Source organism: Streptomyces sp. NPDC002138 (genome assembly GCF_040296485.1).
Lineage (GTDB): Bacteria > Actinomycetota > Actinomycetes > Streptomycetales > Streptomycetaceae > Streptomyces.
In genome coordinates this window covers 55,297-170,239 of record NZ_JBEOXE010000005.1, presented here as the reverse complement: position 1 = coordinate 170,239, position 114,943 = coordinate 55,297, and the positions used below count along the sequence as shown (strand labels likewise).

Annotated in this window: 100 protein-coding genes and 2 tRNA genes (2 of these 102 running past the window's edge); 47 read left to right on the top strand and 55 right to left on the bottom strand. The window is 70.9% G+C overall.

Annotated features, from left to right (window positions below; translation table 11 throughout):
* Both ABT084_RS05010 and ABT084_RS05005 read right to left on the bottom strand, forming a co-directional pair.
* Positions 1-740, bottom strand: the 5' portion of a protein-coding gene (locus tag ABT084_RS05010) for an MFS transporter (RefSeq protein ID WP_351038270.1). 529 nt of this gene lie to the left of the window's left edge; the window shows 740 of its 1,269 coding nt (coding positions 1-740); its start codon is at positions 738-740; its stop codon lies beyond the left edge, outside the window.
* 23 nt (positions 741-763) lie between these two features.
* Complete coding sequence (locus ABT084_RS05005; protein ID WP_351038269.1) at positions 764-2,005, bottom strand: ATP-grasp domain-containing protein; 1,242 nt, start codon at positions 2,003-2,005, stop codon at positions 764-766.
* Between the two features lie 793 nt (positions 2,006-2,798).
* On the opposite strand from ABT084_RS05005, the gene ABT084_RS05000 reads away from it, so the two are divergent.
* Positions 2,799-3,764 carry a helix-turn-helix transcriptional regulator gene (locus ABT084_RS05000; protein ID WP_351038268.1) on the top strand — a complete coding sequence of 322 codons (966 nt, stop codon included), beginning with the start codon at positions 2,799-2,801 and terminating at the stop codon, positions 3,762-3,764.
* A gap of 60 nt (positions 3,765-3,824) precedes the next feature.
* Here the strand turns inward: ABT084_RS05000 and ABT084_RS04995 are convergent, their stop codons facing one another.
* From ABT084_RS04995 to ABT084_RS04935, 13 genes are all read right to left on the bottom strand, one after another.
* Positions 3,825-4,448, bottom strand: a complete 624-nt coding sequence (locus ABT084_RS04995) for a YbaK/EbsC family protein (RefSeq protein WP_351038267.1) — start codon at positions 4,446-4,448, stop codon at positions 3,825-3,827.
* Positions 4,445-7,108 carry an alanine--tRNA ligase gene (alaS, locus tag ABT084_RS04990; RefSeq protein ID WP_351038266.1) on the bottom strand — a complete coding sequence of 888 codons (2,664 nt, stop codon included), beginning with the start codon at positions 7,106-7,108 and terminating at the stop codon, positions 4,445-4,447. The genes ABT084_RS04995 and alaS overlap by 4 nt, the downstream gene beginning before the upstream one ends.
* A gap of 56 nt (positions 7,109-7,164) precedes the next feature.
* On the bottom strand, positions 7,165-8,397 hold the full coding sequence (locus tag ABT084_RS04985) for a cytochrome P450 (protein ID WP_351038265.1): 1,233 nt from the start codon (positions 8,395-8,397) through the stop codon (positions 7,165-7,167).
* Positions 8,398-9,666 (bottom strand): condensation domain-containing protein, encoded by a 1,269-nt coding sequence (locus ABT084_RS04980; protein WP_351038264.1) that lies wholly within the window; start codon positions 9,664-9,666, stop codon positions 8,398-8,400. It abuts the gene before it with no gap.
* A 49-nt stretch (positions 9,667-9,715) separates the two neighbouring features.
* The gene (locus ABT084_RS04975) at positions 9,716-10,759 is read right to left on the bottom strand and encodes a S66 family peptidase (protein ID WP_351038263.1); all 1,044 of its coding nucleotides are present in this window, start codon (positions 10,757-10,759) and stop codon (positions 9,716-9,718) included.
* A complete protein-coding gene (locus tag ABT084_RS04970; protein WP_351038262.1) occupies positions 10,756-12,294 on the bottom strand; it encodes a GNAT family N-acetyltransferase in 1,539 nt (512 codons plus the stop codon). The genes ABT084_RS04975 and ABT084_RS04970 overlap by 4 nt, the downstream gene beginning before the upstream one ends.
* Positions 12,295-12,363: 69 nt before the next feature.
* The gene (locus tag ABT084_RS04965) at positions 12,364-13,797 is read right to left on the bottom strand and encodes a hypothetical protein (protein WP_351038261.1); all 1,434 of its coding nucleotides are present in this window, start codon (positions 13,795-13,797) and stop codon (positions 12,364-12,366) included.
* The gene (locus tag ABT084_RS04960) at positions 13,794-14,549 is read right to left on the bottom strand and encodes a hypothetical protein (RefSeq protein ID WP_351038260.1); all 756 of its coding nucleotides are present in this window, start codon (positions 14,547-14,549) and stop codon (positions 13,794-13,796) included. Before ABT084_RS04960 ends, ABT084_RS04965 begins: the two co-directional genes overlap by 4 nt.
* A 62-nt stretch (positions 14,550-14,611) precedes the next feature.
* Positions 14,612-15,628 (bottom strand): amino acid--tRNA ligase-related protein, encoded by a 1,017-nt coding sequence (locus ABT084_RS04955; protein ID WP_351038259.1) that lies wholly within the window; start codon positions 15,626-15,628, stop codon positions 14,612-14,614.
* A 302-nt stretch (positions 15,629-15,930) separates the two neighbouring features.
* Positions 15,931-17,007, bottom strand: coding sequence for a branched-chain amino acid aminotransferase (locus tag ABT084_RS04950; protein WP_351038258.1), 1,077 nt, complete (start codon positions 17,005-17,007; stop codon positions 15,931-15,933).
* A gap of 4 nt (positions 17,008-17,011) precedes the next feature.
* A complete protein-coding gene (locus ABT084_RS04945) occupies positions 17,012-18,256 on the bottom strand; it encodes an ATP-grasp domain-containing protein (protein ID WP_351038257.1) in 1,245 nt (414 codons plus the stop codon).
* Positions 18,257-18,308: 52 nt separating this feature from the next.
* Positions 18,309-18,467, bottom strand: coding sequence for a hypothetical protein (locus ABT084_RS04940; protein WP_351038256.1), 159 nt, complete (start codon positions 18,465-18,467; stop codon positions 18,309-18,311).
* Between the two features lie 156 nt (positions 18,468-18,623).
* The gene (locus ABT084_RS04935) at positions 18,624-20,021 is read right to left on the bottom strand and encodes an FAD-binding oxidoreductase (RefSeq protein ID WP_351038255.1); all 1,398 of its coding nucleotides are present in this window, start codon (positions 20,019-20,021) and stop codon (positions 18,624-18,626) included.
* A 135-nt stretch (positions 20,022-20,156) separates the two neighbouring features.
* Between ABT084_RS04935 and ABT084_RS04930 the strand changes: the two genes are divergently transcribed.
* The 10 genes from ABT084_RS04930 to fabG all read left to right on the top strand — a co-directional run bounded on the left by ABT084_RS04930 (position 20,157) and on the right by fabG (position 30,124).
* On the top strand, positions 20,157-21,203 hold the full coding sequence (locus ABT084_RS04930) for a beta-ketoacyl-ACP synthase III (protein ID WP_351038254.1): 1,047 nt from the start codon (positions 20,157-20,159) through the stop codon (positions 21,201-21,203).
* A gap of 47 nt (positions 21,204-21,250) precedes the next feature.
* On the top strand, positions 21,251-21,490 hold the full coding sequence (locus ABT084_RS04925; protein ID WP_328672333.1) for an acyl carrier protein: 240 nt from the start codon (positions 21,251-21,253) through the stop codon (positions 21,488-21,490).
* A complete protein-coding gene (locus tag ABT084_RS04920; protein ID WP_351038253.1) occupies positions 21,490-22,710 on the top strand; it encodes a beta-ketoacyl-[acyl-carrier-protein] synthase family protein in 1,221 nt (406 codons plus the stop codon). Before ABT084_RS04925 ends, ABT084_RS04920 begins: the two co-directional genes overlap by 1 nt.
* A gap of 33 nt (positions 22,711-22,743) precedes the next feature.
* Positions 22,744-24,591, top strand: a complete 1,848-nt coding sequence (locus tag ABT084_RS04915) for an acyl-CoA dehydrogenase family protein (RefSeq protein WP_351038252.1) — start codon at positions 22,744-22,746, stop codon at positions 24,589-24,591.
* Positions 24,592-24,596: 5 nt separating this feature from the next.
* The gene (locus tag ABT084_RS04910) at positions 24,597-25,019 is read left to right on the top strand and encodes an acyl-CoA thioesterase (protein ID WP_351038251.1); all 423 of its coding nucleotides are present in this window, start codon (positions 24,597-24,599) and stop codon (positions 25,017-25,019) included.
* 1 nt (position 25,020) lies between these two features.
* On the top strand, positions 25,021-25,920 hold the full coding sequence (locus ABT084_RS04905) for a fumarylacetoacetate hydrolase family protein (RefSeq protein ID WP_351038250.1): 900 nt from the start codon (positions 25,021-25,023) through the stop codon (positions 25,918-25,920).
* A complete protein-coding gene (locus tag ABT084_RS04900) occupies positions 25,917-26,585 on the top strand; it encodes a 4'-phosphopantetheinyl transferase family protein (RefSeq protein ID WP_351038249.1) in 669 nt (222 codons plus the stop codon). Before ABT084_RS04905 ends, ABT084_RS04900 begins: the two co-directional genes overlap by 4 nt.
* A gap of 2 nt (positions 26,586-26,587) precedes the next feature.
* Positions 26,588-28,192, top strand: a complete 1,605-nt coding sequence (locus tag ABT084_RS04895) for an acyl-CoA carboxylase subunit beta (protein ID WP_351038248.1) — start codon at positions 26,588-26,590, stop codon at positions 28,190-28,192.
* 31 nt (positions 28,193-28,223) lie between these two features.
* Positions 28,224-29,306 (top strand): branched-chain amino acid aminotransferase, encoded by a 1,083-nt coding sequence (locus tag ABT084_RS04890; protein WP_351038247.1) that lies wholly within the window; start codon positions 28,224-28,226, stop codon positions 29,304-29,306.
* Between the two features lie 98 nt (positions 29,307-29,404).
* Positions 29,405-30,124 (top strand): 3-oxoacyl-[acyl-carrier-protein] reductase, encoded by a 720-nt coding sequence (fabG, locus tag ABT084_RS04885; protein WP_351038246.1) that lies wholly within the window; start codon positions 29,405-29,407, stop codon positions 30,122-30,124.
* 33 nt (positions 30,125-30,157) lie between these two features.
* On the opposite strand, the gene ABT084_RS04880 is transcribed toward fabG, so the two are convergent.
* A complete protein-coding gene (locus tag ABT084_RS04880; protein WP_351038245.1) occupies positions 30,158-30,727 on the bottom strand; it encodes a helix-turn-helix domain-containing protein in 570 nt (189 codons plus the stop codon).
* 68 nt (positions 30,728-30,795) lie between these two features.
* Between ABT084_RS04880 and ABT084_RS04875 the strand changes: the two genes are divergently transcribed.
* From ABT084_RS04875 to ABT084_RS04865, 3 genes are all read left to right on the top strand, one after another.
* Positions 30,796-31,482 (top strand): AzlC family ABC transporter permease, encoded by a 687-nt coding sequence (locus tag ABT084_RS04875; RefSeq protein ID WP_351038244.1) that lies wholly within the window; start codon positions 30,796-30,798, stop codon positions 31,480-31,482.
* Positions 31,483-31,508: 26 nt separating this feature from the next.
* Positions 31,509-31,802 (top strand): AzlD domain-containing protein, encoded by a 294-nt coding sequence (locus ABT084_RS04870; protein ID WP_351038313.1) that lies wholly within the window; start codon positions 31,509-31,511, stop codon positions 31,800-31,802.
* A 506-nt stretch (positions 31,803-32,308) separates the two neighbouring features.
* A complete protein-coding gene (locus ABT084_RS04865) occupies positions 32,309-32,659 on the top strand; it encodes a LuxR C-terminal-related transcriptional regulator (protein ID WP_351038243.1) in 351 nt (116 codons plus the stop codon).
* Positions 32,660-32,740: 81 nt separating this feature from the next.
* Here the strand turns inward: ABT084_RS04865 and ABT084_RS04860 are convergent.
* Positions 32,741-32,813: transfer RNA gene (locus ABT084_RS04860), tRNA-Ala, on the bottom strand.
* Between the two features lie 159 nt (positions 32,814-32,972).
* Between ABT084_RS04860 and ABT084_RS04855 the strand changes: the two genes are divergently transcribed.
* Both ABT084_RS04855 and ABT084_RS04850 read left to right on the top strand, forming a co-directional pair.
* Positions 32,973-33,521, top strand: coding sequence for a helix-turn-helix domain-containing protein (locus tag ABT084_RS04855; protein ID WP_351038242.1), 549 nt, complete (start codon positions 32,973-32,975; stop codon positions 33,519-33,521).
* Positions 33,522-33,569: 48 nt separating this feature from the next.
* Complete coding sequence (locus ABT084_RS04850) at positions 33,570-34,784, top strand: serine/threonine-protein kinase (protein ID WP_351038241.1); 1,215 nt, start codon at positions 33,570-33,572, stop codon at positions 34,782-34,784.
* On the opposite strand, the gene ABT084_RS04845 is transcribed toward ABT084_RS04850, so the two are convergent.
* The 11 genes from ABT084_RS04845 to dnaA form a co-directional block, all read right to left on the bottom strand.
* Positions 34,781-36,082, bottom strand: a complete 1,302-nt coding sequence (locus ABT084_RS04845; protein WP_351038312.1) for a hypothetical protein — start codon at positions 36,080-36,082, stop codon at positions 34,781-34,783. The genes ABT084_RS04850 and ABT084_RS04845 overlap by 4 nt on opposite strands.
* A 126-nt stretch (positions 36,083-36,208) precedes the next feature.
* Positions 36,209-36,343: a DLW-39 family protein gene (locus ABT084_RS04840; RefSeq protein ID WP_351038240.1), complete on the bottom strand. Its 135-nt coding sequence runs from the start codon at positions 36,341-36,343 to the stop codon at positions 36,209-36,211.
* Positions 36,344-36,534: 191 nt separating this feature from the next.
* Positions 36,535-36,608, bottom strand: a tRNA-Ile gene (locus ABT084_RS04835).
* 94 nt (positions 36,609-36,702) lie between these two features.
* A complete protein-coding gene (locus ABT084_RS04830) occupies positions 36,703-37,341 on the bottom strand; it encodes a DUF3566 domain-containing protein (protein WP_351038239.1) in 639 nt (212 codons plus the stop codon).
* A 2-nt stretch (positions 37,342-37,343) separates the two neighbouring features.
* Positions 37,344-39,947: a DNA gyrase subunit A gene (gyrA, locus tag ABT084_RS04825; RefSeq protein WP_502968835.1), complete on the bottom strand. Its 2,604-nt coding sequence runs from the start codon at positions 39,945-39,947 to the stop codon at positions 37,344-37,346.
* 40 nt (positions 39,948-39,987) lie between these two features.
* Positions 39,988-42,039 carry a DNA topoisomerase (ATP-hydrolyzing) subunit B gene (gene gyrB, locus ABT084_RS04820; RefSeq protein ID WP_351038237.1) on the bottom strand — a complete coding sequence of 684 codons (2,052 nt, stop codon included), beginning with the start codon at positions 42,037-42,039 and terminating at the stop codon, positions 39,988-39,990.
* Between the two features lie 325 nt (positions 42,040-42,364).
* Complete coding sequence (locus ABT084_RS04815; RefSeq protein ID WP_351038236.1) at positions 42,365-42,916, bottom strand: DciA family protein; 552 nt, start codon at positions 42,914-42,916, stop codon at positions 42,365-42,367.
* Positions 42,910-44,061, bottom strand: a complete 1,152-nt coding sequence (recF, locus tag ABT084_RS04810; protein WP_351038235.1) for a DNA replication/repair protein RecF — start codon at positions 44,059-44,061, stop codon at positions 42,910-42,912. The genes ABT084_RS04815 and recF overlap by 7 nt, the downstream gene beginning before the upstream one ends.
* 97 nt (positions 44,062-44,158) lie before the next feature.
* A complete protein-coding gene (gnd, locus tag ABT084_RS04805) occupies positions 44,159-45,034 on the bottom strand; it encodes a phosphogluconate dehydrogenase (NAD(+)-dependent, decarboxylating) (RefSeq protein WP_351038234.1) in 876 nt (291 codons plus the stop codon).
* A gap of 170 nt (positions 45,035-45,204) precedes the next feature.
* Positions 45,205-46,335, bottom strand: coding sequence for a DNA polymerase III subunit beta (dnaN, locus tag ABT084_RS04800; RefSeq protein WP_330331483.1), 1,131 nt, complete (start codon positions 46,333-46,335; stop codon positions 45,205-45,207).
* A gap of 843 nt (positions 46,336-47,178) precedes the next feature.
* Entirely contained in the window at positions 47,179-49,038 is a 1,860-nt protein-coding gene (dnaA, locus tag ABT084_RS04795; protein WP_351038233.1) for a chromosomal replication initiator protein DnaA, read from the bottom strand.
* 355 nt (positions 49,039-49,393) lie between these two features.
* Here dnaA and rpmH point away from each other — a divergent pair, with 355 nt between their 5' ends.
* The 9 genes from rpmH to ABT084_RS04750 all read left to right on the top strand — a co-directional run bounded on the left by rpmH (position 49,394) and on the right by ABT084_RS04750 (position 55,849).
* Positions 49,394-49,531, top strand: a complete 138-nt coding sequence (gene rpmH, locus ABT084_RS04790; RefSeq protein WP_330331485.1) for a 50S ribosomal protein L34 — start codon at positions 49,394-49,396, stop codon at positions 49,529-49,531.
* A gap of 24 nt (positions 49,532-49,555) precedes the next feature.
* The gene (gene rnpA / locus ABT084_RS04785; protein ID WP_351038232.1) at positions 49,556-49,930 is read left to right on the top strand and encodes a ribonuclease P protein component; all 375 of its coding nucleotides are present in this window, start codon (positions 49,556-49,558) and stop codon (positions 49,928-49,930) included.
* A complete protein-coding gene (gene yidD, locus ABT084_RS04780) occupies positions 49,927-50,208 on the top strand; it encodes a membrane protein insertion efficiency factor YidD (RefSeq protein WP_385773742.1) in 282 nt (93 codons plus the stop codon). The genes rnpA and yidD overlap by 4 nt, the downstream gene beginning before the upstream one ends.
* A 3-nt stretch (positions 50,209-50,211) precedes the next feature.
* A complete protein-coding gene (gene yidC, locus ABT084_RS04775; protein ID WP_351038231.1) occupies positions 50,212-51,321 on the top strand; it encodes a membrane protein insertase YidC in 1,110 nt (369 codons plus the stop codon).
* Between the two features lie 15 nt (positions 51,322-51,336).
* Complete coding sequence (locus tag ABT084_RS04770) at positions 51,337-51,852, top strand: Jag family protein (protein ID WP_351038230.1); 516 nt, start codon at positions 51,337-51,339, stop codon at positions 51,850-51,852.
* 108 nt (positions 51,853-51,960) lie between these two features.
* Positions 51,961-52,677, top strand: a complete 717-nt coding sequence (gene rsmG / locus ABT084_RS04765) for a 16S rRNA (guanine(527)-N(7))-methyltransferase RsmG (protein WP_351038229.1) — start codon at positions 51,961-51,963, stop codon at positions 52,675-52,677.
* 292 nt (positions 52,678-52,969) lie between these two features.
* A complete protein-coding gene (locus tag ABT084_RS04760; protein ID WP_351038228.1) occupies positions 52,970-54,058 on the top strand; it encodes a ParA family protein in 1,089 nt (362 codons plus the stop codon).
* Positions 54,055-55,128, top strand: coding sequence for a ParB/RepB/Spo0J family partition protein (locus ABT084_RS04755; protein ID WP_351038227.1), 1,074 nt, complete (start codon positions 54,055-54,057; stop codon positions 55,126-55,128). The genes ABT084_RS04760 and ABT084_RS04755 overlap by 4 nt, the downstream gene beginning before the upstream one ends.
* Before the next feature lie 103 nt (positions 55,129-55,231).
* Positions 55,232-55,849, top strand: coding sequence for a GNAT family N-acetyltransferase (locus tag ABT084_RS04750; RefSeq protein ID WP_351038226.1), 618 nt, complete (start codon positions 55,232-55,234; stop codon positions 55,847-55,849).
* Between the two features lie 78 nt (positions 55,850-55,927).
* On the opposite strand, the gene trxA is transcribed toward ABT084_RS04750, so the two are convergent.
* The 7 genes from trxA to ABT084_RS04715 all read right to left on the bottom strand — a co-directional run bounded on the left by trxA (position 55,928) and on the right by ABT084_RS04715 (position 65,430).
* Entirely contained in the window at positions 55,928-56,272 is a 345-nt protein-coding gene (trxA, locus tag ABT084_RS04745; protein ID WP_351038225.1) for a thioredoxin, read from the bottom strand.
* Positions 56,273-56,327: 55 nt separating this feature from the next.
* Positions 56,328-57,287, bottom strand: a complete 960-nt coding sequence (trxB, locus tag ABT084_RS04740; protein WP_351038224.1) for a thioredoxin-disulfide reductase — start codon at positions 57,285-57,287, stop codon at positions 56,328-56,330.
* Positions 57,288-57,412: 125 nt separating this feature from the next.
* Entirely contained in the window at positions 57,413-58,357 is a 945-nt protein-coding gene (locus ABT084_RS04735; protein WP_351038223.1) for an anti-sigma factor family protein, read from the bottom strand.
* A complete protein-coding gene (gene sigM / locus ABT084_RS04730; protein ID WP_351038222.1) occupies positions 58,354-59,049 on the bottom strand; it encodes an RNA polymerase sigma factor SigM in 696 nt (231 codons plus the stop codon). The genes ABT084_RS04735 and sigM overlap by 4 nt, the downstream gene beginning before the upstream one ends.
* Before the next feature lie 26 nt (positions 59,050-59,075).
* Positions 59,076-60,818, bottom strand: coding sequence for a protein kinase family protein (locus tag ABT084_RS04725; RefSeq protein WP_351038221.1), 1,743 nt, complete (start codon positions 60,816-60,818; stop codon positions 59,076-59,078).
* A gap of 117 nt (positions 60,819-60,935) precedes the next feature.
* Positions 60,936-63,107, bottom strand: a complete 2,172-nt coding sequence (gene murJ / locus ABT084_RS04720) for a murein biosynthesis integral membrane protein MurJ (protein WP_351038220.1) — start codon at positions 63,105-63,107, stop codon at positions 60,936-60,938.
* A 46-nt stretch (positions 63,108-63,153) separates the two neighbouring features.
* Positions 63,154-65,430, bottom strand: coding sequence for a DUF6049 family protein (locus ABT084_RS04715; protein WP_351038219.1), 2,277 nt, complete (start codon positions 65,428-65,430; stop codon positions 63,154-63,156).
* A 184-nt stretch (positions 65,431-65,614) separates the two neighbouring features.
* On the opposite strand from ABT084_RS04715, the gene ABT084_RS04710 reads away from it, so the two are divergent.
* Positions 65,615-67,057: a CCA tRNA nucleotidyltransferase gene (locus ABT084_RS04710; protein ID WP_351038218.1), complete on the top strand. Its 1,443-nt coding sequence runs from the start codon at positions 65,615-65,617 to the stop codon at positions 67,055-67,057.
* A 71-nt stretch (positions 67,058-67,128) separates the two neighbouring features.
* Here ABT084_RS04710 and ABT084_RS04705 read toward each other — a convergent pair whose 3' ends face one another.
* The 3 genes from ABT084_RS04705 to ABT084_RS04695 form a co-directional block, all read right to left on the bottom strand.
* Complete coding sequence (locus tag ABT084_RS04705; RefSeq protein WP_351038217.1) at positions 67,129-68,397, bottom strand: MFS transporter; 1,269 nt, start codon at positions 68,395-68,397, stop codon at positions 67,129-67,131.
* A gap of 116 nt (positions 68,398-68,513) precedes the next feature.
* Complete coding sequence (locus tag ABT084_RS04700) at positions 68,514-69,596, bottom strand: inositol-3-phosphate synthase (RefSeq protein ID WP_351038216.1); 1,083 nt, start codon at positions 69,594-69,596, stop codon at positions 68,514-68,516.
* Between the two features lie 49 nt (positions 69,597-69,645).
* Entirely contained in the window at positions 69,646-70,248 is a 603-nt protein-coding gene (locus tag ABT084_RS04695; RefSeq protein WP_351038215.1) for a PadR family transcriptional regulator, read from the bottom strand.
* Between the two features lie 267 nt (positions 70,249-70,515).
* Between ABT084_RS04695 and ABT084_RS04690 the strand changes: the two genes are divergently transcribed.
* Complete coding sequence (locus tag ABT084_RS04690) at positions 70,516-73,044, top strand: transglycosylase domain-containing protein (protein ID WP_351038214.1); 2,529 nt, start codon at positions 70,516-70,518, stop codon at positions 73,042-73,044.
* Positions 73,045-73,139: 95 nt separating this feature from the next.
* Complete coding sequence (locus ABT084_RS04685; protein ID WP_351038213.1) at positions 73,140-74,597, top strand: glycosyltransferase family 87 protein; 1,458 nt, start codon at positions 73,140-73,142, stop codon at positions 74,595-74,597.
* Between the two features lie 25 nt (positions 74,598-74,622).
* Here ABT084_RS04685 and ABT084_RS04680 read toward each other — a convergent pair whose 3' ends face one another.
* From ABT084_RS04680 to ABT084_RS04670, 3 genes are all read right to left on the bottom strand, one after another.
* Positions 74,623-75,654, bottom strand: a complete 1,032-nt coding sequence (locus tag ABT084_RS04680) for an alanine racemase (protein WP_351038212.1) — start codon at positions 75,652-75,654, stop codon at positions 74,623-74,625.
* Positions 75,655-75,712: 58 nt separating this feature from the next.
* Positions 75,713-76,831 (bottom strand): lipid II:glycine glycyltransferase FemX, encoded by a 1,119-nt coding sequence (locus ABT084_RS04675; protein ID WP_351038211.1) that lies wholly within the window; start codon positions 76,829-76,831, stop codon positions 75,713-75,715.
* 129 nt (positions 76,832-76,960) lie between these two features.
* Entirely contained in the window at positions 76,961-77,263 is a 303-nt protein-coding gene (locus ABT084_RS04670) for a hypothetical protein (protein WP_351038210.1), read from the bottom strand.
* Positions 77,264-77,518: 255 nt separating this feature from the next.
* On the opposite strand from ABT084_RS04670, the gene rpsF reads away from it, so the two are divergent.
* The 4 genes from rpsF to rplI all read left to right on the top strand — a co-directional run bounded on the left by rpsF (position 77,519) and on the right by rplI (position 79,231).
* Positions 77,519-77,809, top strand: coding sequence for a 30S ribosomal protein S6 (gene rpsF / locus ABT084_RS04665; protein WP_004950685.1), 291 nt, complete (start codon positions 77,519-77,521; stop codon positions 77,807-77,809).
* 76 nt (positions 77,810-77,885) lie between these two features.
* Positions 77,886-78,488, top strand: a complete 603-nt coding sequence (locus ABT084_RS04660; RefSeq protein ID WP_351038209.1) for a single-stranded DNA-binding protein — start codon at positions 77,886-77,888, stop codon at positions 78,486-78,488.
* A gap of 41 nt (positions 78,489-78,529) precedes the next feature.
* On the top strand, positions 78,530-78,766 hold the full coding sequence (gene rpsR, locus ABT084_RS04655; protein WP_003956534.1) for a 30S ribosomal protein S18: 237 nt from the start codon (positions 78,530-78,532) through the stop codon (positions 78,764-78,766).
* An 18-nt stretch (positions 78,767-78,784) separates the two neighbouring features.
* Positions 78,785-79,231 carry a 50S ribosomal protein L9 gene (rplI, locus tag ABT084_RS04650; RefSeq protein WP_351038208.1) on the top strand — a complete coding sequence of 149 codons (447 nt, stop codon included), beginning with the start codon at positions 78,785-78,787 and terminating at the stop codon, positions 79,229-79,231.
* Between the two features lie 154 nt (positions 79,232-79,385).
* Here the strand turns inward: rplI and ABT084_RS04645 are convergent, their stop codons facing one another.
* Positions 79,386-80,723, bottom strand: a complete 1,338-nt coding sequence (locus ABT084_RS04645; protein ID WP_351038207.1) for an MATE family efflux transporter — start codon at positions 80,721-80,723, stop codon at positions 79,386-79,388.
* A gap of 452 nt (positions 80,724-81,175) precedes the next feature.
* On the opposite strand from ABT084_RS04645, the gene dnaB reads away from it, so the two are divergent.
* Together dnaB and ABT084_RS04635 are read left to right on the top strand one after the other, a co-directional pair.
* Positions 81,176-82,639, top strand: a complete 1,464-nt coding sequence (dnaB, locus tag ABT084_RS04640) for a replicative DNA helicase (protein WP_351038311.1) — start codon at positions 81,176-81,178, stop codon at positions 82,637-82,639.
* Positions 82,640-82,648: 9 nt separating this feature from the next.
* On the top strand, positions 82,649-84,073 hold the full coding sequence (locus ABT084_RS04635; protein ID WP_351038206.1) for a serine hydrolase domain-containing protein: 1,425 nt from the start codon (positions 82,649-82,651) through the stop codon (positions 84,071-84,073).
* Here ABT084_RS04635 and ABT084_RS04630 read toward each other — a convergent pair whose 3' ends face one another.
* The 3 genes from ABT084_RS04630 to ABT084_RS04620 form a co-directional block, all read right to left on the bottom strand.
* Positions 84,074-85,249: a winged helix DNA-binding domain-containing protein gene (locus ABT084_RS04630; RefSeq protein WP_351038205.1), complete on the bottom strand. Its 1,176-nt coding sequence runs from the start codon at positions 85,247-85,249 to the stop codon at positions 84,074-84,076. It lies immediately after the preceding gene.
* A gap of 90 nt (positions 85,250-85,339) precedes the next feature.
* Positions 85,340-85,801, bottom strand: a complete 462-nt coding sequence (locus ABT084_RS04625; RefSeq protein WP_351038204.1) for a GNAT family N-acetyltransferase — start codon at positions 85,799-85,801, stop codon at positions 85,340-85,342.
* 17 nt (positions 85,802-85,818) lie between these two features.
* The gene (locus tag ABT084_RS04620; RefSeq protein WP_351038203.1) at positions 85,819-86,706 is read right to left on the bottom strand and encodes a GNAT family N-acetyltransferase; all 888 of its coding nucleotides are present in this window, start codon (positions 86,704-86,706) and stop codon (positions 85,819-85,821) included.
* A 131-nt stretch (positions 86,707-86,837) separates the two neighbouring features.
* On the opposite strand from ABT084_RS04620, the gene ABT084_RS04615 reads away from it, so the two are divergent.
* Both ABT084_RS04615 and ABT084_RS04610 read left to right on the top strand, forming a co-directional pair.
* Positions 86,838-87,488, top strand: a complete 651-nt coding sequence (locus tag ABT084_RS04615; protein ID WP_351038202.1) for an HAD family hydrolase — start codon at positions 86,838-86,840, stop codon at positions 87,486-87,488.
* A complete protein-coding gene (locus ABT084_RS04610) occupies positions 87,445-88,818 on the top strand; it encodes a globin domain-containing protein (RefSeq protein ID WP_351038310.1) in 1,374 nt (457 codons plus the stop codon). The genes ABT084_RS04615 and ABT084_RS04610 overlap by 44 nt, the downstream gene beginning before the upstream one ends.
* Before the next feature lie 25 nt (positions 88,819-88,843).
* On the opposite strand, the gene ABT084_RS04605 is transcribed toward ABT084_RS04610, so the two are convergent.
* The 3 genes from ABT084_RS04605 to ABT084_RS04595 form a co-directional block, all read right to left on the bottom strand.
* The gene (locus ABT084_RS04605) at positions 88,844-89,323 is read right to left on the bottom strand and encodes an NUDIX domain-containing protein (RefSeq protein ID WP_351038201.1); all 480 of its coding nucleotides are present in this window, start codon (positions 89,321-89,323) and stop codon (positions 88,844-88,846) included.
* 48 nt (positions 89,324-89,371) lie between these two features.
* Positions 89,372-90,505: a cystathionine gamma-lyase gene (locus tag ABT084_RS04600; RefSeq protein ID WP_351038200.1), complete on the bottom strand. Its 1,134-nt coding sequence runs from the start codon at positions 90,503-90,505 to the stop codon at positions 89,372-89,374.
* Positions 90,506-90,600: 95 nt separating this feature from the next.
* Entirely contained in the window at positions 90,601-90,981 is a 381-nt protein-coding gene (locus ABT084_RS04595; protein WP_351038199.1) for a phage holin family protein, read from the bottom strand.
* Positions 90,982-91,070: 89 nt separating this feature from the next.
* Here ABT084_RS04595 and ABT084_RS04590 point away from each other — a divergent pair, with 89 nt between their 5' ends.
* From ABT084_RS04590 to ABT084_RS04575, 4 genes are all read left to right on the top strand, one after another.
* Complete coding sequence (locus ABT084_RS04590) at positions 91,071-91,388, top strand: cupin domain-containing protein (protein ID WP_330331521.1); 318 nt, start codon at positions 91,071-91,073, stop codon at positions 91,386-91,388.
* 173 nt (positions 91,389-91,561) lie between these two features.
* Positions 91,562-91,780, top strand: coding sequence for a DUF5326 family protein (locus ABT084_RS04585; protein ID WP_351038309.1), 219 nt, complete (start codon positions 91,562-91,564; stop codon positions 91,778-91,780).
* Positions 91,781-92,050: 270 nt separating this feature from the next.
* Complete coding sequence (locus ABT084_RS04580) at positions 92,051-92,797, top strand: IclR family transcriptional regulator (protein ID WP_351038198.1); 747 nt, start codon at positions 92,051-92,053, stop codon at positions 92,795-92,797.
* 96 nt (positions 92,798-92,893) lie between these two features.
* Positions 92,894-93,343, top strand: a complete 450-nt coding sequence (locus ABT084_RS04575; protein ID WP_351038197.1) for an SsgA family sporulation/cell division regulator — start codon at positions 92,894-92,896, stop codon at positions 93,341-93,343.
* A 17-nt stretch (positions 93,344-93,360) separates the two neighbouring features.
* On the opposite strand, the gene ABT084_RS04570 is transcribed toward ABT084_RS04575, so the two are convergent.
* Positions 93,361-94,785, bottom strand: a complete 1,425-nt coding sequence (locus ABT084_RS04570) for a YibE/F family protein (protein ID WP_351038196.1) — start codon at positions 94,783-94,785, stop codon at positions 93,361-93,363.
* A gap of 169 nt (positions 94,786-94,954) precedes the next feature.
* On the opposite strand from ABT084_RS04570, the gene thiC reads away from it, so the two are divergent.
* Entirely contained in the window at positions 94,955-96,742 is a 1,788-nt protein-coding gene (thiC, locus tag ABT084_RS04565; protein WP_351038195.1) for a phosphomethylpyrimidine synthase ThiC, read from the top strand.
* A gap of 134 nt (positions 96,743-96,876) precedes the next feature.
* Here thiC and ABT084_RS04560 read toward each other — a convergent pair whose 3' ends face one another.
* The 3 genes from ABT084_RS04560 to ABT084_RS04550 form a co-directional block, all read right to left on the bottom strand.
* Complete coding sequence (locus tag ABT084_RS04560) at positions 96,877-97,683, bottom strand: hypothetical protein (protein WP_351038194.1); 807 nt, start codon at positions 97,681-97,683, stop codon at positions 96,877-96,879.
* Positions 97,684-97,830: 147 nt separating this feature from the next.
* On the bottom strand, positions 97,831-99,141 hold the full coding sequence (locus tag ABT084_RS04555; RefSeq protein WP_351038193.1) for a metallophosphoesterase: 1,311 nt from the start codon (positions 99,139-99,141) through the stop codon (positions 97,831-97,833).
* 164 nt (positions 99,142-99,305) lie between these two features.
* Positions 99,306-100,421, bottom strand: a complete 1,116-nt coding sequence (locus ABT084_RS04550) for a LacI family DNA-binding transcriptional regulator (RefSeq protein ID WP_351038192.1) — start codon at positions 100,419-100,421, stop codon at positions 99,306-99,308.
* Positions 100,422-100,771: 350 nt separating this feature from the next.
* Here ABT084_RS04550 and hisC point away from each other — a divergent pair, with 350 nt between their 5' ends.
* Positions 100,772-101,854, top strand: a complete 1,083-nt coding sequence (gene hisC / locus ABT084_RS04545) for a histidinol-phosphate transaminase (protein ID WP_351038191.1) — start codon at positions 100,772-100,774, stop codon at positions 101,852-101,854.
* Between the two features lie 66 nt (positions 101,855-101,920).
* Here hisC and ABT084_RS04540 read toward each other — a convergent pair whose 3' ends face one another.
* Positions 101,921-102,289 (bottom strand): cyclophilin-like fold protein, encoded by a 369-nt coding sequence (locus ABT084_RS04540; RefSeq protein WP_351038190.1) that lies wholly within the window; start codon positions 102,287-102,289, stop codon positions 101,921-101,923.
* A gap of 189 nt (positions 102,290-102,478) precedes the next feature.
* Between ABT084_RS04540 and ABT084_RS04535 the strand changes: the two genes are divergently transcribed.
* The 4 genes from ABT084_RS04535 (at position 102,479) to ABT084_RS04520 (ending at position 110,387) form a co-directional block, all read left to right on the top strand.
* Positions 102,479-103,984 (top strand): cytochrome ubiquinol oxidase subunit I, encoded by a 1,506-nt coding sequence (locus ABT084_RS04535; RefSeq protein WP_351038189.1) that lies wholly within the window; start codon positions 102,479-102,481, stop codon positions 103,982-103,984.
* Between the two features lie 18 nt (positions 103,985-104,002).
* Complete coding sequence (cydB, locus tag ABT084_RS04530; RefSeq protein WP_351038188.1) at positions 104,003-105,004, top strand: cytochrome d ubiquinol oxidase subunit II; 1,002 nt, start codon at positions 104,003-104,005, stop codon at positions 105,002-105,004.
* A gap of 40 nt (positions 105,005-105,044) precedes the next feature.
* On the top strand, positions 105,045-108,590 hold the full coding sequence (gene cydD / locus ABT084_RS04525; RefSeq protein WP_351038187.1) for a thiol reductant ABC exporter subunit CydD: 3,546 nt from the start codon (positions 105,045-105,047) through the stop codon (positions 108,588-108,590).
* Between the two features lie 72 nt (positions 108,591-108,662).
* On the top strand, positions 108,663-110,387 hold the full coding sequence (locus tag ABT084_RS04520) for a sensor histidine kinase (RefSeq protein ID WP_351038186.1): 1,725 nt from the start codon (positions 108,663-108,665) through the stop codon (positions 110,385-110,387).
* 49 nt (positions 110,388-110,436) lie between these two features.
* On the opposite strand, the gene ABT084_RS04515 is transcribed toward ABT084_RS04520, so the two are convergent.
* On the bottom strand, positions 110,437-111,321 hold the full coding sequence (locus tag ABT084_RS04515) for a Cof-type HAD-IIB family hydrolase (protein ID WP_351038185.1): 885 nt from the start codon (positions 111,319-111,321) through the stop codon (positions 110,437-110,439).
* A gap of 100 nt (positions 111,322-111,421) precedes the next feature.
* Between ABT084_RS04515 and ABT084_RS04510 the strand changes: the two genes are divergently transcribed.
* Positions 111,422-112,324: an LLM class flavin-dependent oxidoreductase gene (locus tag ABT084_RS04510; protein ID WP_351038184.1), complete on the top strand. Its 903-nt coding sequence runs from the start codon at positions 111,422-111,424 to the stop codon at positions 112,322-112,324.
* A gap of 54 nt (positions 112,325-112,378) precedes the next feature.
* Here the strand turns inward: ABT084_RS04510 and ABT084_RS04505 are convergent, their stop codons facing one another.
* Positions 112,379-114,943 carry the 3' portion of a hypothetical protein gene (locus ABT084_RS04505; protein ID WP_351038183.1) on the bottom strand. The gene runs 798 nt beyond the window's last position, so the window shows 2,565 of its 3,363 coding nt (coding positions 799-3,363); the start codon falls outside the window, past its right edge; it ends in the stop codon at positions 112,379-112,381.

The window sequence follows — 114,943 nt, the reverse complement described above, 5'->3', positions numbered from 1 at the left end:
AGGTCGGAGGCCTGCAGGCCCGAGATCGTCACCAGCACGGCCGGGACGCCCGACTCCAGCTGCGAGTAGCCGATGGCGAACATCAGGAAGGTGAGCAGAAGGGTCGCGAGGAGAGGCCCGTTGTGGAGCGCGCTGCGGTAGGAGACCTTGGCTCCGGCCTCGTCCCGGTCACCCTTCGACGGCGGCGGGATCCGCTTGGCCGCGGCGGCCATCAGCCAGCCGGCCGCCACGAAGGTGAGCCCGTTGAACAGGTAGAGCGCGCGGAACGTCCACAGGTCGTCGGCCACGACCACGCTTCCCGCCACGACGCCGCCGATGCCCAGCGCGGCGTTGGAGATGCCGAAGTTGAGCCCGAACACGACCGGGCGGCGGTCCGCGTCCACCGACTCGGCCAGCAGGGCCTGCCAGACCGAGTTGCCTCCCACACCCAGGCCGAACACCGCCGCGGCCAGCAGCGCTTGCCAGGGTGCGGCGACCACCGCGTACAGGCAGGTGCCCGTCGCGGCGACCACCATGGCGGCGAGGATGGTGCGGGTGCGGCCGATCACATCGAGGGCCCAGCCGGCGAGCAGACCGCCGAGGAAGGCCGTGACCGAGGTGACCGCCACCGCCCCGGTGGCCACGGAGACGCCGAACCCGTGACCCTGGACGAGGTAGATCACCAGGAGCGGCAGCACCAGACCCGACCCGAGCGAATTGATACCGCTTGCAAACAGCAGCCGCTTCGCGGTGGACGGCAAATCCCGGAAATCCTTGATGACTGTCACGTGCGTGCCTGTTCTACGGGGGTGGTCTCGTAGGTGAGCAGGGATTCCAGCTCGATCGCACGCCGGGCGAACTCCTCTTCGCTGTCGGCGCCGAGGACCACCAGCAGGGCGGCGGCCACGGAATGGAGCTGTATCGCGTCGCCGACCCGGCGGAGCCGCTCCACCTCGAGGACGTACGGAACGGCGGCGATGTCCTCGTCGCTCGGTTCGCGGGTGATGACGCCCCCCGTCTCGGGAGCCAGCAGCAGCCATCCGACGTAGGGCAGCGGGGGCGCGGACAGGGCCACGGCCTCGCGTCGACGGGTGGTCAGGGATTCCGCCCAGATCTCGCGCAGGTCGGCTCCGAGCGGTCGGAACGCGTGCGTCACCCCGCCGCCGCCGGGGCGCGTGGCGATCTCGGAGAACCACAGGGTCCCGTCGGCGGACCGGAACAGCTCGGTGTGCGTGATGCCGTCGGTGATGTCCAGGGCCGCGTTGACGCGGCGGTGCAACTCTTCGACAGCGGCGTAGAGTTCGGCTTCCTCCGCGCGCGGCAGCAGCACCGCGCCGTTCAGGTGGCCGGGCTTGTCGACCTCGATCCGGGGCCGCAGGTAGCGGCTGACACCGAGCTCCCAGAGCTCGCCGTCGACCCACACGGCATCGACGTGGAACTCCTCGCCGCGGATCATCTCCTCGGCCATCAGGGTCCCGGCGGCCGCGTTCTCGACCAGCCAGAGCGCCAGCTCCTCGGCCGTCTCCACCCGCGCCGTGGTGGTCGTACCCATGCCCGCGACCGGCTTGACCACGGCCGGGAACCCGATCTCCCGCGCGACGTGAGCGGCCGCTGCCGCCGGATCCCCGGAGGGGACGGTCGTGAAGCGGGCCGCCCGCACTCCGGCCGCCGCCACCGCGCTCTTCATCGCGCGCTTGTCCCGCACCCGGACGCTCTGGGTGATCGTCGGCTGCCGCAGGCCCAGCAGGGTGGCGAGGTACGCCGCCCCGAACTGGCCGCGCTCACAGGTGCTGACGACCCGGTCGAAGGTCAGGCCTTCCAGCTGCAGGCCGGTGGCGAGCGTCGCGAGCTCGTCCATCGCCTCGAAACTGCCGACGACGACGAACCGCTCCAGGCGCTCGACGACCGCGGGGTCGATGGGCCGGTTGGCGGCTTCCCATTCATCGACGAGCAGGACGACCTTCACCCCCGTCGCCAGCAGCGCCTCGATGGAACCCGCCTCCCAGCGGCACACGAGAAATCGCATGAAAGGGAACCTCTCTTCAAAGATTTCGGATCGAATGCCCGCGAGCTCTTCAACCGATTCCGGTGGTCGTCGGCCGCGGCGAATGGAAGGCGAATCGACAATTCCAGCGGCTTGGCAAGGATCGCGCGGGGCTTTGCAGATACCAAGAGGGAACATCTGGCAACTTGCGGACTGGCACTTTGCTGTCCGAAGATGTGACCCCGTCACGTCGGGTGAGCGGGCGGATCCGGACGGTGCTGCTCACGGAGGGTGATGCCGTCGCTTCGGCAGGTCGTCGTCCGGGGCGGGGCAAGGCCCCCGAGGGGGCGGACCCGGGCACAAAGGCCGGGGGGTTAGAGTCCAGGAGGTTGAAGCTCTTGTGGATGACAGCGGATTCGCCAAGAATCCTCGGAGTCCGGGCTCTCGACCAGGACTGTATGACATATCGACCGGGCCTGCCGAAGTGCTTCCCGGGAATCAATTGAATTAAAGAACAGAACGGCATCGAAGCCGCCTGGCATGACGGAGGCGTAGGAATGTTCGAGATTCCCTTCCCGGGTCTCGAAACGCCTTATGGCTGACATCACCGCATGTATGTCGTTCGGGCTTGCCTCCGCGCCATTCCCGGAGGTGCGTCTGACCGTCAGGGCAACTGCGTACATGAGAGAAGCATCGCCCATCCAGGCCCGCGGAACGCTGCTGTCCAATGGCAGGAAGCGGATTGGCAGGAAGGTGTCGGACGGGGGAAAGTGTGCAGGTCAGCAGTAGTCAGAGTATCGATTTCGAACCCAGGGCCTCGCTCACCTGCCTGGGTGTGAACCCGCATGCGGAAATGGTCTACCGGGCGATGCTCAGGCATCCGCGATGGAGCGTTCGCGAACTCGCGGAGGAACTCCGCATAGAGGAGAGCGAGGTCAGGTCCGGCCTGGACGAGCTGGCCAGGACCGCGCTCGTCAGGGCGTCGTGGGACGAGCCCGGGCTGGTCACCGCGGTCAAGCCGAACATCGGCCTGGGCGCCCTGATATCGGCGCAGCAGAGGGACCTGCTGGAACGCCAGCGAAAGCTGGACGAAGGCCGCTCCATAATGGCCGAGCTGATGGTCGATTACGACAGCGCCCAGGGCACCCGGCAGAGCGGTGGAATCGAATACCTGCCGGGGCTGGATTCGGTCCGGACCCGGATCGAGGAACTCTCCCGCGATGTGCAGAAAGAAGTGCTGGCCCTCATTCCCCGGGCCTCACTCTCCGTCGACGGGATGGAGGCCAGCAAGGCGCTGGACGAGGAAATCCTGGCCCGCGGGGTGACCGTTCGTACGGTGTATTTGGACAGTGTCCGAAATCATTCGGCAACGCAGCAATACGCGCGCTGGCTCACCGGACTCGGCGGCGAGGTCAGGACCGTCCCCGCGCTGCCGATGCGCATCATCGTGATCGACCGCGAGGTCGCCGTCCTGCCCATTGATCCCGAGGAGTCCGGTAAGGGCGCTCTGGTCCTGCGGGAGCCCAGCGTCATCGCCGCGATCCTCGTGCTCTTCGAGAAGTTCTGGGACACGGCCTGCCCGCTGGGCACCTCGGACCAGCGGGACGATCAGGGGCTCAGCCCCCAGGAGCGGGCGCTGCTGCAGCTGCTCTCCTCGGGCATGACGGACGAGGTGGCGGCCCGCCACCTCGGGCTCTCCGTCCGCAGCGTGCGCCGGCTCATGTCCGACATCATGGCCCGGCTGGAGGCCGGCAGCCGGTTCGAGGCCGGGGTGCGCGCGGCCGAGCGCGGCTGGATCTGACGCCGACGGCCGAACGCACGCGACCGCTGCCCGGTCCGTACGGGACCGGGCAGCCCCGTCTCACCGCTCCGCGATGGAGGCGACCGTCGGCCGGGCCAGCGCGAGGTAGTCGGACACGTCGAGCGCCACGGACATGTCGAGCCGCCCGGTGTTGAAGAAGATCTCGTCGTGGCCGGTCAGCCCCTCGTCGACGAGCACCTCCAGGTCGGGCGAACCGAGCACGAACGGCGCGATCGACCCGCTGACGCTGCCCGTCTTCTGCTCGGCCACCTCGCGCACGGCGAACGAAGCCTCCGTACCGCCGAGCAGATCGGCCACGGCCGCCAGGTCGACCCTGCGGTCCCCCGGTACGACGGCGAGCACGTACCGCCGCCGCCGCTTGCCCAGCGCGACCCGCAGCACGAGGGACTTCGCGGCCTGGGCGAGGGGGTGCCCCCGCAGGACGCTGGCCTCGTCCGTGCGCCCCTCCGGGGCGTGGGGAATGAAGCGGTGCCGTGCTCCGGACGACCGGAACAGCGCGGCGAGCGTGGCATGCACGTCGAGGCCGCCACCCGCATGCGCGGAGCCCGCCGCACCGGACGGCAGGAGCCGGCCCGCCGAAACCCGGCACCGGGCCACACCCGCACCCGCGCCCACACCCGCACCGACCCCTGCCGGGGCCGGCAGCAGCGTGGCCGCGCTCACTGGAACCGCCCGCTCAGGATCGTGGCCGCCGAGGCGCGGGCCAGCTGCAGGGCGTCGCCGAGCCTGGCCGCCTTGCGGCCGCCCGCGTTGGCCAGCGCCCCCTTGCCACCGGCGCCGCCGCCGATCACCGCGGCCGCCTCCGTCAGGACCTCCTGCGCCTCCACGCCGCTCTCCCGCAGCTGACCCCCCAGGGCCGCGGCGAGCATCGCCTTGTCCCCGTCGGTGGTGCCGAGGACCACGATCCCCACCCCGGCGGCGATCCGCTGGGCCACCGCCGACGCCAGCTGACGCAGCTCCTGGGCCGTGACGTCGTCCACCCGCCCGATGACCAGCACGCCGCCCGGGACCACCTCGGCCTTCTCGGCGAGGACCGCGGCCCTGGCGGTCAGCTCGTTCCCGCGCAGCCGCTCGACCTCGCTCTGCGCGTGGGCCAGCAGGTCGAGCCGCTTGTGCAGCGCGCCCACCGCCTCGTCGGGCCGGCTGCCGAGGAGACCCGCCAGCTCGCGCAGCAACCGCCGCTCGTGATCCGCCGACCGCAGCGCCTCCCGGCCCGTGTACGCCTCGATGCGGCGCAGGTTGGCGCCCACCGAGGACTCCCCGATGATGCGCACCGCGCCCACCTGGGACCCGTGCGCGACATGGGTGCCGCCGCAGAGCTCGCGCGAGAAGTCGCCGATGTCGACGATGCGCACCGTGTCCTCGTACTTCTCCCCGAACAGCGCCAGCGCCCCCGCCTGTTCGGCCTCGGCGCGGTCCGCGTGCCACACCCGGACCTCGGGGTCGGCCAGCAGGCGGCTGTTGACCCGCTGCTCGATCTCCTCGAGCTGCCCTTCCGAGAGCGCCGAGAAGTTCACGAAGTCGAAGCGCAGCCGGCCGTCGTCCACCAGCGACCCGTGCTGCGCCGCGTGCGGGCCCAGCAGTTCGCGGACCACCGCGTGCAGCACGTGGGTGGCCGAGTGCGAGCGGGCCACGGCCGCCCGGCGCACCCCGTCCACCTCGGCCTCCGCCAGGTCCCCGGCGCGCAGCTCGCCCGCGATGACGCGCGCGGTGTGCACGTGGAACCCGGGCAGGCCCCGGCGGGTGTCCGTGATCTCCAGTACGGCGCCGCCCGCGGTGCGCAGCGAGCCGGTGTCACCGACCTGCCCGCCGCCCTCCGCGTAGAACGGCGTGCGCTCGAGGACCAGTTCGATCTCGCTGCCCTCGCCGGCCGCCTCGATCGTGCGGCCGCCGTCGAGCAGCCCGAGGACCGCGGTCTCGGCCGTGAGGCTCTCGTACCCGACGAAGTCCGTGCGTCCGTGCCGGGCCGACAGCTCCCGGTAGGCCTCCAGCCGACGCAGCGCGGCCGCCGTCCTGGTCTTGCCGCCGCTCTTGGCCCGCTGCTGCTGCTCGGCGAGGAGCACGGCGAACCGGTCCTCGTCGACGGTCAGGCCCGCGTCGTGCGCCGCCTCCACGGTCAGCTCGACCGGGAAGCCGAAGGTGTCGTGCAGTTCGAAGGCCGTCTCGCCGGACAGGGCCTCGGCCTTGCTCTCCCGGGCCCGCAGCACGGCCGCGTCCAGCAGCTTGGCGCCCTGGCGCAGGGTGCGGCCGAAGGACTCCTCCTCGGCGCGGACGATCTGCTCGATCAGCCCCGCCTGTTCGGTCAGCTCGGGCCAGGACGGGCCGAGGTGGGTGATGACGCTCCCGGTCACGGCGGGCAGCAGCGGGCCGTCGATGCCCAGCAGCCGCCCGTGCCGCACCGCACGCCGCATCAGACGGCGCAGGACGTAGCCGCGCCCCTCGTTGGAGGGCAGCACTCCGTCGGCGATGAGGAAGGCCATGGCGCGGGCGTGCTCGGTGACCACCTGGAAGGACACCTTCTCGGCGCCGCTGCCCGGGTACGGGCGGGACGCCAGCTCCTGCACCGTGTGCAGGGTCGGGGCCAGCAGGTCGGTCTGGCAGACGTTCTCCACGCCCTGGAGGATCACCGCGAGCCGCTCCAGGCCCATCCCGGTGTCGATGCCCTTCATCGGCAGCTCGCCGAGGATCGGGTAGTCCGTCTTCCCGTCGCCCTCGCCCCGCCCGAACTGCATGAAGACCAGGTTCCAGATCTCCATGTAGCGCTCGTCGTTGACGGCCGGGCCGCCCTCGACGCCGAACGCCGGACCCCGGTCGTAGTACAGCTCCGAGTTGGGACCGCAGGGGCCGGGCACGCCCATCGACCAGAAGTTGTCCTCCTTGCCGAGCCGCTGGATGCGCGAGGACGGTATGCCGATCCGCTCCCAGCAGCGGATCGACTCGTCGTCGTCCAGGTAGACGGTGGCCCAGAGCCGCTCGGGGTCGAGTCCGTATCCCTTGGTGACCAGCTCGTACGCGTACGCGATCGTGTCGGCCTTGAAGTAGTCGCCGAAGGAGAAGTTGCCGAGCATCTCGAAGAACGTGCCGTGGCGGCTGGTGCGGCCCACGTTCTCGATGTCGGAGGTACGGGCGCACTTCTGCACCGAGACCGCGCGCGGGAACGGCGGCGGGACCTCGCCGAGGTAGTACGGCTTGAACTGGTTCATCCCCGCGTTGGCGAGCAGCAGCGTGGGGTCGTCGGGGACGAGCGGGCTGGAGCGGACCAGTTGGTGGTCACGGTCGGTGAAGAAGTCCAGGAAGGTGGAGCGGATCTGCTGGGAGTGCACGGGTTCACCTCGGGCGAGCGAGCTTGCGGAGCAAGTACGGGACAGCGGGCTGGGGTTCAGACAAGGCAGGGGATCGCGGAGACGGAGGTGACACCGAAGGCCGGTTCGCGCACGAGGGGCGGCGACCCGGGCAGGAGCCCCGGATGACGGCTGTCCAGGGCGCGGAACAGTGCCTCGACCTCGATCCGGGCCAGAGCCGCGCCCAGGCAGAAGTGACCGCCGCGCCCGAACGCGATGTGCCGGCCGTCGGCGCGGCGGATGTCGAAGCGGTCGGGGTCGGGGAACACCTCGGGGTCCCGGTTGGCCGCCGCGAGCACCAGCACGACCCGCTGGCCCTTGGCGATGCGGTGCCCGCCGTACTCGAAGTCCCGCAGCGCGGTGCGCGGGGCGAAGTGGAAGGGCGAGGCGAGGCGCACGGCCTCGTCCACGGCCGCGGCGTACGGGACGGACCCGTCCCGCAGCGCGGCGTGCTGGGCCGGAGCGGCGAGCAGATGGCTCATGCCGACCGCGACCGTGGTGCTCACCGGCTCGGCGCCACCGGTCAGCAACTGCGCGAACAGCGCGGTGACTTCCTCGTCGTCCAGCGATCCGTCCGCGTACAGGGAGCCGAGCAGCGCGGCCATCGGCCCGGCGCCGCGCGGCAGCACGGTCCCGGTGACGTACCGGGTCAGGTCCCGGACGGCAGCGCCGGCGGCCAGCGCGACGCCCTTCTCCAGGACCGGCATGCTCAGGTACGCGATGAGCGCGTCCGACCAGCGCAGGACGTCCTCCCGCTCCTCGTCGAGCACGCCGAGGAAGGCGCAGATGGCGCTGAGCGCGTACGGGCGGGCGACCTGCTGGAAGAGGTCCTGCTCGCCCGGGGACAGCGCGCCGACGGCGGCCTCCGCGTGGGCCCTGACCGTCTCGGTGAACGGTTCCAGGCTGCGCGGGGTGAAGGCCCGCTGGAGGGCCTTGCGGGCCTTGAGCTGGTACGGCGGGTCCGCGAAGACCAGCCACTTGCCCAGGAAGCGCTCGACCGGCGCGAAGGCCGCGCGCATGTCCCCGGTCATCGCGGCCAGCATCTCGGTCTTGTCCCTGGCGCCCAGCGCGGACTCCATGAGCAGGGCCTCGACGTCGGCGTGCCGGGTGACGTACCAGCTGCGGGTCGGCTCGTTCCAGTGCACCGGTTCGAACGCCCGCAGCCGGGCGAAGAAGGGCGCCGGGTCCAGGGCCACCTCGGGGTCCAGGATCTCCGCCGGGTCGACGGCGTCGCTCCGCGGCGGCCGGGCGGGCGCGGTCTGAGTGGTCATCTACTGGCCTTCTGGGGCGGGCTCGTGAGCGGGTGCGGAGGCGGTTTCGTCGGCGGTTTCCTCGGCGGTTTCGTCGGCGGGTCCGTCGGCGAGTTCGTGCGCGGTGCGCAGCAGTACGTCGCCGAACGCGCGCAGTGCGTCCGGGCCGAGTACGGCCGGGTCCGAGGTGAGGACGAGGTCCAGGCGGCCGTCGGGGCGGGCCGGGTCCAGCAGTTCGACGGTCAGGTCGCTGTCGTTGGAGTGGCGCGGGACGTGGGCGGGGGCGAGCTCGGCGTCCCCGAGCGACAGCGTGCGCGAGGCGCAGAGGGGCCGGTCGGTGAAGACGGTCCGGATCTCCTCGGGGTGCCGGGGCGCGGCCCACTGCCGCAGCAGGGCGAAGTCGGCGGACCGCAGGACGTCCCGGTACGACGCCGGGGGACCGGCGTCGGCCACCGCGCGGACGCGCACCGGGAGGACGTCCGCCAGGTGGGCCACCACGGACCACTGCCAGAGCTCGGCCCGCCCGGGCACCCGCAGCCCGACGCGGAAGTCCCGCTGTCCCGTGTACCGGGCCAGGGCCAGCCCGTACACCGCGAAGAGGGCCAGCGCCGGGGTGGTGCCCGGTGACCCCGCGCGCCGCACGAGCGCGTCGAGCACCCGCCGCTCGACGGGCACCCGCAGCCGCGGCGCCGGGCCGTCCGCCGGGAGGGCGTCCCGTACGGGCCAGTCGACGGGGGGCGCGGAGTCGAGGTAGGTGATCCACTCGGCGCCGAGGGTGGCGAGGTCGAGGCCCTCCCGCACCCGCTCGCGGGCGGCGCGGTGCGCGGCGGCGGTGTTCTCGGGAGCGTCCTCCCGAGCGGACTCCTGCGCGTACGCCCGCTCGATCTCCCGTTCCAGCACGGGCAGCGCGGCGCCGTCCACGGCCGCGCCGGGGGCCTCCACGATCAGCAGGGTGCCGTTCGGCCACTGGTGGAGCGCCGCCCTGAGCAGGGCGCCGTCCGCCGGGGCCGAACGGCGGGCGCCGCGGGCCTCGACCAGCTTCAGGGCGTGGTCCACCGCCCCCCAGCCGTCCCCCGGCACCTCGATCGTCTCGACGCCGCCCGCCCGGAGCTCCGGGTGGCGCCGGGCCACCCGGCCGAGCGCGGCGCCGAGCCGCTGCGGGTCGACGTGGCCCGTACCCAGGTAGGCCAGTGTGGCGACGGGGGCACCGGTCCCGGCCGGGCGTGCGGGCCGCCGGTCCGTCGGGCGGTCCGTGCGGTCCGTACGGTCCGCCTGCTCTCTCGTGTCCATGGCTGTTCCCCTTCTCTCGTGTGCTGTCCAGTTCGGTGGGGGGGCGCGCTCAGCGCACGGGGGCGTCCAGGACCCGTACGACGGGAGCGCGGCCGGCTTCCGCCACGACGCTCGCCCGGGCGCCGAGCGGGACGGTGAGGATCGGGTCGGTGTGGCCGAACGGCAGGTCCGTCACGAGGGCCACGTCCCCGGGGAAGGCGTCCAGCAGGATCCGGTGGAACGCCGCGTCCCGCTCGGGGTCGTGCGCGCTCCCGGGGGTCCGGCCGACGAGCACCGCCGTCGCCCGCTCCGCGATCCCCAGCTGCCGCAGCTGGGTGAGGCTGCGCTGGAACGCGGGCACGGACGCACCGTCCGCCGTGCCCTCCAGGCACAGCACGGTCGGCCCGTCGGGAGGCCGCAGCCAGCGCGTGCCCGCGAGCACCCCGAGGGTGGGGACGTTGCCGCCGAACAGCACGCCCTCGCCCCGGCCGGGTCGCAGGACGTACGGACCTCCGGTGTGCCGGGGGCGTGCCTCCCGGTCCGCGCCCGCCCAGTCGCCGCCGGGCTCGGTCCACCAGCCGGGCAGCGGCCAGGCCCCGCCGGCCCCGGTCATCAGGGTGTCGCGCAGAGGGCCGGTGGTCTCGGCGAACGGCCGGGGCCACTCGCCGAACTGCGGGAGCAGCGCGGGTCCGTAGAAGACGGTGGCACCGGTCAGGGCCTGGTAGCCCAGCAGCAGGGCGGTGTTGTCGCTGTAGCCGACGAGGATCTTCGGCGGCAGGTCGGCCAGCGGGTCGAGGTGCTCCAGCAGGTCGTTGGAGTTGTTGCCGCCGATGGTCGTGAACACGGCCTCGACCTCCGGGTCCGCGAATAGCTCGATCAGCGCGCGGGCGCGCTCGCGCCCGGTGCCCGCGATCGATCCCGCGTACCGGCCCTCCGGCGCGAGCCGGACCGTGCAGCCCAGCTCCCGCTCCAGCGCGTCCACGGCCCGCCGGGTGCGTTCGGGGAAGCGGCCCGCGGCCCACGCGCTGGTCGCGGCCACGCCGACGACCGCGCCGGGCCGCAGCCGGGGCGGCGGCGTGCTCCCGGCCGCGCCGCCGGGCCGGTCACCGGTCATGACGCGCCGAACAGGAAGCGCAGGGCGTTGCCGGACAGCAGCGCGTGGGCCTGCGACCCGGAGAGCCTGAGCGAGCTGAGGATGCGGTCGACGGCGTCGGGGATCTCCGCGCCCAGCACCCGGCCGTCGTCCCAGGGCTGGAGGTGCCAGGGCGTGTCCAGGGAGAACATCAGCCGCTGCCCGTACCGGCCGATCAGCTCGGCCAGCCGCGCGTCGGAGCCGGTGGGCCCGGGGTCGCCCACGGTGCGTTCGCAGACGGCTTCCCAGGGCCCGAGGTCGGCGTACACGCCGGGCCGGGCCAGCACCTCGTCGAGGCCGGGGTTGAGGAAGCCGAGGTGGGCGATGCTGATCCGGGCGCCGGCGCGGACGGCGGCCTCGACGACCGAGTCCGCGATCTCCCGGAGGTCACCGAGCCGCCCCTCGGGGGAGCAGTGCAGCACCGTCGGGACGTTCCAGCGCGCGGCCAGGTCGAGGTAGCCGCGGTCGACGTACTCGGCGAGCGGCGTCTCGGCAGCCGGCGGGTGCCACTTGAGCGCGAACACCTCGTCCGTACGGGCCTCGTAATCGGCGGCGAAGTCCTCGGCCGAGCGGAAGGGATCGGCCATCAGGGCGGTCATCGGCAGCCCGGCGGAGGCCGGGTGGTCCTTGCGGAACCGGGCGCAGTCGTCGAGCAGCTCGATGTTGCGCTCCCGGATCACGCGGCTGCACGCTTCGGGGCCGACGGGCGTACCGGTGGGCTTGAACCTGCGGTAGTACGGCATCGGCAGCACCAGGGCGCCGGTGACCGCGGGCGGCCCGGACGGCAGCGCGGCGCCGACGGAGGTGAGCAGGGCCATCAGCTCGTCCACCGACTGGCGGTAGGTGTGGTGGGAGTCCTCGCGGTGGTAGACCAGCTCGGCGCCGGTGTGCTCGTGGGAGCTGATCAGCGCGGGCCCGGCCGTCAGCAGCGCGTGGGCCTCCTCGCGTACGTGTCCGAGCCCGGCCGGGGTGAGGTCGGTGGGGATCAGCCCGTACACGGCGGCGTCGACCCGCCCGTCGTGCGTGGTCAGGGCGCTGCGCAGGACTCCTTCGGACACGAACCCGGCCTTTTCGGCGACGCGTTGGGAGGCGAGGTTGCCGGTGGCCGCGAGGAGCGTGATCCGGCGTACCGCGGTGACCGCGAACGCCCAGGCCGCCACGGCGCGCACGGCCTCGGCGGCGAAGCCGCGGCCGCGGGCGGTGGGGGCGACCCAGTAGCCGATCTCGGTGGTGGACTCGGCCCAGTGGGTGGACTTGAGGCCGAAGCACCCGACGAGTTCGCCGCTCTCGCGGTCCTCGGCGGCGAACTGCACCCCGTCGCCGGAGAGCAGGGACGCGGGGGCGCCCTCGGCGCACCACCACCGGGCGTGGTCGAGGGTGTACGGGCGCGGCAGCGGCAGCCACCGCTGGGTCAGTTCGTCGTCGCAGGCGGCCTGCACGGCCGGGGCGTCCCGCGGGGTGAAGGGGCGCAGGACGAGCCGTTCGGTCGTCACGGACTCTTCGGGGAACCGGGTCATCTCGCTACTCCTGGGGAAGGCGTGAGCACGCGTGGGTACGACGGGCGGCGCGGGCGGCGCGGGCGGCGGTCACTTCTCGCCGCGGAACTTGCGGCCCAGCAGCACCGCGGACCCGGTGGGCGTCCCGCAGTGCGCGCACGGCCGCGTCGCCGCCGCCGCGCCCGCGGCGCCGTCGGCACCCTCGGCACCGTCCGCGCCGAGCGCGTAGGCACCGCGCGGGCGACCGATCACGTCGAGCACGTCCTGCTCCAGGGCGTACGACACGCACGCGTCCGCCGTGCAGAGCGGCAGCCGCGCCGCCGCCGGAATGCCGTCGAGGTCCGCCCGGGTGGGGAAGCCGGCCAGATCGCGCACCCGGGCGCGGTGGTCCCGCTCCCGCGTGCGCAGCAATTCGGCTCCCAGCGCGGCGAGTTCGGCCTCGACCCGCGCGGCCAGCCCGTCCTCGACGACCGGCTTCCCGGTGTCCGCGTCCTCGCCGAGGAGCAGCACCGTGTCGGCGCCTTCGCCCCGGACGGTGAGGAAGAGCGGCGCTCCGTGGGTCCTGGCCCCGGCGACCCGGGCGGCGTGGCCCCGGCGGTCGTCGAAGACCGTGGCGCGCACCCCGCGCGCCCTGAGCTCCTCGGCCAGCGCGTGCGCCCGCTCCGCTCCTTCGCGCAGGGAGGGAACGACCGCGAGCTGCACGGGGGCCACGGAGGGGTGGTAGACCGGCTTGTCGGCCTCGGCGTGCGAGTGCACGAGCAGCGCCAGCACCAGCCGGGCCGAGAAGCCGAAGTTGAGCATGGACAGGGCGGTGCCCTCGCTGCGGACGCCGAACGTGTCGCTGAACCGGGTGCCGAGCTCGTACACCGAGGTCAGCGTGGTGGACGTGCCCTCGGGCAGCAGGGTGACGAGTTCGTGGCGGCGGTCGGCGTAGGCCCGCCCGTAGTCGGGGGCCTGGAGCCGCTCCACGGCGACGGTGGGCAGGCCGATGGCCGAACACACCCGCCCCGGACCGTGCAGCATGAAGTCGACGTCCGAGTCGGCCTCGTCCACGAAGGCGGCCTGTGCCTCGAAGAAGGGCCAGACGAACCGTTCCATCCACAACGGGCGCATGCCGTGGCCCTCGTGGCGGCCCACCGTACGGACCGAGGTGACCCGGAACGGCGGCGTGCGGCCCTCGTCCAGCCACTGCGCCATCACCGTGCAGATCTGTGCCTCGATGGTCGAAGCGAGCGCGTGCGGCGCGGTGTCGCCGTCCGCGCCGTGCAGGACGTAGATCCGGTCCAGGAAGCTCTTGATGGAACCGGCCTGGCGCTCCAGGGCCTCCAGCGGCACCGCGGAGGGGAGCCCCAGCTCCTCGTATCCGGCCTCGGCGAAGAGCCGCCGGAAGGTTTCGACGACGTGGGAGCAGAGCTCGTAGCCGTGCGGCAGCCAGCCGCTGGCGCCGGACACGGGGTACTTGGCGTTGATGATGTGGGAGCGCTGGAGTGCCGCGGCATCCCCCGCCCATCGTTCGGCGGTCATCGGCCGGTCACCTCCGTGCCGCGCAGCAGCGCGTACTGACTGATGTGGAAGAAGGAGACGGCGAGGGTCTGGAGCCGGTTCTCGGCGTCCATGTAGCAGGCGCTGTACTGCTTGGCGGCCGCCTCGGGCAGCTGCTCCAGGGAGGCGGTCACCCGCCCGTCGTGCCGCCAGACCAGCGCCGTGCCGTTGCCGTCGCTCCCCTTGAGGGCCCAGGTCTCCCGGGCGGGCTCGGCCGGGACGTCCAGGGCGGTCAGGACGCGTCCGATCAGCTCCACCAGATCGGCGCGCCGGTCCTGCCGCTCGGCGAGCAGCCCGTCCACGCACACCAGGTCCTCGGCGTCCGGCCCCGCTCCCGCGACCGGCGCGACGGCGGGTCCGCCGGTCCAGTAGCCGACCGGCAGGTCACGCCAGCTGAAGCGCTGCTTGGCGACGAGCGGAAGCCCGCGCAGGCAGAGCCCCGCCGTGGGGTACCAGCCCTTGGGCTGGTCCGAGCCGTGTGCGGTGAGCACGACCTTGCGCAGCTCGGGGTTCAGCCACTCGCGCACGGGGTGGGTGAGCGGCGGGGGGACGAGCACGGGCAGGTGCGTGCGGCGTACGGAGACCGAGCGGAGCAGCGGTTCGATCCGCAGCTGCGAATCCCGCAGCCGCTCCAGGGCCCGGCTGGTGAGTACGTAGTGGCCCTCGGGGCCGTACTCGCGCCGGACCAGCCTGTCCTCGGCCGGGGAGGGCGTACTGCTGGGGGGCAAGGGCATGGTCAGTCCAGTGGGAGGGAGCGGCTCGCCGGGCCCTGGGGCGCAGGGCCCGGCGAAGAGCGTCACGGAGTAAGGGAGACACCGTTGAGGCGCGGGGCCAGCTGGAGCTCGCGGATGTCCTTCTGCTGGAGGACCCACATCAGCCAGCGCTCGATGCCCAGGCCGAAGCCGGAGGTGTGCTGCGGGTGCGTGTCCTTCATGCGGACGTACCAGGCGTACTCCTCCTCGGGGACCTCGTGGTGGGCGAGGGCCTTGCGGGTCGTCTCGCCGTCGATGTGGCGCTCGCCGCAGCCGACGGTCTCGCCGATGCCGAAGAGCAGGTCGCCGTTGAGCGCCGTGCGGCCCTCTTCGTCGCCGTACGCCTGGTAGAAGGGCACCGACAGGTGGTCGTAGTGGGTGACCCACAGGATCGGGCTGATCTCGTTGAGCAGGCGGCGCTCGCCGTGACGGGACAGGGTGCGCCAGCCGTTGTGGTGCTCCACGGCCTCCGCGTCGTCACCGAGGTGGGCGACGGCCTCCTCGAAGGTGATCCGCGGGAAGGTCTCCAGGCCGGCCATCTGGCGCAGGTGCTCGGTGGTGCCCGCGATGGCCTCGACGTCGTCGGCGTACCGGTCGAGGACCGCCTGCGCGAGGCGGCGCATGTAGTCGTTGACGGCGTCGATGCACTCGTCGAGCCCGCCCGGGAGCTCGGCCTCGCTGTGGAAGAACTGGTTGAGGTGCGTCTCGTCGGCGTCCTCGCCGCGGAAGCTCGGCATCAGGTACCAGCTGCCCGAGGGGCTGAGGCGGCAGCCGTACTCGAGCATGAACTGCATGGAGTCGGCGAGGAAGGTGCGCTGACCGAACAGGTCGATCTCCACCGGCAGCGAGTCACTGCCGAGGCCCATGGGGCTGGAGATGGTGTTGGTGGTGATCGGCAGGTGGACGGACTTGACACCGCGCTCGCTCCAGAACAGGGCGGTCTCGGTGGTCGTCAGGTCCTGGAGGTCGACCAGGGTCCGGAACAGCGGCTGGCCGACGATCTCCAGGAACCGGTCGTCGGAGGGACGCCATCCGCCGTGCGTGTACGTGGGCGTAGCCAATGTAATTTCCCCCTTGGGTGAGGCACACGTCCGGGAAGGGGACGGGCCGTCGCGGACAGGGCGTTTTTCCCGGTTCGGAAACCTCCGCCGAGTGCCGCTGTCTTTCGGTGACTCCATTCTGGTCCACCGGTGACCGGAAAAGCTCTGGATTTGGCTGGCGCGAGCATGCCTGGCAGTTTGCTGCGCGGCTCCGGAAGGAACAGGAAAGGGACATGAAAGGAACAGGAAAGCGACAGGGAATGCCGAAGAGGCCGGCGTCCTCGGGAATTCCCGAAGACGCCGGCCTCTGTGGTCGGCGATGTCTAATTCAACTCCACTGCGTGCATCCAGCCGTAGGGGTCGGCCTGCTGCCGGTACTGAATGGCGGCCAGCTCGTCCCGCAGCCGGGTGGTGACCTTTCCGGGCAGTCCGTCTCCGATCAGGGCGCGCCCCGATCCGGCCGTCACCGCGCCGATCGGCACGACGGAGGCGGCGGTGCCGCAGGCGAACGCCTCGGTGATCCGCCCGTCCCCCGCGGTGAGTTCGTCGACCGACACCGGGCGCTGGGCCACCTCGATGCCGAGACCGGCCGCGAGCGTGAGCAGGCTGTCGCGGGTGTTCCCGGCCAGGATGGTGCCCGACAGGCCGGGGGTGATCAGCTCGTCCACGCCATTCTCACCGCGTCCGACGCAGAAGAAGTTCATGGCCCCGAGCTCCTCGACCCAGCGGTGCTCCGCCGCGTCCAGCCACAGCACTTCGTGGCAGCCGTTCGCCAGCGCCTGCGCCTTCGCGGAGAGGCTCCCGGCGTAATTGCCCGCGCACTTGGCCGCTCCGGTACCGCCGGGTGCGGCGCGGATCTGGTCGGTGGCGCACCAGACGTCGATGGCCTGGTAGCCGCCCGCGAAGAAGTAGTCGACGGGCGAGGCGATGACCGCGAACAGGTACTCCTGCGCGGGCCGTACGCCCAGGCTCGGCTCGACCGCGACCATGAAGGGCCGCAGGTAGAGGCTCTGTCCATGGCCCCGGGGCACCTCCCCGGCATCGGCGCGGACCACGCGCTCGCAGGCGTCCAGGAACATCTCGGCGGGCAGCTCGGGCATGGCCAGGCGCCGGGCGCTGCGCCCGAACCGGTCCGCGTTGACGTGCGGGCGGAACAGCGCGAGCGAACCGTCCGCGGCCGGATAGGCCTTGAGCCCCTCGAAGACGGCCTGGCCGTAGTGCAGGGCCATGGCGGCCGGGGACAGGCTCAGAGGACCGTGCGGGGCGAGCTCCAGCGGCGCCCACCCCTCGGCGGGTGTCCAGCGGGACACCACCATGTGCGCGGTGAAGTGGACGCCGAAGCCGAGGCCCGGCGCCGTGGCCCCGGCGGTGCCGGCCGCGGTCACCGTGGAGGTGGTCACGGCGTCACTCGGCCATCTCGAAGGCGGGCAGCAGCGCGGACTCCAGCTCGGCGGCCCGCTCCCGGAACTGCTCCTCGCTGTCCGCGCCGATGACCAGCAGCGTGCACCACACGGAGGGGTGCAGGTCGCCGATCTCGGAGCCGACGTGACGCGTCCGGATGGTGTTCAGCACGTACGGGAAGCGGGAGATCAGCTCGTCGGAGGGCTCCGCGACGATGGTGCCGGGCGCGTCCGGGGCGAGGTTGATCCAGCCGACGTACGGGTACGGCGGCTCCTGGAGCTCGAGCGGCTCGTGTCCCCGGCCCATGATCGCCTCGACCCACAGCTCGCGCAGGTCCGCACCGAGGGCGCCGCCGAAGCTCTCGGGGATCGCGCCGCCCGCGAACCGGGTGGCGATCTCGGAGAACCACAGCCGGCCGTCCGCGCGGCGGAAGAGTTCGAGGTGGGTGATGTCGTCCGAGATGCCGAACGCGTCGTTGATGCGCCGGTGCAGCTCCTCGATCTCCTCGTACAGGGCGCTCTCGCGCTCCCGCGGCAGCAGGATCGAGCCGTTGTCCCGGCCCGGCGTCTCCACCAGCATGCGGGGGCGCAGGTACCGGCTGACGCCGAGGACCTGGGCCCGGCCGCCCTCCCAGACGGCGTCGACGTGGTATTCGTCGCCGTCGATCGGCTCCTCGGCCAGGAGGAACTGGGCGATGGTCTCCTGCCCGGCCGACCGCAGGATCGCGGCGAGCTCCTCGGGCCCGGTGACCTTGGAGGTGTCCACGGAACCGAGTCCGGCGGCGGGCTTCACGATGACCGGGAAGCCGAGCTCGTCCTCGACCCGGCGGACCGAGCCCTCGACGTCGGCGGTGGAGAGCGAGACGTACCGGGCGCAGGTGATCCCGGCCTCCCGGGCGCGGTCCTTCATGGCCCGCTTGTCCCGCATGAGGACCGACTTCTCGATGGCGGGCTGCTCCAGGCCGAGCAGCGTCGCCAGGTACGCGGCGCTGAACTGGCTGAACTCGGAGAGGCTGAGCACCCGGTCGATCTTCACGCCCGAGGAGCGGATGTCCACCGCGAGCTGAGCCATCTCGTCGAGCGCGTCGAAACTGCGGATCACATAGCGCCGGTCCACGCGGGCCACCAGCTCCGGATCGATGGCCCGGTTGGCCGCTTCCCACTCGTCGTAGACCAGGGTCACCCGGGCCCCGCGCTCAAGCAGCGCCTGCAGGGTTATCCGGTCCCATCGGCACACCAAGACGTTCATTCGCTGTTTCCCCGCATCGTTTCCGTCGGCTTTTCTTTCCCCGTGGCTCCGGTCAGTCCCAGTTGAGGCTGCTCTGCACGACCGGCGCGGTGGTCGCGGCCTGCTGCGCGGAATGCGCGGTGACGTCCGCCGCGGCGGATTGGGCGGTGCCCAGCGCGAGGACGGCGACAATGGCGGAGAGCGCGGCGGCGGTACTGATCCGGAGCTTCATTTCTTTTCCCCCTGTTGGCAGTTTCGGCAGAGTTCCCGCGTTCGTGGTCCGTACGTCGGCCGCGTTCCCTCTGGCTGAAATCTTGCAGCGCTCCCCTCGTCAGGCCAAGCGTTTGGGGTGGCATCTTCAGGTCTGGCACCCACGTGCACAGGAGGCTCAGGCGGTGAAGACCTTGCCCGGGTTGAAGATCCCGGCGGGGTCGAACACGCTCTTCAGCCCGCGGTGCAGGCCGAGCACGGCGGGACCCAGCTCCCGCGTCAGACCGCGCATCTTGAGCAGCCCCACCCCGTGTTCCCCGGTGACGGTGCCGCCCAGGTCGATCGCCTGGCCGACGACCTCCTCGAACACCTCGCGCCCCCGGGCCAGGGCGGCCCCGTCCCCCCGGGGCACGACCATCATCGGGTGCAGATTGCCGTCGCCCGCGTGGGCCAGGCTCGCGATGTGCACATCGTGCTGCCGGGCGATGCGCTCCAGGTGCGCGAGCATCTGCGGCACCCGCATCCGCGGTACGCAGATGTCCTCGCTGAGCACCAGGCCCAGCCGCTCCAGCGCCGGGTAGACCAGCCGGCGCGCGGCGAAGAGCGCGTCCGCCTCGGCGGCGTCGGCCGACCGGGCGCTCCAGGTCGCGCCCGCGCCCTCGAAGCAGCTCAGGACCGTGTCGGCCTCCTGCTCCCCGGCCTCTCCGGGGGCGTCGCAGCGGGCGAGCAGCAGCACGTTCCCGACCTCGGTGAGGCCCATGTTCTTCCAGTCGTCGACGGCGCGCAGGCAGTAGGCGTCGACGAGTTCGAGGGCGCTCGGCACCACGCCGGAGGCCACCACGCGGGCGACGGCCCGCCCCGCGCCGGGCAGGTCGTCGAAGTAGCCGACGACGGTCCGCTCCGGGGCCCGGGCGCCGCGCAGCCGCAGGGTGACCTCGGTGACCAGGCCCAGGGTGCCTTCCGAGCCCACCATCAGGCCCGCCAGCTCGTAGCCCGCGGTGCCCTTGGCGGTCTGCCGGCCCAGCCGCACGGTCTCGCCCCGGCCGGTGACGGCCTCCAGCCCGAGGACGTAGTCCCGGGTCACCCCGTACTTCACACAGCACAGCCCGCCCGCGTTGGTGGCGACGTTCCCGCCGATCGTGGACCACGGGGCGCTGGCGGGGTCGGGCGGATACCAGAGCCCCTGCTCGGCGCAGGCCGCGCGCAGGTGGTCGTTGACCACACCGGGCTGTACGACGGCGAGGCGTTCGCCGGGATCGACGCGCAGGATCGTGTCCATCGCGGTGAACGAGACGACGACGCAGCCCTCGATGGCGTTGGCGCCGCCGGAGAGGCCGGTGCCCGCGCCGCGCGCGACCACCGGGACCCCCCGCGCGGCGCAGTGCGCGACCACCGCGGCGACCTCGGCGGTGGCGCGGGGGCGCACGACGGCGGCGGGCAGGCCGAAGGGGGCGCCCGCCGCCTCGTCGTGCGCGTAGGAGGCCCGGGTGTCCCGGTCGGCGATCACCCGCCCGGCGGGGAGCAGCCGTGCCAGCTCAGCGGAAATCGTGGTGTCCGAAGACGTCGTGATGCCCATCTTCGCGACGCTTCCACCGGCCCCGAAAAGGGTCAATTGGCCTTTGGTACAGCCAGATCCGTACGTGTACGAAAGGCCAATTGCCGCGCCTCGGAGCGCTGGGCGAGGGTGGTTGGACGCCAGGTCAGACAGTGGATGGCGGCCAGCAGGGGGGAAATTCACATGGCGGTGGTGCTCTCGGGTATCGGGGGATTTCTCCCTCCCAGGGTGGTCACGAACGACGACCTGTCCGCGACGCTCGACACGAACGACGAGTGGATCAGGACGCGGACCGGGATCAGCGAGCGCAGGGTCGTCTCGGACGGCCTGTCGACCGGCACCCTGGCCGTGGAGGCCGGGGCCCGGGCGCTGCGCTCCGCCGGGGTGAGCGGGGTGGACGCGGTGGTCGTGGCGACCACCTCGCCCGACCGGCTCTGCCCGGCGGTGGCGCCGGAGGTCGCGTCCCGGCTCGGCATGGGCACGGTGGCGGCCTTCGACCTCACCTCGGCGTGCAGCGGGTTCCTCTACGGGCTGGCCACCTCGGCCGGTCTGATCGCCTCGGGGTCCGCCGACAGCGTGCTGTTCATCGGCTCGGAGGCCTTCACCACGCTGGTCAACCAGCGGGACCGCGGGACGGCGCCGATCTTCGGCGACGGCGCGGGCGCGGTGGTGCTGCGCCGCGGCGCGGCGGACGAGCCCGGTGCGCTGGGCCCGTTCGACCTCGGCAGTGACGGCTCGCTCGCCGATCTGCTGGCCATTCCGGCCGGCGGTTCGCGCCAGCGGTCCGCCGACGCGGGCCTCGGCCACGCCTCGGTACCCACCGAGGACTGGTACCTGCGGATGGAGGGCCGCCCCCTCTACACGCAGGCCGTCGAGCGCATGACCCAGTCGGCGCGGGCGGTCCTCAAGCGCACCGACTGGGCCGTGGCGGACGTCGACTGGTTCGTCGGCCACCAGGCCAACGTCCGGATCGTGCGGGCGGTGGCGGAGGAGCTCGAGGTCCCCACGGAACGCGTCGCGGTCAACATCGACCGCGTCGGGAACACCCTGTCGGCCTCGGTCCCGCTGCTGCTGAACGACATCGCGGCGAGCGGCGACCTCAAGCCCGGGGACCGGGTGCTGCTGTCGGCGTTCGGAGCGGGTCTTTCGTGGGGCTCGACGGTCCTGGTCTGGCCCGACATCCGCGCCGAGCACGTGAACTGACGCATCTTCACCCCTCATACGAACCCATCAGATTCAGGAGAACCACCATGAGCACCGTTCAGGAATCCGTCGTCGAGGTCTTCGTCTCCCGCTTCGGTCTCGACGCCGAGAGCGTGGTCCCGGAGGCGACCTTCGACGACCTCGGTCTCGACTCGCTGTCCCAGATCGAGCTGGCGACCGCCCTCAAGAAGCGCCTGGGCGTCGTCATCACCGATGACGAGCTGACCGAGATCGCCGCCGTCTCGGACATCATCGCCCTCATCGAGCAGAAGGCCGCCGCCGTCTGATGAGCGGCTTCGCGGCTTCCATCACCGGTATCGGCCTGATCACCCCCGCGGGCATCGGGGTCAAGGAGAACTGGGAACGCGTCGTCGACGGGCGGCCGACCGCCGCCCATCACGACGACCTGGCCGGCCTGCCGGTGACCATGGCCTGCCGGGTGCCCGACTTCTCGCCCCAGCGGCTCGGGCTCCGCGGCGCCTGGCAGTGGGACCGCTACGCGCAGTTCGCCATCGCCGCGGCGCGCGAGGCACTGGCCCAGGCCGGTCTCGTGGCCGGGGAGTGGGCGGACAGCGCACGCGTGGCCGTCATCGTGGGTTCGGGTGCCGGCGGCACCGCCACGCTGGAGGAGCAGCACCGGATCCTGCTCGAGGAGGGACCCGGCGAGGTCTCCCCGATGACCCTGCCGATGGGGCTGCTGAACATGGCGGCCGGGCAGGTGGCCATCGACATCGGCGCCAACGGCCCCTGCCTGGCGCCGTGCACCGCCTGCGCGGCCGGGGCCAGCGCGATCGGTCTCGGCCGGGAGCTGATCCGGTCCGGACTGGCGGACATCGTGATCGCGGGGGGCGCCGAGGCGCCGATCACCCCGCTGTACGTGTCCTCCTTCGCCCGGATGCGGGCGCTCTCCCGGCGCCTGGACGACCCGGGGACGGCCTCCCGCCCCTTCGACCGGACCCGCGACGGGTTCGTGCTCGGCGAGGGCGCGGGGATCGTGGTCCTGGAGTCCGAGGAGCACGCCCGGGCGCGCGGCGCGCAGACCCTGGCCCGCGTGATCGGGTACGGCGCCTCGGCCGACGCCCACCACGTCACCTCCCCGCACCCCGAGGGGAAGGGCGCCGAGCTGGCGGTCCGCGCGGCGCTCGCCGACGCGGGCCTGACCGGCCGCGACGTCGGCTACGTCAACGCCCACGGCACCTCCACGCCCCTCAACGACGTCATCGAGGCCGGGGTGATCCGCCGGGTGATCGGCCAGGACGCCAAGGTCAGCTCCACCAAGGGCGTCACCGGGCACCCGCTCGGCGCGGCCGGATCCATCGAAGCGGCGTACGCGGCGCTGGCGGTGCACCACGGCGTCATCCCCCCGACGGCCTCGCTCACCGAGGTCGACCCCCGGGTCGAGGTCGACGTCGTGCACGGCGCGCCGCGGCTCGGCCGGGTGGACGTCGCCCTGAGCAACTCCTTCGGGTTCGGCGGTCAGAACGCCGCCCTGCTGATCTCCTCCTGAACCGCACGACACGCACCGCGAAAGGACCCTCAGATGAACCCGGTCGCCACCGCCGACCTGACCAGGCTGCTCTTCGACGGCAGGTACGAGCAGGCGCACAAGGACATCAGCGAGCTGTTGCTGGACCCGGTCTTCGATCCCCGTGAGGGCCTCACGATGAACGAGGCCGGGAAGCTCGCCTACGCCCGGTCCCGGGTGGTGCACGGCGGTCTGGAGCGCCCCGTGGAGATCCTCCGTGACCCGTGGCGGCTGTTCGCCCTGGCCGAATGGCCGTCGCTGGTCGACGTCTCCACGTTCTCGCTGCTGATGGTCCACTACAACCTCAGCTTCGGCACGGTCCTCGAGCACGGCGACCGGCCCGAGCTCAAGGACCTCGTCGACGAGCTGGACCGGCTGGACTCCTTCAGCCCGTACATGGCCACCGAGCTGGGCTACGGCAACAACGTGGCCGCCCTGCGCACGGAGGCCGTCTACGATGCCGCCACCGAGACCTTCGTCCTGAACACCCCGGACGCGCTGGCCCAGAAGCACATGTCCTACAGCGGGTTCCAGGACGTCCCGAAGCTCGCCGTCGTCATGGCCCGGCTGAAGGCCGACGGCAAGGACCACGGCGTCTACCCCTTCCTCGTCCCGATCAGCGACGGCACCCGGCTGCACGAGGGCGTCCACGCGGCGCCCTGCCCGGAGAAGCCCGTACAGGGCCTGGACAACGGCGTCACCTGGTTCGACCACGTCCGCGTCCCGCGCCGCAACCTGCTCCACGGCGACATGGGCGGCTTCGACGAGAACGGCACCTTCCGCCCCTCCTCCGGCAACCAGCGCAAGCGCTTCCTGCGCGCCATGAACCGGATCCTGCCCGGACGGCTGTGCGTCTCCAGCTCGGCGACCGGCGCGGGCCGCGCCGCCGTGTACATCGCGCTGCGCTTCGCGGCGCGGCGGCTCACCAACGCCCCCGGCCGCAACGACCTGCCGGTCATCGAATACCGCAGCCACCAGCTGGCCCTCTTCACCGCGCTGGCCAAGGTCTACGCGATGACGCTGCTGCTCAACCACGCAAAGCGGGAGTTCGTGGCGGCCGCCCCGGACGCCGTACCGGCCGAGCTGAACCACCTGATCTCGATCACCAAGGCGCTCTCCACCTGGGAGATGACCGAGGTCATCGCGACCTGCCGGGAGCGCTGCGGAGCCCAGGGCATCTTCAGCGTCAACCGGATCGCGGACTACGGCTCGCTGCTCCAGGGCCTGGTCACCGCCGAGGGCGACAACCAGGTGCTGCTCGCCACCACCGCCGGCCAGATCATCGCCCAGAGCGGGGACCTCGGGGACGAGGAGCCGTCCGGGGCCCCCGACCCCCGTGGCCGGGACCTGCGCGACACCGCGTTCCTGGTGGCCGCGCTGCGCCACCGGGAGCGGGAGCTGCTCCGGGCGGGCCGCGCGTCCATGGCGGACGAGTCCCGCGAGGGGACCTACCTCGACGCGTGGAACGACACGATGAACACCGGGCTGACCATGGCCCGGGTGCGGGGCGTGCGGACGGCCCTGGAGTGCTTCACGGAGGCCGCCGAGGGAGCCGGTACCGAGGAGACGCGGACCGCGCTCGGCCTGCTCGCCTCGCTGTACGCGCTCACGGAGGTGCAGCGGGACGCGGGCTGGTACCTGGCCCGCGGGGTGCTCACGGCCGCGCAGGTCGAGGAGCTGCCCCGCGCCCTGGACGCCCTGTGCGTCCTGATCCTGCCGCACGCCGAGACCCTCATCGGCGGATTCAACCTGTCGCCGGAGCTGCTGCGCGCGCCCATCGCCGCGGACGACTACGTGGCCGCCTTCCAGCAGCGGACCGGAGCGTTCGGCCCGGCCGGCGCCCAGATCACCACAGGGAGCTGAACACCATGGCACGGCACTCCTACCCCTGCCCGATCCGCTGGTCGGACATGGACGTCTACGGGATCGTCAACAACGTCTCCTTCGTGCGCTATCTGGAGGAGGCCCGGGTCGACTTCGTCTTCCGGATGGCCCCGACGGAGGGCGACGCGTTCTTCCGGGACGGCTCGGTGGTCGTCTCGCACGAGATCCGCTACAAGCGTCAGCTCGTCCACCGCCACGAGCCGGTCGAGATCGAGATGTGGGTCTCCGACCTCCAGTCGGCCACGGTGACCGTCGACTACACGGTCCGGGACGGCGACCTCGTCTACGCCACCGCCTCGACCACGATGGCCCCGTTCGACTACCGGGCGGGCCGCCCCCGCCGGCTCACGGACGCGGAGACCGCCTTCTTCGAGAAGTACCTCGAAGAGACCGCGTCGGCCGGCTGACATGCGCCTGCTACGGATCGGCCCGCGGGGCGGGGAGCGGCCGTGCGCGGTCGGGCCCGGTGGAGTCGTCCGCGACCTGTCGTCCTGGGTCGCGGACTGGACGGGCGAGAGCCTGGACCCGGACGTACTGCGCGAGCTGGCCGCCCGGCTGGCCCGCGAGGCGGACACCCTGCCCGTGGCCGACCCGGCCGCGGAGCGGGTCGGTCCGCCCGTCCGCCCGGGCGGACACCTGGTGTCGATCGGCCTCAACTACCGGGCGCACGCGGCCGAGGCCGGTCTCGCGCTGCCGGACGAGCCGATCGTCTCCAGCAAGGCGCCGATGACCCTCGTCGGCCCCCATGACGACCTTCTCCTGCCGCCCGGCGGCGAGAAGACCGACTGGGAGGTCGAGCTGGCGGTCGTCATCGGACGGCGCGCCCAGTACCTGCCCGACCGGGCGGCCGCCCCGGCCCACATCGCGGGATTCGCCACGGCCAACGACGTATCCGAGCGGCGCTGGCTGCTCGAGCGCGGCGGCCAGTGGGTCAAGGGCAAGTCCTTCGAGTCCTTCAGCCCGCTGGGCCCCCACCTCGTCACCCCGGACGAGGTGCCCGACCCCCAGGACCTGCGGCTGAGCTGCACGGTGAACGGACGCGTCATGCAGGACGCATCCACCGCCGACATGGTCTTCGACGTGGCCCATCTGGTCTGGTACCTCAGCCAGTTCATGGTGCTGCACCCCGGGGACGTGATCCTCACCGGAACGCCGGGCGGGGTCGCCCTGGGCCGCCCCGACCAGCCCTACCTGCGATCCGGCGATCTGCTGGAGACCGAGGTCGCCGGGCTGGGCGCGCACCGCCAGCGCTGCCGCCCGGCCGTGCCGCCCGGCGCTCCGGCCGGCCGTTCCCTGGAGGCGGTGTGATCGAGGACCTCGTCCCCGGACGGGTCGCGGGCTGGTCCTCCTTCGAGGACCGGCCCCGCTTCACCCCGCACCCCGCCGAGGCCGCGTCGCTGCGCAGCGCGGCCCCGGCCCGGCGCCGCGAGTTCGCCAACGGCCGGTACTGCGCCCACCGGGCCCTGCGCCGCCTGGGCACCCCCGCCGCCGCGATCCCGGCCGGCGACCGGGGGGCTCCCGTCTGGCCGGCCGAGGTGGTCGGCAGCATCACGCACTGCCCCGGTTACACCGCCGCCGCGGTCGCCCGCCGTACGCGGATCCGCGCGCTCGGCATCGACGCGGAGACCCATCTGCCGCTGCCCGAGGACGTGCTGGAGTTCGTGGCCCGCCCCGAGGAACGCGCCCGGGTACGGCGGCTCCTCGCGGAGCGGCCCGGCGTGCACTGGGACCGGCTGCTCTTCAGCGCGAAGGAGAGCGTCTACAAGACCTGGTTCCCGGTGACCGGCCGGTTCCTCGGCTTCCACGAGGCCTCGATCGACATCGACCCGGACGCGGGCACCTTCAGCGCGCGGATCCCGGACTCCGGCGGGACCCGACCGGGCCTCCCGGCGGAGCTGACCGGCCGCTGGCGGGTCGGCGGCGCCCTGGTCGTCACCGCCATCGCCGTACCGGCCACGGAAGGAGAGCGATAGACATGCCCGCCCCGCAGCAGACCGCCCCGCAGAGGACCGAGCCCCCGGCTCCCGCCCACGACACCCCCGGCCGCGTGGCCGAGCTGTACGCCACCAAGGAGCTGGCCCGCCGCGGACCCGGCGAGCGGGCCACCGCCGCCCAGCACGCCAAGGGCAAGCTGACCGCCCGCGAGCGGATCGACCTGCTGCTGGACCCCGGCTCCTTCGAAGAGGTCGAGCAGCTGCGCCGGCACCGGTCCGTCGGCTTCGGCATGGAGGACCGCCGACCGCACACGGACGGTGTGATCACCGGCTGGGGCACGGTCGAGGGCCGTACCGTCTTCGTCTACGCGCACGACTTCCGGATCTTCGGCGGCGCGCTCGGCGAGGCCCACGCCAGCAAGATCCACAAGATCATGGACCTGGCCGTCGCGGCCGGAGCCCCGCTGGTCTCGCTGAACGACGGCGCGGGCGCCCGGATCCAGGAGGGCGTCTCGGCGCTGGCCGGATACGGCGGGATCTTCCAGCGCAACGTGCGGGCCTCGGGCGTCATCCCGCAGATCTCGGTGATGCTCGGCCCGTGCGCGGGCGGCGCCGCCTACTCCCCCGCCCTGACCGACTTCGTGTTCATGGTCCGCGGCACCTCGCAGATGTTCATCACCGGACCCGACGTGGTCAGGGCGGTCACCGGCGAAGAGGTCAGCCAGGACGGCCTCGGCGGCGCCGACGTGCACGCCGAACGCTCCGGCGTGGCCCACTTCGTCTACGACGACGAGCCGACCTGCCTGGCCGAGGTCCGCTACCTGATCTCGCTGCTCCCGTCCAGCAACGACGAGCTGCCGCCCGCCGCCCCGGCCACCGACCCGGCGGACCGGCGCGGCGAGGCCCTGCTGTCGCTCGTACCGGCCGAGGGCAAGTTCCCGTACGACATGCGCGCGGTGATCGAGGAGATCGTCGACCACGGCGACTTCCTGGAGGTCCACGAGCGCTGGGCCCCCAACATCCTGTGCGGGCTGGCCCGGCTCGGCGGCCAGGTCGTGGGCATCGTCGCCAACCAGCCCATCGCCCTGGCCGGCGTCCTGGACATCCACGCGAGCGAGAAGGCGGCCCGCTTCGTGCGGATGTGCGACGCCTTCAACATCCCGCTGCTGACCCTGGTCGACGTACCCGGCTTCCTGCCCGGCGTGGGCCAGGAGCACGGCGGGGTCATCCGGCACGGCGCCAAACTGCTGTACGCCTACTGCGAGGCCACGGTCCCGCGGGTCCAGGTGATCCTGCGCAAGGCCTACGGCGGCGCGTACATCGTCATGGACTCCCGCTCCATCGGCTGCGACCTCTCCTACGCCTGGCCCACCAACGAGATCGCCGTCATGGGCGCCGAAGGCGCGGCCAACGTCATCTTCCGGCGCCGGATCGCCGAGGCCGACGACCCGCAGGCCGTGCGCGCCGCGGTGGTCAAGGACTACAAGGCCGAGCTGATGCACCCCTATTACGCGGCCGAACGCGGCCTCGTCGACGACGTGATCGACCCCGCGGGGACCCGGGCGACGCTGATCCGCGCCTTCCGGATGCTCCGGACCAAGAACTCCGAGCAGCCGTCCCGCAAGCACGCCAACACACCCCTGTGACCGGCCACTTCCACCGTCCCGGAGCGTATCGATGACCCTCACCTTCACCACCGAACCGGCCGAGCGGCTCGCCGCCGCCGAGCGGGCCCGCGTGCTCGAGGCACCCGCCTTCGGCGACGTGTTCAGCGACCACATGATCAGCATCGACTGGGAGCGCGAGCGCGGCTGGTACGACGCCCGGATCACGCCGTACGGGCCGCTCGTGCTCGACCCCTCGGCCCAGGTCTTCCACTACGGCCAGGAGGTCTTCGAAGGCCTCAAGGCCTACCGGCGCCCCGACGGGTCGGTGGTCACCTTCCGCCCGTACGCCAACGCGGCCCGGCTGAACCGCTCCTGCGCGCGCATGGCCATGCCGGCGCTGCCCGAGGAGACCTTCGTCGAGGCCCTGGAGCTCCTGGTCACCACGGACCGGGACTGGGTTCCCGAGCAGCCGGGCCACAGTCTCTACCTGCGCCCCTTCATGATCGCCACGCAGCGCACGATCGGCTTCTACGGCCCGTCCAGCGCCTACCGCTTCATGGTGATCGCCTCACCGGCCGCCGCGTACTTCAAGGCCGGGGCCAAGCCGCTGACCGTCTGGCTCTCCGAGGACTACACCCGCGCGGCCCCCGGCGGCACCGGCGAGGCCAAGTGCGGCGGCAACTACGCGGGCACCCTGGTCGCGCAGGCGCAGGCCCGGGAGATGGGCTGCGACCAGGTGGTCTGGCTGGACTCGGCCGAGCGCCGCTGGGTCGACGAGATGGGCACCAGCAACATGTTCTTCGTCTACGGCGACCGCCTCGTCACCCCGGAGCTGTCCGGCTCCCTGCTGTCCGGGGTCACCCGGGACTCCGTCCTCGCGCTGGCCGCCGAGCTGGGCTACACGGCCGAGGAGGGCCGGATCAGCGTGGCGGACTGGCGGGCCGACGCCGAGTCGGGCCGTCTCACCGAGGTGTTCTCCTGCGGCACTTCCTCGATGATCACCTCGGTCGGCGAGGTCAAGGGCAAGGACGGCGGCTGGACGATCGGCGGCGGCGAGCCCGGCCCGGTCACCGCCCGGCTGCGGGCGGAGCTGTCCGGGATCCAGTCCGGCGAGAGGCCCGACCCGTTCGGCTGGGTGCACAAGATCGCCTGACCCCCGCGCACGAGACCGCCCGACCCCCCACACCTGTCACACCCGCCACACCCGCCACAACCCGTCACAGACCGACCGAGCAAAGGTGCGCTGAACCCATGAGCCGTTCCGTCCTGGTCACCGGAGGAAACCGGGGCATCGGCCTCGCCGTCGCCCTCGCCTTCGCCGAAGCCGGCGACAAGGTCGCGCTGACCTACCGGTCCGGTGAGCCGCCGGAGGCCGCGCTCCGGCTCGGCTGCCTCGCCGTACGCTGCGACGTCACCGACACCGGACAGGTCGAGAAGGCCTACCGGGAGGTCGTGGAGGCGCACGGTCCGGTCGAGGTGCTCGTGGCCAACGCCGGTATCACCCGCGACCAGTTGGTCCTGCGGATGACCGAGGACGACTTCGCCGCGGTCCTCGACACCAACGTGATGGGGGCGTTCCGGATCGTCAAGCACGCCGTCGCCGACATGGTGTCGGGCCGCCGGGGCCGGATCGTCCTGATCTCCTCCGTGGTGGGCCTGCTCGGCGCGGCGGGACAGGCCAACTACGCGGCGTCCAAGGCCGGTCTGGTCGGCTTCGCCCGCTCGGTCGCCCGCGAGCTGGGCTCGCGCGGGATCACCTGCAACGTGGTGGCGCCCGGTTTCGTCGAGACCGACATGACGAAGGAGCTGAGCGAGAAGCAGCGCGCCGCGTTCCTGGCCAAGGTGCCGCTGGCGCGCAGCGCGGAGCCCGACGAGATCGCGGCCACCGTCCGCTTCCTGGCCTCGGCGGAAGCGGGGTACATCACCGGGGCCGTCGTCCCGGTGGACGGCGGCCTCGGCATGGGGCACTGAGCCGGTACGCACGCCCCCGGCCCCGGGGCCCGGTCAGGGGTGCTCGGAGACCAGGACCGCCGTCGTGCCGCTCTCCAGCGCCTGGAAGACGTGCGGGACGTCGGCCGGGTAGCTGATGTAGTCGCCGGGGAACAGCTCCACCGGTTCCTCGGCGGTCCCGACCAGCGCCCGGCCCGTACCGATCACCACGTGTTCCACGACGCCCGGCAGGTGCGGTGCGGACGAGCGCTGCGGGCCGGGTTCGGCGGCGATGCTGTAGATGTCCCGCCGGGTCCCGGGCGGGGACGCCGCCAGCAGGGTGGCCCGGTAGTCGGCCTCGGCCGAGACCACGGCCGGCCCCTGACCCGCCCGGATCACCTGGACCGCGGACCGGGGGGCGGCCAGCAGCCGGGAGAACGGGATCTCCAGGACCACGCAGAGCGCCCAGAGCGTCTCCAGGCTGGGGTTCCCCGCGCCCGATTCGAGCTGCGAGAGCGTGGACTTGGCCAGTCCGGCGCGGCGGGCCACCTCGGTGAGGGAGAGCCCGGCCCGGACGCGCTCCGCGCGCAGAGAGGCGGCGATCACTTCGAGCGGCGGCTTGAGCGGGAGGTCGGTTTCGGACACGAGACGTTCGCTCCAATGGTCATTCGTTCGCCTTGACGAACACACGGTCGCCGTTCATCATAAACGCCATGCGTTCGTTATGGAAAACCCTCGACCGTGCCCAGTGGCGCGACATCGCACTCGTCTGCCTCGCGGTGGGGGTCATCGGCCTGTCGTACGGCGCCATCGCCGTCACCTCGGGCTTCGCCTGGTGGTTCCCGGTCCTCATGGGCGCCCTCGTCCTCGCCGCGTCCTCGGAGTTCCTGTTCGTCGGCATCATCGCCGCCGGAGGCAGCCCGATCGCCGCCCTGCTGGCGGGACTCCTGGTCAACGCCCGGCACGTGCCGTTCGGTCTGGCCGTCCCCGACGTCCTCGGCCGTGGCTGGAAAGGCCTGCTCGGCACGCACCTGATGAACGACGAGACCGTCGTCTTCGCCATCGCCCAGGACGGACTCCCGCGCAAGCGGGCCGCGTACTGGGCCTGCGGGCTCGGCATCCTGATCTGCTGGCCGACCGGGGCCGCGCTGGGCGCCCTGCTCGGCAGCGTCGTCCACGACACCGACGCGCTCGGACTGGACGCCATGTTCCCCGCGGTGATCCTGGCGCTGATCCTCCCGGCCCTGAAGGAGCGCGCGTTGCGGCGGACCTCCCTGGCCGGAGTGGCCCTGGCGCTCGCCTCCACCGCCTTCCTCCCGGCCGGGCTCCCGGTCCTGGTCGCACTGGCGGCCCTGCCGCTGTTCACCGCCGCCGCGGCGACGGAAGGAGCCCGCGGGTGAAGAACGCCCTCCCCACCCTGATCGCAATGCTGGCCCTCGCGGGCGGCACCTTCCTGCTCCGGCTCGCCGGGCCCGCCCTGCGCGCCCGGGTCACCTTCCCCGAGCGGGCGGAGAAGCTCCTGGAGGCCTCCGCCGTCGTCCTGCTCGCGGCCCTGACGGCCACGTCCGCCCTCACCGACGGCCACGGCTTCGCGGGCCTGGCCCGCCCGGTCGGCGTGCTGGTGGGCGGCGTACTCGCCTGGCGCAAGGCGCCGTTCCTCCTCGTCGTCCTCGCCGCCGCCGGGACGGCCGCCCTGCTCAGGCTCGCCGGAGTGCGCTGACGGAGGGTGGCCACGCACCCGGCGGCCTCCTGGCCGGAATATTTCGTACCGAATTCGCAACGCGATAAATGGTTATGCACCGCCCCGAGGGCGAATTCCAGCCTCGCCATCTCACATCGTGGATCACCGATTGCCCGGCATTACCGGCCGCCCGTACGCTTCCGTCGGACTACGGTCCGAACTTGAATTCGCAACCATCATCGCAGGTGAGCAGGACCAGGGTGCCCCACCACCCTGGCGCGCCACAGCCCTGACGCACCACCGGGGCTGCCTCCCCGCATGCCCGCTCACCGTGCCCCGAATTCCACTTTATCGACGCCCTTCCCGGGCGGCCGAATTTCACCCCGAAGACCGACCGAAAGGGATGCTGCCGGTTCCCAGGGGTAACCTGAAAGACTTTTATCCGTGTTCCGCCACGCCGCACCGCACCGCACCGCCTCGCATTTCACGGACCGCGGCCGTGGCTCGTCGTACCCCTGCACCCGAACCAGGAGCACCCGAGCACGATGAGCTTCACCGACACCCTCAGACCCTCCGTACGGCAGACCCTCATCCCCACGGACCGTCCGGTCCTCACTCGCGACCACACCTGGGACACGGTGCTGCGGCGGGTCCCGCTGCTCTCCGAGCGCGAACTGGACGTGTTCCACCTGCTGGCGAAGGGCGCGTCGAACCGCACCATCTCCACCCGGCTGGCCATCACCGAACGGACCGCCAAGGCCCACGTCGCCCAGATCCTGGCCAAGCTCAACGTGGAGTCCCGCTTACAAGCGGGGATCGTGGCCTTCGCCTGGGAGACGTACCACCGCGGCGGGGCCGGCTCCCCGCACCTCTCGCCGTACCTTCCGCTGGCCTGACCCGCGCGGCACCCGGCCCGCGCGGCCGCAGCACAAAGCCCCCTTGACCGCGTTTGCGCAGGTCAAGGGGGCTTTCGAGGGTGGAGCCTAGGAGATTCGAACTCCTGACATCTGCCTTGCAAAGGCAGCGCTCTACCAGCTGAGCTAAGGCCCCGAAAATGGACGTGGCTGTCCCCTCGGAAGGAGCAGCCGTTCCGCAGACCAGAATACCGGGTGTACCCCCGGATCCCACAAAATGATAGGGACTCCCGCCCCGCGACCACTCTCCGTAAGATGCTCGCGAGGTTCGCACCAGCGAAGGGGAGTAGTAAGAGTGGACGCAGTACAGCAAGAGGCCACCGCCAGAGCCAGGGAACTCCAGCGCAGTTGGTACGGGGAGCCGCTCGGCGCGCTCTTCCGCCGGCTCATAGATGACCTCGGCTTGAACCAGGCTCGCCTCGCTGCCGTCCTCGGACTGTCGGCGCCCATGCTGTCCCAGCTGATGAGCGGTCAGCGCGCCAAGATCGGGAACCCGGCCGTGGTGCAGCGCGTGCAGGCCCTCCAGGATCTCGCCGGCCAGGTGGCCGACGGCAGCGTCAGCGCGGTGGAGGCCACCGACCGGATGGACGAGATCAAGAAGACCCAGGGAGGCTCGGTCCTCAGCAACAGCGGCCAGACCGCGACCAGTTCGGGAGCGCCGACCGTCAAGCGGGTCGTCCGCGAGATCCAGTCGCTGCTGCGGTCGGTCTCCGCGGCCGGCGACATCATCGACGCGGCGGACTCCCTCGCCCCCAGCCACCCGGAACTGGCAGAGTTCCTCCGGGTGTACGGCGCCGGGCGCACGGCCGACGCCGTCGCCCACTACGAGGCGCATCAGAACTGAAACGTGCCGACCGGGGGACGGACGAGGTGACGGGGGACGGGCGCAGCGATGGGTGAGGTCTTCGCCGGTCGGTACGAGCTGGTCGACCCGATCGGCCGGGGGGCGGTCGGCGCCGTGTGGCGCGCCTGGGACCACAGGCGCCGCCGCTACGTCGCCGCCAAGGTCCTCCAGCAGAGCGACGCCCACACCCTGCTCCGCTTCGTGCGCGAGCAGGCCCTGCGCATCGATCATCCGCACGTCCTGGCCCCGGCCAGCTGGGCGGCCGACGACGACAAGGTCCTGTTCACCATGGACCTGGTCAGCGGCGGCTCCCTCGGTCACGTCATCGGCGATTACGGGCCCCTGCCGCCCCGGTTCGTCTGCACCCTGCTCGACCAGCTCCTGTCGGGTCTGGCGGCGGTGCACGCCGAAGGTGTCGTCCACCGCGACGTCAAACCGGCCAACATCCTGATGGAGGCCACCGGAACCGGACGGCCGCACCTGCGGCTGTCCGACTTCGGCATCTCCATGCGCAAGGGCGAGCCCCGCCTGACGGCGACGGACCACGTCGTGGGGACCCCCGGCTATGTCGCTCCCGAGCAGCTGCTCGGCCACGAACCCGACTTCTGCGCCGACCTGTTCGCCGTCGGCCTGGTCGCCCTCTACCTGTTGGGCGGCCGCAGGCCCGACGCGCGGGCCCTCGTCGAACACTTCCTCGCACATGGCACGCCCGACGCCCCCGAAGGGGTCCCGGCGGCCCTGTGGGACGTCATCGCGAACCTCCTGCAGCCGGACCCCCGGAACCGTTTCCGCACGGCCACAGGCGCCCGCAAGGCCCTTGCGGGGGCCGTGGAACTGCTCCCCCCGCCCCAGCCGGGCGAGGACCCGGTCGAGGTCTTCGACCAACTCGGCCCGCTGCCCGCCGGTTTCGGTCCCCGGGGACCCCAGGACACGGCCGCGGTCACCCCGGAGGCACCCACCGCCGCGACCACCCCGCCCGCCGCGGCGGCGCACCACACGGCGTCCGGCACGGCGTACGGCAGGACGTCCGGCACGGCGTACGGCAGGACGTCCGGCACGGCGTACGGCCCCGGCGCCCCCGCCCCGTCCCCGACCGGCAGCTTCCACCTGGCCCCGCCGACAGCCCCGCCGACGACCCCTCCGCCGGCCCCCGTCGCCCGTACCAACTCCCTCGCCCCGCCCGGCCCGAAGGCCACCGCCGGGCTCCTGCTGGCCGCCCTGGTGTGCTTCGCCGTGGGCATCTGGGCCCTGACCCGGATCTAGGCCGTCCGGGAAGGCCGCCCGCGCCGCGCCAGCAGCATCCACCCGCCCAGCACGCCCAGCAGCAGCGCCCCGGCCCCGAAGCCGACTGCCGCCACGGCCCGCATCGCCGAGCGGGTGCCCGCCGCGGCCACCGCCTCCGGCGCCGTCAGTCCCTCCCGTACCGCGGTCCGGTCGTCGGCGCCCACCCCGAAGCCGCCCTTCGCCGGGTCCTCCGCGTACGGCGGCGCGGCCGCGACCCGGCCCTGGACGCTGAGCCGCAGGGTCAGCGGCACCGGGGTGGCGTCCTCCGTGAACTCGCCGACCTTCCCGGCCATCGTCACGGCCACGTAGTACCAGCCCGCCACCCGGACCGGCCGGACCCAGCGGTCGTCGGACAGCCGGTTCTCGTAGGCCACCGGCGGCGTCAGCCCCAGCCCCGTCGCCGCCTGCTTGCCGTCGTACGGGGTGTCCTTGGCGCCGACCAGGGCGCGGTAGGGGCTGTAGAGGGAGACCGCGAGCCCCGCGTACGCCGTCCCGTACTCCTTCGTCATGCGCGCCCCCGCCAGCTCCGCGCCGACCGCGAGCTGCTGCCCCCAGTCCAGCGGCACCCGGTACCAACGGGTCTGTCCCGGCCGCAGGTCGTCTCGCCAGACGCCCGCGCCGAGCGCCCGCGCGTCGTTGAAGCCGGTGCCGCCCGCCCGGGGCACGGGTTCGGTGCCGGGCGCCGCGGGCGGGGCCGAGGGCCAGGCCGAGGGCGCGACGGTCGGCGACCCGCCGGAGCCCAGGGCGGGTTCGCGCATGACCTGGAGCTCGACCGGCCAGGGCGCGCGGTCGGCGTCCTTGGCGGCGGTCCGGTTCAGTTTCACGAAGTACACCCCGGCCTCCTGGCAGTCGGCGTCCTCGGCCGACAGGCGTGCGCCGACGGCCGCGAGGGGCACCGGGTCGTAACCGAAGGACGCCCGGCCGGGGTTGCCCGGGCAGGCCTTCCCGGCGTTCGTCATGAGGGTGACGTCCACGCCGTCGGAGTAGCCGACCCTGGCACCGGCCGGGGGCCGTACGACGGCCGAGACGTACACGCTGGACCGCGCGTCCAGCACCACCCGGTAGTAGCGCTCGCCGGGGGCCGCGGTGTCCTCGTACGTCGTCCCCGTGGCCAGCGCCGGAGCGTCCGCGGTGGTCCCCGCTCCGGTGACGGCCTTCGCCCCGGCGGCCGGCCGGTACGGCTCCGGGGCCGCCGGATCCGCCGCCGCGCGGGCGGCGCCGGCCGTCCCCGCCAGGGCGGTTCCCGCCAGCAGCACAGCCGAGAGCACCCGCACCATCACGCCCACCCACCCCGAGTTTGCCAGCGCAATCCCAAACTTTGCATACAGCAATAATTCATGCCGGAACAGCACAAAGCCCCGACCGCAGCGGCAGTCGGGGCTTCATGGGATCAATCGTGGGTCTCACACACCGGAACCAGAGGCCACGGAGTCAGTTGCCTCCGTCCACAGGTCCTGCTCGGCGCGATCCGCCTGGATCTGGCGGTACACCAGGAGCCCGCCGATGGCGGCCAGTGCGACCAGGAGAAGCTTCTTCACCGCGCGACCTCGTCCTTCGTTGACGTTGGGGACTACTGCCGCCCGACTATACACACCGACCGATACCGATCGGTTACCTGGGAAGCTCCCCCGGCGGCCTCGACCCACCCGCCCCGACCGGGAGAAGACGACCACGGGCCGGGAACGAGAACGGTCCGGCGGAGAATCTCCGCCGGACCGAATCCGTACTGTGGGGCTAACAGGATTTGAACCTGTGGCCTCATCCTTATCAGGGATGCGCTCTAACCAACTGAGCTATAGCCCCTCCGCGCTGTGCGCTGACTTGATGAAGATTAGCGCACAGACCGGGTCAGTCCAAAATCCGCTGCCGGACGGTGTCCGCGCAGGTCATTCGTGGCTCATTCGTCCTCGGCGAGGGTCAGCTCGATGCCGCCCACGAAGCCCGCGGAGATGTTGTAGATGAAGGCCCCCAGCGTGGCCAGCGCCGTCGCGAGCACCACGTCGATGACCGCGATCACCGAGGTGAAGATCAGGACCCGCGGCAGCGACAGGAACGACTGGAGGTCGAACCCATTGCTCTCGTTGGACCCGGTGGCCTCGCTGATGGTGCCGCCGACGGTCGAGAAGACGCCCATGGCGTCCATGACCATCCACAGCACCACCGACGCCACGATCGTGCAGATGCCCAGCGCGATCGACAGCAGGAAGCTGACCTTCATCACCGACCACGGGTCGGCCTTGGCCACCCGCAGTCGTGCCTTGCGCGTCCTGGGCGCCGTACGCACGCCCGTCTGCGGCTTGCGCTGCGCCGCCCCCGCCGGGCCCGTGCGGGGCGCGCCCGGGCCCGAAGGCGCCGGACGCTCCTGCGCGGGCTGCTGCGGCTGCGCCGCCGCCGGGCGGCTCTGGCCGCCCGCCGCGCCGGGCTTGGGCTCAGGTCCTCGGGTGTCCGTCACGGTTCCCCCCTGGGAGTCCGCGGCGGGGCCACGGGCACCGTTCGCTCCAGTCTGTGCCGACCCGGCGCCCGTGGCTCCACTCACGCTTACTCCTCGTGCTCCCCTGCCGAAGGCTGCGTGCCCTCGGCGGCCTCGGCGGCCGGTCCGTCGGCTTCCTCGGTCTCGTCGACCTCGTCGGCTTCCTGTCCCGCCTCGGCGTTACGAGCGATACCGACCACGGCATCGCGCTTGCCCAGGTTGATCAGCTGGACGCCCATCGTGTCACGGCCGGTCTCCCTGACTTCGTTGACGCGCGTACGGATCACACCACCGCTGAGGGTGATGGCGAGGATCTCGTCGGTGGCGTCGACCACGAGCGCTCCCACGAGCGAACCGCGGTCTTCCACGATCTTGGCAGCCTTGATGCCCAGACCGCCACGTCCCTGGACGCGGTATTCGTCCACCGGCGTCCGCTTGGCGTAGCCGCCGTCGGTCGCGGTGAAGACGAACGTACCGGGCCGGACCACGCTCATGGAGAGCAGTTCGTCACCTTCGCGGAAACTCATGCCCTTCACACCCGAGGTCGCGCGGCCCATCGGGCGCAGCGCGTCGTCGGTCGCCGTGAAGCGGATCGACTGCGCCTTCTTGCTGATCAGCAGCAGATCGTCCTCGGCCGAGACCAGTTCGGCGCCGATCAGTTCGTCGTCGTTGCCGTCGCCCGTCTCCCGGAGGTTGATGGCGATGACACCACCCGAACGGGGCGAGTCGTAGTCCTTGAGTGCCGTCTTCTTCACCAGACCGGCCTTGGTGGCCAGGATCAGGTACGGGGCGGCCTCGTAGTCGCGGATCGCCAGGATCTGCGCGATCTGCTCGTCCGGCTGGAAGGCCAGCAGGTTCGCCACGTGCTGGCCGCGGGCGTCGCGGCCGGCGTCCGGAAGCTCGTACGCCTTCGCGCGGTAGACCCGGCCCTTGTTCGTGAAGAACAGCAGCCAGTGGTGCGTGGTGGAGACGAAGAAGTGGTCGACCAGGTCGTCCTGCTTCAGCTTCGTGCCGCGCACGCCCTTGCCGCCGCGCTTCTGCGAGCGGTAGTCCTCGGTCTTGGTGCGCTTGACGTAGCCGCCGTGCGTGATCGTGACGACGATGTCCTCTTCGGCGATCAGGTCCTCCATGGACATGTCGCCGTCGAAGGGCACCAGCTTGGAACGCCGGTCGTCGCCGAACTTCTCGACGATCGCGGCCAGTTCCTCGCTGACGATCTGCCGCTGGCGCTCCTCGGAGGCCAGGATCGCGTTGTACTCGTTGATCTTGGCCTGGAGCTCGTCGTGCTCGGCGACGATCTTCTGCCGCTCCAGGGCCGCGAGGCGACGGAGCTGCATCTCCAGGATCGCGTTGGCCTGGATCTCGTCGATCGACAGCAGGCCCATCAGGCCCTCGCGGGCGATCTCGACCGTGTTGCTGCGCCGGATCAGCGCGATGACCTCGTCGATCGCGTCCAGCGCCTTGAGCAGACCGCGCAGGATGTGGGCGCGCTCCTCGGCCTTGCGCAGGCGGAAGCGCGTGCGCCGGACGATGACCTCGATCTGGTGCGTCACCCAGTGGCGGATGAAGGCGTCGATCGACAGCGTGCGCGGCACGCCGTCCACCAGCGCCAGCATGTTCGCGCCGAAGTTCGTCTGCAGGTCGGTGTGCTTGTAGAGGTTGTTCAGCACGACCTTGGCGACGGCGTCGCGCTTGAGCACGATCACCAGGCGCTGACCGGTGCGCGACGAGGTCTCGTCACGGACGTCGGCGATGCCGCCGACCTTCCCGTCCTTGACCAGGTCGGCGATCTTCTGCGCGAGGTTGTCCGGGTTGGTCTGGTACGGAAGCTCCGTGACCACCAGGCACTGGCGGTTCTGGATCTCCTCGACCTCGACCACGGCGCGCATCGTGATGGAGCCGCGACCGGTGCGGTACGCCTCCTCGATGCCCTTTCGCCCCACGACCAGCGCGCCGGAGGGGAAGTCCGGGCCCTTGATCCGCTCGATGAGCGCGTCCTGGAGCTCCTCGTGCGAGGCCTCCGGGTGCTCGAGCGCCCACTGCGCGCCCGCCGCGACCTCGCGCAGGTTGTGCGGCGGGATGTTGGTCGCCATGCCGACCGCGATGCCCGCGGAGCCGTTGATCAGCAGGTTCGGGAAGCGCGCCGGCAGGACCGTCGGCTCCTGGTTGCGGCCGTCGTAGTTGTCCGTGAAGTCGACGGTCTCCTCGTCGATGTCCCGGAGCATCTCCATGGCCAGCGGCATCAGCTTGCACTCGGTGTAGCGCATCGCGGCGGCCGGGTCGTTGCCCGGGGAGCCGAAGTTGCCGTTGCTGTCCACCAGCGGCATGCGCAGCGACCACGGCTGGGCCAGGCGGACCAGGGCGTCGTAGATCGAGCTGTCACCGTGCGGGTGGTACGTACCCATGACGTCACCGACGACGCGGGCGCACTTGTAGAAGCCCTTCTCGGGCCGGTATCCGCCGTCGTACATCGCGTACAGCACGCGCCGGTGGACCGGCTTGAGGCCGTCCCGGACGTCGGGCAGCGCGCGGGAGACGATGACGGACATCGCGTAGTCGAGATAGGAGCGCTGCATCTCGGTCTCGAGCCCGACGGGCTCGATCCGCATGACGGGCTGCTCCTCCGCAGAGTTCTCTGCGTTCTGAGCGGGTTGGGTGGTTTCGTCGGCCATTGCTGGTCAAAGATCCTTTCAGGCGGTCAGCTGAGCCGACTCAGATGTCGAGGAACCGAACGTCCTTGGCGTTGCGCTGGATGAACGAGCGCCGGGCTTCGACGTCCTCGCCCATCAGCACCGAGAACAGGTCGTCGGCCTGGGCCGCGTCGTCCAGGGTGACCTGGCCCAGGACGCGGTGGTCCACGTCCATGGTGGTGACGCGCAGCTCCTCGGCGTTCATCTCACCGAGACCCTTGAAGCGCTGGATCGAGTCTTCCTTGATCCGCTTGCCGTTGCTCTTGCCGAGCTCGACCAGGGCGTCGCGCTCGCGGTCGGAGTACGCGTACTCGAAGTCGTCGCGGCCCCACTTGATCTTGTAGAGCGGGGGGCGGGACAGGTACACGTGCCCGGCCTCGACCAGCGGCCGCATGAAGCGGAACAGGAAGGTCAGCAGCAGGGTGTTGATGTGCTGGCCGTCGACGTCGGCGTCCGCCATCAGGATGATCTTGTGATAGCGGAGCTTCTCGATGTCGAAGTCCTCGTGGACACCGGTACCGAAGGCACTGATCAGCGCCTGGACCTCGGTGTTCTGGAGGATCTTGTCGATCCGCGCCTTCTCGACGTTCAGGATCTTGCCGCGGATGGGCAGGATGGCCTGGTACATCGGGTTGCGGCCCGACTTGGCGCTGCCGCCGGCCGAGTCGCCCTCGACGATGAAGATCTCGCACTTGGCGGGGTCGTTGGACTGGCAGTCCGACAGCTTGCCCGGCAGCGAGGCCGACTCCAGCAGGCCCTTGCGGCGGGTCAGGTCACGGGCCTTGCGGGCCGCGACGCGGGCCGTGGCGGCCTGGATCGCCTTGCGGATGATGTCCGCGGCCTCGTTCGGGTTCCGGTCGAACCAGTCGTTGAGGTGCTCGTGGACGACCTTCTGCACGAAGGTCTTGGCCTCCGTGTTGCCCAGCTTGGTCTTCGTCTGGCCCTCGAACTGCGGCTCGCCCAGCTTCACCGAGATGATCGCCGTCAGACCCTCGCGGATGTCCTCACCCGCGAGGTTGTCGTCCTTCTCCCGCAGGAACTTCTTCTCGCGCGCGTAGCGGTTGACGAGACCCGTCATCGCCGCGCGGAAGCCCTCCTCGTGGGTGCCGCCCTCGTGCGTGTGGATCGTGTTCGCGAAGGAGTAGACCCCCTCCGTGTACTGCGAGTTCCACTGCATCGCGATCTCGACCGAGAGCATGCGCTCCTTGTCCTCGGCCTCGACGTCGATGACGGTCGGGTGGATCAGCTCGCCCTTGCGGGAGTTGAGGTACTTCACGAAGTCGACGATGCCGCCCTCGTAGTAGTACTTCACCGTGCGCACCTGGTCGTCCGGCTCTTCGGCCGAGTCCGCGCCCATCGTCGCCTTGGCCGAGTCGCGCTCGTCCGTCAGCGTCAGGGTCAGGCCCTTGTTGAGGAAGGCCATCTCCTGGAAACGGCGCGAGAGCGTCTCGAAGGAGTACTCGGTCGTCTCGAAGATGTCGCCGTCGGCCCAGAACGTCACGGACGTGCCGGTCTCGGCCGTCTCCTCGTTCTTCGCCAGCGCGGCCGTCGGCGCGCCCAGCTTGTAGTCCTGGGTCCAGCGGTAGCCGTCGCGCCGCACCTCGACCGCTACCCGCGTCGACAGGGCGTTGACGACGGACACACCCACACCGTGCAGACCGCCGGAGACGGCGTAGCCGCCGCCGCCGAACTTGCCGCCCGCGTGCAGGACCGTCAGCACGACCTCGACGGCCGGCTTGCCCTCGGAGGGGACGATGTCGACGGGGATGCCACGGCCGTTGTCGATGACGCGGACGCCGCCGTCGGCCAGGATCGTCACGTCGATGGTGTCCGCGTGCCCGGCCAGGGCCTCGTCGACCGAGTTGTCGACGACCTCGTACACCAGGTGGTGCAGGCCGCGCTCGCCGGTCGAGCCGATGTACATGCCGGGGCGCTTGCGGACCGCGTCGAGGCCCTCGAGGACCTGGATCTGACTGCCGGTGTACTCGACGGGGTCGCCGTTCTCGCCGGCGGTGGACTGGTTGTCGTTGGGGTTGCCGGAATCGGCCACGAAGCGCCCTTTCTGGCACAGCACAGGCCGTACTCCGGGCCAGCAGGCATGCGAGCAGGAGCGGCTGCGTCAATCTGCGTTGTCAGCTTTTGTCGACTGGATCCCGCAAGGCGGCGGGATTTCCGTCAGTCTACCGGTACCACGGACATGAATGGGGGTTTGCCAGTACCTGAGTCCGCATGTGCCGCCCTCAACCCGCACTCTCCGACTCCCCATATCCGGGCAGGGGCTCAAAGAGGCTCACACGGGCATCCAGCGCTTCGGGCTGTCAACCTCCCGCCACCGTGAGCGAGACCACTGACAGGTCCGCGCGGGGCGGCTTGCGGACCCGCCCCGCGACGGCCCGCGCTCAGCCGTACGTGTCCCCCGGACCCGTGCTCCCCGGCGCCCGCAGCGGCCCGTACCGGCGGGGTCGCCCGCCCGGTCCCTGCACCTTGATCAGCCGGACCGTGCCCTGCCCGAGGTCCTCGTTCAGCCGGGCCACCAGCTGCGGGGCGAGCAGCTTCAGCTGGGCCGCCCAGGCCGAGGAGTCGCACCGCACGACCAGTTCACGGTCCTCGTACCGCTCCGGTTCACAGTGCGCCGCCACCTCCGGGCCGACGATCTGCGCCCAGCGCTCCATCACGCCCGCGACCGCCATCGGCATCTCCCAGCCGCGCTCGGTGCGCAGCCGGTCCAGCGCCGCCATCAGCGGCATCGGGTCGCGGCCGTCCGCCCGGGCGCCCGAGCGCAGGCCCGGCTGGCCGTGGCGGGACTTCTTGCCGCCCGCCGCGAGCCCGCGCGCCCGCGCCTGCTCCCGCGCGGCCGCCAGCGCCTGGCGGGCCAGGTCGACACCGGACGGCTCCGGCGCCTTGCGCGCCGCCCCGGGCGCCCCGGGGCCCTGCTCGCCTTCGCTCACCATCGCGTCACCTCACCACCGGACACCCCGAACCGAGCCCCCGCCAGCACCCCCGGAACGTCATCGTCCACGGCGGCCGTCACCAGTACCTGCTCGCCGCCGGCCACCAGCTCCGCCAGCCGCTCCCGGCGCCGCGCGTCCAGCTCGGCGAACACGTCGTCGAGGATCAGCACCGGCTCGCTGCCCTCGGAGCGCAGCAGCTCGTAGGAGGCCAGCCGCAGCGCCAGCGCGTAGGACCAGGACTCGCCGTGGCTCGCGTACCCCTTCGCGGGCAGCTCCCCGAGGCGCAGCAGCGCGTCGTCGCGGTGCGGTCCCACCAGGGTCACCCCGCGCTCGATCTCCTGCTTGCGGGCCTCGGCGAGGGCGCCCATGAGGACGTCGTACAGCGCCTCCCGGGTCCGCGCGGCGCCCGAGTCCACCGCCTCGCCCGCCGCCCCGGCCAGCGAGGTCGGCCGGTAGACCAGCCCGAGCGGACCACCGCCGGGCGCGAGCTGCTCGTACGCCTTGTCGGCGAGCGGCAGCAGGGTCGCGATCAGGTCGAGGCGGTGGGCCAGCAGCTCTGCGCCGGTGCGGGCCAGGTGCTGGTCCCACACGTCCAGGGTGGAGAGGTCCATCGAGCGGCCGCCGTGGCGGCGGGCCATCGCCGCCGACTTCAGCAGGGTGTTGCGCTGCTTGAGCACCCGGTCGTAGTCGGAGCGGACCGCGGCCATCCGCGGCGAGCGCGCGGTGACCAGCTCGTCCAGGAACGTGCGGCGCTCGCCCGGGTCGCCCTTGACCAGGGCCAGGTCCTCCGGCGCGAACAGCACCGTCCGTACGATCCCCAGCACGTCACGCGGTCTGACCTGCGAGGACCGGTTGATCCGGGCCCGGTTGGCGCGGCCCGGATTCAGCTCCAGCTCGACGAGCTGGCTGCGCTCGCCCTGGGTCACGGCCGCGCGGATGACGGCGCGCTCGGCGCCCATCCGCACGAGCGGGGCGTCCGAGGAGACGCGGTGGCTGCCCAGGGTCGCGAGATAGCCGACGGCCTCGACCAGATTGGTCTTGCCCTGGCCGTTGGGGCCCACGAAAGCGGTGACGCCCGGGTCGAGCGGAACCTCGACCCGGGCGTACGAGCGGAAGTCGGCCAACGACAGATGCGTGACGTGCATGACGGCGCCGACCTCCCCCGGCCCTACTACTGCTTGGTGTTACTGGTGTTGCTGATGTTGCTGGTGTTGCCGGTTCGTATCGGCCGGTGGGTGACGCCTACTTCTTCTCGACCGCGTGGCCGCCGAACTGGTTGCGCAGCGCGGCGATCATCTTCATCTGCGGGGAGTCGTCCTGGCGCGAGGCGAAGCGCGCGAAGAGCGACGCGGTGATCGCCGGCAGCGGCACCGCGTTGTCGATCGCGGCCTCGACCGTCCAGCGGCCCTCGCCGGAGTCCTGGGCGAAGCCCTTGAGGCCCTCGAGGTGCTCGTCGTCGTCCAGCGCGTTCACCGCCAGGTCCAGCAGCCAGGAACGGATGACCGTGCCCTCCTGCCAGGAGCGGAAGACCTCGCGGACGTCGGTCACCGAGTCGACCTTCTCGAGCAGCTCCCAGCCCTCGGCATAGGCCTGCATCATGGCGTACTCGATGCCGTTGTGGACCATCTTCGCGAAGTGGCCCGCACCGATCTTTCCGGCGTGTACGGCGCCGAACTCGCCCTCGGGCTTGAGGGCGTCGAAGACGGGCTGGACGGTGGCCACGTGCTCCGCCGCACCGCCGTACATGAGCGCGTAGCCGTTCTCCAGGCCCCACACACCGCCGGAGACACCGCAGTCGACGAAGCCGATGCCCTTGGCCGCCAGCTCCGCGCCGTGCTTCTCGTCGTCCGTCCAGCGCGAGTTGCCGCCGTCGACCACGATGTCGCCGGGCGAGAGCAGCTCGCCCAGTTCGTCGACGGTGGACTGGGTGGCCGCGCCGGCCGGGACCATCACCCACACCACGCGGGGAGCCTGCAGACTGTCCACAAGTTCGCGCAGGCTGTGGACATCGGCCAGGTCCGGGTTGCGGTCGAATCCGATGACGGTGTGCCCTGCGCGGCGGATGCGCTCGCGCATGTTGCCGCCCATCTTGCCGAGACCGACGAGACCGAGTTCCATCAGGTGGTTCCTTAAGCGTCGAGGCGATTCTTCCCGGGTTTTTCCCCGCGTCCGAGCCTACGCCGGGGCGCGCGGCCCGGCGCAGCTGGCGCCCCGGGGAAGGCGCCAGGCCCGGCCCGCGGGCGGCGGGGCCGGGCCTGAGCGGCCTGCTGGAAGCGGGCGGTCCGGGGTCAGCCGGAGAGGCGCACCGGCATGATCAGGTACTTGTACGCCTCGTCGGCCTCGGCGTCGACGGCCGGGCGGCCGCTGAGCAGCGCCGGCTTGGTCGAGGTGGTGAAGCTGAGCTGGGCGGCGGGCGAGTCGATCGCGCTCAGGCCGTCCAGCAGGAAGGTCGGGTTGAAGGCGATCGAGATGTCGTCGCCCTCCAGCTTGGCGTCGACGCGCTCCACAGCCTGTGCATCGTCGCTGGAACCGGCTTCGAGGATCAGCACGCCCTGCTCGAAGCTCAGGCGGACCGGGGTGTTGCGCTCGGCGACCAGGGCCACGCGCTTGACGGCCTCGACGAACGGGGCGGTCTCGATCACGGCGACGGAGTTGAACTCGGTCGGGAAGAGTGTGCGGTACTTCGGCAGGTCGCCCTCGAGCAGGCGGGTGGTGGTGCGGCGGCCCGCGCCCTCGAAGCCGATCAGGCCCTCGCCCTTGCCGGAGCCGGAGAGCGCCAGGGTGACCGTGTCACCGCTGGTCAGGGACTTGGCGGTGTCCAGGAGCGTCTTGGCGGGCACCAGGGCCACGGCCGAGGCCTCGGGGTCCTCCGGCTTCCACGTGAACTCGCGGACCGCGAAGCGGTAGCGGTCGGTGGAGGCCAGGGTGACGCGCTCGCCCTCGATCTCGATGCGCACACCGGTCAGCACCGGCAGCGTGTCGTCACGGCCGGCGGCGATGGCCACCTGGGCGGCGGCGGAGGCGAAGACGTCCCCGGGGACGGTGCCGGTGGCGGTCGGCATCTGCGGCAGCGCCGGGTATTCCTCCACAGGCAGGGTGTGGAGTGTGAATCGCGAGGAGCCGCAGACCACGGTCGCCCGTACACCGTCTGTGGAAATCTCCACCGGCCGGTTGGGCAGGGCGCGGCAGATGTCGGCGAGCAGTCGGCCGGAGACGAGGACGGTGCCGTCCTCCTCGACGTCCGCCTCGACCGAGACGCGGGCCGAGACCTCGTAGTCGAAGCCGGAGAGGCTCAGGGAGCCTTCCTCGGCCTTCAGGAGAAGGCCCGCGAGAACGGGCACCGGCGGCCGGGCCGGGAGGCTACGGGCGGCCCAAGCCACCGCCTCCGCGAGTACGTCGCGCTCCACCCGGATCTTCACCGGAAACCGCCTCCTGCTGATTGCTGGCTTTCGTCGTCGGCCGGCGGCTCTCTGCCCCGATGCCGGAGACCAGTCTGACCTACGGCGCCGACAGGCGTCGCTGCTGGCGGTCAAGCCGGGTGGGAGGTGTCGGAGAGCCGATCACGGCGAGTTGTGCACAGGCCCTGCTTGAAAACCAGACCAGGCCTAACTGTCTATGGGAGTAGTAGTAGGGCCTGTGGATACAGTGGATAACTGCCTTCTCGCAGGTCAGACCCTGTTTTTTATCCACCGACCCTGTGGGTGGAGCCGGTGGAAAACCCCCTGTGTCTGTGGAGAACAAAAACTTCTGCACAGGCTGTCCCCAGGTGACCCCTGTTACTCCACAGGTGCGTCCCCAGGTTTCCCCCGGTACTCCACAACCCAAACGTCTACATCGGTGTGACGGCTTTCACTCGGGGCGGTGACAGAGGCCCCGAAGTTGCCGAACAGTGGACAAGGGTGTGGAGAAGCTCCTTGATCCTGTGCACGGCCGATCCAAACCTGTGGGTTGCCGGTGGACAGAGCCGTGGACGAACCTGTGGACAAAAAGTTGTCCACAGCCTGTGGATAACAGTTGCGCACAATTCCACAGGGTCATGACCTGGGCTGATGATCTCTCAGACGCAGCGCCTGTGGACAGATTGTGGGTGACGCGCGTGGTCCCCAGCCTGTGGACGACAGAAAGTCGCCCAATCTGTGGATGAGTTGGCTCCCAGGGGGCGTATTCGAACAACTTGGGGGCGCGCACATGACGAAGGGCGCCCCCGGTGTGGTCCGGAAGCGCCCCTCGGCCGTGCTCGCTGGCGGGCTCAAGGCCCGGAATCAGGCGTTCTTGATGCGGTTCGTCAGCTCCGTCACCTGGTTGTAGATGGACCGGCGTTCGGCCATCAGGGCGCGGATCTTGCGGTCCGCGTGCATCACCGTGGTGTGGTCGCGGCCGCCGAACTGCGCCCCGATCTTGGGCAGCGAGAGGTCCGTCAGCTCCCGGCACAGGTACATGGCGATCTGCCGGGCCGTGACGAGCACGCGGCTGCGCGAGGAGCCGCACAGGTCGTCCACGGTCAGCCCGAAGTAGTCCGCGGTCGCCGCCATGATGTCCGCGGCGGTGATCTCGGGCGCCGCATCCTCGCCGCCCGGGATCAGGTTCTTCAGGACGTCCTCGGTCAGACCGAGGTCCACCGGCTGCCGGTTGAGGCTGGCGAAGGCCGTCACCCGGATCAGCGCCCCCTCCAGCTCGCGGATGTTGCGCGAGATGCGGGAGGCGATGAACTCCAGTACCTCCGGCGGGGCGTTGAGCTGCTCCTGGACGGCCTTCTTGCGCAGGATCGCGATCCGGGTCTCCAGCTCGGGCGGCTGGACGTCGGTGATCAGACCCCACTCGAAGCGGTTGCGGAGCCGGTCCTCCAGGGTGACGAGCTGCTTGGGCGGCCGGTCGGAGGACAGCACGATCTGCTTGTTCGCGTTGTGGAGCGTATTGAAGGTGTGGAAGAACTCCTCCTGCGTCGACTCCTTGCTCGCGAGGAACTGGATGTCGTCGACCAAGAGGATGTCCATCTCGCGGTAACGCTTGCGAAAGGCGTCGCCCTTGCCGTCGCGGATGGAGTTGATGAACTCGTTGGTGAACTCCTCGGAGCTCACGTAACGCACCCGGGTGCCCGGGTAGAGGCTGCGCGCGTAGTGCCCGATGGCGTGCAGCAGGTGCGTCTTGCCGAGTCCCGACTCCCCATAGATGAAGAGCGGGTTGTAGGCCTTTGCCGGAGCCTCGGCGACGGCGACCGCGGCCGCGTGCGCGAAGCGGTTGGACGCGCCGATGACGAAGGTGTCGAAGAGGTACTTGGGGTTCAGCCGGGCGGTGGGCTCCAGCGGGCCCGAGGACGAGCCGCCGGAACCGCCGCCCGATGACGACTGCCTGCCGGTGCCGCTCTGTCCGCCGGGACCGCCGGGACCGCCCGGGCCGCCGGGACCGGTGCGGCCGGGGGTGGGGCGCGGCGCGGGCTGCTCGTACTGCTGCTGCTCGTAGGAGGACTTGTCGTAGGACTGCTGCTCGTAGCCCTGCTGACGGTTCTGCTCGTACTGCTGCTGTTCGTACGACGGCTCGTACCCCTGGGGGTCGGGCTGCTGGAGGTAACCGGGCTGGGGGGAGGCGTACGGGTCGCGCTCCGGGTAGCCGCCGAGGCGGGGCTGCTGCCAGCCGTACTCCTCCTGCTGGCCGCCGCGGGGCCAGGAGCCGGGCTCGGGGCGCTGCTGCTGGTAGTCCGGGTAGGCCGGGCGGCCGGTGGGGAGCTGGTCGTCGGCGGGGCCGGTGTGACCGGAGTGTCCCGTGTGGCCGCCGTTGCGCTGGCCGGGGTAGGACCCCGACTCGTAGGAGTCGCGCTGGGCGGCGGGCGGCGCCTGCGGCGCGGGCTCACCGGCGGAGTCGTCCACGGTGATGGCGATCCGGATGGGACGGCCGCACTCGCGGCTCAGCGCGTCACTGATCAGCGGAGCGAGCCGGCCCTCCAGGACCCGCTTGCCCCATTCATTGGGGACGGCGAGCAGCGCGGTGTCGGCGACGAGAGCCAGCGGCTGGCAGCGCTCGACCCACTGCTTGTCCTTCGGCTCGATGCCCTGCTGACCTTCCCCGAGCAGCTTCTCGAGCACGCGCGGCCACACTGCGGCAAGATCGGCAGGTACGTCAGCCACAGAGCACGCTCTCTCACGGGGGTCCCACGAATGTGTGGTTCTTTGGGACGGTCGGGACAAAAAATCAGGGGTCGGGCAACGGTAGTCAGGCCGACGGGTACGGTTCAAGTCGTTGTCCACAGCCTGTGCACAGTGGACCACGTCGTCGCCTCGGTTTGACCGGATGGCGTAGCCGCGCGTACCGTAACGAGGTCGAGTTGTCGATGGCTGCTGCCGCCTGCCTACCGATGGGCGAAGATCACTGATTGTGATCATGTAGCGGTGCCACTCGGGCGATCACGCGAGTTTCCTCGTGGGCGCACGGTGACAGCCAGGCGATGTCCCGCCACAACGATTCATTCTCTGGAGCCCCCGAGTGAGCAAGCGCACCTTCCAGCCGAACAACCGCCGTCGTGCCAAGACCCACGGCTTCCGTCTCCGGATGCGTACCCGTGCCGGTCGCGCGATCCTGGCCAACCGTCGCGGCAAGGGCCGTACCGAACTCTCCGCGTAACCAACGCACACAGGTCGTGATGTCGTGCTGTCTCCCGAAAATCGGCTGAGGCGGCGCGAGGACTTCGCGAGCGCGGTGCGTCGAGGTCGTCGGGCTGGTCGCCCGCTCCTCGTCGTTCACCTACGTACCAGCGGTGCCACGGACCCGCACGAGCCGGGGGAGATCGATCCCTCGACGCGTGCGGGTTTCGTCGTCAGCAAGGCGGTAGGTGTCGCCGTCGTCCGCAGCCGGGTCAAGCGCAGGCTGCGTCATCTGGTCCGCGAGCGGCTCTCCGAGCTGCCCGCCGGTAGCCTGATGGTGGTGCGTGCGTTGCCCGGAGCGGGTGATGCCGACTATGACGATCTGGCCCGGGACCTGGACGCCGCACTGGCGCGGCTCCTGGGAGGCGTGGCTCGATGAAGTACCCGCTGCTCGCCCTGATCAAGCTGTACCAGTGGACGATCAGTCCGCTGCTCGGACCGGTGTGCCGTTATTACCCGTCGTGCTCTCGCTACGGGTTCGCGGCCATCGACCGGCATGGTGCGGTGAAGGGGACAGTACTGACCGCCTGGCGGATCCTGCGGTGCAATCCGTGGAGTCCAGGCGGTGTGGATCATGTCCCACCTCGTAAACGCCCGCGTTGGCACGAGCAGCTGCGCAGTGCGTTGCGTCGATCTCGCAATGCTCAAGGAGCCTGATTAGTGGACACGATTGCCAGTCTGTTCAGCTTTATCACCTATCCCGTCTCGTGGATCATCGTTCAGTTCCACAAGGTCTACGGCGCGGTCTTCGGTGCGGACAGTGGGTGGGCCTGGGGCCTGTCCATCGTGTCCCTGGTGATCCTGATCCGTATCTGCCTGATCCCGCTCTTCGTGAAGCAGATCAAGTCGACGCGGGGCATGCAGGCGCTCCAGCCGAAGATGAAGGCGATCCAGGAGCGCTACAAGAACGACAAGCAGCGTCAGTCCGAAGAGATGATGAAGCTGTACAAGGAGACGGGCACCAACCCGCTCTCCTCGTGCCTTCCCATCCTGGCGCAGTCGCCGTTCTTCTTCGCGCTGTACCACGTGCTCTCGAGCATCGCCAATGGCACGACCATCGGCGTCATCGACCAGTCGCTGCTGGAGAGCGCCCGCAAGGCCCACATCTTCGGGGCCCCGCTGGCTGCCAAGTTCATGAACAGCGCCGACGACGTCGCGAAGCTCGGTGCCTCGATCGTCGACGTGCGCATCGTGACCGCGGTCATGATCGTCATGATGTCGTTCTCGCAGTTCTACACCCAGCGCCAGCTGATGCAGAAGAACGTCGACCTCTCGGTCAAGACGCCGTTCATGCAGCAGCAGAAGATGCTGATGTACATCTTCCCGCTGATCTTCGCGGTGATGGGCATCAACTTCCCCGTCGGTGTCCTCGTCTACTGGCTGACCACGAACGTGTGGACCATGGGCCAGCAGATGTACGTGATCAGCCAGAACCCGACCCCGGGCAGCAAGGCTCAGGACCAGTACCTGACCCGCCTGGTGAAGCACCTCGGCTCGCACGGCGAGGTCAAGGGACGCGGCAAGAAGAAGATCGTCGCGGCGATCGTGGCCAAGGGCCCGGACCGCAACGACAACGAGCGCAAGTTCATCACCACGCTGGCGAAGCAGGGCCTGGCCGCGCAGCCGGACGGTTCGGTGATCAAGAGTTCCGAGGCCACGGCGGACGCGGATGCGGCGAGCGGTGGTGTCGCCAAGCGGCAGCAGCCGAAGCGGCAGTCGAAGTCGCAGCGGCAGACGCCGCCCCCCAGCAAGCCCTCCACCAAGAAGTAAGAAGGAGTCCATCCCGTGACGGAAGGCACCATCTCAGCCCCCGCTGCCGAGGGTGGCGACACCCTGACCCGCCTGGAGCAGGAGGGTGAGATCGCGGCTGACTACCTCGAGGGTCTGCTGGACATCGCCGATCTGGACGGCGACATCGACATGGACGTCGAGGCCGACCGGGCCGCGGTGTCGATCGTCAGCGACTCGTCGAGCCGTGACCTGAGCAAGCTCGTGGGGCGGGACGGTGAGGTGCTGGAGGCTCTGCAGGAGCTGACGCGCCTGGCCGTGCACCGGGAGACCGGGGACCGCAGCCGGCTGATGCTGGACATCGCGGGGTTCCGGGCGAAGAAGCGCGAGGAGCTGGCGATCCTGGGTGCGCAGGCCGCGGCGGACGCGAAGGCCTCGGGTGAGCCGGTGAAGCTGGCCCCGATGACTCCGTTCGAGCGCAAGGTCGTGCACGACGCCGTCGCGGCGGCGGGTCTGAGCAGCGAGTCCGAGGGCGAGGAGCCGCAGCGCTTCGTCGTTGTGCTTCCGGCCTGATCGCAAGCGTGAGTGTTCGGCCCCGTCTGTGTCGCAGGCGGGGCCGAAGTTTGTCAGCCTGACTGTTGAACTACACGATTTTGAGTGCGGTACGGAAGGACGGTCCCCGTGACGGAGACAGCGGAGCTTCCCCCGGCGCCTGAAGAGGCCCGCGCGGTATTCGGTGAGTACTTCCCGGAAGCTGTCCGCTACGCGGAGCTGCTGGCGGACGCGGGAGTGCAGCGGGGCCTGATCGGCCCCCGCGAGGTCCCGCGCCTGTGGGAGCGGCACCTGCTGAACTGCGCGGTGCTCTCCGAGGTGGTGCCCGAGGGCGTCACCGTGTGCGACGTGGGCTCCGGGGCCGGGCTGCCGGGCATCCCGCTGGCGCTGGTGCGGCGAGATCTGAAGATCACGCTGCTCGAGCCGCTGCTGCGGCGCACGAACTTCCTCCAGGAAGCCGTGGAGCTGCTGGGTCTCGACCACGTGACCGTGGTGCGCGGCCGGGCGGAAGAGATGCTGGGCAAGGTACAGCCGGTGCATGTGGTGACGGCGCGTGCCGTGGCCCCGCTGGACCGGCTGGCCGGCTGGGGCGTTCCGCTGCTGCGTCCGTACGGAGAGATGCTGGCGCTGAAGGGCGACACGGCCGAGGAGGAGCTGGTGGCGGCGAAGGCCGCGCTGGCGAAGCTCGGTGTGGTGAAGACCTCGGTGCTGCAGGTGGGCGAGGGGATCGTGGATCCGCTGTCGACCGTGGTGCGGGTGGAGGTCGGGGAAAGCCCCGGCGGGGTGAGGTTTGCGGCCAAGCGGGCTAAGGCGGCTCGGGTGTCCCGCACGCGCCGTCGGCGCTGAGCGGGGCCTGACGGGTGCCCGCTCAGCGACGGGGCGGGCGCGCGCCGGGATCCATTGCGGGTCCATTGCGCCCTATAGGTATGGATTTCGGAGTGTTGTAGCGGGCTGATGACTCCGTCCGGGCATCGTGTTTCACGTGAAACGTCGCTCTCTGCTGCACGGAATCATCAGCCGCGGTCGTGCGGCCACCTCGTCGCGGGACCGTAAGGACGGCGCGGGGGTGATCGAGTTGTCCACATCGGTGGAATCGTCCACAGGAGTACGGGCCCCGCTGGTTCGCGACCCCGATGGCATGGCAGGCTCTGTTCATCGCGAGCCTGATGTCGAGGAGAGTGAACCCGTGCGGTCTGACGCCAACCTCGCGGGGCCGATGGCCGACCCGGTCCCCGGTCCCCGCTCAGAGTCGGCGGGCGACGATGTTTCACGTGAAACATCGTCTCCGCCCCTTGTGGACAATGACACCCCCATCGGCCGTGCCGCCCAATTGGCGGTAGAGGCATTGGGCCGGGCCGGTGAAGGTCTGCCGAGGCCCGGCCAGACCCGGATCATGGTCGTCGCCAACCAGAAGGGCGGCGTCGGCAAGACCACGACGACCGTCAACCTGGCGGCGTCGCTGGCTCTGCACGGCGCCCGGGTCCTGGTCATCGACCTTGACCCACAGGGCAATGCCTCCACGGCGCTGGGTATCGACCACCACGCCGATGTGCCGTCGATCTACGACGTACTGGTGGAGAGCAGGCCGCTGCTGGAGGTCGTCCAGCCCGTGGTGGACGTGGAAGGTCTCTTCTGCGCTCCGGCCACGATCGATCTGGCAGGAGCCGAGATCGAGCTGGTGTCGCTGGTGGCCCGGGAGAGCCGGCTCCAGCGGGCGATCCAGGCGTACGAGCAGCCGCTCGACTACATCCTCATCGACTGCCCGCCCTCATTGGGCCTGCTGACGGTGAATGCCCTGGTCGCGGGCGCGGAGGTGCTGATCCCGATCCAGTGCGAGTACTACGCCCTGGAAGGTCTGGGACAGCTGCTGCGCAACGTCGACCTGGTGCGGGCCCACCTCAACCCGAATCTGCACGTCTCCACGATCCTGCTGACGATGTACGACGGCAGGACCCGGCTGGCCTCCCAGGTCGCCGAGGAGGTGCGCACCCACTTCGGCAACGAGGTGCTGCGGACGAGCATCCCGCGGTCGGTGCGCATCTCGGAGGCCCCGAGCTACGGGCAGACGGTGCTCACCTACGACCCGGGTTCCAGCGGCTCCCTCTCCTATCTGGAGGCGGCGCGAGAGATCGCGCTGCGCGGGGCCGGAATCCAGTACGACGCCCGGCAGGCCCATCTGGGCGCCGGTGTGAACAGCACGCAGAGCATGTCGGAGGGGATCCAGTGAGTGAGCGACGTAGGGGTCTGGGGCGGGGACTCGGTGCGCTGATCCCCGCGGCTCCGCAAGAGAGAACTCCCGCGGCGGTGGGGGCCGGATCGACGTCACCGTCGGCCGTTCCGGTACTGCCGTCGGAGCGCGGGATCGCGGCGGCGAAGCTGGCCTCGCTGGCGCAGGCCGATGTTTCACGTGAAACGGAGCACGCCTCGGCGGCCGCCGAGCCGGAAACCACCGCGGTGGCCGGGGCGGTGTTCGCAGAACTGCCGATGGACGCGATCACGCCGAACCCGCGCCAGCCGCGCGAGGTGTTCGACGAGGACGCCCTGGCCGAGCTGGTCACCTCCATCCAGGAGGTGGGCCTGCTCCAGCCGGTGGTGGTGCGGCAGTCGGCTCCGGGCCGCTACGAACTCATCATGGGTGAGCGGCGCTGGCGGGCCTGTCGCAAGGCCGGTCTGGAGCGGATTCCGGCGATCATCCGGGCGACCGATGACGAGAAGCTGCTGCTGGACGCGCTGTTGGAGAACCTGCACCGGGCGCAGCTGAATCCGCTGGAAGAGGCCGCGGCCTACGACCAGCTGCTCCAGGACTTCAACTGCACCCACGATCAGCTGGCGGACCGGATCGGGCGTTCGCGCCCGCAGGTGTCCAACACGCTGCGGCTGCTGAAGCTGTCGCCGCGGGTCCAGCGCCGGGTGGCCGCGGGCGTACTCTCGGCGGGGCACGCGCGGGCACTGCTGTCGGTGGAGGACTCCGAAGAGCAGGACCGGCTGGCCCACCGGATCGTGGCCGAGGGTCTGTCGGTACGCGCGACCGAGGAGATCGTCGCGCTGATGGGGACGGAGCCGACGAGTTCGGTGAAGCCGAAGGGCCCCCGGGCGGGTGCTCGGGTGGCTCCGGCGCTGACCGACCTGGCGTCGCGGCTCTCGGACCGGTTCGAGACGCGGGTGAAGGTGGATCTGGGCCAGAAGAAGGGCAAGATCACCGTCGAGTTCGCGTCGATGGAGGACCTGGAGCGCATTCTGGGGACGCTGGCGCCGGGCGAGGGCCGGGTCTTGGAACAGGGGCTTGCCGGGGAGTGACCCCGGATCGCCGTGGGGCGGGTCGTACCGGTGAAAACCGGCGCGGCCCGCCCTTTGCCGTGGTCCGGTGTTGGAGACGCGGGGCTGTGGATACGATGCTTTCATGGGTCGCCGGGTCGTACCGCTCACGCTGGACAACCTCCGGGACCTGCCCAGACGTTGCCGCTCCTGTGTCTTCTGGGAGCTGGATCCCGTCAGCGGCAACGCCGCGGTGAAGTCGGGGACCGCGGAGCAGGAGAAGGAAGCCTGGATCTCCGCGGTGCTGCTGGAGTGGGGGTCCTGCGGCCGGGTGGTCTATGTGGACGAGGTCCCGGTGGGATTCGTGCTGTACGCCCCGCCCGCCTATGTCCCCCGTGCGACCGCGTTTCCGACCAGCCCGGTCTCACCGGACGCCGTCCAGCTGATCACGGCGTGGATCATGCCCGGGTATCAGGGGCAGGGTTTGGGCCGGGTCATGGTGCAGACGGTCGCGAAGGATCTGCTGCGGCGGGGGTTCCGGGCGATCGAGGCTTTCGGGGACGCCCGCTGGGACGGTCCCGCCTGCCTCCTGCCCGCCGATCACCTGCTGGCCGTGGGCTTCAAGACGGTGCGCCCCCACCCGGTGAACCCACGGCTGAGGCTGGAGCTGCGCTCCACGCTGTCGTGGAAGGAAGACGTGGAGCTGGCGCTGGACCGGCTGCTCGGCGGCGCGCGCAAGGAACCGGCACTGCGGCCCCTGTGAGCGGGGCCGCCGCCCGTACGCGAACGGGGCCGCCCCACCAGGGGCGGCCCCGTTCGCGTACCGGGACTGTCGGACGGTTCAGGCGACCGGCTTGATGGTCACGAAGCCGTCCAGGTCGCGCAGGATGGCGGCCTTCGGCTTGGCACCGACGATGGTCTTGACGACCTCGCCACCCTGGTAGACGTTCAGCGTCGGGATGGACATGACGCCGTACTTGGCGGCGGTGTCCGGGTTCTGGTCGATGTTCAGCTTGACGATCTCGATCTCATCGCCGTACTCGGCCGCGATGGCCTCCAGGGACGGGGCGATCTGGCGGCACGGGCCGCACCATTCGGCCCAGAAGTCCACCAGGACGGGCTTCTCGCTGGCCAGGACATCTGCGTCGAAGCTGGCGTCGGTCACGGTCTTCAGGGTGCCGGCCACAGCGGCCTCCTTCTTCTACGGGGTGTGGGGTGTGGGGTGGTGCTGTGCGAGGGGCTCAGACAGCCGCGGCGGCGTGCTCGGCGTCCGTGAGGGCGGCGAGGAAGCGCTCGGCGTCGAGGGCGGCGGAGCAGCCCGTGCCGGCGGCGGTGATGGCCTGACGGTACGTGTGGTCCACGACGTCACCAGCGCCGAACACGCCGGTCACGTTGGTGCGGGTGGAGGGGGCGTCGACCTTCAGGTAGCCCTCCCCGTCCAGCTCCAGCTGGCCCTTGAAGAGCTCGGTGCGCGGGTCGTGGCCGACGGCGATGAAGAGGCCGGTCACGGGCAGCTCGGAGGTCTCACCGGTCTTGGTGTTGCGCAGGGTCAGACCGGCCAGCTTCGGGTCACCGTGGATCTCGGCGACCTCGCTGTCCCAGGCAAACTTGATCTTCGGGTCGGCGAAGGCGCGGTCCTGCATCGTCTTGGAGGCGCGCAGGCTGTCACGGCGGTGGATGATCGTGACGGACTTGGCGAACCGCGAGAGGAAGGTCGCCTCCTCCATCGCGGTGTCACCGCCGCCGACGACGGCGATGTCCTGGTCCTTGAAGAAGAACCCGTCGCAGGTGGCACACCAGGAGACACCGCGGCCGGAGAGCGCGTCCTCGTTGGGCAGGCCGAGCTTGCGGTGCTGGGAGCCCGTGGTGACGATGACGGCCTTGGCGCGGTGCACGGTACCGGCGGTGTCGGTGACGGTCTTGATGTCACCGGTGAGGTCGACGGAGACGATGTCGTCCGGGACCAGCTCGGCACCGAAGCGCTCGGCCTGGTCGCGCATGTTGTCCATGAGGTCGGGCCCCATGATGCCGTCACGGAAGCCGGGGAAGTTCTCGACCTCGGTGGTGTTCATGAGGGCGCCGCCCGCGGTGACCGCGCCCTCGAAGACGAGGGGCTTGAGCGAGGCACGTGCGGTGTACAGGGCGGCCGTGTAACCGGCCGGCCCGGAGCCGATGATGATCACGTTTCGTACGTCGCTCACGGGTACTTTCCTCGTCTCTGCGGACTGCTTCTTGCCTACCGGGGGGCCGGTGCGGACTCTCACCCCACCCAACGGATCCTACGGCGCGAGCATTCCCGAGTGGTGCCTGTGACGTCCGGAACGTCTCAGAGGCGAGGATAGGTGCTGGTCAACAGCACCGCGCCGGGGCCGGAACCGGGGGTGTCCGCGCAGGCGGAGCCGATGAGGTAGGCGTCCACCCGCTCGGCGTCGCCGGGGTGCGGGAGGACCACCAGGTAGACGGGGGTGCCCTGGTAGCTGCCCTGGCCGGTGGCCAGCGGCGGGTCCTGGCGCCCGGTGCCCTCCTGGACGCACTCCGGGACGGCGGCCGGCGTCCGGCGATCCCCGGGCGCGATCCCACCGCCGGGCGCGACGTTCTGCGGCCCCGGACTCTGCGCCTCCTTGGCGGACTGCCCGTTGGCCTTCCCCTCGGTGAGGAGCTGCTGGACGGTGGACCGCAGGTTCTGGGCGGAGTACTCCCCCGCGGCCTTGGGCTCGGCCAGGGCGCTCGCCGCGTCCTTGCGGGCCGAGGCGTCGTGCGAGGGAGAGGTCGGGAGGCCGGTGAACAGGAAGACCCCGAGGGCGCAGGCGGCCGCTCCGGCGAGGCCCGTCAGCACGGCGATGCGCCTGCGTGCCCTGCGGCGCCCGGGGCCGGTGGGCCCTGCGGGACGGCCCGCGGGGGCGCGGACGGCGGGCGATGTTTCACGTGAAACATCGGGGGCGGTGGGGTGCTCGGGGGTGGAGAGCGGCGTGGCGAGGGGCTGAGGGGCGGGAGGCCGGGCATCGAGGAGGGCTTCCGCGGCCAGTGCGGCGTCGATCCGGCCCGCGATGTCCACGGGCATCCGGGGCGGCCCCGGGAGGGTGCCGAGGAGCGAGCGGATCTCTTCCAGGGAGGCGAGGACATCGGCGCACAGGGCGCATTCGCTCAGGTGCCGCTGTACCTCGGACATGCGGGCGGGAGGGAGGAGGCCCTCGGTGAGATCGGAGATCTCCGAGACGTCCGGGTGCCGGATCGTGCCGGTCACGCCGGTCGTGCCGCTCGTGGGAGTCATGTGCGTCCACCTCCGCCCTTCACCGAGTCTGGATCTGGATGCCTGGGGTCTGCCGCTGGTGGGACGGATGTCCCCTGCGTCCGGTTCCTTCCCCGCTCGGCCTGCGTGTTATCCCCGGTATCGGCGCGCAGATGAGTGAGGAGCGGGACGAGTTTCGCCCGGCCGCGGGCGCACCGGCTCTTGACGGTCCCGGTGGGGACGTCGAGGATCCGTGCGGCTTCGGCCACGGGGTATCCCTGCATGTCCACGAGGACGAGGGCGGCCCGCTGCTCGGCCGGCAGGGTGGCCAGAGCGGCCAGGAGCTGCCGGTGCAGTTCGTGGCGCTCGGCGGGGGCCTCGGCGGACTCGTGCGGCTCCAGGAGCCGCTCCAGGCGGTCCGTGTCGTCCAGGGGCGCGGTCTTGCGCGAGGCGGCCTTGCGGGCCCGGTCCAGGCAGGCGTTGACGGTGATCCGGTGCAGCCACGTGGTGACGGCCGATTCACCGCGGAAGGTGTGGGCGGCCCGGTAGGCGGAGACCAGTGCGTCCTGAACGGCGTCCGCGGCCTCCTCGCGGTCGCCGAGGGTCCGCAGGGCCACGGCCCACAGGCGGTCGCGATGACGCCGCACGAGTTCGCCGAACGCGTCGGGGTCTCCGGCGGTGTGCAGTGCCAGGAGCTCCTGGTCACTGCGGCCGCCGGGTGCGGCGTCGTCCAACGGTGAGCCCCTCCCCTGCTACGGCCTCAGCCGGAGAACTTCACGTCCGTGATGGCCTGCTTGTAGCCCTCGCCGCTGTACTGGTCGAGGCCGGACATGGGCATGGCGGTGATCCAGAGGACGACGTAGCGCGTCTTGACGGGCTTCTCCGCGGTCAGGGTCAGGCTGTTGTCCGAGGTGGTCCCCGCGGCGATCTTCTTCTTCTGGTCGATCGGGGCGGACGTGGACAGGGAGTCGGCGCCGTAGAGCGTGGCGGTGGTGTGGTCGCCCGCGTACCGGAGCCCTATCGAGGCACTGGTGACCTCCTGCTCGGAGCCGAGGTCGTAGACGATGCCGACGCCCGCTTTGTAGGAGGCCTTCATGTCGGGACCCTCGCGGAAGCTCCTGGTGTGCCAGTAGGTGGAGACGTCCCCGTCGTAGGTGTCGGGAACGCCCGCGAGGTCCTGGGCCGTGCCGTCGGGGTAGTACTCCTTCGCGCCCTTGATGGCGAGGGGGACGGGGGTCTTCTTCGCCGGGGCGTCGTCGTTCTTGGGCGCCGGGGTCTGGTGGTTGCCGTCGCTCTGCTTGCCACGGAGCAGGGTGTCGGCCAGCTGCCAGCTGCCCAGGCCGAGGGCGGCGATCAGCAGCGCCGCGACGCCCCACTTGAGCACCCGCCCGGTCCGGCTCTGGAGTGGGGGCGGCGGGGCGACGGCGGGCAGCGGCGTCGCGGCGGTGACGCCGCTGTGCACCGCGGGGCGGCCGTAGACACCCTGCTGGTAGGTCGTGTGCTGGTACTCGGGCGGGGCGGTGAAGGCGGGCTCGGGCGGCCGGATGCGGGGCATCGCGGCGACGGCCTTGGCCAGCTCCTCCGGGGTGGTGCAGGCGGGCTCCTGGCGGGAGGCCGTGGCCCCGTCGTTGGCGAGCGCGCGCATGGCGAGTTCGCCCAGACCCCGGTGGACCCCGGCGCGGACCTGGTCGGGCGCGATCAGGCCGACGCCCTTGGGCAGGCCGGTGAGGCCGTAGGCATCGTTCTCGTAGGGCCAGCGCTGGGTGAGGGAGGCGTACAGCAGTGCGCCGATCGCCTCGGTGTCCGCTCGCTGCGGGGTATCGCTGGTGATGCCGCGCAGGGCGGCGTTCACGGCGAGGCCGCGGATGCGGTACTGGCCGGTGGAGGTGCGCAGTATGGCGCTCGGGGTGAGCCGCAGGTGGGCCAGGCCCTCGCGGTGGGCCGCCGTCATGGCCTGGGAGATCTGGCTGACGAGCTGGTAGGCCTCGTGCGGTTCCAGCGGGCCGGCGGCCAGCAGGGCCGTCAGCTCGGTGGCGTCGGGCAGCCACTCGTGGACGACGTAGACGAGGTCGTTCTCCTCCACGGCGTCGAGGACCTGGACGAACCGGGGGTCACCGAGCAGGGCGGAGGAGCGGGCCGCGGCCAGGACGGAGCGGGCCCGGGGGTGGTCGGCGGGCAGCAGGTGGACCCCCACGGCCCGGCGCAGCTTCTCGTCCATCGCGCGCCAGCTGCTGAATCCGTCCAGACGGGTGACGCACTCCTCGAGGCGATAGCGCCGGGCGAGCTTGTGACCGCTGTGCAGCTCCGGGGCGGCGGCGGGCGCCGTGCTCTTCGGCTTCTTGGCGTTCTGGGGTCCGCCGTCCGGTTCGGGCATGGGTCCGTCCGAGGCTCGTCCGTCCTGGATCTGGGCCCCGTCGGCCGTGGCCTTGGCCGCCTCGGCGGCCGGCGGCTCGTCGCCGCTGTTGTCGGCCACGTCGACGGCAGCCGTGCTACGTTCCGCCACCGTCGTTCCTGCCTCCCCATCCGTTACCCGCTGTCGGCCAGTCCGCGAGGCCGTGCCAATTGTGCCCACAGTCCGACGCTATGCACGACACGCTAGGGGGGCCGATGGTTGTGCGCATCAGCGCCCCAGACGTCCGCGCACCATTCCGACCATGGAGTTCAGTTCCTCGATCCTCATGCGCTTGGCAGCGATGAGGAATACGGCCGCCAGAGTGATGCCACCGGCCACGAGGGAGGCCAGGGAACCGGTCACTCCGCTGCCGAGCAGTCGGGTGATGCCGAAGGCGACGCCACCGCCCACGACGGCCGCGGGGACGCAGGCTCCGGTGAGGCGGGCGTAGGTGCGCATCACGTGCGTGCCGTCCAGATCACCGCCCAGCCGGGTGCGTAGGCGGCGCCAGGCGACGCCGACACCGGCGGCGTAGCCGAGGCCGTAGGCGGCGGCCATGCCGACCACGGCCCAGCGCGGGGGCAGCACCAGGAACGCGGCGACCGAGACCGCCGCGTTGACGCCCGCGACGATGCAGGTGTTGTAGAAGGGGGTCCGGGTGTCCTCGTAGGCGTAGAACCCGCGCAGGACGACGTACTGCACGGAGTACGGGATCAGCCCGAGGCCGAACGCCATCAGGATGTAGCCGATGTTCTGGGCACCGGAGCCGGAGCCCGCGTAGAGCAGGGTGGCCATCGGCACGCCGAGGGCGAGGAAGGCGAAGGCGCAGGGCACGATCGCGACCGCCGAGGTGCGCAGCCCGTAGGAGATGTCGTCGCGGACGGCGGCGACGTCACCGTCGTGGGCCGAGCGGGAGATCCGGGGCAGGACCGCCGTCATGACGGAGACGGTGATGATGGCCTGCGGCATCTGCCACAGCAGCAGCGCGTAGTTGTAGGCGGTGATGCCGGTACCCGGGTGGCCCTGCTTCTCGGCGACGGATCCGGCCCAGGTGGCCAGCTGGGTCACGACGACCAGGCCGATCTGGTTGGCGAGGACGAAGAAGAACGTCCACTTGGCCAGGCCGGCGGCCTTCCCGAGGCCGTGGCCCCTCCAGTCGAAGCGCAGCCTCGGGGAGAATCCCGCGTCCCGCAGGTAGGGCAGCATCGCCAGGGCCTGCACGGTGAGGCCCAGCAGGGTGCCCAGACCGAGCAGCCGGACGCCGTCGGTGGTGACCGTGGCGGCGCTGACGCCGGAGGTGGTGAAGCCGCCGAAGGCCCAGATGAAGGCGCCGAAGGTGGAGATGACGACGATGTTGTTGAGGACGGGGGTCCACATCATCGCGCCGAAGCGGCCGCGGGCGTTGAGGATCTGGCCGAGGACCACGTGCACGCCCATGAAGAACATCGTCGGCAGGCAGTAGCGGGTGAAGGCGACCGCGACCTCCATCTGCTGCGGGTCCGAGGCGATCTTCGGCGACATCATCGTGATGAAGAGCGGCGCCCCGAGCACGCACACCGTGGTGATGCCCGCGATCAGGACCACGACCAGGGTCAGCAGCCGGTTGGCGTAGGCCTCTCCCCCGTCCTCGTCGTTCTTCATGGCCCGCACGAGCTGCGGGATGAAGACCGCGTTGAGGGCGCCGCCGCCGACGAGGACGTAGATCATCGTCGGCAGGGTGTTGGCGATCTGGTAGGTGTCGTTGAAGGTGCCGACGCCGATGGCCCCGGCGATGACCAGGGTGCGCAGGAACCCGGTGAGGCGGGAGACGATCGTGCCCGCCGCCATGAGGGCGCTGGACTTGAGCAGGCTCGAAGCGCGTCCGGCGGGCTTGGCGGGCGCGGGCGCGGCGACGGGGGCTTCCTCCGCCGGGGGGCGGGGAGCCGCCTGCTGGTCCCGGTACAGGTGCGCGAAGGCGTCCTGCTCCGGCTGGTCGGTGGCCTTGGTGACGAGCGAGTCGACGCCCACGAACTGCGTGGTGGTCGCGTTGTCGCCGTACGGCATGTGGCGGGAGGGGCCGTCGGGCTCCGGCGGCGGGGTCTGTGCCCAGACGCGCGGGTCCGGGGAGTAGGACGGAGCCGCCGGGGCCGCGTAGAGCGGGCCCGGCTCCTGGTAGGTCCCGGGAGGCGGCGGCGGGTGCGCGGCACGGTCGTAGAGGACCTCGGCCACGGGGTCCTGCGCCGACAGGTCCTGCGACCGGTAGGGATCGTAGGCGTAGGCATCCTGGACATACGGGTCGTGCTCCGGTGCGGCGGCAGGCGGAGGTACCTGCCCCGGTACCGGGGTGCCCGGGGCAGTGCCCTGGGCGGGCGCGGGACCGCCTGCGCCCTGCCCGCGGTCACCGTCGTACGGCGCGTTCATCGAAACCCCACCTCATCGTCCCCAGGCCGACCGGCCACGGCGTCGCTCAACGGTCCACTGTCTCACCCGTGCCGGACCCGCTGGTGCTTTGCGGTCCGGTGTCCGGGCTCTCGTCACTCGGCTGCGTGCTCTCCTCGGCGGCGGCGCGCGCCGCGACACGCTTGCGGCTGGCGTACATCTTGATCCCCGCCACGACGAGGAGCAGCACACCGCCCGCGATGACGAGCATGACAGTGGAAGTGATCTCCGTTGCCTCCACGGTGAACTTGCGTTCCTTGCCGTAGGGGACGCCGTCCCGGGTGTAGAGCTGCGCCGTGACCTCGACCGGACCACTGGCGGAGGCGTTGGCGTTGAACTTGAAGGTCTGGCTGTGCTCGGCCTGGACGTTGACTTCCTTCTCCGCCTCGCCCTCGTTCTCGAACATCAGGCGGGTGGGATTGGCGGACTTCAGCCGCAGGACCAGGCCGTGGACGTCCTGGACGAGGCTGTTCTGGATCGTGACGGGGACCGTCGCGCTGTGCCCGGAGAGGGTGGCATCGGACTTGGGGATCAGCTGGACCTGTTCGGTGAGACCGATCAGGTACTGCTGGACGCCGTCGCGGTAGAGGGCGGCCTCCTCGGGGCGACCGCGCCAGGACGAGGACATCTCCCGGTTGGTGGTGTTGCCGAAGGGGATCTCGACCCGGTCCGGCGCCGAGAGGATCACCTTGAAGTGGTCGAGGGTGTTCTGCGTGGTGCGGATCTTCTCGAACGCCGACTGCGGGAGTTCCTGCCGGCGCAGCGCCTCCGGGTACTGACCGGCGCCCGGCACCTGGGTGGCGGCCCCCGGGTCGGGCTTGGCGGTGGCGGCGGCGTCGAGGTCGAGGGGCTGGCTCCAGCGGCCCGCCTGCAGGCTGCGCAGGGCTGAGGCCATCGTCTGGACCTGGCTGGCGGAGGGCATCCGCTGCGGGGTGACGACGAAGCTGCGCTGCTGGTCGGTGCCCTGCTGGTTCAGCGCGAGGCTCTGGGCGAGGAACTGCTGGATCGCGAGGACGGAGTTTCCCGCGCTCAGCATGTCGCCGTCGAAGGCGGTGGAGAGCCGTGCGTCGGCGACGACGGCGGTGGCACCGGCCCCGATCGGGCGGGCGGCCGAGGGGGTGTACCCGAGGCCGGTGTTCTCCTGGAGGCTGTCGCTGCGGGTGAGGACGTTGTGCGCGCCGGCCGAGGTGGCGACGTTGACGATCGAGGGGTCGATGGCACCGTCCACGGGCCAGGAGAAGTCGGTGGACGGGGTGACGTGCAGGACGGTCTCCACCGCCTGCTTCGCCTTGTCGGTGGCGGGCCGCAGCTGGCCCAGGGTGCCGGAGACGTCCTTGCCGCGGTGGGCGAGCGAGGCGAGGTCCGGGTCGGCGAAGGGGAGGGCGACGACCTTCTTGCCCTGCACGGCCGCTTCCAGGGCGCTCAGCCAGTGCTCGGCGACGGCCTTGTTCTTGCCCGGCACCGGCTTTCCGCCGGGGACCCGGACCCGGTAACCCTTGGTCATCGCGTCGACCGTGTAGAGCAGGTCGGGGTCGATGACCCAGGTGATCGGCAGGTCCTTGCCGAGCGTGACCATCTGGTCCAGCCGGCCGCCGGGCCGCAGTTCGTCGGCGAGCCCGTCGTCCTCGAAGACGGGGGTCTGGAGCTCGTCGGAGCCGGTCTCGGCCGTGAGGTGGACCCGGGAGATCAGCGGCCACACGTAACTGAGCTGGGCGCGCTTGGCCGCGGCCTCGGGCTGCCAGGGCAGGACGGTGCGCTGAATGCCGAGCACCTGCTCGTAATGCCGCCCCTCGCTCTCCCCCGACACCGAGACACCGAGCTGGTAGACCCCGTCCTTGTCGAGCCCCAGCTTGTCGACCGGGATCTTCAGGGTGAACGGCTGGCTGTTGTTCGCGGGCAGCGCGGAAAGCTTCGCGGAGAAGGCGGCATCGATCTCCCCGGGGTCGCTGCCGGGCCGGAAACCGCTCGGCTCGGTGGCCTCGGCGATCGCGTCGCGGTCGCCGAGCACCGGGCCGACCCGGAGTCCGACGTGGGCCTCCGTGATCGTCTCGCGGCTGTTGTTGGTCACGGTGCCCGAGATCGTGAGGGTGTCGCCCTTCACCGGCGCGCTCGGCGTCAGGGTGTCCAGCTGGACGTCGACCGCGGTGGAGGCGGCGGCGTTCCCGGTGGCGTGCGCGGCTGGGGCAGGCGCGTAGACGAGGGCGGCGAGAACCGGTGTCCCGGTGAGCATGACGATCGCGCGCCGCAGCCAGCGGCGCCGGACAGGGGCAGGTGCCGTCCCCTGGATGTCTGCCGCCTCGGCCACGCGCCCGCCCGTCCTCGAAGTGTCAGTGGTCGTCGTTTGTGCGTCCACGCATGGTAACGAGGCCCGCTGTGCGCGAGTGCCGCGCCTTGCTCCACATGATCGGGTCCGCCGGGCGGGCGCGCTGTGCCGGGGTGCCCATAAAGAGGGAAGCCCCTGCCGGGCGGGGCACGTACCCTTTTCTGTTGTGCCGAACGCCAACGAAGACAACTCCAGTGCCCTGAGTCAGGTGCAGCACCGCGCAGTCACTGAACTGCTGCGGGTCGCCCCTGTCGCCGATGATCTCGGCCGCCGTTTCCAGGAGGCGGGCTTCAGCCTCGCGCTGGTCGGCGGGTCCGTTCGCGACGCGCTGCTCGGGCGCCTCGGCAACGACCTCGACTTCACCACCGACGCCCGTCCCGAGGATGTACTGAAGATCGTCCGGCCCTGGGCGGACTCCGTCTGGGACGTCGGCATCGCCTTCGGCACGGTCGGAGCGAACAAGGGCGGCTTCCAGATCGAGGTGACCACCTACCGGTCCGAGGCCTACGACCGCACCTCGCGCAAGCCCGAGGTGTCCTACGGCGACTCCATCGAGCAGGACCTGGTCCGTCGCGACTTCACCGTCAACGCCATGGCGCTGGCCCTTCCGCAGCAGCGGTTCATCGATCCGCACGGTGGACTGGAGGACCTGGCGGCCCGCGTCCTGCGGACCCCCGGCACCCCCGAGGACTCCTTCTCCGACGACCCGCTGCGCATGATGCGGGCCGCCCGGTTCGCCGCGCAGCTGGACTTCGAGGTCGCCCCCGAGGTCGTCGCGGCGATGAAGGCGATGTCCGAGCGGATCGAGATCGTCTCGGCTGAGCGGGTCCAGGCGGAGCTGAACAAGCTCCTCTTGTCGGACCGGCCCCGCCAGGGGCTGGGGCTGCTCGTGGAGACGGGCCTGGCCGACCGGGTCCTGCCCGAGCTGCCCGCGCTGCGGCTGGAGAGCGACGAGCACCACCGGCACAAGGACGTCTACGACCACTCGCTGATCGTGCTGGAGCAGGCGATCGACCTGGAGGAGGACGGCCCTGACCTCGTGCTCAGGCTGGCCGCGCTGCTCCACGACATCGGCAAGCCGCGGACGCGCCGCTTCGAGAGCGACGGCCGGGTTTCCTTCCACCACCACGAGATGGTGGGCGCGAAGATGACCAAGAAGCGCATGACGGCGCTGAAGTACTCCAACGACATGGTCAAGGACGTCTCCCGGCTGGTGGAGCTGCACCTGCGCTTCCACGGCTACGGGGCCGGCGAGTGGACGGACTCCGCGGTCCGCCGCTACGTGCGGGACGCGGGGCCGCTGCTGTCGCGGCTGCACAAGCTGACCCGCTCGGACTGCACCACGCGCAACAAGCGCAAGGCCAATGCGCTCTCCCACGCCTACGACGGCCTGGAGGCTCGGATCGCGCAGCTCCAGGAGCAGGAAGAGCTGGATTCGATCCGGCCCGACCTGGACGGCAACGAGATCATGGAGATCCTGGAAGTCGGCCCGGGGCCGGTGATCGGCAAGGCCTACGCGTTCCTGCTGGAGCTGCGGCTCGAGAACGGCCCGATGGAGCGCGAGACGGTCGTCACGGCCCTCAAGGAGTGGTGGGCCGCCGAGAACTGAGGCCCTCGCTCCGATGTTTCACGTGAAACATCGACCGCGGGAGCGCCGGTGGGACCGAGGGGGGCGATGTTTCACGTGAAACGTCGCCCCTGCCGGATCAGCAGGGCGCCGGTCATGGCGTAGAGCGCGGCCACGCCCAGGATCAGCGGGACGGACTTCCCGTCGAGGGGCAGCACCAGCGAGGATGCGGCGGCCGCTCCGACGAAGGCCACGTTGAAGAGCACGTCGTAGACGGAGAAGATCCGGCCCCGGAACGCGTCGTCCACCTGCGATTGCACGACCGTGTCGGTCGCGATCTTCGCTCCCTGGGTGACCAGCCCCAGGATGAACGCGGCGGCCAGCATCGGCCCGGGTGCGAAGAACAGACCGAGACTCGGCACCAGGACCGCCGCTATGGACGCGCAGAGGGTGATCCAGCCCCGGGTCCCGAGCCGCCCCACGCACCACGGCGTGACGACGGCGGCCGTGAAGAACCCGGCGCCGGAGACCCCGACGGACACGCCCAGGAGGGCGAGGCCGTCCGCCTCGTTGTCCGACCAGGCGTAGCGGCACAGCGTCAGCAGGGTCACCGTCAACGCCCCGTAGCAGAAGCGCATCGAGGTCATGGCCGTCAGTGCCTGCGCCGCGTCCCGGCGCTCGTGCAGGTGCCGCAGCCCTTGGGCCATGCCCCGCACCGTCAGTACGACCCCTTGGGTCACCGACGGGTACTGCTCGGTGGGGGTGTGGTCGGGGCCGAGGAGCCGGATGCCCAGCCGCAGCGAGACGAGCGCCGCGCACAGGTAGAGCGCGGCGCCGAGCAGGACGACGACGGCGTTGGTCTCGGAGGCGAAGAGGCGCACCAGGAAGGCCAGTCCCCCGCCCAGGGTCGCCGCGAGGGTACCGGCGGTCGGCGAGAGGGAGTTGGCGGTCACCAGCTGATCCGCGCCGACGACCCGGGGCAGCGACGCCGAGAGCCCGGCCAGCACGAAGCGGTTGACGGCCGTCACCGACAGCGCGGAGGCGTAGAACAGCCAGTCGGGGACCTGCGCGACGATCAGCGTCCCGGTGACGCAGGCGAGGAAGGCCCGCAGCAGGTTGCCGTGGAGGAAGACCTGGCGGCGGGGCCAGCGGTCCAGCAGCACTCCGGCGAAGGGGCCGATCGCCGAGTAGGGCAGCAGCAGGACGGCCATGGCCGAGGCGATGGCCGCGGGCGAGGCCTGCTTCTCCGGGGAGAAGACCACATAGGTGGCGAGCGCCACCTGGTAGACGCCGTCGGCCGCCTGGGACAGCAGCCGCACGGCGAGCAGATTGCGGAAATCCCTCAGGCGCAGGAGTACGCGCAGATCACGTACGACAGGCATGTGGGCAAGGGTCACATACGCGGAGGGTCCCCGGGCACATTGCCTGGGGACCCTCCGCGGAAGAACAGTCGAAGTCCAAGTGGCCGGAGCCCTTGGTCCGTCGCGCTGTGTCCTGTTTAGCGCTCGACCTCGCCCTTGATGAACTTCTCGACGTTCGCGTAGGCCTCGTCGTCGAAGTACTGGACCGGCGGGGACTTCATGAAGTAGCTCGAAGCCGACAGGATCGGGCCACCGATGCCGCGGTCCTTGGCGATCTTCGCGGCGCGCACGGCGTCGATGATGACACCGGCGGAGTTCGGGGAGTCCCACACCTCGAGCTTGTACTCGAGGTTCAGCGGAACGTCACCGAAGGCGCGACCCTCGAGGCGGACGTACGCCCACTTGCGGTCGTCGAGCCACGCGACGTAGTCCGACGGGCCGATGTGGACGTTCTTCTCGCCCAGCTCGCGGTCCGGGATCTGCGAGGTGACGGCCTGCGTCTTCGAGATCTTCTTGGACTCGAGGCGGTCGCGCTCGAGCATGTTCTTGAAGTCCATGTTGCCGCCGACGTTGAGCTGCATGGTGCGCTCGAGACGGACACCGCGGTCTTCGAACAGCTTCGCCATCACGCGGTGCGTGATGGTCGCGCCGACCTGCGACTTGATGTCGTCGCCGACGATCGGGACGCCCGCCTCGGTGAACTTATCAGCCCACTCCTTGGTGCCGGCGATGAAGACCGGAAGGGCGTTGACGAACGCGACCTTGGCGTCGATGGCGCACTGCGCGTAGAACTTCGCGGCGGCCTCGGAACCGACGGGCAGGTAGCAGACCAGAACGTCGACCTGCTTGTCCTTGAGGACCTGGACGATGTCGACCGGGGCCTCGGCGGACTCCTCGATCGTCATCCGGTAGTACTTGCCCAGGCCGTCCAGGGTGTGGCCGCGCTGAACGGTCACGCCCTTGTTGGGGACGTCGCAGATCTTGATCGTGTTGTTCTCGCTGGCGCCGATGGCGTCCGAAAGGTCGAGGCCGACCTTCTTCGCGTCGACGTCGAAGGCGGCAACGAACTCGACGTCGCGGACGTGGTAGTCGCCGAACTGGACGTGCATCAGGCCCGGGACCTTGGTCGCCGGGTCGGCGTCCTTGTAGTACTCGACGCCCTGCACCAGCGAGGCGGCGCAGTTGCCTACGCCGACGATGGCTACGCGAACCGAACCCATTCCGGTTGCTCCCTGTTTGTTCTCGGACGAGGCCTGCGAATGCAGGGCCTCATTTTGCAGTTTCGTCGGGCGAGTCGGGTCGTCTCCGATCCCGTCCCGCCCGCTCGCTCTCGATCAGCTCGTTCAGCCAGCGCACTTCGCGCTCCACGGATTCCATACCGTGCCGCTGCAGCTCAAGCGTGTAGTCGTCGAGGCGCTCCCGCGTCCGGGCGAGCGAGGTGCGCATCTTCTCCAGGCGCTCCTCCAGCCGGCTGCGGCGGCCCTCCAGTACCCGCATGCGCACGTCCCGTTCGGTCTGACCGAAGAACGCGAAGCGGGCGGCGAAGGACTCGTCTTCCCAGGTATCGGGGCCGGTGTGGGAGAGCAGCTCCTCGAAGTGCTCCTTGCCCGCTGCCGTCAACCGGTAGACGATCTTGGCGCGGCGCCCTGCGAGTGAAGCGGCGAGCGCGTCTTCCAGGGCATTGCCCGGTTCCTCGATCAACCACCCGTTGGCGACGAGCGTCTTGAGGCAGGGGTACAGCGTCCCGTAGCTGAACGCCCGGAACACCCCCAGCGAGGTGTTGAGCCGTTTGCGCAGCTCATAGCCGTGCATGGGGGACTCGCGGAGCAGGCCGAGGACAGCGAACTCGAGAATGCCCGATCGCCGGCTCATCCGCCTGCTTCCTCCTCGCCCCTGAGTCCTTTATGCCGAGCTGATGTATCGACTCGATACATCCAGACGATAGAACGGGCGGCCCGTTACGACAAGGGGAGACGTGGTGACCGGCGTCACATCACTAATTCGTGGCAGGAGAGTTGCCTGATTTGGGGTGAACTTCGGCACTGGTTGGGTTTTGAGCGTGCGTAGTCTGTGCGCCGGGGGAACCGGAATACGCCTGCCGCTTCCAGGCCACTCGCCTGCCCGAGGAGTAGTCGTTCGATGAGCGAGCACCGCCGCAAACCGCCGCAGCAGCAAGGTGGTGGACGCGCCGCGGCCCGTCGGGCCGCCCAGCAGCGGCCCGTCCGGGGCAGCGCGCCCGGGCGCGAGGCCCCCACCGCACCGCCCGGTGGCCCGTACACGGCGCAGTCGGCCCACGACAGCCGTGCCGGAGCCCGCAGGGGCTCCCGAGGAGCCGGTGCGAACCGCGGCGACGGCAAGGTCCCGGGCCGCAAGGACAAGCGGCTCATCAATTACCCGCGGTCCGACCGAGAGGGCTGGAAGCGCTTCCTGCCCTCCTGGAAGCTCGTCGGGGGCACGGCCCTGGGCTTCTTCGCGATCATCACGGCCGGGTCGGGCATCGGTATCGCGATGGTGGGCACCCCTGACGCGAACAAGGCCGCCGAGGCGCAGAACAACGTCTTCTACTGGGCCGACGGGACCCAGATGGTCGCGACCGGCGGTTCGACCAACCGGCAGATCGTGCCCATCGACAAGATCCCGCGGTCGATGCAGAACGCCGTGATCTCGGCGGAGAACGAGTCCTTCGACACCGACAGCGGCGTCGACCCCATGGGCATCGCCCGCGCCGTCGTCAACATGGCCAAGGGCGGCTCGACCCAGGGTGGCTCGACCATCACCCAGCAGTACGTGAAGAACACCTTCCTGGACTCCGACCAGACGCTCAAGCGGAAGGTCACGGAGCTGTTCATCTCGATAAAGCTCGGCGTCACCGCGGAGAAGGACACGATCCTCGCGGGCTACCTGAACACGGCGTACTACGGCCGGGACGCCTACGGCATCCAGGCCGCCTCCCGCGCGTACTTCAACAAGGACTGCGACAAGCTGACCCCCTCCGAGGGTGCTTTCCTCGCCTCGGTCCTCAAGGGCCCCAACCTCTACAACCCGGACGGCGGCATCGGAGCGGCGGCCACCCCCGAGGCCAACACCAAGCGCGCCAAGAGCCGCTGGGCCTGGGTGCTGGACCGCGAGGTCGCGGTACACCGGATGGACCAGGCCGAACGGGACAAGTACCGCGAATTCCCCCAGCTGGTCGACTCCGCACAGGCCCGTTCGCTCGGCGGCCAGACCGGCTACCTGGTCGAGACGGCCAAGCAGTACGTGATGAAGGCCAAGGGCATCACCGCGGAACAGATGGCGCTCGGTGGCTACCAGATCACCACCACCTTCCAGAAGCCCAAGGTGGACGCGCTGGTCAAGGCCGTCGAGGACACCCGCAACGGCTTCCTCGACGAGAAGGCCCGGCCCGACTACGACACGTTCGTCCAGTTCGGCGCCGCTTCCGTGGACGTGAAGACCGGCGCCGTCGTGGCGCTCTACGGCGGGCCCGGCTGGGACAAGAAGCACTTCACCAACAACGCGAACACCATCGGTGTCCCGGTGGGCTCCACCTGGAAGCCGTTCGTCCTGGCGGCGGCGCTGGAGTACGGCACCCAGAACTCGCACGGCCAGGGCATCTCCGTCAACAGCAAGTACAACGGCAACGACCTCACGGTCATCAACAACCGTGACGGCAAGCCGCTGCGCTCCGCCGATGGCAAGCCCTTCAAGCAGAAGAACGAGAGCCCCACCCAGTACGGCTACGTGACCCTCAACGAGGCGATGGAGAAGTCCATCAACACGCCGTTCGCCCAGCTCGTCTTCGACGTCGGCCACGACAAGGTGCGCGGGGTGGCCGAGGCCTCCGGCATCCTCAAGGAGTCGATGGACCCGACCGACAACGCGTCGTTCGCCCTCGGCACCTCGACCCCTTCGGCCATCCGCATGGCCGACGCCTACGGGACCTTCGCCGACTCCGGCACCCACCACGAGCCCTTCTCGGTCACCAAGGTGCTCAAGGACGGCAAGGAGCTGTCCGGCTTCGAGGCCCCCAAGGCCCAGCGGGCCATGGACAACTCCATCGCCGACACCATCACCAAGGTCCTGCGCAACGTCGTGGAGAACGGCACCGGCACCAAGGCCAAGAAGCTCGGCCGCCCCGCCGCGGGCAAGACCGGTACGACCGACCAGAACAAGTCGGCCTGGTTCGTCGGCTACACCCCGCAGTTGTCGACGGCCGTCACCCTGTTCCGCAACGACCCGAACTCCGCGGACAAGAAGCTGATGTCCATGAACCGGGTGGGTGGCGTCGACTCCATCCACGGTGGTGACATCCCCGCGGTGATCTGGACCGAATACATGAAGGAAGCGCTCAAGGGGTCCCCGGAGAAGGAGTTCCCCGAGGCCGACGACATCGGCGTGACGGCGGACGCCGCGGGCGCTCCCACCCCCACGCCCACCCCGGTCGTCTCGCCGTCGCCGACCGTGTCGCCGTCCCCCGAGATCTCGCCGTCGCCGACGGTCTCCCCGTCCCCGTCACCGGGCGGCAAGCCCAGCTGCAACCCGTGGAAGCTGTACTGCGACCCGGATCCGAGCGGCACGCCCACCGGAAAGCCCAGTCCGACGAAGAGCAGGCCCGGCAGGCCGGGCAACACCGTCTGGGGTCCGTCGGGGGCCGCCGACACCGGCTGATCCGCGCCTCCCCGTCCGTCCCGCGTCCCGAGGGCCGTCGCATGTCCGATGCGACGGCCCTCGGCGCACACAGCCCCGTACGGCAGGATGAGCGCATGACGAAGGTGCACGAGGACCGCCCCGTATTGCCCACACGGCAGGACGAGGTCGCAGCGGCCGGCAGCGAGCTGATCGGCGGCCCGATGGGCCGGTACGCACGGCTCGGCGGGCACTGGCTGAGCCCGGTGCGTGTCATCGCCCTGGTCGCGATCGGCATGTTCGCGCTCGGCATGGTGCAGAAGCTGCCCTGCTACGACTGGGCCTGGTTCCGCGGCGCGGGCTCGCAGTACACCCACGCCTGCTACTCGGACATCCCGCACCTGTACGTCGTACGCGGCTTCGCCGACGGTCTGACGCCGTACTTCGACCGGCTCACCGGCGACATGCAGTACCTCGAGTACCCCGTGCTCACCGGGCTCTTCATGCAGGTCGCGTCATGGCTGACGCCCACCGGCGGCTCCATGCAGCACCGCGAGCAGATGTACTGGATGGTCAACGCGGGCATGCTGATGGCCTGCGCCGCCGTCATCGCCGTCTGCGTCGCGCGCACCCACCGCCGCCGTCCCTGGGACGCCCTGCTCTTCGCCCTCGCGCCCGCCTTCGCGCTGACCGCGACCATCAACTGGGACCTGCTGGCCATCGCCCTGACCGCCGCCGGGATGCTCATGTGGTCCCGCGGCCGGGCCCTGGCCTTCGGCGTCCTGATCGGCCTGGCCACCGCGGCCAAGCTCTATCCCGTGCTGCTGCTGGGGCCGTTGTTCGTCCTGTGCTGGCGGGCCGGCAAGTGGCGCGCGTTCGGCCTGGCGACGCTCGGCGCGGTCGCCTCCTGGCTCGTGGTGAACCTGCCCGTCATGCTCTACGCCTGGGACGGCTGGTCGAAGTTCTACACCTTCAGCCAGGAACGGCCCATCGACTTCGGGTCCGTCTGGCTGCTGATCTCCCAGCGCTCCGGGAACCCGCTGGAGGGGGCGAACACCTACGCGACCGGGCTGACCCTGCTGCTCTGCGGAGCCATCGGGCTGCTCGGCCTCACCGCTCCCCGGCGCCCCCGGTTCGCCCAGCTGGTGTTCCTGGTCGTCGCCGTCTTCATCCTGGCCAACAAGGTCTACTCGCCGCAGTACGTGCTGTGGCTCATCCCGCTCGCCGCCCTCGCCCGCCCGCGCTGGCGGGACATCCTGATCTGGCAGACCTGCGAGGTCCTGTACTTCCTCGGGATCTGGTTCTACCTCGCCTACACGACCAGCGGCGAGAAGCACCAGGGACTGCCCCTCGAGGGCTACCAGCTGGCCATCGCCGCCCACCTGATCGGCACCCTCTACCTCTGCGCCGTGATCGTCCGCGACATCCTGATGCCCGAACGGGACGTCGTGCGCCAGGACGGCTCGGACGATCCCTCCGGCGGTGTCCTGGACGGGGCCGAGGACCGGTTCACGCTCACCACCACCACGAGGGCGCCGCAGGAAGCGACGCCCTCGGAGGGACAGCGGGTCGAGTGGGGCGCCGTCCGGGACTGAGCCCGGCCGGTGCCCCCCGGGCGCATCAGGCGTCGAGCGCCCGGTCGAACTGCGTCGTGGTGTGCCGCAGGTGGGCCACCAGCTCGTCCCCCACGCGCGGCTCGGTCGCGTCCGAGGGCACGAACAGGATCGACACCTGCATGTGCGGGGGCTCCGCGAACCAGCGCTGCTTGCCCGCCCACACGAACGGCGACAGGTTCCTGTTCACGGTGGCCAGCCCCGCCCGGGCGACCCCCTTGGCACGCGGCATCACACCGTGGAGCGCCTTGGGCGCCTCCAGGCCCACGCCGTGCGAGGTGCCGCCCGCCACGACGACCAGCCAGCCGTCCGAGGCGGCCTTCTGCTGGCGGTAGCCGAAGCGGTCGCCCTTGGCGACCCGCGTGACGTCCAGCACGGCGCCCCGGTACTGGGTCGCGTCGTGGTCGCCCAGCCAGAGCCGGGTGCCGATCCTGGCCCGGAACCGGGTCTGCGGGAACTGCTGGCGCAGCCGCGTCAGCTCCTCGGACCGCAGGTGACTGACGAACATGGTGTGCAGCGGGAGCCTGGCCGCGCGCAGCCGGTCCATCCAGGCGATGACCTCTTCGACGGCGTCGGAGCCGTCGGGCCGGTCCAGCGGCAGGTGCAGGGCGAAGCCCTCCAGCCGCACGTCCTCGATCGCCGAGTGCAGCTGCCCCAGATCCTGTTCGGAGATCCCGTGGCGGCGCATCGAGCTCATGCACTCGATGACGACGCGGGCGCCGACCAGGCCGCGCACCCCGTCCACCGAAGAGACCGAGCGGATGACCCGGTCGGGCAGCGGCACCGGCTCCTCGCCCCGCCGGAACGGGGTCAGGACCAGCAGGTCCCCGCCGAACAGATCCTTTATGGCGGCGGCTTCGTACGTCGTTCCCACGGCCAGGATGTCGGCGCCCATACGGGTCGCCTCTTCGCACAGCCGCTCGTGGCCGAAGCCGTAGCCGTTGCCCTTGCAGACCGGGATCAGTCCGGGGAACTGATCCTGGATCTGCTTCTGGTGCGCACGCCAGCGCGCGGTGTCGACGTAGAGCGTGAGCGCCATGCCCGTCCGGAACCTCTCTAGAAAAGAACTGCTCGGTGCAGTGGGGGTGGGGTGGGGATCAGCGGCGGGACATGTAGATGTCGAGCGCCTTGTGCAGCATCTTGTTGAGCGGGAAGTCCCACTCGCCGACGTACTCCACGGCCTCGCCGCCCGTGCCGACCTTGAACTGGATGAGGCCGAACAGGTGGTCGTTCTCGTCCAGAGTGTCGCTGATGCCGCGCAGGTCGTACACGCTCGCGCCGAGCGCGTAGGAATCGCGCAGCATGCGCCACTGCATCGCGTTCGACGGCCGGACCTCGCGCTTGTGGTTCGCGGAAGCGCCGTACGAGTACCAGACGTGCTGGCCGACGGTGAGCATCGTGGCGGCGGCCAGCGGCTCCCCCTCGTGCGTGGCGATGTACAGCCGCATCCGGTTCGGGTCCTCGGAGTTGAGGGCCGTCCACTGGCGCTGGAAGTAGCTGAGCGGGCGCGGGCGGAACTTGTCGCGCTCGGCGGTGATCTCGTAGAGGTGCTGCCAGGTCGGCAGGTCCTCGTAACCGCCCTGGACGACCTCGACGCCGGCCTTCTCGGCCTTCTTGATGTTGCGGCGCCACAGCTGGTTGAAGCCCTTGAGGACGTCGTCCAGCGAACGCTCCGCGAGCGGGACCTGGAAGACGTAGCGAGGCTGGACGTCGCCGAAACCGGCGCCCCCGTCCTCGGCCTGCTGCCAGCCCATGCGGCGGAGCTTGTCGGACACCTCGAAGGCGCGGGGCTCGATGACCGAAGCCTCCACGTCGCGCAGGCGCTTGACGTCGGGGTCCTGGATGCCGGCCTTGATGGCCGTCGCGTTCCAGCGGCGGATGACGACGGGCGGACCCATCTTCACGGTGAAGGCGCCCTGCTGCTTGAGGTGGGCCAGCATCGGCTGGAGCCATTCCTCGAGATTCGGGGCGTACCAGTTGATGACGGGGCCTTCGGGAAGGTAAGCGAGGTAGCGCTTGACCTTGGGCAACTGCCGGTACAACACCAGGGCGGCACCGACGAGTTCACCGGAGTTGTCGAACCAACCGAGGTTCTCCGAACGCCACTCGTTCTTCACGTCGGCCCACGCCGGAACCTGGCAGTGGCTCGCCGAGGGCAGGCTCTGGAGGTATGCCAGATGCTGCTCTCGGCTGATGGTCCTCAGGGACAGGCTCATGCGGGGCGTCTCCTAGGCGGCTTCGCTGGCTATGGCGCGAAGCCTACTGCGACAAGGGCGCCACCCATCTGGGGGACGGACCCGGTCCGGGCCGGCGGTCGGCCGGCGCCCTGTCGCGGAGGTGCCCGGCTACCCGAAGAGCCCGCCGTGTGCCATGGCGAGATAGAACCCGACCGCGGAGGCTCCCAGGCCGACGATCAGTGCGAAGCGCTCGCGTGTCGTGGCCGAGATGAACTGTCCGTAGGCGCCGGTGAGGATGCCGATCAGTCCGGTCCACGAGCTGAGCAGGTGCAGATTGTGGAAGAACGCCGTGACGAACGCCACGATGCCGAGGATCAGAGTGACCGCCACAAGGGTGTCCTGCAGCGGATGGGGCTTGCCGTCGGTCGAGAACAGCGAGATGGACGACTGGGGCCGCATTGCCTGTGCCATCGGAAGGCACCTCCTGGCTGACGCAGAGCGGTGCGGCGGTACTGCCGTCCGGCGGGGCCGGGGGCATAGCACCGAGCACACCCGATGGGTACAGAGTGTGGCCTCCAGGTGCCGGATTTCAACCGGAAGGAGGTGAGCAGGTACTCTGTACGGTCTGCACCTGTGTCCGTTCGCTCGGACAGGGTGCGATACGCATCACGACCCTCCTGCCACGGAACGACCGTGGCCGCTGAGTCCAAAGGAGGTGGGTTCCACATGCGTCACTACGAAGTGATGGTCATCCTCGACCCCGATCTCGAGGAGCGCGCTGTCTCCCCGCTGATCGAGAACTTCCTCTCCGTCGTCCGTGAGGGCAACGGAAAGGTCGAGAAGGTCGACACCTGGGGCCGTCGTCGTCTCGCTTACGAGATCAAGAAGAAGCCCGAGGGCATCTACTCGGTCATCGACCTTCAGGCCGAGCCTGCGGTCGTCAAGGAGCTCGACCGACAGATGAACCTGAACGAGTCGGTCCTCCGGACCAAGGTCCTCCGTCCCGAGACCCACTGAACTTCCCAGTTCAGCGGTAATCGGGATTTCGAGTAGCACAAGCAGCCAGCAGCAAAACCCGCCGAGAGGTTCATCCATGGCAGGCGAGACCGTCATCACGGTCGTCGGCAATCTCGTCGACGACCCCGAGCTGCGCTTCACCCCCTCGGGTGCGGCGGTCGCGAAGTTCCGTGTCGCGTCCACCCCCCGCACCTTCGACCGTCAGACCAATGAGTGGAAGGACGGCGAAGGCCTGTTCCTGACCTGCTCGGTGTGGCGGCAGGCGGCCGAGAACGTCGCGGAGTCCCTTACCCGGGGCATGCGTGTCGTCGTTCAGGGCCGGCTGCGCCAGCGGTCTTACGAGGACCGTGAGGGTGTCAAGCGCACGGTCTACGAGCTGGACGTCGAGGAAGTCGGCCCCAGCCTGAAGAACGCCACGGCCAAGGTCACCAAGACCACGGGTCGCGGCGGCCAGGGTGGCTACGGCGGCGGTGGCGGCGGTCAGCAGGGCGGCGGCGGTGGCAACTGGGGCGGAGCCCCCAGCGGCGGCCCGCAGGGCGGCGGAGCACCTTCCGACGACCCGTGGGCGTCCAGCGCACCGGCCGGCGGCCAGCCGCAGCAGCAGGGCGGCGGCGGGGGCGGTTGGGGCGGAAGCTCCGGCGGCTCCGGCGGTGGCTACTCGGACGAGCCGCCCTTCTAGGGCAGCTCTACCCCACTTCTTGATCACACAGGAGAGACACAATGGCGAAGCCGCCTGTGCGCAAGCCTAAGAAGAAGGTCTGCGCGTTCTGCAAGGACAAGACCGTGTACGTGGACTACAAGGACACGAACATGCTGCGGAAGTTCATTTCCGACCGCGGCAAGATCCGTGCCCGCCGCGTCACCGGCAACTGCACGCAGCACCAGCGTGACGTCGCCACGGCAGTCAAGAACAGCCGTGAGATGGCACTGCTGCCCTACACGTCCACCGCGCGATAAGGAAAGGGTGACCGAATAATGAAGATCATCCTGACCCACGAGGTCTCCGGCCTCGGAACTGCCGGCGACGTCGTCGACGTCAAGGACGGCTACGCTCGCAACTACCTGGTCCCGCGTGGCTTCGCCATCCGCTGGACCAAGGGTGGCGAGAAGGACGTGGCGCAGATCCGCCGCGCCCGCAAGATCCACGAGATCGCGACCATCGAGCAGGCCAACGAGTTCAAGGCCAAGCTCGAGGGCGTGAAGGTGCGTCTGGCCACCCGTTCGGGTGACTCCGGCCGCCTGTTCGGCTCCGTGACCCCGGCCGACATCGCCACGGCGATCGAGTCCTCCGGTGGCCCGAAGGTCGACAAGCGCCGCGTCGAGCTGGCGTCCCCGATCAAGACCCTCGGTTCGTACCAGGTCTCCGTGCGTCTGCACGCCGAGGTCGTCGCGAACCTGGGCATCGAGGTCGTCGCCGCCTAAGTGCCGCGCACGAAGGGCCGTACCCCCCGGGGTACGGCCCTTCGTGGTTTCCGGACGGCACGCGCGCATCGCGCTCCGGGCGATGTTTCACGTGAAACACGGGTGTTTCACGTGAAACGGTGGGTTTCACGTGAAACATCGGCGGTGGGCCGGGTCAGCGGGAGGCGCCCGTGACCAGCCAGCGGCCGGAGCGGGCCCGCAGCTGAAGGGTGACCATCCGGACCATCATCATCAGCGTCATCGCCCACCAGAGCGTGGTGAGGCCCCCGCCGAGGCTCGGGACGAGCAGGGCGGCCGGGGTGAACACGGCCAGCGTCACGACCATCGCCCAGGCCAGGTAACGGCCGTCGCCGGCGCCCATCAGGACTCCGTCGAGGACGAAGACGATGCCACAGACCGGCTGGGAGACGGCCACGACGAGCAGGGCGGGCAGCAGGGCTTCCTTGACCGTGGGGTCACCGGTGAAGAGCGGTACGAAGAGCGGCCGGGCGACGACGACCAGGATGCCGAGGACCACACCCGAGGCGATGCCCCACTGCACCATGCGGCGGCACACGGCCTTGGCGCCCTCGGTGTCCCCCGCGCCCAGGTAGCGGCCGATGATGGCCTGCCCCGCGATGGCGATCGCGTCCAGTGCGAAGGCGAGCAGGCTCCACAGGGAGAGCAGGATCTGGTGGGCCGCGATGTCCGCGTCGCCCAGCCGGGCCGCGACGGCGGTCGCGATCATCAGGACGGCCCGCAAGGACAGGGTCCGCACGAGCAGGGGCACTCCGGCTTGCGCACAGGCCCGGATGCCGGCCACGTCGGGCCGCAGGGAGGCGTGATGGCGGCGGGCGCCCCGGACCACGACGAACAGGTAGGCGGCGGCCATGGCGCACTGGGCGATGACGGTGCCCCAGGCGGAACCGGCGATACCGAGGCCGGCGCCGTAGACCAGGGCCACGTTCAGCCCGCCGTTGAGAGCGAAGCCGCCGATGGCGACGTACAGGGGGGTGCGCGTGTCCTGGAGCCCGCGGATCACTCCGGTGGCGGCCAGGACCACGAGCATGGCCGGGATGCCGAACGCGGAGATGCGCAGATAGGTGACGGCGTACGGGGTCACGGTGTCGGAGGCGCCGAAGAGCGAGATCAGCCAGGGCGCCGTGGGCAGGACGACGGCGACGACGGCCGCGCCGAGCAGGAGGGCGAGCCAGATGCCGTCCATGCCCTGCCGGATGGCGGCCTGGAGGTCGCCGGCGCCGACCCGGCGGGCGACCGCCGCGGTGGTCGCGTAGGCGAGGAAGACGAAGACGCTCACGGCGGTCGTCAGGAGAGCGGCCGCTACCCCGAGGCCGGCGAGCTGGGGGGTGCCGAGATGCCCCACGATGGCACTGTCGGCCATCACGAAGAGGGGTTCGGCGACGAGGGCGCCGAAGGCGGGAAGCGCGAGTGCGAAGATCTCGCGGTCGTGCCGTCTCGGGGCAGCCTTCGGAGTCTCGGTGGCCTGTGTCATGTGCTCAACCTAATCTTCCACAGGTAATGGATGCAAGAGTGTTGGGCTCCTTACTGACGCGCTGACTTGGGCGTTCTTCCCACCCCTTTGGAGGCGATCTTGAGACAGTGGCGAAGAATTTTCTCCCCCACAGGTCGCGGAAGGAGAAAGGCCAGGTCAGATGGGGTAACGGGGTGGGTCGGGTGATTTTGTCCACAGCACTGTCCCCCGGTCCGTACACAGCTTCCGGTGAGTTACCCACAGCATTGGGCTCGTCATCCACATCTCATCCACACAGCCTGTGGATAACCAGATTGGCTGACGTCGCCGACGGCTCTACCGTGGTGCGTTGCCCGACGCGCCGAGAGCCGATCCGGGTGCCCCAAATGTCAGAGCCGTGTCGTAGAAAGACTGACACGGCAAGGTCCGCTTTGCGGACGGGAGGAGGCGGCCCGGTGAGCAGTCCCGAGCCCATGGACGACCCTTGGGCCGACAGCGGTCCAGGTGACCGTCTGCCCGCCCGTCCGCGCCGCAACAGCGAAGGCCGCGGCCGCGGGGACGACCAGCACGAGCGAGGCCGTGAGGGCGGCTCCTGGGACGGCGGTGGCGGCGGCTTCGAGCGCGTCCCGCCCCAGGACCTGGATGCCGAGCAGTCGGTCCTGGGCGGCATGCTGCTCTCGAAGGACGCGATCGCCGATGTGGTCGAGGTGCTCAAGGGCCACGACTTCTACCGCCCCTCGCACGAGACGATCTACCAGGCGATTCTCGACCTGTACGCGAAGGGGGAGCCCGCCGACCCGATCACCGTCGGCGCGGAGCTGACCCGGCGCGGCGAGATCAGCAAGGTCGGAGGGGCGTCGTATCTGCACACCCTGGTCCAGTCCGTGCCGACGGCGGCCAACGCGGAGTACTACGCGGAGATCGTCCACGAGCGGGCGGTCCTGCGGCGGCTCGTCGCCGCGGGTACGAAGATCACACAGATGGGCTATGCGGCGGACGGCGACGTCGACGAGATCGTCAACAGCGCCCAGGCCGAGATCTACGCCGTCACCGAGCAGCGGACCTCCGAGGACTACCTGCCGCTCGGCGACATCATGGAGGGCGCCCTCGACGAGATCGAGGCGATCGGCTCGCGCAGCGGCCAGATGTCGGGCGTGCCGACCGGCTTCACCGACCTCGACTCGCTGACGAACGGGCTGCACCCGGGCCAGATGATCGTGATCGCGGCCCGCCCCGCCATGGGCAAGTCGACACTGGCCCTGGACTTCGCCCGGGCCTGCTCGATCAAGAGCAACCTCCCCAGCGTGATCTTCTCCCTCGAAATGGGGCGGAACGAGATCGCCATGCGCCTGCTGTCGGCGGAGGCCCGGGTGGCGCTGCACCACATGCGCTCGGGCACCATGACCGACGACGACTGGACCCGGCTGGCCCGCCGGATGCCGGACGTCTCCGCCGCCCCGCTCTACATCGACGACTCCCCCAACCTGTCGATGATGGAGATCCGCGCGAAGTGCCGTCGGCTCAAGCAGCGAAACGATCTGTCTCTCGTCGTCATCGACTATCTGCAGCTGATGCAGTCCGGAGGCTCCCGGCGTCCCGAGAGCCGTCAGCAGGAGGTCTCGGACATGTCCCGAAACCTCAAGCTGCTGGCGAAGGAGCTGGAGGTGCCGGTGATCGCGCTGTCCCAGCTGAACCGTGGTCCCGAACAGCGCACCGACAAGAAGCCGATGGTCTCCGACCTGCGAGAGTCCGGCTCCATCGAGCAGGACGCCGACATGGTGATCCTGCTCCACCGCGAGGACGCGTACGAGAAGGAATCGCCCCGCGCCGGTGAGGCGGACCTGATCGTGGCCAAGCACCGTAACGGTCCCACGGCGACGATCACGGTCGCTTTCCAGGGCCATTATTCGCGGTTCGTGGACATGGCCAACACCTAGAGTCGGAGCATGAGTTCCGCGAGCACAGCAGACACAGCAGACACAGCAGCGGCGGGTACGGCAGAGGAGCGGGCGCTGCTGCCCTCGACACGGCGGGCCCTGCTGCACCGCATCGCCGTCGCGCAGAGCGAGGGGCGGGCGCCGTCGGTCGTGGCCGCCGTGGCCCGCGGCGGCGAGATCGTCTGGGAAGGCTCCCGGACGTGCGTGGACGGGCACGGCCCCGACGGTGACGTGCAGTACCGGGTGGGTTCGATCAGCAAGACCTTCACCGCGGTGCTCGTGCTCCGGCTGCGCGACGAAGGCCTGCTGAGCCTCGAGGACCCGCTGGAGAAGCACCTGCCGGGCACCGGCGCCGGCGAGGTGACCATCGCTCAACTGCTCGCCCACACGGGCGGACTGGCGGCGGAGACCCCCGGGCAGTGGTGGGAGCGCACCCCGGGCTCGTTGCGGCCCGGGCTGGCGGACGTCCTGGGCGAGGAGCCGTTCCGGCACGTCCCCGGGCGGCGGCACCACTACTCCAACCCCGGCTACACCCTGCTGGGCTCGCTCGTGGAGGCGGTCCGCGGCAAGCCGTGGGCCGAGGTGCTCCGGGCCGAGGTCCTGGAGCCGCTGGGGCTGGAGCGGACCACCGTGCTGCCGCAGGCACCGCACGCGGGCGGCTGGGCCGTCCATCCCTGGGCCGACGTGATGATGCCGGAACCGCAGGAGGACCTGGGGCTCATGGCCCCGGCCGGGCAGCTCTGGTCCACGACCCGGGACCTGGCGCGCTTCGCGGTCTTCCTCACCCGGGGCGACGAGCGGGTCCTGGCCGCGGAGACGGTACGCGAGATGCGCACGGCGGCCTCGCCGCCCGAGCCGGGTGTCGCGGACGGCGGGTACGGGCTGGGCATGCAGCTGACCGGTTCCGGCGGGCGGTCCCTGGCCGGGCACAGCGGTTCGCTCCCGGGATTCGTCGCGTGCCTGTGGCTGAGCGAGGCGGACGACCTCGCCGTGGTGGCCCTGGCGAACTGCACCTCGGGCCTGCCGGTCGCCACGCTGGCGGCCGAGCTGCTGGGCATCGTGGCGGAGGCGGAGCCCCGGATCCCGGAGCCCTGGAAGCCCTTCCGGGAAGCCGATGAGGTGGCTCTGGAACTGACCGGCCCCTGGTACTGGGGCACGGCCCCGTACGTGCTCCGGCTGACCGCGGACGGGACCCTGGCGCTCGGTCCGGTGGCGGCGACCGGGCGGGCGGCGCGGTTCCGGGCGGCCGGGGACGGCACCTGGGTGGGGATGAGCGGCTACCACGCGGGCGAGACCCTGCGCGCGGTGCGCCGCGGGGGCGGGCCACCGAGCCATCTGGACATCGGCTCGTTCGTGTTCACCCGGACGCCCTACGACCCGGATGCCCCGGTCCCCGGGGGCGTCGACCCCCAGGGATGGCGGGGCATCGGCTGATCAGGCGACGAGTTCGCGTTCCAGTGGGGTGCGAAAGCGCGGGGTGACGCGTGCGTCGCCCACCCACTGGGTCAGCCGCCGCGCCTCGGTGGTGATCGCGAGCTCGGCGTCGCGGCCCCGGTCGCTCAGCAGCTTCCAGACGACCTCGCCCCCGGCCCGCTGTGCCCATCCGCCCACGATCTCGCCGTTCCACCACACGGTGGGCCCGATGTTCCCCGCGTAGTCGAAGAGGGCCGCGCGGTGGGCCGGATCGAGCTGGAAACCGCGGTCGGCCCAGCCCATACCGCTGGGGTCGAGGGCGGGCAGCAGGGCCGCCCAGGGCTCGGTCGGTGCCTCGGGCGCGCCGTCTCCGACGGCGACGAGCGCGGTGCTCCCGCCCTCCAGGCGGACTTCTTCGGTGCCGGTGGCGGCGAGGGCCTTGCGCACATCGGTCAGGGGCCATCCGGTCCACCACTTGAGGTCGGCCTCGGTGGCCGGTCCGTAGGCGTGCAGCCAGCGCCGGGCCAGCTCCGCGCGGGCCTCCGCGGCGGGGACGGGGGCCCAGGGCTCGGTGTGGACCCAGCGGTACTGGCTGGAGGTCCAGGAGCCGCGGGGCCGGTCCCGCCGGATGCGCCCGTCAGCGGCCAGCAGGCGGATCACCCGGGTGGTCACACCGGTCTCCGCCTCGTACTTCTTCCCCCGGCCGACGGTGATCTTCCGGCGCAGTCCGGGTACGGCGGCGGAGAGCTGGCTGCCGGTCGACGCCCCGTTGACGTCCAGGGCGGCGAGGGCCGCGGCCTCCACCCGGGCGAGCCACTCGGCGTCCAGACCCTGGCCGTCCTCCGCCAAGTGCTTGAGCAGAGTGCGCCGTTCCTTGAGGGCGATCGCGCGCGCGGTGGAGGAATCGACGTAGGGAGCGAACTCCCTCGAGACGGCGAAGAGCGTATTGCGCATGCTGAGCAGCCGGACGAGGCTCACGTCCTCGTAGAGGGCCTGCTCGATGGCCGTGGGCGTGCAGTCGACGAGGCGGGCACGGGTGGAGAGGAACACCGTCGCGGCGTCGGTGGCGTGCAGGGCCACGACGGCGTCCGCCGCCCCGGGCACCGTGGCGGCCCGGGCCGAGGGAGCGAGGCGGTGCCGCCGGCCGAGGCGGTGTCGGCGGTCGGCGGTGGTGACGAGAGGGAGGCTGCGGCTCATCCCCGGGATGGTAGGCCGGACCACCGACAGTGGCCCGGCCGACCTCCGGACTCCCGGCCGACCGGTCGGATTCCGGTCAGCCGGTCAGCGTCAGAGCTGGTACTTGAAGCCGACGTGCGAGGCGGCGAAGCCCAGCCGCTCGTAGAACCGGTGGGCATCGGTGCGGGTGACATCGGAGGTGAGCTGCACCAGCTGGCAGTTCTCGGCCCGGGACGTCTCGATCGCCCACTCGATGAAGCGGGTCCCCAGCCCACTGCCGCGCTCGTCGGCGTGCACGCGGACGCCTTCGATGACGGAACGGGTGGAGCCCTTGCGGGACAGGCCCGGGATGATGGTCAGCTGGAGCGTGCCGACCACCCGGTCCCCGCGGACGGCGACGACGACGTACTGGTGGGGGTCGTCGATGAGCCGCTTGAGGGCCGTCACGTACGGGGTGAGGTCGTCCGGGGACTCCCGAGTGGCGCCCAGAGGGTCGTCGGCGAGCATCGCGACGATGTCGGGCAGGTCGGCCTCGGTGGCGGGCCGGATGTCCAGCTGGGGAAGGTCGGTCATGGTGGGGTGTTCCTTTCTCAGCCCGCGGCCACGGTGAGCGGTGCCCAGCGGCGGGTCCAGTCTCCCGGCAGATCCGGGAGGTCCCGGGTCATGACGGTGTTGAAGGTGATGGAGTCGAGTCCGCGGTCCTTGAGCCAGTCACGCAGTTCCTCGTGACGTACGTCGATGTCCGACCGCAGGGGCCGCTCGGTGGTGGCCGCGAGAGCGGCCACGAGGGCCTGCGCCTCGGAGGTGTCACGCGCGATCAGCGGGCCGATGACATGGGTCTCCATGTTGGGCCAGAGAGCCGCGTACCCGACGAGTTCACCGGATTCGTCCTCGGCGACGACCAGTTGGTCCGCGAAGGCGGGCAGCCTGACGATCATGTGGGTCCGGTCGGTGCCGAAGACCTCCGCGTCCAGCCGCACGATTCGCGGGATGTCCTCCGCGGTGGCCGGGCGGACCGGAACGGTGCCCGTCCCGGGAACCGAGGGATCGGGGCGGAACCTGCCCTTGAGCATCTCGCCCCGGCCCGTGGTGTCGAAGCCGAGTTCCTCGTAGAGGGGCCGGCCGTACGGGGTGGCGTTGAGCGTGAGCGGAACGCCCTTGAGGACGTCGTCGCAGATATACGTCATCAGACGGCGGCCCAGCCCCTGGCGGGAGTACCGCTCGGCGATCAGGACCATGCCGATGGCGGCGAGTTCCGGTGTGTCGTTCGTCTGTCCGTACCGGGTGACGACGCACGCGGCCGCGAGGCCTTGTCCGTCGGGAGCGTCGACTCCGAAGCCGCTTCCGGCAGCGAGGAGCAAGCCCCACTTGTGGTCCTCACGGGGCCAGCCGCGGTCTTGGGAAAGGTCGGCGCAGTGCCGGAGATCGTCCAGGGTCAGTGCGCGGATCGGTAGATCGATGAGCTGTGGTGGTGTCACCTGGCCCAGCCTGGATCACTGGCAGGTGGTCGTCCAGAGGTTTTGGAGGCGGATGTTTCACGTGAAACCGGCCGTTGTTTCACGTGAAACACGCTGTTTCACGTGAAACCGACGGACTAGCCTCGGCTCTCATGACGCGCCTGCACCTCTTCGACCTCGACGGCACCCTGATGTTCGGCTCGGCGGCGCCGATCGAGATCTCGCGGCAGCTCGGACTGAGTGCCGAGATCGCCGAACTGGAACGGGCCTTCGGCGCCCGGGAGATCGGTCCGGCGGAATTCGCGGTGGGCGTGCACGCGCTGTGGGCGGAGCTGACCCCGGCGCACGTCCGGGCCGCATTCGACGGGGCGCCCTGGATCGAGGGGATCCGCGAGGTGTGGCAGGAGATCCGGGAGCGCGGAGAGTACTGCGCGGTGGTCTCGCTGTCCCCGTCGTTCTTCGTGGAACTGCTGCTGGAGTGGGGCGCCCACGCCGCGCACGGTTCGGTCTTTCCGGCCGTGCCGTTCACCGGGCCCGTCGACGTGGCCGGAATCCTGACCCCGGAGGGAAAGCTGGAGGTCGCGGACCGTCTCTGCGCGCGGTTCGGGGTGAGCCGGAGCGACTGCGTCGTCTACGGGGACTCGATGACCGACGCCGTCCTGTTCGGGGTGCTGCCGGTCTCGGTGGCGGTCAACGCGCGGCCTCACGTGGCCGCCCTCGCGACGCACGTCTACGAGGGCCGGGACCTTCGCGCGGCCTATCGGCTCGCCGCGGCGCTCCTCCCGGAAGTTGAGGCATCTTAAGGGGAAAGCCGGTTCGAACTGCGGATTTTCCGCATTTCCCCGCAAGCCGCTCCAGCGGCTGGCATGCTGCGAAACCCGGAATCACGGCGTCAAGGCCGTGACGCGTGCACACCGACCGAGATGTTTCGAAGCGAGGCACCGCATGGACGCTCCGCCCACCAGATCGGCCAGATGGGGGACCGACGCAATACCCTCCGGGGGTGGTGCGACCGAGCCCTCCCCCGATGCCGTGCTCATCCGAGAGACCCTCGCCGAGATCGGTCCCATCGCCGGCAAGGTGACCTCGTACTTCTACGCCCTGGTGTTCACGGGGCACCCGGAATTACGGTCGATGTTTCCCGCCGCCATGGACACCCAGCGGGACCGGCTGCTGAAGGCCCTGTTCACGGCTGCCGAACACATCGACGACCCGCAGGTGCTCGGCCCCTATCTGAGCCGACTGGGCACCGGCCACCGCAAGTACGGCACGATGGCCGGCCACTATCCGGCGGTGGGCGAGGCCCTGATCGGGGCGCTGGCCCGGTACGCGGAGCGGACCTGGGGGCCGGAGGCGGAAGCCGCCTGGGTACGGGCATACACCGCGATGTCCCAGATCATGATCGACGCCGCCGCGACGGACGAACGGAAGTCTCCCGCCTGGTGGCAGGCCGAGGTGGTCTCGCACGAGCTGCGCACCCCGGACATCGCCGTGCTGACGGTCCGGCCCGACCAGCCCTACACCTTCCTCGCGGGCCAGTACACGAGCCTGGAGACGCCGTGGTGGCCGCGGGTGTGGCGGCACTACTCCTTCGCGTCGGCACCGCGCTCGGACGGTCTGCTGTCCTTCCACGTCAAGGCCGTCCCCGCGGGATGGGTCTCCAACGCGCTGGTGCGCCACGCCCGCCCGGGCGATGTGCTGCGCCTGGGCCCGCCCGCGGGCTCGATGGTGGTCGACCACACCACCGACAACGGGATGCTGTGCCTGGCCGGCGGGACGGGCATCGCGCCGATCAAGGCGTTGATCGAGGACGTCGCGGGACACGGCGAGCGCCGCCCGATGGAGGTCTTCTTCGGGGCGCGCAGCGACGACGACCTCTATGACAAGGACACGCTGCTCGGCCTGCAGCGCTCGCACCCGTGGCTGTCGGTACGGCCCGTGGTGTGCGACGGCCTGGCCGGGCAACTGCCGCAGGCGGCCGGGGAACACGGCCCGTGGAACTCCTACGACGCGTTCGTCTCGGGACCGCCGGGGATGATCCGCAGCGGTGTGGACGCCCTCAAGCGGATCGGGATTCCGGGGGACCGGATCCGGTACGACTCGGTGGAAGAGCCGGTGGGGGTCTCCGGCTGAGCCGGAGACCCCCACCGCGCCCGTCTCAGCCCAGGTCGGACGCGTGCATGGCGCGGACGCCCTCGATGTTGCCGTCGAGGTAATGCCGCAGGGAGAGCGGGACGAGGTGGACGGCGGCGATGCCGACGCGGCTGAACGGGACCCTGACGATCTCGTACTCGCCTTCGGGCTGATCGATCTCGGGGCCGTGGCGCAGGCTGGTGTCCATCGATTCGAGGTGGCAGACGAAGAAGTGCTGCACCTTGACCCCTGTTACTCCGGCCTCGGCGATGTGCTCGACGGTGTCGACGAAACAGGGCACCACATCGGTGATCTTTGCTCCGAGTTCCTCGTGGACTTCCCGGTGCAGGGCGTCGACGACGGTGGCGTCCGTGGACTCCACTCCGCCGCCGGGGGTGAGCCAGTACGGATCGACGCCGGGCCTGGTGCGTTTGATCAGGATCAGATCGTCACCGTCGAGCAGGATCGCGCGGGCGGTGCGTTTGACCACAGGACGTTCGGTCATGGAAGAAGCGTGGCCCCGCACTCCGGTTCTGAAACGCACCGCGGTGCATCAGACGGAATCAAGGGCCCGCAGGACGTCCGCGACGAGGTCTTCGGTGTCCTCGGCCCCGGCGGAGAACCGGATGAACCCCTCCGGCACGGCGTCACCGCCCCAGCGTCCGCGCCGCTCGGCCGTGGAGCGGACGCCGCCGAAGCTCGTGGCGTCCTCCACCAGCCGCAGGGCGGTCATGAAGCGTTCGGCGTGGGCGCGGTCGGGCAGCGTGAAGGACACCACCGAGCCGTAGCCCGCCATTTGGCGGGTGGCCGTCTTGTGGGAGGCGTCGGTGGGCAGCCCCGGGTAGCGCAGGGCGCTCACCTCGGCGCGCTCCGCCAGCGCCTCGGCGACGGCCATCGCGTTGTCCCACTGCCGGTGGGTGCGCAGCTGCAGGGTGGCCAGGGACCGGTGGGCCAGCCAGGCCTCCATGGGGCCCGGGATCGCACCGACGACCTTGCGCCACTGGCGGATCCGGGCGGCCAGCTCCGCGTCGCGGCAGGTGACGTATCCGAGGAGCAGGTCGCCGTGGCCGGTGAGGCCCTTGGTGCCGCTGGCGACCGAGAAGTCGGCGCCGAGCCCCAGGGGCCGCTGGCCGAGCGGAGTGGCGAGGGTGTTGTCGACGGCGACCAGCGTGCCCCCCGCGTGCGCCGCGTCGACCAGGCGCCGTACGTCGCAGACGTCGAGCCCCGGATTGGACGGGGTCTCGATCCAGAGCAGCCGGGCCCCGTCGAGCACCTCGAGCTGGGCTTCCCCGCCGGTCGGGGCGGTGCGCACGTGGACTCCGTACGCCTCCAGCTGGCCGCGGACGAGCGGCAGGGCCTGATAGCCGTCGTCCGGCAGGACGACGGTGTCCCCGGCGCGGGCCTGCGAGAGCAGGACGGCGGAGACCGCCGCCATGCCGGAGGCGAAGACGATCGTGTGCACCTCCTCCCCCGGCGCTTCGAGTTCCCCGATGGCCCGCTCGAGCAGGGTCCAGGTGGGGTTGGTGTCGCGGCCGTAGGTGTACGGCCCCTCGACGTCCCCGGGCAGGTGGAAGTGGGCGGCGAAGACCGGCCCCGGCAGGGTCGGTTCGTTCTTGACGGGCTCGGGCAGCCCGGCGCGCACGGCTCGGGTGCCGTCGCCGAGGCGGGCGCGGTCGGTGGGGTTCACGCGGTGTGCTCCTTCAGCGCGGTGGCGATGACGAGGCCGAGCCGGCCGGACCGCGACCGGTGGACTGCCGGGCCGGGCGGCTCTGTCCGGCTCGCTCAGTCCTTGTCGGGCAGGACCATGTTCACGGCCCAGGAGACGATGGAGATGATCAGGCCACCGACCACGGCCGTCCAGAAGCCCTCGACGTGGAAGCTCAGGTCGAGCTTTCCGGCCAGCCAGGAGGTCAGGAGCAGCATCAGGGCGTTCACGACGAGGGTGAACAGGCCCAGGGTGAGGATGAACAGGGGCAGCGAGAACAGCTTCACCACGGGCTTGACGATGAAGTTGACCAGGCCGAACACCAGGGCGACCAGGATCACGGTCAGGGCCCGGTGACCCATGCTGCTGCCGTCATCGAGGGTGATGCCGGCCACCAGCCAGATCGCCACGGCCAGGGCCGCCGCGTTGGCGAGCGTCTTGACTACGAAATTTGTCATGTGTCTGATCGTGGCAGAGAAGATCCGGCTGGGACATCGGCAGGACAGCGGATGCCAGCGCAAGATAGAGCACAAGGGGCGTAAGGACGATGAAGGCATTCCGGCTGGACGAGCTCGAAGCCGAGCGGCTGGCGAACGACGGCGCCTACCTCCAGTTCCTGCGCGAACGGAACATGTCCGTCGGGCTGTACGCGCTGGACGCCGGACAGAGCGACCCCCAGCAGCCGCACGCCCAGGACGAGGTCTACTTCGTGGTCAGCGGGCGGGCCTCGATCACCGTCGGAGAGGAGACGACGACGGTCGCGCGCGGCGGTGTCGTCTACGTCCCGGCGGGGGTCCCGCACCGCTTCCACCACATCACCGAGGACCTGAAGGTGCTGGTGGTCTTCTCCCCGCCCGAGGGCTGAGCGGCCCCATCGGGGCCGGGCGACCCCTGACTCCCCGGCGCCCCGGGGGCCCGGAGCCCCTAGGGGGCGGGTCAGGGGACTCCAAGGGACTTCGAGCCCCCGTTCCGTTTCCCCACCTCCTAGCATCGAGTCAGGAAGTAACGGACCAGGAAGAGGTTGAGGACATGGACGGCATCCGGGAGACATTCGCAGGTATGCCTTGGTGGGTTAAGTGGGTCGCGGTTCCGCTGCTGGCGCTGTTCGTCTTCGGCGGTGTGCTCGCCACCATCATCGGCACGCTGATCGGCTTGATCTTCAAGGTGCTGCTCTTCGCCGCTCTCGTCGGCGGTCTGATCTTCGTCGTGAAGAAGTTCACCGGCGCCGGTGCGAAGTCCTCGTCCAGCGATTGGTAGGAAGCGGCTTCGCGGGGGATTAACCCAGGTGAGGGAACGTGGGGCGGGAAACCGCCCGTCCCCCCGGAGCCGGTGGATAGAGTCGCGATCCGTGCCGTTCCCTGGGCACCGAAGCCGGTAATCCGCGCTGACCCCGCGGTGACATCAGGAACAGCCGAGCACGACCCCCAGGAACCGCGGACACGCGGGGGCGGCCCCCGCGGGCGGGCCACCCCCAAGGCCCGCCGCCACGCCTGGGGGTGAGCTTTGTCATCGGTTCACAATGCCGGTGTGCCGACGCTGATCGGCTCGGTGCAAAGAGCCCTGAGGTTGCTCGAAGCGGTGGGTTCCCATCGGGAAGGGGCTCCGGCGAAGCAACTGGCGCGCGAGGCCGGGCTCCCGCTGCCCACTGCCTATCACCTGTTGCGGACCCTGACCCACGAGGGCTACCTCCGCCGCGAGGGCGGGGTCTTCGTCCTCGGAGCCGCCGCCCAGCGACTGGCCGTTGGCGGGCTCCAGCAGAAACGTCGCACCATGATCCTCGACTCGCTCGCGCACTTCCGCGACGCGGTCGGGGCACCCGTCTACTTCGCGGTCTACCGCGACGGTGAGATCGAGGTCGTGGGCGTCTCGGACACTCCGGCCAACCCCGCGTGCGAGGAGTGGGCCGACTTCCGGGAGACCGGCCACGCGCACGCCATCGGGCAGTGCCTGCTGGGCCAGCTCGACGAGGAAGCGCGCAGGGACTATTTCGACCGCCATCCGGTCCAGCCCGTCACCCCGTACACGGTTTCGGACATGCATGCTCTGGAGCAACGGATCGGTGGGTTCGGACGCATGGAGCCGGTTACGGAGCGTCAGGAATATTTGCTCGGCACGGTGTGCGCGGCCATCCCCATCACGGCCGGAGACACCGCCGCGACCATGGCCATTTCGCTTCCGCTGCACTTGGAAGGCCGGTTGCCCTATGCGGTCGATCGGCTACGGAGTGAAGTAGGCGCGCTGTTGAGCTCCCTCTCGTTCTCTATCAGTATCTGAAAACTCACTCCTTGTGATCTGCAAGCGCTTACACCACTCTTGTCAAGAGGCCCTGGGGGACCATTCCTGGCCACTTCCACAACAGCGGGGTAGGCAATGCGCGAATCGGTACAGGCAGAGGTCATGATGAGCTTCCTCGTTTCCGAGGAGCTGGCGTTCCGGATTCCGGTGGAGCTCCGCTACGAGGCGCGGGACCCCTACGCGGTACGCCTGACGTTCCACCTTCCCGGCGATGCGCCCGTGACCTGGGCGTTCGGCCGGGAATTGCTTCTCGACGGCATCAACAAGCCGTGTGGTGACGGCGATGTGCACATCGCTCCGACCGACCCGGAGGAGCTGTCCGATGTGCACATCCGGCTCCAGGTGGGCGGCGACCGGGCCCTGTTCCGGGCGAGCGCGGCGCCGTTGGTGGCGTTCCTCGACAGAACTGACCGGATTGTGCCGCTCGGTCAGGAGCGCAATCTGGGCGATTTCGAGGGAAACCTCGACGAGGCGCTCGACAAGATCCTGACCGAGGCCCGGCAGAACGAGCAGAACGCCGGCTGACCTGTCGTCACCCAGGGTCAGCGCTTACGGCGACGGCCGCGTCCACCACGGATCGGCCCCGCGGCCGCCGCGGGCACCGGGGCTCCCGTGCGGTCGGCGGAAACGACCAGCGCGGCCAGCGCCGTGGTCACCGGGACCGACGCCACGAGACCGATCGAGCCCACGAGGGTCCGTACGATCTCCTCCGCGACCAGCTCGCTGTTGGCCACCGACCCCACACTGCTGTTCGCGATCGAGAACAGCAGGAGCAGCGGCAACGCGGCGCCCGCGTAGGCGAGTACGAGGGTGTTGACCACGGATGCGATGTGGTCGCGACCGATCCGGATGGCCGCCCGGTACAGGGCACGGGGCCCCATCGACGGGTCGGCCTGGTGGAGTTCCCAGACGGCCGACGTCTGGGTGACCGTCACGTCGTCGAGCACGCCGAGCGATCCGATGATCACGCCGGCGAGCAGCAGCCCACTCATGTCGATCTGCGGGTAGAGCCCGTGGATCAGCCCGGTGTTGTCGTCGGTGTTGCCGCTGAGGAACGCCCAGCCGATGAAGACGGAGCCCAGCAAGCCGATCAGCAGCAGCGAGACCAGGGTTCCGAGCACGGCGACCGAGGTCCTGGCGGTCAGGCCGTGGCACATGTAGAGCGCGATCAGCATGATCGCGCTGGCGCCGATGACCCCGACGAGCAGCGGATTCGATCCCTGGAGGATGGCGGGCAGGATGAAGAGCGTCAGCACGGAGAAGCTGACGGCGAGGGCGATGAGCGCGAACAGCCCGCGCATCCGGCCGACCACGACGACCGCGAGGGCGAAGATCCCGGCGAGCAGGGCCAGCGGCAGCTTCCGGTTCACGTCGATGACGGAGTACTGCAGATCGTGCGGAGCGTCCGGCGCGTACGCGACCACGACCCCCTGGTCGATCGCCAACTGCCGTGGTGCGCCGGGCTGGATGATCTCGACGAACTCGCGCCCCTGATCGGGGCCGGTACCGACCTTGATCCTGGCCTTCTTGCAGTCGCCCGTCGTGGCCGCCTGGCCCGGGGGGGTGGAGGGGTCGCCGGTGGGTACCTGTGCGGCGTTGACCGACTTGCAGTCGACCCGCTCGACCGACACGACCTGGCCCTGCTGGGTCTGGCGGTCGAAGCCGACACCGGTGCGCTTGTGGTCGGGGGCGCCGCCCGGCCACAGGACGATCATCCCGACGAAGACGGCGGCGGTGAAAGGGATCAGAACGGCCGCGATCACCTTGCGCAGGTGCTTCGAGACGGGGGCTGCCGGGCCGTGGCTGTGGGAGTGCGAGTGCCCGTGGGACGCTCCATGGGCGGGCTCAGGCGACGCCCCATGGCGGGAGTGGTCATGACCCGTGTGATCCGTGGGGTCCGTGTGGTCGTTGGGGGGCTGCGGCGAGGACGTCACCGGCTGATCATCGCAAGAGATGAGGGGGCCCACTGTTCAGCACGCCAGGGATGACGCTAGCGTGGGGGCACCTTTGCACAACGCGGGAGCTCGGAGCACCGGGCTGAGAGGGCGCTGATCACCGTACGACACGTACGGGAAGAGGCTGCGTCGACCGCCGAACCTGTTACCGGGTAATGCCGGCGTAGGGAGATAGGTCTCCATGACCATTCAGGACGCACACACGCCTGCCGTCAGCCAGGACAGCAACGGCCAGGAAGGGCGCCAGCCTGGCTGGCACAAGGGGTACGTCGCGGGCTCCCGCCCCGACCTCCGCGTGCCGGTTCGCCAGGTGCACCTCACCAACGGCAAGGACGTGACGCTCTACGACACGTCCGGCCCGTACACCGACCCGCAGATCGAGACGGACGTCCGACGGGGTCTGGCGCCGCTGCGCGAGAACTGGATCATCGGCCGCGGTGACACCGAGGAGTACGCGGGCCGCCCGGTACGCCCCGAGGACGACGGCATCAAGCACACGTCGCCCCGTGGCGGGCTCAAGAACCTCGACGCGGTCTTCCCGGGCCGCCCCCGCCAGCCCCGCCGGGGTCGTGACGGACAGGCCGTGACCCAGCTCGCGTACGCCCGCCGCGGTGAGATCACCCCGGAGATGGAGTACGTCGCGATCCGCGAGAACGTCTCCCCCGAGGTCGTCCGTGAGGAAATCGCGGCAGGCCGCGCGGTCCTCCCGGCCAACGTGAACCACCCCGAGATCGAGCCGATGATCATCGGCAAGCGCTTCCTGGTGAAGGTCAACGCCAACATCGGCAACTCCGCGGTCACCTCCTCGATCGAGGAGGAGGTCGACAAGATGACCTGGGCCACCAAGTGGGGCGCCGACACGGTCATGGACCTGTCCACGGGCCGCAACATCCACACCACCCGCGAATGGGTGCTGCGCAACTCCCCCGTCCCGATCGGCACGGTCCCGCTCTACCAGGCGCTGGAGAAGGTCGACGGCCGCGCCGAGGACCTGACCTGGGAGATCTACAAGGACACGGTCATCGAGCAGGCCGAGCAGGGCGTCGACTACATGACGGTCCACGCGGGCGTGCTGCTGCCGTACGTGCCGCTGACCGCGCGCCGCAAGACGGGCATCGTCTCGCGCGGCGGCTCGATCATGGCCGCCTGGTGCCTCGCGCACCACAAGGAGAACTTCCTCTACACGAACTTCGAGGAACTCTGCGACATCCTGGCCGCGTACGACGTCACGTACTCGCTGGGTGACGGCCTGCGCCCCGGCTCCATCGCGGACGCCAACGACGCGGCGCAGTTCGCGGAGCTGAAGACGCTGGGCGAGCTGAACACGATCGCCAAGCGCCACAACGTGCAGACCATGATCGAGGGCCCGGGCCACGTCCCGATGCACAAGATCAAGGAGAACATCGACCTCCAGCAGGAGATCTGCGAGGAGGCCCCGTTCTACACCCTGGGCCCGCTGACCACGGACGTCGCTCCCGCGTACGACCACATCACCTCGGGCATCGGCGCCGCGATGATCGCCTGGTGGGGCACCGCGATGCTCTGCTACGTGACGCCCAAGGAGCACCTGGGACTGCCCAACCGCGACGACGTCAAGACCGGCGTCATCACCTACAAGATCGCCGCACACGCGGCCGACCTGGCCAAGGGTCACCCCGGCGCACAGGAGTGGGACGACGCGCTGTCGGACGCCCGCTTCGAATTCCGCTGGGAGGACCAGTTCAACCTGGCCCTCGACCCCGACACGGCTCGTGAGTTCCACGACGAGACCCTGCCGGCCGAGCCGGCCAAGACCGCGCACTTCTGCTCCATGTGCGGTCCGAAGTTCTGCTCGATGAAGATCTCCCAGGACATCCGCCGCGAACACGGCGGTGACCTGAAGGCCGACGAGATCGAGGCGGGCATGGCGGAGAAGTCCGCCGAGTTCGCGGCCTCGGGCAACCGGGTCTACCTGCCCCTCGCCGACTGACGCCGGTGGCGCGGCGCCGCTCCCCGGGGGCCGTCCCCCTCGGGAGCGCCGCCCGTCACGGACCGGGCCGGAGCGGGGCGCGGTGTTTCACGTGAAACATCCACAGCCCGCCCCGGCCTCGCGCCCGCCCGGCCTCACTCCGTCTCGGGCTCCGGCCCGCCGAAGTCGGGGCTGGTGAAGTCCGGTGCCGAATAACCGGTGCGCGGGCCTTGTGAGGTGCCCGGGCTGGTGAATCCGGGCGGGGTGTACCCGAGCTGCGGGATGTGCCGGGGCTGACGGCGCGGTACCGGGGATCCGGCACCGGCGCTGGGGTCGGCGAGCGCCTCCCGGAGGAACGGCATGATGCCCCGCTCCAGCAGAGCGTGCCGCCAGGCCTCCCGGGCGCGCGCGACCTCGTCCGGCACGGCCTCGGCCACGTCCACCGTCACCTCGGTCGCGCTGTTGCGGACGGCGGTGACGAGCAGCCCGATCGCCGCGAAGAGGATCGCCGCCGCGGTGAGGCCGCCGAAGAGCCACCCCGCCGTCAGCATGGTCTCGGCGAAGGCCGGTTCCGGCTCGATCATCTTCAGGGCGTAGCCCACCAGCAGGAAGATGAGCATCGCGGTGCCGGCCAGGACCGGCGCGAGCACCGCGACCACGGCGCTGACGCCCGCGCCGCCGCTACCGCCGCCCGTGTCGTCCTCCCCGGAGGTCATCCGGGTGGCCGTCTCATCGCGCAGTTCGCCGCGTATCTTCACGTAGTGGTCGTATTCGGCCGCGGCGGCGGCCGTCAGCAGCGCACTGGCGTCCAGGGCCATGGTGCGCAGTTGTTCGGCGTTCAGCCGTTCGCCCAGACTCGCGAGTTCGGGCCGTTCGTGTGCGGTGCGCAGCGCCTCGTCGAGGAGCCGATCGAACTCCGGTCGGTCTTCGGACAGCAGGTGTGGAGCGCTGGTCATGTGCATCCCCCGATGCTCCGTGGCGACCGGTTGGCCCGCGTAGACCGGGCGCCGGCACAAACGGAGGAGAGCCTGCTACGGATAGTGCGATGGTAGAACGCCCACACCACGCGGTGACAGGGGCTTTCCGGAAATAGCACGCTCCGGGAACGCTCAGTGGTTCAACGGGAGTTGTACGACCAGCAGTTTCCCGGCCATCGTGACCCCGCCGTCCATGGCGATGGCGAGGCCGTCCGCGTAGACGTGGGGGCCGTCGATGGTCTCCGGACCGTGGGTGTGCTCGCCGTCCTCGGTGCCCACTTCGCCCAGCAGGTACGGGATGGGACTGTGCCCGTGCACGACGCGTCCGCCCCCGTAGGTGTCGAGCAGCTCGCGCACGGCCTGGGGGCCGCTCTCCTGGTCCCGGAAGGCGAAGCGCTTGGTGAACTTGCGGAACAGGTCCCAGGTCTCGTCCGCGTCGTGCTGGTTGAGCAGTTCGTGGACCTTGTCGTTGACGTCCTCGATGGAGTCGCCGTAGTCGAGGTAGGCGGTGGTGTCGGAGTGCAGCAGCAGGTGGCCGTCCTCCAGGGCCGCCGCGTCCAGCCGGGACATCCACTGCAGGTGTACGTCCTCCAGGCGATCCATGTCGGTGCGCTGTCCGCCGTTGAGCAGCCAGGCGGCCTGGAAGGTCGCGGTGCCGGCGCCGGACACGACGGGGGTGTCGCCGAACCTCTTGGCCCCGATGAGGAGCAGCTCGTGGTTGCCCATGAGGGCCTTGCAGTAGCCGCCCGCGGCGGCGGCCTCGGCGGAGAGCCGCATCACGAGGTCGATCACGCCGATGCCGTCGGGGCCGCGGTCCGTGAAGTCGCCGAGGAACCAGAGGCGGGCGTTCCCGGCCGACCACCGGCCGTCGGCGTCGATGAGGTCCTGCGCGTGCAGCTCGGTGACCAGCTCGTCCAGGTAGCCGTGCACGTCGCCGACGACGTAGAGCGGCCCGGGTCCTTCCGCGGGGGCGTCCTGGGGGACGTACTGGACCTGGACGGTGTCGCCCGGTCCGCCGCGGCTGATGATCGGGAGGTCGCGCTGGGTCGGCGTGTAGTCCTCGGACTCCGCGCCCGGATCGGAATGGCCGGGGTGCTCGGGATGTTCGGGCACCGCGCCGAGGGGCGCGGCGGGCTCCGGCGCGGAGTGCGGGCCGGGTGCGTGCGCGGGGGCGGGGGCGTAGGCGGGCCGTGGCGGCGGCACGGGGGCGCCGTCGCCGTAGTACGCCGGGTACTCGCCGTAGACGGGGGCTTCGCCGTACACGGGCGCTTCCGCGTAGACCGGAGCTTCGCCGGGCACGGCGGCCGTGGCCGTGTCCGTGCCGTACGCGGCGGGCGGGGCGAACGGGACCCGGAAGTCCCGCAGCGTCTCCGTCCGCGTCGCGGGTTCCTGACCGGCCCCCTGAGTCATCGACCCCTCCACCACCGTCGCGCTGCCGTACATCTGCGGACCCTCCTGACCTCCGAGGTCGGAGGGTCCGTGATGTCGTGCGCCCATCATAGGAATGCAGCTCGCGCTCTGTGACGCACCAGGGGTGGTGAATCCTGGCCGGAGCCGGTCGTTCCTACCGTTTTCCTCCGATATGTGTGTTGCGGAATCCTCGGAGGTCAGTCTCCGGCGGGGGATCGGGGTGGGCTGACCGTGGTGCGCGGCTGCCTGCGCTGCGATGACGTTCTGACGATCAGTTCGGTCGGGACCACCTGCTCGACGGGCCGTCCGGTGTCCACGCCCTCGATCGCGTCGATGAGCAGCTGCACGACGGCCGTGCCGATGCGACGTGGTTTGAGGGAGAGGGTGGTGATGGGCGGTTCGGTGGTGGCGTACACGGTGGACTCGCTGCAGCACACGAGCAGGAGGTCCTCGGGCACCCGCAGGCCGTAGCGCCGGGCGGCGGCCAGCAGGTCGGTGCCGTTGGGGTCGAAGAGCCCGTAGACGGCGTCGGGGCGGTCGGGCCGGGCGAGCAGCCGGTCGGCGGCCACGGCTCCGGCGCACGGGTCGTGGGCGGGGTAGGACTCGTAGACGGGATCCTGACCGACCCGCTCGCACCAGCTGAGGTAGGCGGTGGTGGAGAGCCGGGTGTAGGTGTCGGTGGTGGTGCCGGTGAGGAGTCCGATGCGCCGGGCTCCGGCGGCGGCGAGGTGGTCGAGCAGGTTGAGGACGGCGGCCTCGTGGTCGTTGTCGACCCAGGCCGTGACCGGGAGGGACCCGGCGGGGCGGCCGTCGGAGACCACCGGCAGGCCCTGGCGGACCAGCTCGGTGACGACGGGATCGTGGTCGGAGGGGTCGATGACGACGGTGCCGTCGAGGGCGACATTCGACCAGACGTCGTGCCGGGAGGTGGCGGGGAGGATGACCAGGGCGTAGCCGCGCGCGAGTGCGGCGGAGGTGGCGGCCCTGGCCATCTCGGCGAAGTACGCGAACTCGGTGAAGGTGAAAGGTTCATCCCCGTACGTCGTCACGGTCAGGCCGATGAGGCCCGATTTGCCGGTACGGAGGGTTCGGGCGGCGGCGGAGGGGCGGTAGCCCAGCCGGTCGGCCACCTCGCGGACGTGGCGGCGGGTGGCGTCCGGGAGCCGCCCTTTGCCATTGAGCGCGTCGGAGACGGTCGTGATCGAGACGCCGGCCGCGGCGGCCACGTCCCTGATTCCCGCGCGGCCCGGACGGCCCGCGGTCCGCCGGGGGGTCTCGGTCCGGCTCACCTGATGCTTCCCTGCTGCTGTCATGGCGAGCCGATAGTAGGGCTCGGTGGGGTGGTTGGGCCGTATGCATATGCAGGCGTTGACAGGCACGATTCTGCAAGGTTCGCCACCCCCAATGACCTTGGAAACAAAGGCGTTTGGTAGCCATGAGTGACCGTGGGGCTTGTCGTCGGGTACGAACATGCCAAAGCGATGAGGTCTCGGACCGGTCTCAACTCACCTGCACGAGGGACGCGCGCCACGGCGCAGGCCACCGGCGCACGCATATATGCATGCGCTCCCCCTCATTCCTGGCGCCCACCATTCTCGGGAGCGCGGAATCCTCATATGGTGAGCAGTATTGAGTTGCACGGGATGGTCGAGGAGGACCTGCGGTGAGCGAGAAGAGCCCGAGGCTGCGCGCCGAGCTGGATGGCATTCCCACCTACAAGCCGGGGAAGCCCGCCGCCGCCGGAGGCCCGGTGGCGTACAAGCTGTCCTCCAACGAGAACCCCTACCCGCCGCTGCCGGGCGTACTCGAGAGCGTCGTGGGGGCGGCCGGGGACTTCAACCGCTACCCCGACATGGCCTGCACCGGGCTCGTCAACGAGATCGCCGAGCGCTTCGGCGTGCCGGTCGAGCACGTGGCGACCGGCACCGGTTCGGTCGGGGTGGCGCAGTCGCTGATCCAGGCGACGGCCGGCCCGGGCGACGAGGTCATCTACGCCTGGCGGTCCTTCGAGGCGTACCCGATCATCGTCCAGATCTCCGGGGCGACCTCGGTGAAGGTGCCGCTGACCCCCGGCGACGTGCACGACCTGGACGCGATGGCCGAAGCGATCACCGAGCGCACCCGGCTGATCTTCCTCTGCAACCCCAACAACCCCACCGGCACGGTCGTGCGGCGTGCGGAGCTGGAGCGCTTCCTGGACCGGGTGCCCTCCGACGTCCTGGTGGTGCTGGACGAGGCGTACCGCGAATTCGTGCGCGACACCGAGGTGCCGGACGGCGTCGAGATCTACCGGAACCGGCCGAACGTGGCGGTCCTGCGGACCTTCTCCAAGGCGTACGGGCTGGCCGGTCTGCGGGTCGGCTTCGCGATCGCGCACGAACCGGTGGCGGCGGCGCTGCGCAAGACGGCGGTTCCGTTCGGCGTCAGCCAGCTGGCCCAGGACGCGGCGGTCGCCTCGCTGCGGGCCGAGGACGAGCTGATGGGCCGGGTCGGCTCGCTGGTCGGTGAGCGCGCGCGGGTGTACGAGACCCTGCTCGCTCAGGGCTGGTCGGTGGTGCCCGAGACCCAGGCGAACTTCGTGTGGATGCGGCTGGGGGAGCGCACCGCCGACTTCGCGGCGGCCTGCGAGAAGGCCGGTGTGGTGGTCCGGCCCTTCGCGGGTGAGGGCCTGCGGGTCACGATCGGTGAGACCGAGGCGAACGACCTGTTCCTGCACACGGCAGAGGCGTTCTTCAAGGAGCTGTAGGCCCGGGGCCCTTTTCCGGGGGCCTGTGAGGGGTCCCTGGAGGTCTGTGGGCCTGTGGGAGCTGTGTTACGCCAGTTCCACGCGGATGGGGTCGCCGTCATGGACGGTGGCCAGCAGGCGGGGGTCGCCGTCGAACGAGCCGAGGACGTTGCACGGGCTCGCCAGGCGGCTCTCGCCTCCCCGTGAGATGGGGGTCGGGCCGTACGGCAGCGCGAGGGCGTCGCCCTCGGTCCAGAACGCGACCGTGCCCGGGTCGACGACCTGGCGCGCGTCGTCCTCGAGCGCCACGGAGACGCCGGTGTCGAAGTAGATCTCCTCGCCCCAGGTGTTGGCGGAGGCGGAGATCGGCAGCGCCTCCAGCAGGGCCTTGGCCGTCGGGGTGTCGTCGAGGGTTGCGGTGAGCTGGCCGGAGGGCCAGGAGATTCGTATCTGCATGGGCCGCATTCAACAATCTGTTGAATGGATTGGCTAGGGGACCCCGCCTGAAAGATGGCTGCACCTGTGCGCCATAATGCTTGTGAATGTGAACGCGTTCACAAGCGCGCCCCGGTTCCTCCCGTATTGGGTGGGCTCCACGGGGGCGCACTGCGGCTCTGACCACGGCGACGCGAAGGAGAAGACGACGTGGACCTGGCTCTGGCGCCGGAGACACTGGCGCGATGGCAGTTCGGCATCACCACCGTCTACCACTTCCTCTTCGTCCCCCTGACGATCTCGCTCGCCGCGCTCGTCGCGGTCCTGCAGACCGCCTGGGTGCGGACGGAGAAGGAGAAGTACCTCAAGGCCACCAAGTACTGGGGCAAGCTCTTCCTGATCAACATCGCGATGGGTGTCGTCACGGGCATCGTCCAGGAGTTCCAGTTCGGCATGAACTGGTCCGACTACTCGCGGTTCGTCGGTGACGTCTTCGGTGCTCCGCTGGCCTTCGAAGCCCTGATCGCCTTCTTCTTCGAGTCGACCTTCATCGGTCTGTGGATCTTCGGCTGGGACAAGCTGCCCAAGAAGATCCACCTCGCCTGCATCTGGATGGTGTCGATCGGCACCATCCTGTCCGCCTACTTCATCCTCGCGGCCAATTCCTGGATGCAGCACCCGGTCGGGTACCGCTTCAACAAGGAGACCGGCCGTGCCGAGCTGACCGACTTCTGGCTCGTGCTGACCCAGAACACCGCTCTCAGCCAGGTCTTCCACACCCTGACGGCGGCCCTGCTGACCGGCGGCGCCTTCATGGTCGGCATCGCGGCCTTCCACCTGCTGCGCAAGAACCACATCGCGGTGATGCGGACCTCGCTGCGGCTCGGCCTGATCGCCGTGGTCATCGGCGGTCTGCTCACCGCGATCAGCGGCGACACCCTCGCCAAGGTCATGTTCAAGCAGCAGCCGATGAAGATGGCCGCCGCCGAGGCGCTGTGGGACGGGGAGAAGAGCGCACCCTTCTCGATCTTCGCCTACGGAGACGTCGACAAGGGCCACAACAAGGTCGCCATAGAGGTCCCCGGCGTCCTGTCCTTCCTCGCCGACAACAACTTCGACTCCTTCGTCCCCGGCATCAACGACGTCAACAAGTCCGAGCAGGAGAAGTACGGTCCCGGCGACTACCGGCCCGCGATCCCCGTCGCCTACTGGGGCTTCCGCTGGATGATCGGCTTCGGCATGGCCTCCTTCGCCATCGGTGCGGTGGGGCTCTGGCTGACCCGACGGAAGTTCATGCTCCCGCCGGCCCTGCGGACCGGCGAGGACGAGAGGCCCCACCTGGTCCTCTTCAAGAGCGCGCTGAGCCCCCGGCTCACCCGCCTGTACTGGCTCGGCGCGATCTGGACGCTCGGCTTCCCGCTGATCGCCAACTCCTGGGGCTGGATCTTCACCGAGATGGGCCGTCAGCCCTGGGCCGTCTACGGGGTCCTGCGCACCGCCGACGCGGTCTCGCCCACGGTCTCCCAGGGCGAGGTGATCACCTCGATGGCGGTCTTCACCGCGCTCTACGCCGTGCTGGCGGTGATCGAGGTCAAGCTCCTCGTGAAGTACGTCAAGGCAGGCCCGCCGGAGCTGACGGAGGCCGACCTCAACCCGCCCACCAGGATCGGCGGCGACGACACCGACGCCGACCGGCCGATGGCCTTCTCGTACTGAGGCAGGGGAGACCACACCATGCAACTCCACGACGTCTGGTTCGTGCTCATCGCCGTCCTCTGGACCGGCTACTTCTTCCTGGAGGGCTTCGACTTCGGAGTCGGCGTACTGACCAAGCTGCTGGCCCGCGACCGCAAGGAGAAGCGGGTCCTGATCAACACGATCGGGCCCGTCTGGGACGGCAACGAGGTCTGGCTGCTCACCGCGGGCGGCGCGACCTTCGCGGCCTTTCCCGACTGGTACGCCACGCTCTTCTCCGGCTTCTACCTGCCGCTGCTGATCATCCTGATCTGCCTCATCATCCGGGGCGTGGCCTTCGAGTACCGGCACAAGAGGCCCGAGGACAGGTGGCAGTCCAACTGGGAACACGCCATCTTCTGGACCTCGCTGATCCCGGCCTTCATGTGGGGCGTCGCCTTCGCCAACATCACGCGGGGCGTGAAGATCGACGAGCACAAGGAGTACGTCGGCACCCTCTTCGACCTGCTCAACGTGTACTCGCTCCTCGGCGGCCTGGTCACCCTCACCCTGTTCACCTTCCACGGCGCGGTCTTCACCTCGCTCAAGACGGTCGGTGACATCCGGGACCGCTCGCGCACGCTGGCCACCCGGCTCGGGCTGCTCACCGCCGTGCTGGCGCTCGTCTTCCTCACCTGGACCCAGGTGACCAAGGGCGACGGCGCCAGCCTGGTCGCGATGGCCATCGCGGTGATCGCCCTCCTCGGCGCGCTGGGCTGCAACATGGCGGGCCGTGAGGGCTGGTCGTTCGCCCTGTCCGGGATCACCATCGCGGCCGCGGTCGCGATGCTCTTCCTGACGCTCTTCCCGAACGTCATGCCCTCCTCGCTGAACGACGCCTGGAGCCTCACGGTCACCAACGCGTCCTCCACGCCCTACACCCTCAAGATCATGACCTGGTGCGCGGGCGTGGCGACTCCCCTCGTCCTGCTCTACCAGAGCTGGACCTACTGGGTGTTCCGCAAGCGGATCGGCACGCAGCACATCGCCGACACGCACTGATCCCACCCTCCTGTCTGACCCGGCCTAGGGGATGTTTCACGTGAAACCGATCGACCCGCGCCTGCTCCGGTACGCCCGTGCCACCCGCCTCTTCCTGGGGGCCGTGGTGGCTCTGGGGCTCGCCGGAGCGGGGCTGGTCGTCGGTCAGGCGATGCTGATCGCCGAGATCGTGGTCGGTGTCTTCGAGGACGGGCTGGACGGTCCGGCCCTGCGCACGCCCCTGCTGCTCCTCGCGGCGGTGGCCCTGGGCCGGGCTCTGGTGGCCTGGCTCACCGAGCTCGCCGCCCATCGCGCCGGCGCCGCGGTCAAGTCGGAACTGCGCCGACGCCTGCTGGACCGGGCCGCGGATCTGGGCCCGTCCTGGCTCAGCGGCCGGCGGACGGGCTCCCTGGTGACCCTGGCCACCCGGGGCGTGGACGCACTCGACGACTACTTCTCCCGGTACCTGCCGCAGCTCGGCCTCGCGGTCGTGGTCCCGGTGGCGGTACTCGCCCGGATCGTCACCGAGGACTGGGTGTCGGCGGCGATCATCGTGGTCACCCTGCCCCTGATCCCCCTCTTCATGATCCTCATCGGCTGGGCCACGCAGTCCCGGATGGACCGCCAGTGGCGGCTGCTGTCCCGGCTGTCCGGCCACTTCCTCGACGTGGTCGCGGGGCTGCCCACGCTGAAGGTCTTCGGCCGGGCCAAGGCCCAGGCCGAGTCCATCCGGACCATCACCGAGGACTACCGGCGCGCGACCATGCGCACGCTGCGCATCGCCTTCCTCTCGTCCTTCGCGCTGGAGCTGCTCGCCACCCTCTCGGTGGCGCTGGTCGCCGTGACCATCGGCATGCGGCTCGTGCACGGTGACCTCGACCTGTACACCGGTCTGGTCATCCTGATCCTGGCGCCCGAGGCGTACCTGCCACTGCGGCAGGTCGGGGCGCAGTACCACGCGGCCGCCGAGGGGCTGGCGGCCGCGGAGGAGATCTTCGAGGTCCTGGAGACACCGGTGACCGGCGCGGGCGGTACGACCGCCGTGCCGCCCGCCGCCCGCGCCGGGCTGAGCTTCGAAGGCGTCGCGGTCCGCTACGAGGGCCGCGCCGAGTCCTCCCCCGGGCCGGTCTCGCTGACGGTCGCGCCGGGGGAGTGCGTCGCGCTCACCGGCCCCAGCGGGGTCGGCAAGTCCACCCTCCTCCAGGTGCTGCTGGGCTTCGTCGCGCCGACCGAGGGCCGGGTGCTGATCGGGGGCGTGGACCTGGCCGAGCTGTCCCTGGAGCAGTGGCGCGAGCGGATCGCCTGGGTGCCGCAGCGCCCGCACCTGTTCGCGGGGACCATCGCGGAGAACGTACGACTGGCCCGTCCGCAGGCCTCGGACGAGGAGGTCGCGCGGGCTCTGCGGGACGCGGGGGCCGAGGAGTTCGTGGCCGCGCTGCCGGGCGGGGCCCGAACCCCGCTGGGCGAGGGTGGGACCGGCCTGTCCGCGGGCCAGCGCCAGCGGCTCGCGCTGGCCCGGGCGTTCCTGGCCGACCGGCCGGTGCTGCTGCTGGACGAGCCGACGGCCGCCCTGGACGGGCAGACCGAGGCCGCGGTGGTGGACGCCGTACGCCGACTGGCCGCCGGGCGGACGGTGCTGCTCGTGGTGCACCGGCCGGCGTTGCTGGCGGTGGCGGACCGGGTGGTGGCCGTGGGGACCGGCACCGGGGCCGTGCCCCGGCTCCCGGCGCGGGAGCCCGACGCGAGCCCGGCGCCGCCCGCCCCGACGGCGGCGCACGGTGAACCCGGCGGATGGATCCCGGGGGAGGCCGCCGAGAAGGAGGCGCCCGCCGGGGTCCGGGGCGCCCGCGCAGGCGCGCACCCGCTCGCGCGGGTACGGGCGACCGCCGCGCGGTGGCAGGGCCGCTTCCGGCTCGGGCTGCTGCTCGGGGCGCTGGCCGTCGGCTCGGGAGTCGGGCTGATGGCCGTCTCCGGATGGCTCATCTCCAGGGCCTCGGAACACCCTCCCGTCCTCTATCTGATGGTGGCCGTCACCGCGACCCGGGCCTTCGGCATCGGGCGCGCCGTCTTCCGCTACGCGGAGCGGCTGGTCTCCCACGACGCCGTGCTGCGGATGCTCGCGGAGCTGCGGGTCTCCGTCTACCGGCGCCTCGAGCGCATCGCGCCCGGAGGGCTGCGCGAGCGGCGCCGCGGGGATCTGCTGACCCGCCTGGTGGCCGACGCCGACGCCCTGCAGGACTACTGGCTGCGCTGGCTGCTGCCGGTCGGCACCGCCGTCCTCGTCGGACTCGGCTCGGTCGGCTTCACCGCCTGGCTGCTGCCGGAGGCCGGGGCCGTGCTCGCCGTCGGACTGCTCGCCGCCGGGATCGCGGTGCCGCTGGTCAGCGGTGCCTGCGCGCGGCGGGCGGAGCGCAGGCTCGCCCCCGCGCGGGGCGAGCTGGCCACCCGGGTGGCGGATCTGCTCTCCGGTACGGCCGAGCTGACCGTCGCCGGAGCGCTGGCCGGACGCAAGGAGCGGGCCCGGGAGAGCGACGGGGTCCTCACCCGGATCGCCGCCCGGGGCGCCGCGGCGACCGGGATCGGCGGCGGGCTGTCCGCGCTGATCTGCGGGCTGATCGTGGTGGCGGCCGCCGCCGTCGCCGCGGGGGCGGTGCACGACGGACGCCTCGGCGGAGTGGCGATGGCCGTCGCCGTGCTCACCCCGTTGGCCGCTTTCGAGGCGGTCAACGGGCTCCCCCTGGCCGTCCAGTACCGCCAGCGGGTCCGGCGCAGCGCCGAGCGCGTCTACGAGGTCATCGACGCCCCCGCGCCGGTCGCCGAGCCGGAGCGGCCGGGCCGGGCGCCCGCCTCCCCCTTCCCGCTGCGGCTGACCGGGCTCGCCGCCCGGCACCCCGGGCAGGAGGACGACGCGCTGCGGGAGGTCGACCTGACCCTCGACGCGGGCCGCCGGATCGCGGTCGTGGGGCTCTCCGGTGCGGGCAAGACCACGCTGGCCCAGGTGCTGCTGAGGTTCCTGGACGTGGGCGAGGGCTCGTACACCGTCGCGGGGACCGACGTACGCACCCTGGACGGGGACGACGTACGCCGCCTCGTGGGCCTGTGCGCGCAGGACGCGCACCTCTTCGACAGCTCGGTACGGGAGAACCTGCGCCTGGCCCGGACCGGGGCGAGCGAGGCGGAGCTGCGCGCCGCGCTCGCCGCCGCACGGCTGCTGGACTGGGCGGACGGGCTGCCCGAGGGGCTGGACACGCTCGTGGGTGAGCACGGCGAACGGATCTCCGGCGGTCAGCGGCAGCGGCTGGCGCTGGCTCGCGCGCTGCTGGCCGACTTCCCGGTCCTGGTCCTCGACGAGCCCGCCGAGCATCTGGACCTGGCCACCGCGGACGCCCTGACGGAGGACCTGCTGCGCGCCACCGAGGGGCGGACCACGGTGCTGATCACGCACCGGCTGGCCGGTCTCGACGCGGTGGACGAGATCCTCGTACTGGACGGCGGCCGCGTCGTGCAGCGCGGTCCGTACGAGGTGCTCGTGGGCGTCGAGGGACCGCTGCGGCGGATGGTCGAGCGGGAGCGCGAAGGAGATCTGGCCGGAGCGGGCCGCCCGTGACCGGCGTGACCGGGCCGTAGGACGACCGGTACCGACTTTCCCCAGCAAAAGGGACTAACTAGGCTCACAGGCATGTCAGTGCAGGAGTCACAGGAGTCGCAAGACCCACCGGACCCGCTGGAGGCCGCCACCCAGGCCACCCGGAGTCTGCAGGGGCTGTCCACCGAGCTCACCGCCCGGGTGCCGCAGCTGCTGGAGGCGATGCGGTCGGTCGGCACCGGCCTCGAACTGCACTCCACACTGGACCGCATCTGCGAGACCGCCGCGGAGCTGGCGAACGCCCGCTACGCGGCGATCGGCGTCGTGGACACGGAGGGCCGCGGGCTCTCCGACTTCGTCACCCACGGCGTCGACACCGAGACGGCCCGGCGCATCGGACACCGCCCCGACGGCAAGCGGGGCCTGCTCGGAGCGCTCATCGAGCACCCGGACACCGTCCGGCTCGCCGATCTGACGAGCGATCCGCGCGCCTCCGGTTTCCCGCCGGGCCACCCCCCGATGAAGACCTTCCTCGGCGTACCGATCCGGGTCCAGGGGGAGATCTTCGGCAATCTGTACCTCGCCGAGAAGCACGGCGGCGTCGAGTTCAACGACTACGACGTCCACATGGTCCGGGTGCTGGCGACCGAGGCGGGCATCGCGATCGGCAACGCCCGCCTGTACGAGGCCGCCACCCAGCGCGAACGCTGGATCGACGGCTCGGTGGCCGTCACCACCGCGCTCCTGTCGGGCGGGGACGCCGACGACGCGCTCGCCGTCGTCGCGGAACAGGCCCGGCGACTGGCGGACTCGGCGGCCGGGATCGTGATGCTGCCCTCCGAGGAGGGCGGGATGGAGATCGTGGCGGTCTCCGCCGAGAACCCCGCCACCTCGCTCGGTGTACAGATCCCGGCGGAGAGCCCCGTGGTGGACAAGCTGCTCCGCGGGGAGCCGGTGTTCGTGGACGACGCGTCCTCGGATCCGCGCATGATCAGCCGCCTGACCAGCCAGTACGGGCCCTGCATGATGCTCCCGCTGCACAGCGGCGGTCGGGTGCTGGGCGCGCTGGTGACGCCCCGGGCGCGCGGGAAGCGGCCGTTCAGCGAGGCCGAGCGGACCCTCGCCACCCAGTTCGCCTCGCAGGCGGCGCTGGCGCTGATGATGGCCGAGGCCCAGCGCGACCGGGAGCGGCTCGCGGTGTTCGAGGACCGCGACCGGATCGCCCGTGACCTCCACGACCTGGTCATCCAGCGGTTGTTCGCCACCGGGATGATGCTGGAGGGCGCCCAGCGCCGCTCCATCGTGCCCGAGGTGCGCGACGGGGTCGGCAAGGCCGTCGACGAGCTGGACGTGACGATCCAGGAGATCCGGACCGCGATCTTCGCCCTCCAGCAGGGCCCGGCGGAGGCCCCGTCCGGGCTGCGCACGCGGGTGCTGCGCGAGATCAACATGGCGGCCGTACCGCTGGGCTTCAAGCCCGCGCACCGCTTCCTGGGACCGATCGACGCGGTCGTCGGCGAACTCGTCGGCAAGAACCTGATCGCCGCGCTGCGCGAGGCGCTGTCCAATGCGTTCCGGCACTCCGAGGCGGCCCGGATCGAGGTGGTGCTGGACTCGACGATCACTCTGGCGGACGGGCGGCCCGGCGTCCGGCTGGAGGTCGCGGACGACGGGGTGGGCATCACGGAGGGCGGCCGGCGGAGCGGGCTGCGGAACCTGCGGCGCCGGGCGGAGTCGCTGGGCGGGTCGAGTTCGTACGGCCCGGGCATCGGGGAGGACGGCGGCGGGACGACCGTGGTGTGGGAGGCCCCGCTCTAGGGCGTGTTGTAAGTCCCGCCTTGCCTTCGGGCGCCCGGGGCTAGGCCCGTCAGCCCTGGTGGCGGGGCAGGTCGGCCAGGATCTGTTCGATGACGACGGCGACCCCGTCCTCGTTGTTGGCGACCGTACGTCCGGACGCCGCCGCGATCACGGCGGGGTGGGCGTTGGCCATCGCGTACGACGTGCCCGCCCAGCTCAGCATCTCGATGTCGTTGGGCATGTCCCCGAAGGCGACGACCTCGGCCGCGGAGATGCCGCGCTGCGCGCAGCAGAGCTCCAGGGTGCTGGCCTTGGACACGCCCAGGCCGCTGATCTCCAGCAGCGCGGTCGGGCTGGAGCGCGTGATCGCGCCGTACTCCCCCGCGGCGGCGCGGGCCAGGGTCAGGAACGCGTCCGGCGACAGCTCGCCGTGGTGGGCGAGCAGCTTGAGCACGGGAGCGGCCGTCGTGGACGGGTCCGCGTACAGGAGCTTCTCGGCGGTGGCCACCGTGGCACCCGGGTCCTGGTAGAAGGGCGGGTACGCCGGCTCGTAGTGGATGCCGGTGGTCAGCTCGACGGCGAACGAGCTGCCGGGGGCGGCGGCGCGCAGGGCGTGCACGACGGCCAGGGCCGCCGACCGGGGCAGCTCGCGGACCTGGACGAACTCCCGGCCGGCGTGCAGATCGACGACGGCGGCGCCGTTCGCGCAGATGGCGAGGCCGTGGCCGTGCACGTGCTCGCTGACGACGTCCATCCAGCGGGCCGGTCGCCCGGTGACGAAGAAGACCTCGATCCCGGCCTCCTCGGCGGCCGCGAGGGCGGCGACGGTGCGGTCCGACACGGACTTGTCGTCGCGCAGCAGGGTGCCGTCCAGGTCGGTGGCGATGAGGCGGGGCGTGGGAAGCGGCCCGTCCGGGCGCTGGGGAGCCGAGGTCACGGCTCCATCTTCGCCCATGGGCCCGCCCGGCCCGACCAGGGGCGTGGGGGAGGGACACCGCGCCGGGCCGGATGCGGCGCGTACGGGGCGTTCACCCGGATCGCCGTAGGCTCTGGGCATGAGTCTGCGTCTGAGCACTGTGATCCTCCCGGTACGCCGCTGGCACGACGGCGGCCGCGATCAGTGGCTGCGAGCCGAGGAACTCGGCTTCCACGCCGCGTACACCTACGACCACCTCTCCTGGCGGACCTTCCGGGACGGCCCGTGGTTCGGCGCCGTGCCCACCCTGACCGCCGCGGCCGCCGCGACCCGGCGGATGCGCCTGGGCACCCTCGTGACCTCGCCCAACTTCCGGCACCCCGTGACCCTGGCCAAGGACCTCATGTCGCTGGACGACATCTCCGGCGGCCGGATCACCCTCGGCATCGGGGCGGGGGGCAACGGCTTCGACGCGAGCGCGCTCGGGCAGGAGCCCTGGACCCCGCGCGAGCGGGCCGACCGGTTCGCCGAATTCGTACCGCTGCTCGACCGGCTGCTGACCGAGGAGTCGGTGACGCACGGGGGCACCTTCTACTCCGCGAACGAGGCCCGGAACATCCCGGGCTGCGTCCAGCGGCCCCGGCTGCCGTTCGCCGTGGCGGCGACCGGTCCGCGCGGGTTGAAGCTGACCGCCCGGCACGGGCAGGCGTGGGTGACCACGGGCGACCCGAAGCTGTTCGAGGCGGGCACCCCGGAGCAGTCGGTCGAGGCGCTGCGGGGCCAGATCGACAGGCTGGGCAAGGCGTGTGCCGAGATCGGCCGGGACCCGGAGTCGGTCGAGAAGATCCTGCTGACCGGCTTCACCCCCGAGGCGAACACGATGCTGCGCTCGCTCGACGCGTTCGTGGACTTCGTGGGACGCCACCGCGAGCTGGGCTTCAGCGAGCTGGTGATCCACGCGCCGATCCCGGACACCGAGTTCGCCGCCGACCCCGCGGTGTTCGAGAAGATCGCCACCGAGGGTCTCGCGCAGCTGGCCTGACGGGTGGACCGGGCGGGGTGGGGGCGGGCTGTGCCGCCCCCACCCCGCCCGTGATCAGGCCTTCAGCCCGGCCAGCGCGGCTTCGGCACGGGGCAGCAGCCAGGCCGGCGCGACGCCTTGCGGCAGGGCGCGCAGCTCCTCGACGTAGGCCGTCAGCCGGGCCGTGGCGCGGTCCGCGCGGGCCAGTTCCCGGTCGGTGTCGGTGGCGCCCTGGACGCACCAGAACCGTTCCTGGACGCGCTCGGGGCCGAACCCCGCGTAGAGCGCGGCGGCCCGGTCCCACAGCGAGACCCGCTCCTCGCGCAGCAGGCGGGCCTCGGCCTCGGTCAGCGCGGCCGGGGGCTCGCCCACACCTTCGCCCGCACCTTCGCCGACACCCTCGCCGACACCCTCTCCGTCCGCGCCGGGCCGGGGCCGGAGGCGGTGGCCGAGCAGCTGGGTGAGCTGCTGCCAGGTCTGGGCGAGTTCGAAGCGCAACCGAGCCGTCTGCGCCTGCGGGGTCCCCTCCGGGTCCGCGGCCAGGGCGGCCTCGATGACCTCCACCGCCTCGTCCATCCGGCGCCGTGCCCGGGCGAATCGGTCCACGGAGCTCTCCCGGATCCCACCGCCCTCGCTGCCCGCGGTCTTCCCCTCGACCGTCAGCCAGGCCAGCGAGCGCAGCATCCGGACCTCGGCCACCGGGGCGTCCCCGATCGCGCGGCGCAGCTCCAGCGCCCGCTCGTAGGCGGCGACGGCTTCCTCCTCCATACGGGCACTGGACAGCGCGTCGGCCGCGGACTGCGCGAGGTGTGCCTGCGGCCGGGGGTCCTCCCAGCCCTTGGCGACGTCCGCGGCCAGCAGGTACTGCTCGGCCGCTCCCGCCGGGTCGCGCAGGTCGGACAGCAGGTCACCGAGCAGCTCGCGCGCCTGTACCTCGGCGTGCTCCCCGTGCCCGACCAGGTCCGCCAGCGCGGACTGGAGCACCTCCACCGCCTCGGCCGTGCGCTCGGCCGCCGCGTAGGCGCGGGTGAGCAGCAGCCGGGCCCGGGCCCCGCCCGTCTCGGTGAGTCCGGCCAGATCGAACCAGTGCGCACCGTCCAGGGCATGGCGGGCCGCCTCCGCCACGGCTTCTTCGTCCCCGCGCAGCAGGATGTCGGCGAGGGCCAGGCGTACGGAACCGTGCGTTTCGGCGTCGGTCACCTCGGCCGAGTGCGCCAGGGCGGCGCGCGCCGCTTCCTCGGCTTCCCCGGGGCGCCCGAGGGACATGAGTACGCGCGCCCGCAGGGCCAGCGGATCCACCGCGAGCCAGGGCCGCCCGGCCGCGACGGCGTGCCCGGCGGCCGAGGCGAGCAGGGTCTCCGCCCGCTGCGCGGCGCCCGCTTGGAGGTGGATGCGGGCCAGCAGCTCCTCGGCGTCGGCCGCCAGAGCGGCCCGGTCCGGTCCGAGGGCGCCGGTGGTGGCGGCGCCCTCGGTGACCTGGGCGGCTTCGGTTCCTTCGGTTCCTTCGGTTCCTTCGGATACCTCGGTTCCTTCGGTTCCTTCGGTTCCTTCGGTGGCTTCCGCGACTTCGGTGGCTTCCGCGACGAGGGTCTCGAGGGCGGCGAGCAGGTCCTGGTCCGCGCCTTGGTGGGCGTGGTCGGTCTCCGCCGCGCGCAGGTACGACTCCACGCGGATCCGGGTCAGCTCGGCCGCCGCGACCCGGCGGGCGCGCAGCGGGTCGGCCGCGTCCAGCGCCGCGGCGGATCCGGCGGCCGCCGCGAGCAGTTCGCGCAGCTCGGCGGGACCGGCTCCGGCCCGGGCGGCCGCGCTGACCAGCCACAGCTCCGCCAGAACGGCCCGGTCCGGCTGACCGGCGGCCCGGTGGGCGTCGCGGACCTCGGCGAACAGGGCCCGTACCCGCCCGGGACCGGCGCCCCCGGCCTCCGCCCCGGACTCCGGCTGCGCGGCCCCCCGCTCCGCGGCCCGGGCCACCGCCAGCGCCCGGTGCTCCAGCAGATCCGCGGCCAGCGCGGCGTCCACCGGCTCCCCCGGCTCCCCCGGATCATCCGACCCCGGCGCACCCGGCGCCCGTACCGCCGCCCGCGCCGCCAGCTGTGCCCACAGCGCCCGCGCCTCGGGGTGCCCCACGGCGCGCGCCGCCCGCGCCCGGGCCACCAGCTCCGCGAAACCGGCGGCCCCCGCCTCCGGGCCCCCGGCAGCGACCGCTCCCGCGGCGACCGCTCCCGCAGCGACCGCTCCCGCAGCGACCGCCCCGGCAGCGACCGCCCCGGCAGCGACCGCCCCCGCACCGGCCCGCCCCGTACCGGCGGCGACCGTCTCCGGGAGGCCCGCGCTGCGCACCCCGAGCGGCAGGACGTCCACCACTGGCAGGCGCCCGATCCGTGCCGTGAACCGGTCGGAGGCCCGGGTGTTGCCGTTGCGCGCGTCGAAGCGCCGCGCACCCGCCAGCGCGTCGGCGTGCAGCAGCGCGTACAGCTCGCGCACGCTCCGCATCGCCCCCTGGTGGGCGACGGCGGGTCCGTCGCCGAGGCCCAGCTCGGTGAGGCGCCGCAGCAGGACGAGGATGCCCCCGTAGAACTCCACCAGCGCGTCGACGTCGCTCAGCCGGCCGAGGTGCGCCGCGTGCTCGGCGAGGATCTC

Bases quoted from the DNA above. Each gene is read 5' to 3' on its own strand.
- ABT084_RS05005 (WP_351038269.1), bottom strand. From the start codon at position 2,005: ATGCGATTTCTCGTGTGCCGCTGGGAGGCGGGTTCCATCGAGGCGCTG.
- ABT084_RS04985 (WP_351038265.1), bottom strand. From the start codon at position 8,397: ATGACCACTCAGACCGCGCCCGCCCGGCCGCCGCGGAGCGACGCCGTC.
- ABT084_RS04980 (WP_351038264.1), bottom strand. From the start codon at position 9,666: ATGGACACGAGAGAGCAGGCGGACCGTACGGACCGCACGGACCGCCCG.
- ABT084_RS04975 (WP_351038263.1), bottom strand. From the start codon at position 10,759: ATGACCGGTGACCGGCCCGGCGGCGCGGCCGGGAGCACGCCGCCGCCC.
- ABT084_RS04970 (WP_351038262.1), bottom strand. From the start codon at position 12,294: ATGACCCGGTTCCCCGAAGAGTCCGTGACGACCGAACGGCTCGTCCTG.
- ABT084_RS04965 (WP_351038261.1), bottom strand. From the start codon at position 13,797: ATGACCGCCGAACGATGGGCGGGGGATGCCGCGGCACTCCAGCGCTCC.
- ABT084_RS04960 (WP_351038260.1), bottom strand. From the start codon at position 14,549: ATGCCCTTGCCCCCCAGCAGTACGCCCTCCCCGGCCGAGGACAGGCTG.
- ABT084_RS04945 (WP_351038257.1), bottom strand. From the start codon at position 18,256: ATGAACGTCTTGGTGTGCCGATGGGACCGGATAACCCTGCAGGCGCTG.
- ABT084_RS04940 (WP_351038256.1), bottom strand. From the start codon at position 18,467: ATGAAGCTCCGGATCAGTACCGCCGCCGCGCTCTCCGCCATTGTCGCC.
- ABT084_RS04935 (WP_351038255.1), bottom strand. From the start codon at position 20,021: ATGGGCATCACGACGTCTTCGGACACCACGATTTCCGCTGAGCTGGCA.
- ABT084_RS04930 (WP_351038254.1), top strand. From the start codon at position 20,157: ATGGCGGCCAGCAGGGGGGAAATTCACATGGCGGTGGTGCTCTCGGGT.
- ABT084_RS04925 (WP_328672333.1), top strand. From the start codon at position 21,251: ATGAGCACCGTTCAGGAATCCGTCGTCGAGGTCTTCGTCTCCCGCTTC.
- ABT084_RS04920 (WP_351038253.1), top strand. From the start codon at position 21,490: ATGAGCGGCTTCGCGGCTTCCATCACCGGTATCGGCCTGATCACCCCC.
- ABT084_RS04915 (WP_351038252.1), top strand. From the start codon at position 22,744: ATGAACCCGGTCGCCACCGCCGACCTGACCAGGCTGCTCTTCGACGGC.
- ABT084_RS04910 (WP_351038251.1), top strand. From the start codon at position 24,597: ATGGCACGGCACTCCTACCCCTGCCCGATCCGCTGGTCGGACATGGAC.
- ABT084_RS04905 (WP_351038250.1), top strand. From the start codon at position 25,021: ATGCGCCTGCTACGGATCGGCCCGCGGGGCGGGGAGCGGCCGTGCGCG.
- ABT084_RS04895 (WP_351038248.1), top strand. From the start codon at position 26,588: ATGCCCGCCCCGCAGCAGACCGCCCCGCAGAGGACCGAGCCCCCGGCT.
- ABT084_RS04890 (WP_351038247.1), top strand. From the start codon at position 28,224: ATGACCCTCACCTTCACCACCGAACCGGCCGAGCGGCTCGCCGCCGCC.
- fabG (WP_351038246.1), top strand. From the start codon at position 29,405: ATGAGCCGTTCCGTCCTGGTCACCGGAGGAAACCGGGGCATCGGCCTC.
- ABT084_RS04875 (WP_351038244.1), top strand. From the start codon at position 30,796: ATGCGTTCGTTATGGAAAACCCTCGACCGTGCCCAGTGGCGCGACATC.
- ABT084_RS04870 (WP_351038313.1), top strand. From the start codon at position 31,509: ATGCTGGCCCTCGCGGGCGGCACCTTCCTGCTCCGGCTCGCCGGGCCC.
- ABT084_RS04865 (WP_351038243.1), top strand. From the start codon at position 32,309: ATGAGCTTCACCGACACCCTCAGACCCTCCGTACGGCAGACCCTCATC.
- ABT084_RS04850 (WP_351038241.1), top strand. From the start codon at position 33,570: ATGGGTGAGGTCTTCGCCGGTCGGTACGAGCTGGTCGACCCGATCGGC.
- ABT084_RS04845 (WP_351038312.1), bottom strand. From the start codon at position 36,082: ATGGTGCGGGTGCTCTCGGCTGTGCTGCTGGCGGGAACCGCCCTGGCG.
- gyrA (WP_502968835.1), bottom strand. From the start codon at position 39,947: ATGGCCGACGAAACCACCCAACCCGCTCAGAACGCAGAGAACTCTGCG.
- ABT084_RS04815 (WP_351038236.1), bottom strand. From the start codon at position 42,916: ATGGTGAGCGAAGGCGAGCAGGGCCCCGGGGCGCCCGGGGCGGCGCGC.
- recF (WP_351038235.1), bottom strand. From the start codon at position 44,061: ATGCACGTCACGCATCTGTCGTTGGCCGACTTCCGCTCGTACGCCCGG.
- gnd (WP_351038234.1), bottom strand. From the start codon at position 45,034: ATGGAACTCGGTCTCGTCGGTCTCGGCAAGATGGGCGGCAACATGCGC.
- yidD (WP_385773742.1), top strand. From the start codon at position 49,927: ATGAAGTACCCGCTGCTCGCCCTGATCAAGCTGTACCAGTGGACGATC.
- ABT084_RS04760 (WP_351038228.1), top strand. From the start codon at position 52,970: ATGGCAGGCTCTGTTCATCGCGAGCCTGATGTCGAGGAGAGTGAACCC.
- ABT084_RS04750 (WP_351038226.1), top strand. From the start codon at position 55,232: ATGGGTCGCCGGGTCGTACCGCTCACGCTGGACAACCTCCGGGACCTG.
- ABT084_RS04735 (WP_351038223.1), bottom strand. From the start codon at position 58,357: ATGACTCCCACGAGCGGCACGACCGGCGTGACCGGCACGATCCGGCAC.
- murJ (WP_351038220.1), bottom strand. From the start codon at position 63,107: ATGAACGCGCCGTACGACGGTGACCGCGGGCAGGGCGCAGGCGGTCCC.
- ABT084_RS04705 (WP_351038217.1), bottom strand. From the start codon at position 68,397: ATGCCTGTCGTACGTGATCTGCGCGTACTCCTGCGCCTGAGGGATTTC.
- ABT084_RS04700 (WP_351038216.1), bottom strand. From the start codon at position 69,596: ATGGGTTCGGTTCGCGTAGCCATCGTCGGCGTAGGCAACTGCGCCGCC.
- ABT084_RS04695 (WP_351038215.1), bottom strand. From the start codon at position 70,248: ATGAGCCGGCGATCGGGCATTCTCGAGTTCGCTGTCCTCGGCCTGCTC.
- ABT084_RS04690 (WP_351038214.1), top strand. From the start codon at position 70,516: ATGAGCGAGCACCGCCGCAAACCGCCGCAGCAGCAAGGTGGTGGACGC.
- ABT084_RS04685 (WP_351038213.1), top strand. From the start codon at position 73,140: ATGACGAAGGTGCACGAGGACCGCCCCGTATTGCCCACACGGCAGGAC.
- ABT084_RS04680 (WP_351038212.1), bottom strand. From the start codon at position 75,654: ATGGCGCTCACGCTCTACGTCGACACCGCGCGCTGGCGTGCGCACCAG.
- ABT084_RS04675 (WP_351038211.1), bottom strand. From the start codon at position 76,831: ATGAGCCTGTCCCTGAGGACCATCAGCCGAGAGCAGCATCTGGCATAC.
- ABT084_RS04670 (WP_351038210.1), bottom strand. From the start codon at position 77,263: ATGGCACAGGCAATGCGGCCCCAGTCGTCCATCTCGCTGTTCTCGACC.
- rpsF (WP_004950685.1), top strand. From the start codon at position 77,519: ATGCGTCACTACGAAGTGATGGTCATCCTCGACCCCGATCTCGAGGAG.
- ABT084_RS04660 (WP_351038209.1), top strand. From the start codon at position 77,886: ATGGCAGGCGAGACCGTCATCACGGTCGTCGGCAATCTCGTCGACGAC.
- rpsR (WP_003956534.1), top strand. From the start codon at position 78,530: ATGGCGAAGCCGCCTGTGCGCAAGCCTAAGAAGAAGGTCTGCGCGTTC.
- rplI (WP_351038208.1), top strand. From the start codon at position 78,785: ATGAAGATCATCCTGACCCACGAGGTCTCCGGCCTCGGAACTGCCGGC.
- ABT084_RS04645 (WP_351038207.1), bottom strand. From the start codon at position 80,723: ATGACACAGGCCACCGAGACTCCGAAGGCTGCCCCGAGACGGCACGAC.
- dnaB (WP_351038311.1), top strand. From the start codon at position 81,176: ATGGACGACCCTTGGGCCGACAGCGGTCCAGGTGACCGTCTGCCCGCC.
- ABT084_RS04635 (WP_351038206.1), top strand. From the start codon at position 82,649: ATGAGTTCCGCGAGCACAGCAGACACAGCAGACACAGCAGCGGCGGGT.
- ABT084_RS04630 (WP_351038205.1), bottom strand. From the start codon at position 85,249: ATGAGCCGCAGCCTCCCTCTCGTCACCACCGCCGACCGCCGACACCGC.
- ABT084_RS04625 (WP_351038204.1), bottom strand. From the start codon at position 85,801: ATGACCGACCTTCCCCAGCTGGACATCCGGCCCGCCACCGAGGCCGAC.
- ABT084_RS04615 (WP_351038202.1), top strand. From the start codon at position 86,838: ATGACGCGCCTGCACCTCTTCGACCTCGACGGCACCCTGATGTTCGGC.
- ABT084_RS04605 (WP_351038201.1), bottom strand. From the start codon at position 89,323: ATGACCGAACGTCCTGTGGTCAAACGCACCGCCCGCGCGATCCTGCTC.
- ABT084_RS04595 (WP_351038199.1), bottom strand. From the start codon at position 90,981: ATGACAAATTTCGTAGTCAAGACGCTCGCCAACGCGGCGGCCCTGGCC.
- ABT084_RS04590 (WP_330331521.1), top strand. From the start codon at position 91,071: ATGAAGGCATTCCGGCTGGACGAGCTCGAAGCCGAGCGGCTGGCGAAC.
- ABT084_RS04575 (WP_351038197.1), top strand. From the start codon at position 92,894: ATGCGCGAATCGGTACAGGCAGAGGTCATGATGAGCTTCCTCGTTTCC.
- thiC (WP_351038195.1), top strand. From the start codon at position 94,955: ATGACCATTCAGGACGCACACACGCCTGCCGTCAGCCAGGACAGCAAC.
- ABT084_RS04560 (WP_351038194.1), bottom strand. From the start codon at position 97,683: ATGCACATGACCAGCGCTCCACACCTGCTGTCCGAAGACCGACCGGAG.
- ABT084_RS04555 (WP_351038193.1), bottom strand. From the start codon at position 99,141: ATGTACGGCAGCGCGACGGTGGTGGAGGGGTCGATGACTCAGGGGGCC.
- ABT084_RS04550 (WP_351038192.1), bottom strand. From the start codon at position 100,421: ATGACAGCAGCAGGGAAGCATCAGGTGAGCCGGACCGAGACCCCCCGG.
- ABT084_RS04540 (WP_351038190.1), bottom strand. From the start codon at position 102,289: ATGCAGATACGAATCTCCTGGCCCTCCGGCCAGCTCACCGCAACCCTC.
- cydB (WP_351038188.1), top strand. From the start codon at position 104,003: ATGCAACTCCACGACGTCTGGTTCGTGCTCATCGCCGTCCTCTGGACC.
- ABT084_RS04520 (WP_351038186.1), top strand. From the start codon at position 108,663: ATGTCAGTGCAGGAGTCACAGGAGTCGCAAGACCCACCGGACCCGCTG.
- ABT084_RS04515 (WP_351038185.1), bottom strand. From the start codon at position 111,321: ATGGGCGAAGATGGAGCCGTGACCTCGGCTCCCCAGCGCCCGGACGGG.
- ABT084_RS04510 (WP_351038184.1), top strand. From the start codon at position 111,422: ATGAGTCTGCGTCTGAGCACTGTGATCCTCCCGGTACGCCGCTGGCAC.